The sequence below is a fragment of the Diplocloster modestus genome (genome assembly GCF_019042245.1).
GTDB classification, from domain to species: domain Bacteria; phylum Bacillota; class Clostridia; order Lachnospirales; family Lachnospiraceae; genus Diplocloster; species Diplocloster modestus.
Genome location: NZ_JAHQCX010000005.1, coordinates 1 through 115343 on the forward strand (window position 1 = coordinate 1; position 115343 = coordinate 115343).

A 115343-nucleotide genomic window follows, 5' to 3' on the forward strand; every position below is an offset into this window, starting at 1 on the left:
TATATAAGAAAGCGTTCGTTTCTGAAATTCTTTTTTAGAATTTTCAGGGTTGTTTCACTGTTTAGTTATCAATGTTCGTTCGCTGTCGAAAAGTTTGTCTGAACAACTGCTTTATATGTTTACCAGCTTTTGCTCTTTCCTTGTTCGAGGCAGCTTAGATATAGTATCATAAACAACTTTTTGTGTCAAGCCATTTTTTTACTTTTTTTTGCTGCCATCTTTGATCTCTCGACCGCGGAATTTTATATTAGCATATGCTGTCGGAATCTGTCAATATTTAATTTAAATTTATCGATCTTGCTCTTCTTTTTATACAATAAATAGTAAGAAATCACTTGAGACCTGCCCTTAGAACGCCTAACTCCGAAGGCTGGAGAACAGTTCCAGGCCCTTGCGAGGTTCTTCCGCCTTTGGAGTTAGACGTTTTTAGTCAGCCCTCCCTATTTTTCTATAGGTACACGTCTGCGAATAGCCCCCTGACCGAATTATTCTTCTTCCACCAGTCGAAGCCCAGCCGTGCTGGTTACCGGCAGAGAGATAATGATCGCTTTCGCCTTGCTCTCCATTCCTGCCTGATGCATAACCGCCCGCATAATTTGATTTTTCTCTACACTTTTAGTTATTATAAAAATCATTTCTTTTTCAGATGCCAGTGAAACACCAAGGAACTTCTCCGCCTGCTCCATTCCCGTGCCCTTAGCATGGATAATCGTACCTCCGGCTGCCCCTGCGCTTCGAGCCGCTTCCATAACCAAATCACTATAGCCCTGGTTCGCAATAACCAGCAGTAAATCATGTGTGCAACCTGTCAATGTGGATTCCGCTCCCTTCTCATAGTCCTGATTTTCTGTTAAAAATAATAACTCCCGCTTTCCTCCAATGCTGCTGAGTGGAATGGTAAAAGCGATCCCCGTGCCGGGAATATCGATCTGCAGCTTACTCTGCAGTCCTTTTTTCAAAGTAAGCCAAACCGAATCCGTGACGATTCCGAAAATAACTGCTTTCTCAGAATCCTCCAGACCAAAGTAATCCAGCATTTCACTATTAGCTGTCCCATTCCCGAGAGTAATCAATGATATCGCCGTATTTCGCTCTTTATAAAAGGTCAGAAATTTGGCTAACATATTCCGATTCGTAATGGTAACCATTAAATAAAGCTCACTCATAGTAGCCTCCTTTCCTACAATTCAATAATATCATAATCATCCAGCAATTCAAACTCGGCAGCGGCCGGTGCCGTAACCAGGAATTTCTTGGAACTTCTCTCCTGAATGCGGTAAATAAGTCCCAGAATCTGAATCGTTATGAGAGGCGTCATGGCTACCATGGCCACAACTCCAAATGCATCCGTAACAATATTCCCCCCCACACGGACACAGGCCCCCATCGCAAACGGAAGTAAAAAGGTAGCGGTCATAGGACCGGATGCCACACCACCGGAGTCGAACGCAATGGCCGTGAATATTTTCGGAACGAAAAATGATAATCCAAGTGCAATCGCATAGCCCGGAATGATAAACCAGAAGATGGAGATTCCGGTCAACACGCGAAGCATGGCGAGCCCGACGGAACAGGCCACACTGATGGACAAACTGTGTTTCATGGCTGATGCCGGAATTGCAGAATCCGTCAGCTCTTCCACCTGCTTTGTCAAAACATATACAGCCGGCTCTGCCATAACAATAAAATAACCGATAACCATACCTATCGGTACAATAATAAAACGATAGGGCAGCGCCGCGATCATCTGTCCCAGATAATTACCGGCGGGCATAAAGCCCACATTCACGCCTGTCAGAAATAATACCAGGCCTACATAAGTGTAGATCAGGCCGATTAGGATTTTAATCAGCGCTTTTTTACTCAGCCGCAGGGATACAATCTGGAAAATTCCAAAGAATATAACAATCGGGAGAAGAGAGACTGCGATCTCCATCATATATGTCGGAAGCGCGCTGGAAAATAACTGCCGCAGAACAATCGAATTTTCTATCTCCGGAATGGTCACCGGAACATATTCTCCGCCGGACGGATGAAAGACGAGGCCCAGCAAAAGTACCGCCATAATAGGCCCAATAGAGCACAATGCAACAAGTCCGAAGCTGTCATCCACAGCATGCTTGTCACTTCGGATTGTAGAAATACCGATACCCAGCGCCATAATAAAAGGTACTGTCATAGGTCCTGTAGTAACACCGCCGGAATCGAAAGCGACAGCAAGAAAATCTTTTGGGACAAAAAACGCAAGGCTAAACACAATAATATAGAAAAAGAACAGCATATAAGACAGTGGAATGCTAAACAGCATCCTCAAAAGCGCGAAGATCAAAAATATTCCCACGCCAAAGGCTACTGCAATTATCAGCACCTCATTTGCAATAGAAGGAACCTGATTCGCCAATACCTGAAGATCCGGTTCAGAAATAGTAATAATAAATCCTAAAACGAAGCCCAATACGATCATAATCCAGAGCCGTTTCGTTTTTGTCATACAACTGCCGACCCGTTCCCCCATAGGAGTCATGGCCAGTTCCGCTCCCAATGAAAAAAATGTCATTCCCACCACCAGCAATACGGCGCCTATAATAAAGGCCATCAGTATACTCGGTGAGGTGGGCACGATGGTAAAACATAGCAGCAACACAATACCCATGATTGGGAGAACCGCATTCAGCGATTCTTTTAGCTTTTCCTGTAGTTTTGTTCGATACAATAGCATTCTCCCTTTCTGATTTTAATTTTTTTCAATGAACGATTATGTAATCCAGATTAACTCCATAGTTACTTTTAACAAGGGCGGATTGATAAGGATAAAATAAGAAGATTTTATACAATAGTGTTCGAAAAAGCCTCGCCGGCTATTTTTAATGCGCTGTACATAAACGGCAATTTTATTTATTTTTTGATTATAACATAAAATCCGCAAGAATTATAATATTTATTTTTAATCTTAACACGAAATATACATGTACCAAACAAATCCCAATAGGCAGAAGGATATTCCACACGAAACAGAACGGAAACCAACAAAATGCAAAATGGATATACAAAATGAGAAAAGAAATCAAAATGGACATGTCCCAAACTGAAATGGACATGTCCCCTTTTGACTCTTTGTGTTTAGTGTACGGTTGCGCCGAATGGCATCAGCGCCAGTTTGGCCATCTTGAAGTGCTGGAGCCCAAACGGGATACCTACGATCGTGATACAGAAAATGATTCCGAATATCACAGATTCCAGCGCCAAAGGAATTCCGGAGATCAGCAGCCATATCAGATTTACCAGAAAGGATACTGCCCCTCCGCCATAGTGTACTTCTTTCCCGAAGGGACACATACTCAAACCCGCAAACTTAAAACACTGTAAACCGACGGGAATGCCGACGATTGTGATGCACCACAGGCATCCTGCCAGAGCCCAACTCAATCCGCTGATCAGCCCTCCGAATATAAACCATATTATGTTTCCTAAAAATGACATATGCTCTTACCTCCTGTTCCTATCCTCCGAATCCACAATGCTCCATTTCACCTTTCTTCATATCTTCCAGTTCATTTAAAACTGAGTCTACCCGCACACGTGCATCCTGTACCTCTTCCAGGGCCTGGTCGATTTTCTTTTGTACATACCAATCTGCTATCACCCCGTCCAGAAAGAAATCTGCAAATGTAATGAATCCATCGATTTCCATTTTCAGATCCGCCGGAATCAATACATCCTTTAGCTCTCTTTGAAACCGCAGAAGCAATCGCTTGGCCTCCTCGATACTGGCACTGGCGTCATCCAGCCGGGAATGTTTTAACAAACCGATCAGAAGGCCGCCGCCGATCATGTCCCAGAGTCCCAGGTCTTTCGCATTGGATAGACATTTCTCCGCATCCTGCAGGCATTCCAGCGCTCTGTGTCCCGCCATCAAAGCTTCGTTGATCTCTCTGACATTCTCTTCTCTGTTGTACATACTCTTTACCTCTCTCCTTTTGAACAGCGTTTCTAGTTCCGTTGTCATGTGGCAGAGGATAAAAAAAGACTTTTATTCTGGCACTCTGCCACAATAAAAGTCTTGCGCATTTCATTTCGATACGGACGCCTCTCGGCATCGTCTTGACGGTTTCGAAATCACCTTACGGTGTAGGCTACTCCCTTTTATAGTTTGGATGATATCATAGCCGGGGGGAAATGTCAATGTACCTTTGTTATTTTTTTAACTTTCTGGAGTTGGGAATGGAGCTCCAGGATGTTCGGAGTTTCAATTATAATGAAAATCCCTGATTCATTCCCGTCCGTCTGCGTACAGCCCCGTAAGATTCATAAGAATCTCCACGACCGTATCCATATCCTCCGCCGCCACATGTTCATAGGGTCCGTGACAGGCATAGTATCCAGCCCCCAGGTTCGGGCAGGGAAGCCCCCGGAAACTGAGCTGCGAGCCATCGGTGCCGCCGCGGATCGGCCTTGTGATATGGGTAAGGCCAGCCCGGTGAATCGCTTCGATTGCATTTTCCACCAGATGGAAATGCTGACGGATGACCTCCTCCATATTATAATACTGATCCCGGATATGAAGCTTGACAGTTCCGTCCCCATATTTGTCATTCAGAAGCACACAGATGTGCTCCAGACTCTTCTTACGCCCTTCAAACAGGCCCCGGTCATGATCCCGGATGATATATTCCATATCCGTGTCATCCGGTGTACCATTTAGCTTGGTCAGATGGAAGAATCCCTCGTATCCTTCCGTGTCCCGCGGCGTCTCACCGGAGGGAAGCATATTGTTCAGCTCATTCGCCACCAGCAGTGCATTGATCATCGTGTTCTTGGATGAACCGGGATGGACTCCGAGCCCCGTAATATGGATCTTGGCCAGCGCCGCATTGAAATTCTCATAGTCAATGAGGCCTACCTGGCTTCCATCCACGGTGTAGGCATATGTGGCACCGTATTTGCTGATGTCCAGATCCTTGGCGCCGGCGCCGATCTCCTCATCAGGCGGAAAGCTCAGGCAGATCTTTCCATGGGGAATCTCTCCCTTCATCAGGCGCTCTGCCAGAGTCATGATCTCTGCGATACCGGCTTTATCGTCCCCGCCCAGAAGCGTGGTTCCGTCGGTGACGATCAGCGTCTTGCCCTTCATGGAGGGCAGATGGGGAAACTGCTCTACCGTCAGCGTGCGGCCGCTGTCCCCCAGCGTCACATCTTTGCCGTCGTAGTTCTCTATGACCCGGGGCTTTACATTCTTTCCATTGAACGCAGCTGTGTCCAGATGGGCACAGAACCCCAGAGAAGGAACCTCCTCATATCCCGGTGTGGCCGGGATCGTGCCATACACATAACATTTCTCATCCACATGGGCATCCTCTATACCCATACCCTTCATCTCATCCACCAACAGATAAGCCAGGTCAAACTGGCACTGGGATGAGGGCACCGCGGTACTGGTATCATCACTGGTGGTGTGAACCACCACATATTTCAAAAACCGTTCATAAGCCCGCAAATCCATACCTCCTTCTACCGATCGATGAACATGTTCTTTCAATCGGATACTCTTTTATTGATGTTCATTTTCACATAAATATTTAACAGATATTCTTCTTATTAATGATATCTTCCGCAGGCTATACGCATGCTCATCTGGTCAAATATTCCTTCAGTAATTCCGCCGTATTTCTGAGGGCGTCCACATGGGTCCTCTCATAGTGGTGTGAAGCGTCGGTGCCCGGGCCGATACAGGCAAAATTCACGTCAGCCCCGCGCACAACACACAGACTGGCATCGCTGCCGTAACGGTTATGTACCTCCACCCGGTAGCCGATTCCCGCACGACGGGCAAGCTCGGTCAGACGTTTGCGGAATCCATAGTCATACGGGGAACGGCTGTCCTTTGCGCAGATCGTGACGCAGTGTTCATCAGAAGTATGGCCGATGCCCGCTGTTCCGATGTCGATGGACAGCATCTCGCGGGTATTCTGCGGAATGTAAGATACCCCATGCCCGATCTCCTCATAATTTGCCACATAGAAATGAGTGGTATGCCTGGGCCGGATTCCGTTCTCCGTCAGATACTTCATTACCGCAAACATAACCGCCACACAGGCCTTGTCATCGATGTACCTGGACTTGATAAAGCCCTTCGGCGTGATCACGGTCCTGGGATCATAGAACACGTAGTCCCCCACGCTGATCCCCGCATCCGCCGCATCCTGCGCGGAGCAGAAATCCTCGTCCAGACGGATCTCCATGTTGTCCTCCGTACGTACCTCATTGCGGGCCTCCTCCGGAAAATTGTGGACGGATGGTTTCTCGTAGAGCAGCGTCCCTGTATATTCGGTACCATCCATGGTGCGCACCACCAGATTCTCACCTTCATAGGTAGTCCATGTATATCCCCCGATCTGAGCTGCCCTCAGTCTTCCGCTGGGCAGAATCTCTTTGACCATAGCTCCCAGGGTGTCTATATGCGCGTTCACCAGAACCTGATCCTCATTCTCCTCCCCTATAAGAGTACCGTAGACCGCACCCTTGTTGGTGGTCTTTACGGGAATATGAAGAGAGGCGAATTCCCGGCGAATCCTCTCCATTGCCGCCTCACAGTCTCCTCCCACGCTGGGGATCGCCAATAGCTCCTTCATTAACTCCAGCGTATAATCCATATCCAAGTTCATCATCTGATCTCCTCTATTCTGTCGTGGGGAAATTCATTCCCTTATTGTCCAAAAATGTAATCCAGACCTTGCCGCGCATTCCCGAAGGAACAGGCTCCCCGACAGCCTGCCGCTCCCGGTCCAGGCCGATACGTCTGTGCCTGATCTGGTTGATCGCCTGCGAGAAATAAGGCCAGCCCTCCACTATTTCTCCAGGATAATCGGTTATCTCGTTCTCCGGGTCTATGGCATAATTGATCAACCGGTTCGAACAGTATACCTCGATCGTATTTTTACCGGCTGTCAGGGCCCCCGTCACATCCAGCTTCCAGGGACGCCTCCATATATCCCCGCAGATCCTGCCATTGATCCGCACCTGCGCTACCTCCCGCAGCTCTTCCAGGTGTAATACCGCGCATCCTGCCGGAACTTCCTGTATCACCAAAGAGCTGGTATAGACGCCCACGCCGCTGTAATATCTCGTTTGCTCATACTGCTGCCAGAACTCCGGCTGCTCCCACTCAAGTGTGAACTCCATCTCCGGAATCTCCAGCCGCCATGGACCTGGCAGTATGCAGGTTTTTTCCTGCGGGACCTGCTGCATAAAAAGGTCTTTCCCGGACAAGATCCGGTCTGTCGCAGGGAGCTTTGTATCTTCATCAAAGAACACGAAGACGGAATCAAAGGCTTCCATATCCAGCGCCAATTCTGTGGAATTCTCATATCCGGCCGCCTTCTCCACCCCATAGGGTTTGGCCGTTGCGGCATCGAAGACGCTCAGCCTTTTTCCGCAGACCGAGAAATCAAAGGTCACTTCGCGGCTTTGCGCGGATATATTGGCGATAAAGTAGATATCCGTGGTTCCGTCCACCCTGTGCACATATCCCACGCAGTCCCCGCCTCCTGTGATCCTTACATCCGGACGAACCCGCTGCTCCAGAAGCGCCGTCATCCCTTCTCCCCGATCGGGGGCTATGGCCGCCGCGCCCCTGCCGCCGGAGCGCCAGATGCCCGGCTTCTCCGGGAATATACGTGCCATGCAGCTTTGTACCGCGGCATCCTGTTCTTCCCGCCGGCACAGTCCGCAGCTCAGATAGGGAGCTGCCTCCGACGCGATCAGGATTCCTCCGCTCCTCACAAAACGTTCCAGCTTTTCTGCCGTACCGGGCAGCAGCCGTTTGCATCCTATGAGCAGGATTGCCCGGTAGGTGCTGCCGTTCACCGCCATTCCCTCCTCAAAGGAAGCATAATTGTTCAATATATCGTCATTTATATAGTCAAAACAGTATCCCTTTTTACTGATCCGGTCGGTCACACCCCAGCCCATGTATTCCTGCAGCTTCATGCCCATATGCAGATCCGCCATCTGATTCTCCGACCAGATGTCGGCCTGGGGCAGATAGATCGCGATATCGCATCTGGACCTGCCGATGCGCAGCATGCCGGAAACTCTCTGGATGTAATCACCCAGATGCCTGTAATAAGGCCAGTAGGTGTTTGTGTGATTAATCTGGGAGGATGCGTAAAACGGCCAGCCCAGTCTGCCCGCATCGGGCGGGGAGTAGGCGTATCCATGGTTGTAAATAGCATTTATACCGTCCAGGAAGATCGCATCCACCTCCGCCTTCATCATTTCCAGGGTCTCCATAAACCGGGGAACCCGAAGCCAGGTAAAGGACTCGCAGGATACAACCGGTTTATTATATATGTGCGCAGCGGAGGATGCAAAACGCCTGTGTATGGAATTCACCTCCAGTTTATCCTGGGGTCCGAAGGTCTCCCCCTCGGGTATATGCGCGCTGCCGTAGGCCTTGAGTATGTCCGCCCAGGTCCCGTGGGCCTGTATCCGCGCTTTGGAACCGTGTCTGTCACACCATGCGGTCATGTTTTCGAAGAAATTCTCGATGGTCAGTTCCGACATGGTCAGGAAATAATCATACCGGATCCGATCGGAGATATCATCGATCTCGCCCCACAGTCCATAAATATACCTATCCAGCCGGTACCCGCGCCGTCTGAAGAACTCTTCCTCCAGAATCCCCGTCCAGTTATTGCCCAGCAGCTCAATGGAGTCGCAGAAGAAGCAGCGGAATCTTCCCCTGCCCAGCCGCTCGGTCAGGGGATTACCGCCATTTTTCAAAAAGAGATCCACGGCGTCCTTCCGGCAGTGATCTACCACGTATCCTCCGGCATCCCTGGCCGGGATCGCCGCCTGCTGGTGATACAGATGGGTCACGAAAACCACAATCTTCCAGTCCCCTTCCGGGATGGGGATATCTTCCAGCACCTTGCCCCAGGGCCATCCGAACAGAAGCTTCTCCTGGAGGGACGGGGTCAGATCCACGATGGTCTCCTCCAGCATTCTGCTGTCCTTCATTTTCCCCATCACAGCGCGCTCGATCTTTCCGGTAACACGGCTTGTGAAATCATAGGAGAAGCTGCGGGGTCCGGACACGTCGATCTGATACGGGACCGCGCACTGTACCGAGAGTTCCTGCGGAACATGGGGCCCCCCGTAGGGCCAGGAGGAACCAAGCGTAAAATCGACTCCCAGTCCCAGTTCCTCCGCCCTCTTAAGCGTGTAATCAAGGACATCGAAAAATTCCGGTGAAAAGTACGGGATATTGTATATTCCCGCCTCCGCATCGTCTGCGGCCAGCGGATACAGCGTCTGGATCTCCACACCGCCGATTCCGGCTTCCTGCATGAACCGCAGTTCCCTGTCTATCTCTTCTCTCTGAACCGCACAGCCATACCACCACCAGCGGGTCCATCCTTTCGCCTCCGGATCCGGATGCTCCAGTCTCTGTACATGACAATCCATTCTCTAACTCCTCCTGTTGGCCGCGCCTTACACTTTAACAGGACACGGCTGATTACACAAATCGTCTATCCGGGCACTAATTGTTCTACCGCTAATTTTTCAATATACCGAGCCAACTAACCTACAATTCTATAAATTGCATGGATACACAGCGGATCCAGGGTAATCTCACTAAAGCCGCTCTCCTCGTTGTAAGCAACGGGCATAGGTTTATGCTCAGGATATACCATTTCCGCTTCGCTAACCTGCATATAATCCCCGTTCACCATCAGCCTGCCCCCGTCGATCAGCGGGGTATCTCCTCCGGTGAGTCTTGCAAGCGCGGAGAGTTCATGTATCAGAAGTTCCCTGCCTTCCTCCCGCTCATAGCAGGTGAACTCCAGACTGTTCATCAGATCCGTCTGAAGGAACACCCGGGGGGCAAAGTACGTTTCCGTAACTCCGGCAAAGAAGTCCTTCACCCATAGAAAATCTTTATTTATCATAGTAAACAGGTCAAAACAGGCGGTCAGAACACGACCCTGACCATAGGCGTTCTCATACAGGGCAGGCAGTCCGCTATCCTGTCCGGGCAGAGGATTCCCCCAATTCACCCAGGTGGTCTCCGTCAGCAGGACGGCGGGCTCCAGGAAAGTCCCCAGCACTTTGGCACCATCGGCCCTGGTTTGGAGCACATATTCACCCACCGGCGGTGTCGTCTGAGGGGAACGCTTCCATATGGGCTCCTCCTCCGGTCTGATGTAGGCACACCAGTGGTTCTTCTTATACGTCTCATCTTTAGCGGTGAAATGGCAGCCGCTCAGATCTGCCAGGGCAAAATCCTGAAGGATGGCACCCTGTTCATCACAAAGGCCGGTCTCGCCGGAGATCAGGACAATTCCCCCATCCGCCACATAGCGTTTAAGATCTGTCTTTAAGTCAGGGTTAACAAAAAACAGATTGGGGATCAGGATCATTCGGAATTCCTTCATACGGTCGTAACTCAATTCCAGCTCCGGCACAACTCTCCAAGTCCTCTTGCTGTAATCGCACAGCTTCATGGCACCCAGAAGCGCTTCCCGGTGCGCCCCGCTTACCTTGGCGCGGCTGATGGAACTGGCCAGGATGGGATGCTCCACATGCAGGGTGTCCGCCACGTCGCTCTGCACAATAGCGATGTCAGCCACCAGACGGTTGTCTTCCAGATAGGCCTCGAACTTCTCCACATCCCGAAATGCTGCCCCCACTTTCCTGGCTTCCTCGAACTCAAGAGTTCCATCCCGGTGCATAGGTTCACTGTACATAAATACGCGGCATCCCTGCGCGGCGATCTCTGCCGCAGCCAGACGGTAGATGCTGTCCGGCTGATAATTGTACACATGGGACACATCCCCCGGCCCCAGCTGGGGGTACTTCCCTGCGGAGGTATCCCGGGCGTACGCGCCGGACAGCCAGTTGCCCGCCCAGGGCTCTGTGAAGAGATAGTCCAGCTTGTTGCGGATCTGTCTGGGATAATGAGCGGCGAAGTTGATGGTCAGGGCCAGTTCCGGGTCGATCTCCCTGATCGTGCTGCGCAGATCATCCAGCATCCGCTCCGCGCCCTCATTCAGAAAACGTTCCAAATCCCGGTTTTTCGCCATCATCTCAGCGTCATCCTCGGGCATCTCATAGCCGAATTCCTTCCGGTACAGCGCTTTGCAGGTATCGCAGTAGCACAGCGCCCTGCCGAATATGTCGATGAACAGGCTGTCCGGGTGGTAATTCTCTACGATCTCCCTTATCTGCCCCAGTATGTATTCCCGGTATCCGGTCTCATAACAGGGCATTCCCCATTTGGCGTTGCTGGTGTTGGCGGGCATCCCGCACTTGAGCGGCTGTCCGTCCTTCCTGCGCACCGCCCACTCCGGGTGGGCCTTAGGGGCATAGGTATCGTATTCGAAGCAGTAATAGGCGTTGAACTCAATCCCGTGCTTTCTCAATATAGGCACTATGGTCCCGACCCAGTCCTTATCCTTAAGACCCGGATGCTTCCTTCCGATTTTCGTATTGTAATAGCTGCTTCCCCAGTGATCCTTACAGTAAAGCATCAGGTGATTGATATTCGCTTCCTCGATAAAGCGTTCCCATTCATCCGGATCCAGATTTTCAAGCGTCACCACGGGCGGGTCGGGGGAGTGGTGATCAATCAGATACCCTCGGTAGCTGTGTTTATATTTCTCTGACATATTTGCCTCCTGCGGCGCATTTACTGCGCCATAATGATTAATTTTAAAATTCCCCGCATCCGCACGCCCATATATGGCCTGCAAATGCGGGGAATGCGTTGTCATTCAGCGATTGGGCTGCTGTTTATTTGGTTGCATATCCAAAATAGGTCAGATTGCTGATCGCGGAATAGAATGTGTTCTGAAGATCTTTCATACAATACACATAGCTGGCATAATACAGCGGGCACACCGAGAAACCATTCTCGGAGTACATAATCTGTTCGATCTCTTCCAGGACTTTATCCCGTTCCGGGCCGTTCTGCATGGTGGATGCCTGCTCTACAAGCTTATCATAGTTCGCATCGCTCCATCCGGAGTACTCAAAGTTTCCGTTGGTACCGAACAGCTGGTAGTATCCGATCGCGTCATTAAACGTGATACCGTAACCCAGACGCGCCAGATGGAAGCCTCCCTTGGAAATGGTATCGGTATAACCGGCCGAATCGATATTGCCCAGGGTCACTTTTGCCTCCAGTATACCTGAGAGATCCGACTGAACTGCCTCTGCGACAGCCTTGTTGGTATCGGAGGTGTTAAATTTGTATTCCATGGTAGCGCTGCCGTCCCATCCGTCGGCTACCGCTTCATCATAGAGAACCTTAGCCAGTTCACAGCGTCCGGAGTAAGTGCTCAGATCATAATCCGGATATTTTTCCTGAAGCCATGCGTACATCACTTCTCCCACCGCATCGGTCCAGACTTTATTCTCACTGTTGGTGACACCGTTGGGGATCAGGCCGGTAGCGGCTGTAGATCCGTCCTGGGTAACATTGGTGACCAGGTTTTCCTTATCAATCGCCAGGGTAATCGCTGCTCTCACCCGCCAGTCCGGAATTGTCTCGCAGTTCAGATACAGATATGTCACATTCAATCTGGGATTCGAGTAAGCATCTCCCGATGCGATCAGGCTTTCGATCTGATCCGTGGGAATCCCGCTGACAAAATTATATTCCCCTGACTGATAAGCCGCCATGTTGGAGGTTTCACTGTCAGACAGATGGAACGTAATCTTGGAGGGTCCCAGGTTAGCATAGTCATAATATTTCTCATTCTTTGTCAGCTCGATATAACTGTCATGAACCCAGTCCGTCATCACATAAGCGCCGTTGCTGATGAAAGTCTCAGCCTCGGTCCATGTATCGCCGTTCGCCTCGATCACATCCTGGCGCAGAGGGTACAGGCCGTAATGGGTACACATATCCAGGAAATAAGAGCAGCTGTTTTCCAGCGTTACAGTCAGTGTCTTCTCATCCACTGCCGCGATCCCAAGCTCAGAGGGCTCCATGGTCCCTTCGGAGATAGCTGTAGCATTCTTCACGATGTTGTTTAACAGCGTGCCGTTGGAAGCCGCCGTTTTGGGATCCACCAGTCTCTGCCATGCATAGACAAAGTTATCCGCTGTGACTTTCTCGCCGTCGCTCCAGAAGATATCATCTCTGAGATGGAAGGTATAGGTGAGGCTCGCCTCGTCGAATTCATAAGATTCCGCCTGTCCGCACACAACCTCGGAACTGTACTGATTGTCATTTCCGTTCACGGTATCCTCGATCGCCGCAAACTTCATAAGGCCTTCCGACATGTGGAACAGAATCTCAAACTGATCCGCTCCGGTCGCCAATGTAGGATCCATGGAGTGAGGCTCCGAGTATCCCAGCGCCACGTCGATGGCTAACTCATCCCCACTGCCGGAGGTATCCTTATCCTGCTCTTCTCCCTTCGCGGTATCCGTAGTCCCCGCGTCGGTCTTACCTGTGTCGCTTTCGGGTGCAGCCTTGGAACCACACGCTGTCACAGACAGGCAGAGTACCAATGCCAAAAACAAAGAAATCACTTTTTTCATACTTCTTTTCCTCCTTTTTCTTCAGGTTTGCTTAGATGCCCCCTGTTTTCACTATTTATATTAGGCACAGCAGAACATATCCGCTTGCATAATATCATTATGATAAAATCCATCCTGCTTTACTGGTCGTACAGATGACATGCAACGTAATGCCCCGGCCCACATTCCCGCAGAGCGGGCACTTCCTCCTTACACCGCTCCTTGGCATAAGGGCACCTGGTATGGAACCGGCAGCCGGAAGGCGGATTCATGGGGCTGGGTATATCCCCCTCCAAAGTGATGCGGCTCCGGCTTCTGCTAAGTTCCGGATCGGGAAGCGGAACCGCCGAGATCAGAGACTTGGTATACGGGTGTACCGGCTTTTTGCAAAGTTCATAGCTCTCCGCCAGTTCTACGATAAATCCCAGATACATAACCCCTATCCGGTCGGATATATGGCGCACCACAGACAGGTCGTGGGCGATAAACAGATAGGTCAGCCCTTTCTCCTGCTGCAGGTCTTCCATCATATTAACTACCTGAGACTGTATGGATACGTCCAGCGCAGAGATGGGCTCGTCACAGACGATAAATTCCGGTTCCACCGCCATCGCCCTGGCTATCCCGATACGCTGCTGCTGACCGCCTGAGAATTCGTGGGGGAATCGATTGGCATGCTCCGTATTCAATCCCACTTCATCCAGCAGATAGCGGATACGCTCCTGTCTCTCTCCCTTATTCGCCGCGATCTTGTGAATGTCCAGGGCCTCCCCTATAATCTCACCCACAGTCATCCGGGGATCCAGGGAAGCGGACGGGTCCTGAAAGATCAGCTGCATCCTGCGCCGGTAGTCAAACATGGGGACCGCGATGCCTTCCTTGCTGTCGTAGATCGGCGTGCCGTCATATACGATTCTCCCGGAAGTAGGCTCATGGAGACGAATCACGCTTCTTCCCAGCGTGGTCTTTCCGCAGCCGGACTCTCCCACCAGGCCCAGCGTTTCCCCCTTATAAATGTAGAAGGAAGCGTCCTCCACCGCCTGGACATAGTTTTTCTTCATAAAACCGGACTTAACCGGGAAATATTTCCGAAGGTTCTCAACCTCCACTAACTTTTTCTTTTCGCTCACCGGTTCCCCACCTCCTCTTTCATCTGGCGTATATGCTGCCAGCATGAGGATATATGCCCGTTGGCATTGATACAGACCGCAGGCGGTTCCTGCTCCACGCACACTTTCATACATTCTGTGCAGCGGGGCGCGAACCGGCAGCCCTTGGGCGTATCCAGCATATCCACCGGTGTTCCCTCGATGGGAATCAGTCTTTCCCTTCCCTCACTGTCCAGCCTCGGCATGGAGGCCAGCAGCCCTCTGGTGTAGGGATGCTGGGGATGGTAGAAGATATCATTTACATCCCCCTGTTCCACGATATGGCCTGCGTACATTACCGAGACCCTGTCGCATATCTCAGCCACCACTCCCAGATTATGGGTGATAAAAATGATGGACATATTATTTTTCGCCTGCAGCTCTTTCATGAGCTCCAGTATCTGCGCCTGCGTCGTTACGTCCAGGGCTGTGGTAGGCTCGTCTGCGATGAGAAGCTTCGGGTGGCAGATCAGTCCCATGGCGATCATGGCTCGCTGGCGCATTCCGCCGGAGAATTCGTGGGGATACTGGTCGATCCGTTTTTCCGCATTGTTAATGCCAACCATGTTCAGCATCTCGATCGCCCTGTTTCTGGCTTCTTTCTTGGATATGGACCTGTCATGGCAGGTCACCGCCTCCATGAGCTGATCCCCTACGGTATACACTGGATTCATGCAGGTCATGGGATTCTGGAAGATCATGCTGACTTCCTTCCCGCAGATATCCATCATCTGTTTTCTGCTGTAGTCCAGCAGATTCTTTCCCTCCAGGAGAATGGAGCCGCCTATCACTTTTCCAGGACTCTGGAGCAGGCCCATGATCGAGTAGGCCTCCACACTCTTTCCGGAACCGGATTCCCCCACGATCCCCATCACTTCATTATATCCCAGGGAATAGGAGATTCCGTCCACAGCTTTCACTTCCCCGGCGGGTGTGAAGAATGATACCTGGAGATTATTAACTTCAATCAACTTCTTGTGTTCATCCATAATGGCACCTCCTTATTTCTTCAACCTGGGATCCAGGGCATCCCGCAGCCCGTCGCCGATAAGGTTCAGTGTCAAAACCAGAACACTCAGTATGATGGCAGGACAGAGCAGGCGGTACGGATATAGTGACAATGCGCTTAAGGCGTCAGAGCACATGGAACCCAGGCTGGCCATGGGGGCCGCGACTCCTATTCCCAGATAGGAAAGGAAGGATTCCATGAAGATCGCCGACGGGATCTGCAGACAGGTGGCTATGACCAGCTGTCCCACACAGTTGGGCAGCAGATGCCGTGTGATGATCCGCTTATTGCCGGCCCCCAGTACCTTTTCCGCGGTAATGAATTCCATGCTTTTTAACTGCAGTACCTGGCCTCTCACGATACGCGCCATACTGACCCAGTATAACAGGGCAAACACGATAAAGATACTCACGATTCCGGCGCCGAGATCACTCATGGCCCTGGCCAGACCCCAGTTGGATGTGTCAAACCACTTTTGCAGAGGATCGGATATAACCACCTGCAGAAGAAGTACCATAAGGGTACTGGGAATGGAAATAATCAGATCGATGATCCGCATGATCACAAAGTCGACCACGCCCCCGCAAAGTCCTGATATAGCTCCGATGGCCGCCCCGATCACCAGTACGATCAGCGCCGCGATGATACCGATAATCAGGGATACCCGGGTTCCATACATGCTCCGCGACATGATATCTCTGCCGGAGGAATCCGTGCCAAACACGTGAGGGAATACGGACTTGATCATCTCCACCTCTGTGGCGTCCGAAGACGGCTCGCCGACCGTGTATTCCAACGGAGTGACTGTGTTAAATTCACCGTTCTTATAGTCTTTCGTACGCCCTATGGTCAGAATATCCGCTGCATCCTTGTCATAGATGATCATGGCCTTTTCCAGTGCCTTCTCAAGGGTAAAGCAGTAAGTGGTGTTATTCTGCTCTATGTAATAATCACCTTTGGACAGGGACAGCAGGGAACCCATGATCGTCTCCGTAAAGAATACGGCATCCGCCTCCTGGAGCACAGTCCGCTCCATCTCTTCACTTTTTGAATATTCCATAGGTCCAAGCTTTGCGCTGTTCCGATACTGGCTCTCATAACTGTAAGGTACGATCAGCGGCCCCACAAAGGCGAAGACCACAATCACCAGGAATACGATCAGAGCCGCCATAGCTACTTTGTTGGATCGAAACCGCCTCCATGCATCCCTCCAATAGGAGATACTCTTTCTTTTTTCAATGAGATTTTCCTTCTCGCTGTCGCTGGCTGCGGAAAATCCGTCCTCCGGGATCTTCAGAAAATCCAGATCCTTGGGATTATTCAGGTGAATAATCGGCATTGCCTGTCTCTTTGTTTCTCTATCCACCCTCTATTCCCCCTTTCCTGTCAGCGTAATACGGGGATCTACAAACTTGTAGATAATGTCCACCAGAAGATTCATGCCGATCACCAGGGCCGACAGCACTATGGTCGTCGCCATGATAACAGGATAATCCCTCTCAATGATACTGGAAACAAAATATTTGCCCAGTCCCGGAATGCCGAACGTAGTCTCTATGACAAATCCTCCGCACATAAGGCCGGCCGTCAGGGGCCCCAGGTAGGTAACCACCGGTATCAGGGAGTTACGAAGAGCATGTTTAAAGATAATCTTACCAGTCTTCAGGCCCTTTGCCTTGGCTGTCCTTACATAGTCCTGATTGATCGCATCCAGCATGCTGGTTCTCGTCAGCTTCGCCACATAACAGGCATAATATAAACCCAGTGAAATGACCGGCATAATGTAGGATTTTACATCCGTCAGGCTTCCTGACACCGACGGCAGTATCCCCAGCCGTATAGCGAAGACCTCCAGCAGCAGCGTCGCCACCACAAAGTTTGGTATGGCGATCCCCAGCGTGCTGAACACGCTTAACACATTATCGATCCATTTCCCCCTGAAATAAGCCGCGATACATCCCAGTGGAACCCCGACCAGCACCGTAATCAGCAATGCCAGCATTCCCAGCTTGATCGAGAGTTCGAATTTCCCCTGATGGAAGATAAGGTCTGACACCGGCGTGCCTTTCTGCATTTTCAGGGAGGTTCCCAGATCCCCGTGCAGGTAACCTTCCAGATAATTCTTCAACTGGACAATCAGAGGCTTGTCCAGGCCATACTTCTCATTGGCCAGCTCCATCTGCTCCACTGTCGTGTTCTCCTCCAGAAAAGGGCTGCCGGGTATCGCATTCATAACCAGGAATGTGATAGCCGCCACGAATAACAGTGTACAGACTGACGCTGCAATTCTCTTTACTACATATCCGAACATAGGCTTCCTCCTATCACCGTACTAAAGTTTCATGTCCGAACGGACTTCCTTAAAACACTTCACCGCAAAGTCCAGATCTTCCCTCGTGTGCCCGGCTGATATCTGGGTACGGATCCGATCCCTTCCCTTTGGCACAACCGGATAGCAAAAGCCTACCACATAGACTCCCTTTTCCAGCATCCTGGCCGCGAACTCCTGTGCAATGCGGGAATCATAGAGCATGACCGGGACGATGGGGTGTTCACCCGGAAGCAGGTCAAATCCGGCCTCCTCCATCTGTTCACGGAAATAGCGGGCATTGTCGTGAACCTTATCCCGAAGTTCCGTGGACTCAGTGAGAAGATCAATGGTCTTGATGGTCGCCGCACAGATGGCAGGCGCCACGGTGTTGGAGAACAAATAGGGTCTTGAACGCTGCCTGAGCAGATCAACTATCTGCTGCTTCGCCGCGGTAAAGCCTCCGGACGCGCCTCCCAAAGCCTTCCCAAATGTTCCGGTGACGATATCCACCCGGCCTATCACTCCGCAGTGCTCGGGCGTTCCCCTTCCATGTGCCCCCATAAAGCCGGATGCGTGGCTGTCATCTACCATCACAAGAGCGTCATATTCGTCTGCCAGATCGCAGATTTCTTTTAGTTTAGCTATGTAACCGTCCATGGAAAAGACCCCGTCGGTGGCTATCAGCTTAATGCCTGCCCCCGACTCCTGCGCTGCCTTAAGCTGTCTGCGCAGATCCTCCATGTCACTGTTTTTGTACCGGTACCGCTTTGCCTTGCATAACCGGACACCGTCAATGATGGACGCATGGTTCAGCTCATCGGAGATCACTGCATCACTTTCAGTGAGAAGTGTCTCGAAAAGTCCGCCGTTGGCGTCAAAACAGGAGGAATACAGGATGGCATCCTCGGTTCCGACAAACTCCGCGACCTTATGCTCCAGCTCCTTATGGATCTCCTGGGTCCCGCAGATAAAGCGGACGGAGGAGAGACCGAACCCCCATCTGTCGTAACTGGCCTTTGCCGCTTCGATCAATTCCTGGTTGGTGGAGAGTCCCAGGTAGTTGTTGGCGCACATATTGACCACACGGCTGGCCTGGGTGGTATCGATCCGGGAATACTGAGGAGTCGTAATGATGCGTTCCTCTCTCCAGGTACCGGATTCCCGTATGTCTCCCAACATTTTTTCATATGTTTTCAGTGCTGTTTTCATATCTTCATCCTTTCCAGTCCAGAATCACCTTGCCGGAGTTTCCGCTTATCATGGCTTCAAAGCCCTTTTCAAACTCCGTGTAATGGAACCGGTGCGTGATCACCGGCGACAGATCCAGTCCCCCCTGGACCATGTAGGACATCTGATGCCAGTTATCCATCTTTCTGCCATAGATTCCGCGAAGTGTCAGGCCCTTACAGATAACCTCGTTCATGTCCACCTCAATCGGCTTATTCGCCAGCCCCAGAAGGGAGATCATCCCGCCGTTACGCATAACGCCTAACATCTGCGCAAACGCCTCTCTGCTTCCTGACATCTCAAGACCCACGTCAAACCCCTCACACAGCCCCTGTTCCCGCATCACGGTCTCCAGATCGTCCTTCGCCACGTTCACCGCAGCATCGGCACCTATCCTGCGGGCCAGTTCCAGCCGGTATTCATTGACATCTGTGATAATCACCCGCCTGGCCCCGGAAAACTTACAGATCCCCGCTGCAATAATCCCGATCGGCCCCGCGCCGGTTATCAGCACATCTTCCCCCACAAGAGGAAACATCAAAGCGGTATGCGTGGCATTTCCAAAGGCATCGAAAAAGGATACGATATCCTCCGGTATACGCTCATCGATCTCTATGACATTGGTGGCGGGAATACAGACATATTCCGCAAACGCGCCATCCCGGTCCACTCCCACGCCGATGGTGTCCTTGCACCACTGGATATTGCCGGTGTGGCAGTTCCGGCAGCGGTGGCAGGTGATATGCCCCTCTCCGGACACCCGCTGCCCTACCTCCAGACCCTTCACCCCGACTCCTAATCCCGCAACCTCTCCCACATATTCATGCCCAATGGTCATGGGCGGTTTGATATGCAGCTGTGCCCAGGGATCCCAGTTGTAGATATGTACGTCTGTGCCGCAGATCGCTGTCTTGTGAATCTTAATCAGAACTTCACCAGGTCCGGGCTCTGGGATCGGCTTCTTTACCAGTGTCAAACCTTTACCACATTCACTTTTCACTAATGCATCCATTGTGTTTGTCATACGAATCCCTCAATTTTACACAAATGTCTTCCCCATAAAGACATTTATTGATTTTCGTCCTTGTTACAAGGACATTATATATAATTTTCGTATATTATGCAATGTTTTTTTCATTATTTTTCAAATTTATTTGTCAATATTTTCACAGCTTTTTCGTCATTCTGTTCAGTTTATTTTAGATTTACACAAAAAAATATATTTTTTTACCTGTTCAAGAACAAGTTTTGTGAATTGTGACTGTTCCCTCAGATGTCTAAAATCTATGGTTCCGCGGTATCTTTTTACGTTTCCGAACGATCTCTCAATCAAAAAGTCCGCTTCCTAATTGCTTTCACTTGCGTTATGTATTATTATACACAAATTTTATTATAATGGATTATTGGAATTTTTCCAACTGTGAACGCACGCGTCCGGCCAAAAAGGCAGCACCCCTCTCCGGCATTAGAATCTGACATATCCAGATTATTTTTTGCTTGCGTGACGGTGTTTCATGGGGAATCATGAATGAGGCTACCTCTGTATGTCGTTTTCATCATGAGATGGAGGCAGGCAAAGAAAATACGGACCTGTGTGCTGCACTGGTCCGCATTTTTTCTTTTTCCATATGCTTTTGTCCTTCTTTTTTCCCACTGGTCCGCTCATATCAGGATTTTGCTGTTCCAGTTCCCCTATATGATTACGAATCACTTTCATTAAATTATGCTGCGTATGATCTTATTGAAATTCTCCGCATCCCATGCACTGCGTCCGATAAACAGCCCGTCTACCCACGGAATCCGGATCAGGCCTGCTGCATTTTCCATATTAACACTGCCGCCATACAGGATGGGTATCCGGTTCCCGGTCTTTTCTCCGAACAGCTCCGTCAGGATATGCCGCATGTGCTGATGTCTTGCGGATACATATTCCACCGAGGCCGGTTTACCGTTGATTCCTATGGCCCATACAGGCTCATAGGCTACCCACACTCCGGACGCTTCCTTCCGGTCCAGCCCGTGAAGCGCTACCTTCAGTTGGGTGCTCAAAGTCTCGTCACTGATGCCGAAGTTCCGCTGTTCCAGTGTTTCGCCTACACACAGCAGGGGAGTAAAGCCGTACTCCAACGCGGTTCTGACTTTTCTTCCCTCTTCCTGGTCAGTCTCCCGGAATGTGTGTCTTCGCTCGGAATGCCCGATCTCTACGATGTCCACTCCTACCTCTTTTAACATCAGCGGCGATATCTCACCGGTGAACTGTCCTTCTTTTTCCCAGCACATGTTCTGTGCGCCCAGCTTCACATGGGAACCTTCCGTTACCTGGCGGGCCGCCTCCAGGGTGGTATACGATGGTATCACGAAGAGTTCCAGAAGTTCCTGCGGAAGATCCTCTGTCAGTTCCTTAAGTCTCTGCAGATATACCTTCGTCTCCTCTATCGTTTTATACATCTTAAGATTCGTTCCCAGATATTTTTTTTTCACTTCATCCATATTCGGTCACCCGCATTTGATCCGGTTCTCGGACTCGATCTCTTTGATCGCATCCACCTTTGGTGTAGACGGGGAATCTTTGAATTCCAGGGAAAGCCATCGTTCCAGAATGCATTTGGCCAGTTCCACCCCAATGACCCGTTCGCCCATGCACAGTACGTTTCCATCATTGCTGAGTATTAACCGTTCCGCTGAAAAGATATCATGACAGACCCCGGCGCGGATTCCCGGGAATTTATTGGCTGTCATGGCCATGCCCAGACCGGTCCCGCAGATCAGTACCCCGCGCTTTTCATAGCCGCTGTCTATAATTTCCTGGCATACTTTTTTGGCAATATAGGGATAGTAGATATCGTCCTTCTCACTGTCACACCCCATATTTTCAACTGTATAGCCCTTTTGTTCCATAAATTTCATCAGTTCATCTTTCAAATGAACCGCAGCATTATCACAACCAATTACAATCTTTCTCATAGTTTCCTCCAAGTGTGCGTATTTTGCACATATAGGTATGGATGAACATCTTTTTGTTCAGCCGTTCCTCCAAGCGTGCATTTTTTTTGCACATATAGGGATGGATGAACATCTTTTTGTTCAGCCTTATAACCGCCTCATCACTGACCTGGTATTACAAGGTATCAAGCCGGATCACATCCAGGTCGTCGGGTATATACAGGTTACCATGATAATAACCGCGCCCTTCTTCCAGATATTCTTCCCGTCTGTGACCATAGGTCTGATCCTCGGTATGCCAAAGGATCAGATTCTTCACATGTCTTTGCTCAGCCAGAGTACACGCATCCCTTACCGTACTGTGATGATATTCATAAGGATGAAAAACTTCTCTCTGGCTGTATAGGCAGAAAGCCTCCGACAGCAGCCAGTCAGCGCTTTCCACATAATCCTCCCTGCTCTCATGGCAGGGTTCATCTCCCAGGAACGTCAGCACTTTTCCGCATTTTAACTGCATCCGGTATCCGAATTGTTTTGCTTTCGTCGAACACAGATCGAAGAAGGTGGCCTGGTATCCCATGATGGCTTTCTGCTCCCCGTCCGCCACAGGAATCCAGCATATTCTCTCCTTCATCAATTTTTGTTCCACGGCCCGCAGCGTGAGACCGCAGATCGTCCTGATTTTCTCCAGTAGTTCCGGGTGCGCATATAAATTTAATACTCCCTCATACCTTCCCTGGCTCATCCGGTAGGTAATCATCCGTATGGCACAGATGATACCCAGCAAATGATCCGTATGTTCATGAGAGACAAAGATATGGTGGACCTGATTCCAGGAGATACCCGCTTCTTTGAACTGGCGGTAGATACCATCGCCACCTCCGCCGTCTGTCAGAAGAACATTCTCTCCGTCGTAAATTGCATAACAGGTATTATAATATCTCGTTACCAGTGCCGTCCCGGTACCCAGAACAATCAGATTTTCCATTCTCTGCCTCCCTGAACTTTTTAATTCCAATCCATGCTTACCCACTGCACTTTTTCAGTGCCTGCAGCTATGCGCTATCTTGCTTGCTATCTTACTTGCTTGCTATCTTACTTGCTTGCTATCTTTGTTGCTATCTTACTTTCTTTCCCTACTTTATTTCCTGCTAATGTCTTATACTATGCCACTACCCCTTTCTGATCCCGGTACATGCCTTTTTTCCATTTTCCATCCAGCATGTCGGCCATAATCTGATTCAGAAGATCTCCAAATTCCGGCTCTACAATATGCATATCCGCAATGATCAGATCCAGATTTTCGTTTTCTTGATCAAACTCTTTTTCCAGGATGCTGCGCATCAATGTGGCGCGTCTGGACCAGCGGGCCTCTTTTTCATCCGGCTCCCATACCGGGCCGTCTCCATTGCCCTCAGACCAGCCGCGTTCCTTGGTACAGATCTCTTCTCTCTGATCATATGCGGACCAGCCCTGCATCGGGATCACAAAAGCAGTGGGGCCCTTGGTGCTGTTTAATTTCTCCGCAAAATAATGGGACAGGTCCTCAATCTCATCCAGCGTGGGAACCATGATGGTTACCCCTTCGTTATGCTGATAGGGGAGCTGTGTATCTTTATACGGTTTTCTTCTGCCGGATTTAAAGTCATCCAGATATTCCTGGGGCAGTGAGGACAGGGCGCCGAATGCGGACTGATCGCAGCCGCCGGGGGTGACGACCTGCGGGATGCCCACATCAGCAGCAGCCGTTACCCGCTCCCCGGTCCAGGTCTCCGGTGTACCGTATACACTGTGATACATATTGTTGGTCAGTTCTCCCGTAGTCAGATCGATGATCGCGGTGATCTGGCCGGAACGGATCAGGTCCTCCATCGTGGCTCCGGTTCCCACCTGGTGGATGATAATGGTATCCCAGCCATGGGCATCCCAGTACGCACTGCAGCGGTTTACCGTCTGAGTCGTGGTGCCGTAGGCGGTGATGGCCATCAGCGGTCTGGATGTGGAAGCATCGATCTCTCCCACTTTGCCCATGGCTACGATGGCTGCCGCAGCGTTGGCGACCATCTTACGGGTAACGATATTGATGCCCTGCTCCGCCGTGGGATTCATGATGTAAATATCTTTATTTCCCAGCCACATGCTGACATCGCTGGAGGCCATGTCTGTCATCATAATCTTCGGCACCCCAAAAGGAAGTGCCCTCATCAGATAAGTCACTGTGGTGGTACCCATGGAACCGGCCCAGGAGATAATTCCATCCACTTCCCCTGCTTCATACATCTGCATAATCTTGGCAGCTCCGGCTTCTCCCACCGTCTTAACCGCTGTCGAACGCGGGGATTTGAAAATCTCTTCCTTGGTCTTTCCCACTGCCTTCAGAACTTCCGTCAGAGAGATATCTGCAAAATCCACGTCGTGGCCGCAGCCGCAGTTCAGGATCTTTACGTCTCCGCCGGCTTTCGCCACCTCATCCGCCAGAAACTTTAATTCAGTAAATTTTGTATCACACATTCCTGCTACGATTATTTTCGGTTTTTTCTCCATTTTATTCCCTTCCCTTTCTTTTTCCCGGCAGCTGATATTCATTTCCTGCAAACGGCCCATTGGCACTTGAATCCTATTAGCAGTCTGTTGTTTCCGTATTTCAGCCCACGGGCATCTGAATTTCTCTGCAGCACGCCGCCGCATCTGAATTTATTTAACGGTCTGCAGGCATCTGGATCTCTTTGTATTCCTGGGTTGCCGCAAGTACCGCTTTCTCGATGGGCATCCGTTCCGCCGCGGAACCGCCGATGAAGCCCTGCGCGTTGGTCCGTTCCAGAACGTATTTGACCTCTTCGGGTCCCTTGATCGGGCCGCCGTGGGCGAACACGATCACGTCTGGATTCACCGCTCTGGCCGCGTCGAAGATCCGCTGGCTCAGTTCACATGCCTCATCCAGGGTCAGATTACTCTTAGCTCCCATCAAACCGCCCACGGTGGAACCCACATGGGAGGAGATCGCCGGGCATCCGGTTTCCGCCAGGATTCTGGCCTCATCGGGGGTAAAGGCATAGGCCAGGGAGAACATTTCCATCCGGTGCGCTTCGGCCACGAAGTCAACTTCCCGGTCCCATCCCATTCCAATGGCCGCCATCTGTTCCATGATGGAATCGCCGTAGATCTTCATCATGAACGGGTTGATTCCTGAGATTCCGGCTTCCCAGAGTTTCTTCAGGTGTTCTCTGTGAGGGAACAGCGGGTTTGTTCCGCCGGACAGGGACAATACCGGCGTATCTTTTACATTTGCCACGATTTCCGGAGTCAGGCTGAAGATCACTTCGTTAATATCGGAGTAAGGCATCAGCGGCGCTAAAGACCCCTGCCCTTTCATTCTCCAGTAGCTGGTTGCCGATACGCAAATTAAGTCCGCGCCGCCCTTTTCCTGTAATTTTGCTGTCAGGCCGCTGCCGCAGTTGGGCATGAACAGTACTTCTTTTTTCTCGATCTTTGCTTTTAAGAGATTAATTACCTCATCTTCCTTAAAACGCTTTGCCATATTATATTACCTCCTGATTTATATAAATTTATTTAAAAATGCTTCCGTGTTCTCAGTGATGATCTGCCGTACTTCTGCCGCCGTAACCAACCCGCCGTCCGTCAGCTGATCTGCCAGGTCTTCCAGATTCTCTCTGGTATCCGTCTGCTCATAGAAAGGAAAATCACTTCCGAAAAGCAGATGTCTGGTACTGCCTGCCCAGCCCTTAACCGTCTGCAGAAGCTGCTGCATGGGCCAGTTCAGGGTTTTCCCCGTCTTTCCAAAGTTAGTGCTTACGTCCGCGTAGATGTTGGGGTGCTTGCGAAGCAGCATCGCCGTCTCCTCATACCAGATCCGGCCGGCGTGGCCCAGGATGATCTTAAGCTCAGGAAATTTAAGCGCCGTCTCATCCATATACACAGGGCGTCCGTAGATGTCCCCGTAGGGCCTGACCCCGATTCCCCCGCTGTGGAACAGGATGGGTTTCCCATACTCCTGCATCTGCCGGTAGACCGCATCCAGCCGGTCATCGTTTGGATAAAACTGCTGCATATTGCAGTGCAGCTTCAGCCCCGCAAAGCCCTGATCCTCGATGCAGCTTCTCAGAAAATCCACGCTTCCCTCCTCAAAGGGATTCAGTGTGCAGAACCCCAGAAGCTTTTGGTCTGACTCCCGCACCGCGTCCGCCACATATTGGTTCAGGCCGCGTATGTCCTGGTTTGTCAGTTCCGGCCCGAAGGACAAGGCACTGACTACAGTCAGGTCGATACCGGCAGCTTCCATGGAAGCGAGAAGTCCGTCGGCGTCAAAGGAAAAACGGCTGTTCCTGTTCTGAAAATATTGGCGCATAGATTCCGGATTTCTGTCCATGGGCCATAAATGGGAATGTATATCGATAACCACGCGAATCACCTCTCTTAGCTGTTATCCGCTATGCATTGCTAAAAATCCAGCAATAAACTTTATTCCACATATCCGAATTGTTCGATTGCCGCCCTCAGTTCTTCATGTTCTTTCATCGCTTCCTCAAGGGACCGCCCCTGCTGCACATATTCTATAGCCTGGAGCATGGCCCGCACTCCGGCTGCCGCTCCCATGGGATGCCCCTGGACCGCTCCGCCGGGCGCCAGCATAATGTCTGTACCGCAGTCCTTCATATAGCGTTCCACCACTCCCGGATGGACACCGCCGCCCATAGATGGCAGCGTCGGTCTGATCATCCCCCAGGGCAGGGACAGCTGATGAGCGGTCTGGATATATTTTAACCGCTCCAGCGGATATCCCCCGTACGGGGTGTTCATCATCACAATATCCGCTCCGCATAACCTGGGCAGCTTCCCGATGGCGATATCACTGCCCATGCCGCTGTTCACTCCTTCATAGAACATACCGGAACCAGCATAGTGGCCCAGAATCGGAACCGGGCAGGTGCTGGCGATGTGCTGCAGCATACTGTAGCCGACCGTGGCAAAATTTAACATCAGTGCTTTCGCCCCCGCCTCCAGAAGCCGTTTCACATGATCTTCCTGTACGGACGCGCTTTCGGTGGCATTTACCACGTAGATCGTTTCTTTTCCTGTTTTCTCATAGGCAGCCCTGGCCGCCTCGTTGTAGGCCTTGACCCGCTCTGCGGCCGGGGAGAAATCCGGGTTTCCCAGGAGTTCATCGTCCTTGATAAAATCCACGCCGCCCAGGGCCGTTTGATAGAAAATACCGGCACCGGTCTTCGGGCTGTGGCCCGTACACGGTTTGATCATATTTAAGAGCAGAGGCCGGTCCTGGACCCCCGTCAGCTTTCGAAGCCCCGCGATCCCGAAGTTAGGTCCGTGAAACTGCCTTACGAATACTTCGGGCAGCTTCAGATCCACCAGCTTCACCTGGGCAGAGGTGGACGCGTCATTGCCCAGCAGGGTAGTCAGCAGCATCGGCAGCGATCCCTGGAAATTCGCGTAAGGATAAGCGATCTGGATAAAATAGTCTTCCTGCTCCCCAACACTTTGCGTAGACAGATCATTGGGCGGCGCTTTCAGGATCCGTATCACTTTTCCCATATGGTTTCTGCGCATTGCCTCATCGATGCCCGGAACGGGCACCCAGGTGCCGATGGTCTGCCCCACCGCCATCGCCGACGCCTTGGCCGTTATATCCGTTTTGCGGGGAAGCCTGATATAATAGACGGCCAGCACATAGTCCTGTCCCTGTATCTCCTCCGGCAGGCAGAATAATTCTTCCTGTTTCATGTTTACCTCCATTTGTGCATTTGTTAACACATGTAAGTATGGGTGAACATGATATTCAACCCCTTACTCCCCAGTTACCGTAATTCCAGTCTCATACAAAATCCCGTCGCGTATGACCTGGACTTTCATCTCCCCATGCAGTCCTTCTTTACTGATGAATTTATCAATCTCCCGGGAGTCGCTCTTCTGAAAAGTGCCGACGCACATGGCCTTAAAACTGGTCGCCGACGTGGATATGTAATACCGGTGTACGTTACCGCTGCCCTCGGTCAGCAGCAGCATAACCAGTTCACCCTTTTCAAATTTCGCGTTAAACCGGATCCGGTCTTCTTCCTCCGTAACAGAGGCCTGACAGCCTTCCGGCAGCTGCTCCCCGGCTGCCTCTGCCGGTATCTCTGTCTCGAATTCTTCCGTGATCCCCAGTGTCCCCAGAAGCTGTCCTTCACCCAGCTCTGCGGTCTCTCCCGCATAATATAACGGCAGTTTTCTGGCCCGGTAGCAGTTGGCCGGAACTTCCAGCTCATAGACGATCTGCCCGTCCACCAATTCACAGGTAATGGAATTCAACGTCAGTTTGTCTTTATCCCGTCCCATTAGCGCCATGGATCCCAGTTCCTCGCTGGGCTTGCCGTCAATATAAGCGATTCCGCCTGAGTGGACCAGGTAACGGCCTTCGCCGTAGTACTCCACGTTGGATATATAGGGTGAAAAGAAATCGCTTCCCCGTTCCCGTCCGTACTCCCAGACCTGGCGCACCTTATGGTTTTTATGGTCGATCCGGTAGCGGACTCCCCTGGAATAGCTGTCCGCGGCCTTCTGGTATTTCTCCGGATATTTACTCCGGTAATGCCCGTTGTCAAAGAGCATCAGGTCCCCGTTCGGCGTATAGATCACCCCATGCTGTTCGTACTGGTACCCAAACGGTTCTCCCTCCGGTTTCAGGAAATACTGACTGACAAAATCTTCCGGCCACTCATCCGGATCACCCAGTACCCAGTTCAGTGCTCCTGTATCATAGTCCAGATTGATCACCGCGTCCTGATGCCGCCCGGAAATGGTCAGGCTGTTGGTGTCTTTTTCATACCAGATTGAGTTATTGTGGAACCAGTCCCTGTCATCCCAACTTCCCGATTTTCCGCGGTCCTGGGGCAGGACAGATTTGTAATCCCAGCGTTTTAAGATCTCTCCTGTGTCCTTGTGGATGAGTACACATACGTCCTCCACCGTAGGGGCATCCGCATCCTGGGTCAGCACCAGGATATTGCCGTCCTCCATCTCAAACTGGTCGTGATGGTAACCGCCGGGCAGCCGGTATTCCCGGAAAACCTTACCGCTTACCGCCATCTCGTATAGTCCTGTGGTATAGTAAGGAAGGCCCGTCAGACGCTCCGTCCCTATCAGCAGATGACCGTTTGGCAGCCGCTTCAGCGCAAAATTCAGATTCGCGTCGGAATACCAGCGGATATCTCCCCGGTAATCCACCGCCACCGGTTTCGATCTCACTGCCGCGGTGAGCCACATCATCTGGTCCCCCATATAAACCGGGTCCGTCTCACAGCGCGTGGGCTGCGGTACCCGCTCGTTCATGGGACCGGTCTGGATGAGCATTTCGCTGCGCTCCCCGGTGGACAGGGTCAGTAAAACCCGGTTGGCTGTATCCGCGTAAAGCCCATAGACCGGCAGAATATGTTCACACTGCGCCGGAAATGTGTGAACCACATTTCCGGCTGTCTCCCTTCCGGACACGGTAACCGTAACCTCTGCCGGCACGCCGGTCCGGAACAAGACCATGGCGGTTAACGGTGCCAGCATGTAAGGATTGAGTTTTACCAGAGGATTCTGAAGTGTCCAGGTCCCTTCGGAAAATTCTTTCAGATAAGCCTGTTCATTCTCCCGCTGGGCAGTAATGATATGTTTTTTCTTTCTATATTTCATCCTTTTTCACTTCCTGTCTTCTTGAAATACGCCGTATTATTTCCACTCGTTTCCAGCCCAGTAAGGCAGATAGACATGGCTCCGGTAGCAGGTGCAGAAGTTGCCGTTATAGCGGGCTTTGAATACCACTTCATCGTTTAAGAGTTCCACGAACAGGCAGTTTTGTACCGGTGATGTCAGGAAATCCCAGTACCCCTGTGTCTGGCGTCCTTCGTTATCAAACATGGTGGCGGAGAAATCAATCCAGTAATGTCCCGTTCCCAGATAGTCCGCATTCCCCATAACAGCGGAGTTTCCTTCGATGCCCAGATCCCGGTCGGAGGACCAGAGTTTTTCCACAGTCATATGATCCTCATCCACGCGGTAGAGAACGGCTCTGGAAGACTTGTTGATCACTTCGATGCCCAGGTTCTCACGATATTTGTGATAGGAAACCATATTGTCAAAGATCAGCAGATCTTTGTTGGGAAGAAGGGTCACCTTATGCTGTCCGTGGGGATAGAAGAACAGATCACCCTGCGCTTTCAGGATTTTGCCGCGCAGCTCTTCCGGTATTAATTCCTTCTGCGGATCATCCGCCGGTTCGGTCAGAATCCATTTTATTTCCCCGGTGGACGCGTCGTATTTCACTAAGGCGTCCTGGTTCCGGGCCGAGAAGATAAAGCTGTCGTCGGAAACATCGTAGACGATAGAGTTCATATGGCACCAGTCCAGCGTCTCCGGGCGCTCCGGATGTTTCCGGCTGCGGTAATGGAATACGGATTCCGGGATCGGGAATATTTTCTTGGCATCCCATTCCCGCACGATCTCGCAGGTCTCGCGGTCAAATTCCACGATATAGTCTTCCTCCCGGTGGCTGCCCGGCTCCCGGGTCAGTGCCACGATGTTGCCGCCTGGCATCTCGATGATGTCATGATGGATGCCGTCGCAGAAATATTCGTGGACAAATTCTCCCATCAGATTGATTTCATAACAGCTCTGGGTATAATATCCGGTTTCCGCCTTCTCGGAACCGATCATCATGTTTCCGTTTTTAAGAGGCGTCATAGGTCCTACATTTCCCAGGATAATATCGGAGAGATACCAGCGGATATCGCCGTTCCTGTCAAAGGCCGCCGTGTAGGAAGGTTTCTGTCCTGCAGCCTTACCGGCATCTGTCAGATGCATTGGCAGCGCATAATTGCCGTTTACGAACACCAGGCCGTCCGCCAGTTTATCCCGTTTGATTTCCTGGATTTCTATTTTCTGTATATCCGCAGGCAGAGGTGCTGTCCCGATCTGTACGGTTTTATACGCCTTGCTTCCGTCACTGCCGATCGCCGTCAGGCACACTTCATTATCACAGCCGGCGTACAGCGCGTAGACCGGAATATAATGCTCTGTGGAATATCCTTCGAACGCTTGGGTAAATGTACTCTCCCGGTCCTTACCCGGCGTTTTCAGAACGATCCTGGTCTCCTTCTCTGTCCGGAACATCAACAGTGCGCTTAAAGGGGACTGTCCGAATGGATCCACCACAAGATAAGGATCGTCAAATGTATAATTTCCTGCCGCATATTCTTTCAAAAGCTGTTCTTTGCGTAACCTCTGTGCAGGTTTCAGATCTTCATAAACTTTATTCTCGCTCATATTTACCTCCAGTGACGCATTCACTGCGTCTTAAATTCAGGTATGGGTGAACATCTTTTTGTTCAACCTTCTTACTCATCCTTAAGTTTAAAATTTCAGAAAACCGGTCAGCATCCAGAACGGTATGATGATAATACACAGGAATACAGTGGCCAGGACGAACCGGATACTCCCCCATTTTAACGTGGTCTTATTATCAAACATGCCGTAGCTGAACAGGATCAGGAACAATACCCACTCATACGGGAAGAAAAGCTGCTGAACGCCCCACACGAAACCGTAGGACGCGCCTACTGCCGAAAGTCCCAGTTTTCCGGCCATCTCGATAATAGAGGGAACCAGGGCGGCTGTGGCGGCCATGGGTGTCATAAACATATTGAAAATCACGCCGAAAGCGTAAGCTACCAGTATCATGCCGAAATTACTGGCTCCGCCTAACAGCGGCAGTGTCAAATCGCCTATCATGGTGCTGAAGCCTACCGCGTTGGATACACTTCCGATAGCCATGCAGGAAGCGGTGAAAATAATAATCGGAAAGTTCGTCGCCTGAAGATCCTCGATGGGGGAAATGTGAATTCCCGGAAGGAAACAGGCAGCTGCACCCAGCATGAACAACCAGCCGGGATCGATCTTCGTAAACAGCATGCCAAGCAGTACAAGCGCGATGATAATCAACATTTTCTTCTCTCTGATCTGCATTATGCCTAAAGCTTTGGATTCTTCTTCCAGGTGGTCTTTACTGGAGAACTGTACGTCCTGTTTGAACAGAATCAGGATCAGCCCGGTACTGACTACCAGCCACAGCAGGGCGGGCAGCGCGTTGGAGATCAGATGCTGCATCCAGGTTACTTCGATACCCGCATTTTTCAGATGCTGGGCGATAATCATTATATTGTCATCTCCGGACATCCACACCCAACGGGGTCCGATACCGGCGTTAAAGCCTGCGAACATGATGCCGATTCCTGTCTTGGTTCCGGGTTTTAAATCCATGGCCTTGCAGATTCCATAGGATATGGCACAGAAGATAGTAACACGGCCGGTAATGTTCGGTACCAGCAAAGCGGCTATAATTCCCGCAACCGCCATTCCGATCACGATTCCCTTGTAGGAACCTCCTGTCTTCCGGATACAAAAATATGCCATTCTCTTCATCAATCCGCTCTTATCAAACACTACAGCGATAATCAGGCCGCCCAAGATCAACCAGATGATGGAACCCGTCCACGGCGAGAACACGACGTCCGCTCCCGCTATCCCGAACAGGATATAGAACAGATTCAGCAGGATTCCGGCTATGTACACCTGGATCAGGTCCATGACCCATACCAGAATTGCCCAGAGGGTGATCGCCATAAATCCTTTCATCTGTAAGGTCACCACTTCGGTGGTCGGTACCAGTAAGAATATCAGTAGTGGAACTCCCAAAGAAATTACCCATTTTAAAATCTGTAATACATTGTTTTGATTCGTTTTTGCAGTCATCCCATTTCCTCCAATTTTAAATTTCCGCTGCTACTTCACTGAAAAATCACCGCAATTCCTTTTCATAGCTGTTAGATGCCTAACATTTTTTCAGTCTTTTTCTTTTGTTCACACCCATTTACTTCACCTCCGCCAGCATAATGTTCACGTTTCATTTTTCTAACATTTTACAAACAAATTTTAACATTAAACTCTCACATTTACAACATTCTTTCTTACATTTTATTCATTTCGTGATAGCAAATAAATGTTAATCTCTATTTTTGTCACATTGTACCAACGTTTTTCACTTTTCAATGTTCGTAATAACACATTTTTGTTATAAATTTGTTAAACTTTAACATTTTTTGTTAATCTGATCATTTTATAGCATCCTCATATTGATTTTATACCTAAAAAACGTTATAATTAGACCGTCATAGGAAAAAATACTACAAAGGGGTATAAATTTTGGGAAAAAAGAGTGAACGGATGAATCGTTTAATTGAATTGCTCAAGGAGCAGGAGTCCATATCGATCAGAAAATTATCTGAAATGTTAAATGTTTCAGAAATGACGATCCGGCGCGATCTGAAATCATTGGAGGAGAATGACGTGATCAATCGCGGATATGGAAAAGCTACCTTGAAAGAGACTCCTCGGGAAGACTTTAAAGATGAAAATTATGAATTGCTTTCCGCAAAAACGAAACATAATGACGAGAAAGAACGGATCGGCAAATACGCAGCCACTTTGGTGAAACCGGGTGATATCCTGATTCTGGATACAGGGTCCACAACGGAGAGGATAGCCAAATACATACCGGATGACATGGACCTGACGGTTATGTGTTATAACTACAATACGCTGGCTTACCTGGTTCACAAGCCTTATGTAAATCTCATATTCCCCGGCGGCTATTATCACCCGAACGGCCAGTTTTTTGAATCCCTGCACGGCATCAAGCTCATCGAGGAAACCCGCGTGACCAAAATGTTCCTCTCCGTATCGGGGATACACAAAACCCTCGGCATCACCTGTTCCAACAACTACGAAGTGCTGACCAAGCGCAGTGCCATCCAATCCGCCAGGACCCGGATCATCGTCACGGATTCCAGCAAATTTGGGAAAATACGGCCGGCCTATTTTGCCACTTTGGAAGATGTGGATATGATTATCACCGACACCGGATTATCGCAGGAATGGCAGGAATATCTGGATCGGCTGGGAATCGAGTTGGTTATGGTATAATGAAATTGACAAAACAAAAAACAGCTGAAATGACAAACGTTACCGTTCAGCTCCTCGTCAGGAACTGGAAACGGTAACGTTTTGCATTTCAGCTATTTTAACAGCCAGATCAAAAGATAATTATGGTTATACAGCCAGGTCAGAAAGGAACTGCGTCCAATCATCCCAAAGAAGGTCTGTCCGGTCTGTGTCCCCGCGAATACGGTCAGCAGCAGGAAACCGATCCAGATGACCAGAAGCCCTTCCGCCGCTCCTAACACCAGGCCTGCGGTCTTGTTAACACCCCGCAGCACCGGCAGGTTCGCGATAAAATCAAACGTAAAAAGCGTAAACCGAAGCACCAGTGTTAAAATCAGGAAAACAGCAACGAACGCGATGAGATTCACAATCGCACCCGCAAGATAAGCCGCAATGGATTCATTCAGCCCTGTCGCTTCCAGGAAGGAACCATCTGCAGGCAGCTCCTGATCTGTCTGTGCGCCGCCTTCATCTGCCGCTCCCGACTCCGGCTCTATCTTCGCCAGCATATTCCGAATGATGGACGGCAGCTCAACAGATGAGCTGCTTCCTGCATTTCCATCTTCTGCGTTTTCCCCATCCGCCTCATTTTCCGAATCCGGCTCTCCTAACTGCGCCACCACTTCCGCTATATTCTCCTTCACCGTCCCATACAGCGGCGTATGGTCTTTTAGGAAATCACTCACATAGGGAGTAACAAACCATACCACCACCATCGTCACGATCAGAGAGAGAAATGATATAAGAATCCGAATAAAACCTTTGTGATAACCGTTGATCGTCAGCCCTGCCAACACGATCACAACTGCAATCAATAACCAGTTCATGTGCCACCTCTTCTATTTCAGTTTAATCTGCCGCGTATTCGAGGAATCCACCACTATAAATTGACTCCCTTTGTTCTTTGGAATGATATCCAGTATATTCCTTGTCATGGTTCCCGTAAATTTTTCCACACCCTTCAGGTTATATACGGAAAACTGTTTCTGATAAAACATCAAAAGCTGGTCGTCATATATTTTAATCCGGTCAAATTCGGTGTTAAGCTTCTGCGTCAGAAGCAGGCTGCCCTGCAAATTATAGATCCTGGCACTGTATTTACTGGCATTATCCGCAGAGGTCACCACGATCCCGATATGGTTTTCGTCATAAAAAATATCGACCAACTGTTCCCCCTCTTCCAACGGTACCTCCGCCGAAAGCTCCGGGATCTGTTTGCCCTCAAAAATAAGAAACCGGTCGTCGCCGAAAGCCACCGCGTGTTCATTGTCTATAAACGCGGTACGCGGGAACAGCACTCCGTCTACAATCTTTCCGCTTACCAGCTTGTCCGTATAATTCTGCCCCACAGAACCAAAATTATAAAAGGCCACATGTGTTTTCAACGCGCCTCCGTCCAGCTGCAGATAGGATACGATAACCCTGGTATTGTCATTGGAAATATCAAGATCAACCGGGTATCCGGAAATATCCAGAGAGGTCTTGTTCTTGGCTAGCGGTTCCCCGCCGCTTTTGTCATAGATATTGATCCAGGTGGTATCTCCGTCCTCCAGCACAACAGCTACTGTTCCCAGTTCTGAGACACGAAACTTTTGAATCGGAAAGTTTGTGTTCACTTCTCCCTGATTCCCGTCAGCGTCAAAGATAAACAGCTTTGTTCCCTTGATATCGCCAACAGCCGCCATATTTTTGCATATATCCACCGTGGGGGACTGCATTTCATAAGTATAAGCCCACAATGTATTATTCTGGGCGTCACAATAAGAGACTCCGTCCTTATTGTATTTCAGGATCTGCCCCTGAAATTCCATGTACTGAGCCGTCACGGTATCCTCACGTTTGATATCAGTTTGCACTTCGTACTCTTTATATTCCCGGTTCTGAAGGTAAAAATAGGCAGCCGTTCCAATAATGCCCAACACGGCCAACACGGCCAGTATCTTATAAAATTTCAAAATCCGGTAGCGCCGGATTTCTTTCTTTACGGAAGCCGCCTCATCTACGGAGACGATCTTTCCCCTGCTTTCCAGTTCTTTTTTCTTTTTAAAATATTCCCTTGCGTTCGGCAAAGTTCTACTCACCCTTTTATAGTATGCCTGTGCTGATCGGCGTGTTCGTATCTTCTGAATCTTCGTCATTATGCCCCGAATAATCACATTCCGGAACTCCCCGGACAGGATACACACTCCGCGCCACTGCAGGCGCTCCGTCGGCGCTGATATAATGTCTACGACATTATATCACATATAAAACTTGTTATCAAAAAAATAAATGTGAAATTTGTATGACTCTATCAAATTATGCATCTTTAGTGCAGGCGGATTTGGCGGATGCCGGCGGAGTCAATTACCGTATATTGGTATTTTTTATCGCCGGGAATAATTTCCAGGATAGGTAACGGCATATCTCCACTGTATCTTTTCCGGCCGCCCAGATCATAGATCCGAAGGGCTTTGTCCCTGCACAGAAGCAGCTGATCCTTGTATAACTTGATTTCATCATATGCCTCTTCCAACTCTTTTGTAAACTGCTGGGTACCGTCTGCGCTGTAAACCTTCAGCAGAATGGGGGCCCCCTTCTGTCGTGTCACCGTCATTCCGACATATTGGTCATTAGAGAAATAATCTAGCGCTCTCTCTTCCGCTGGGAGATCAATCTGTTTTAACGGCTCCGGTATTTCATTTCCTTCAAACAGGAGTATACTGCCGTTCCCCAGGGCTGCCGCATGAGCAGAATCTATGAATACCACTTGCGGAAATATGCCGCCTTGTATTATTTTACTGCTGACCAGTTGCCTTACCGTCTCTGAGCCCACTCTCTGCAAGCGGTAAAATGCAATATGGCTTGTGGATATGGTGTCCTGCGGCTGCATATCCAGCTGCATATAGGAGACTATGAGTTTTGTGCCGTCCGGCGAGATATCCAGGTCTGCCGGGTATCCTATTCTGTCTTCCGGTACGCCATAGCTGCCCAGGGAATCGCCGGTAAGGCCGTTATAGATCTCAATGCGGCTGTCTTTCCCCTCTGCAAGAATAACAGCCACCAGCCCTCGGTCCGAAACCCGGTACCGCCGGATTGGCAGCTGTGTATATATCTCTCCTCTCTTACCAGACGTATCAAACAGAACTATCCGGTTTCCCCGGATATCACCAAGTGCCGCCATGGAGCCGCAGGTATCGGGAAAAGGGGTCTGCATCTGATAGCTATAACTCCAAATACGCTGGTTATCCTCACTGATATAGGTGACGTTCCTGGCGTCATATTGCATGATCCCGCCGCAAAAATCCTGATAATCCATTCCTTTTGAACTGGTCAGGACCTGATTCGACTGCACCTCGTAAGCTTTGTAGGTACGGCCCGCAAATCCGGCAGCCAGGGCCGCAGCGGCAATAGCGAAAACACACAATACTGCTGCGATCCCCAGACGGTGCCTCATTCTTGTTCGTTTTACAGGTCTGCCTGTATGGATCTTCTTTAATAATCTGTTTTTCTTAATCTTCTGCTTTTTTCTTAAATATTCCCTCGCATTCGACAATAGATTTCACCTTTATGGCAGTTGGATCTTATCCCCCGCCAGAATCCGGTCTCCGTTGTCGATGCCGTTCAGCTGGCAGATCTCATCCACTTTACTATAAGTTCCATATAATTTCTTACTGATTTTTGCCAGCGTATCCCCTTTCTGTACGGTGTAATACTGACCGGTCAGGGAATTCGACGCCGGTTCCGCCGGAGTATCGGGCTGGTCAGCCGGTTGTTCCGCAGGCTGATCCCCTGCCTGATCTACCGATTGGTCTGCCGGCTGCTCTCCTGCCTGACCTCCCGATTGGTCTGCCGGCTGCTCTCCTGCCTGATCTTTCGATTGATCCGCCGGCTGCTCCGGGGTCTGGTCTGCCGGCGCCGCTGCGTTGGGATCCGTCTGTTGATCCGGAGGTGCTTGTCCCTCAGGCTGGCTGCCATCGGCCGGCTGCTGTCCTGCCGGATCCTGTTGGTTCTGCGGGGATGTCTGGGGAGCCACATTGCCCGCAACGCTCTGTACCGGAATCCCATCCGTATTCTGGCTAGTCCCTCCATTTTCCGCAGTAATGGTATCATTAATATTATTCAGAGTCGCCTCGATATTCTGCATCTTATCATAATTATTAATCATATTGATCCCGATCACAAATACGATCAGCACCAGAAACGTACTGGCCGTATACATAAAGGTCATAATCCGTTTCTGATGCCCGGTATCCTTCTTATCCTGCATGACCGCCCGGAAGCTTACCGCCGCATTATCCGGCACTGCCTCCACCGGCTCGATGCTGGCTCCTTCATGTTTATCAATCATATATTCCTGCATCGGTTCATTTTTTTCATAATAAATATAATAGCCGTGCTGTTTTACGAGTTGTCCATTTTCATAGAAAAAGAAAGCATCTTCCTTTTCCAGAGGCTCTCTCATAAAAAACACCTTTTGATTACCGGCAAAATTCTTCGTATGGGCGCTTAGAATATCCTCCCCAGCCTCCAGAGCGAAGCCCGGCATGGACATGTACCACCCCACGATCTCCCGGTTATCGAAAAACCTCTTGATCGTCTCATAAATGCCTGTCCAGGTATCCTCCGTAAATCGGATCCCCTCTTCATTTTTCTCCACATGTTCCGCTTCAATCGCGCTGTTGATAAACAGATACTGGCACCCTTCCTGCCTTTTCGCCTCACCCAGAAGCACCGCCGTTTTCGACTCGGCATCCCCCGTATCCGCCAGCTGATTCAGGTATGTAACTACATAATCTTCCACATATATTTTCTTCTTATCATCTATAACCCCTATTTGTCTTACGTTCTTAGGAAGCCTGACCGGTTCCGTCTCCCCGCCGCCGGTCTGCTCTTCTTCATTATATATTACCTCGATCATACTCACACCTCGCTTCAACCCTTTTCCAGCATATTACCACAATCCCCTGAACAGATTTTATCGTTTTATGTCACCAAATCCTAAGTTCTTACCGACATTATTTCCCATCCTTCGAATAACGGTGTCACGTTATGGGGGAACAGGTATTTAAAATCCTTTCCAAAAGACCCCCAGCGAATAATACCGGAAAAATGGGTAAAACTTAAAACAGTTAGTGTGCCAAAAAGAGCACGCATGGAGGAAAAGATGAGACCTAAATCTTCAGATACGGTTTATTATATAAATCCGAAAGGGATGCGGGCGGTGAATCGTTTTTGCGGTACCCTGCAGAAATTAGTGAAAGAGACGGGCGGCAGCGGTAGGCCGATCGTTTTTGTTTGTATTGGGAGCGACCGGGTAACCGGGGATAGTTTGGGTCCTTTGATCGGGTATAAGTTAAATAAGAGCCCGTTTGCTTCCCGCTTTATTATCTATGGGACGCTGGAGTATCCGGTTCATGCGCTGAATCTGGATGAGACCATCGGGCATATAAAAAGCACCCATCCGGGTGCGCTGGTGATCGCGATCGATGCTTCGCTGGGATCTCCGGGACATTTGGGGTATGTCACATTGGGAAAGGGGTCTTTGCGGCCCGGAGCCGGGGTAGATAAGGATCTGGCTGAAATCGGTGATATCTTCATTACCGGAATTGTAAATGTATCGGGTTCTATGGAACAGCTGCTGCTCCAGACTACCCGGCTGTCCGTGGTGATGCAGATGGCGGATTTTATCAGCTCGGGTATTCTGGCGGCAGCGAAGAAGCCATTGTTTACTACGGCGATTTACGATGAGGTATGGGGCATCCAGGACCTGCATTTTTCCGAGTAGGCCCGGGCGATCTCCACAAAACCGCAGTATTTGTCCGTATACGCTATGACCAGCACTTCCGGATTGGTGGGAATCGGCAATGTTACCGGCCACATATGTTTCAGGATAATTTCCCGCTCCAGATCATTCAGATCGAAGTACCGTTCCGCATTTATAAGCGCTGCTCTGGGATGCGTCATAGCATGGAAATGTTCGCCGGTTTCCCTGGCATGGGTACGCCAGTCATACAGAAACAGATCATGCAGCATACCTGCCCTGGCCGCCGCCCGGGCATCCAGATGCAGAGCTTTGCAGATACAGTAATTATAGTAGGCCACGTGAAGACAGTGATCATAGCACGATGTATCACAGTGGTGCGGATATTCTTTCATCTGAAGTACGACGGGATGTTCCGCGATATCCTGGATGACCTCATAAAACTCTCTTTTGTCCTCGTCCGTAGCTGCTTGTTCTACGCTTTTAATTAACTTGTGCATTGGAACCGCCTTCTTTACAAAAATGGGAATAGAAGCTCTTCACTTCTATTCCCATTATAATACGCATTTCTAAGGAAAAAAACCTAATTTTCCTTAAGAATTTCTAATTTTTTTGTAGATGCCTTCTGCATCCAGTCCGTATTTGTGAATCAGGGCCGTAGCGGGACCGGATTCACCAAACACATCATTGATACCGATCTTCAATACGGGAGTCGGGGCGTTTGCAGCGAGAGCGTCGCAGACTGCGCTGCCCAGTCCGCCGATGACGGAGTGCTCTTCTACGGTAACCACTTTTCCGGTTTCCTTAGCCGCGGCTACGATCAGATCTTCGTCTAACGGTTTGATCGTATGAATGTTGATGACTTTCGCCTGGATACCATCTGCTGCCAGCATTTCCGCTGCTGCCAGAGATTCCGATACGCACAGGCCGGTGGCTACGATGGTTAAGTCTTTTCCTTCTCTTAAGACTACGCCTTTGCCCAGCTCAAATTTGTAATCCGGATTGTCATTGATCACAGGCACGGCCAGTCTGCCGAATCTTAAGTATACGGGGCCTGCGTACTCTACCGCTGCGCGCACAGCCGCTTTTGCTTCAATATCATCTGAGGGGCTTAACACGACCATTCCAGGCAGCGTTCTCATCAATGCGATGTCCTCATTGCACTGATGGGTGGCGCCGTCTTCGCCTACAGAGATACCGGCATGGGTGGCGCCGATTTTCACATTTAACTGAGGATAGCAGATGGAGTTGCGGACCTGCTCAAACGCGCGGCCTGCCGCGAACATGGCGAAGGTGCTGGCGAAGGGAATCTTGCCGGTGGCCGCAAGGCCCGCGGCTATCCCCATCATGTTGGACTCTGCGATACCGCAGTCGATATGGCGGTCGGGATATGCTTTTTTGAATACTCCAGTCTTGGTGGCTGCTGCCAGGTCGGCATCCAGAACTACCAGGTTCGGGTACTCGGCTCCAAGTTCCACTAATGCATTACCATAGCTTTCTCTCGTTGCGATCTTCTTTACTTCTGACATAATGCTTCACCTACCTTTTCCAAATCTGCCATTGCCACGGCGTACTGCTCATCATTGGGAGCGGAACCGTGCCAGGATGCCTGGTTTTCCATAAAGGATACGCCTTTTCCTTTTACGCTGTGAGCGATAATGGCAGTGGGGCATCCTTTGGTCTCTTTCGCCTCGTTGAAAGCTGCGGCGATCTGATCAAAATCATGGGCATCTATATTGATCACATGAAAATTAAACGCTTCGAATTTCTTATCGATAGGATAAGGAGAGCATACATCGGCTACAGAACCGTCGATCTGCAGACCGTTGTTGTCTACAATTACAACCAGGTTATCCAGATTTCTGGCGCCTGCGAACATGGAAGCCTCCCATACCTGGCCTTCCTGAATCTCACCGTCGCCCAGCAGGGTGTATACACGGTAATCGTCATCACTCAGTTTCGCGGAGAGGGCCATACCTACTGCCGCGGAGATTCCCTGTCCCAGCGAACCGCTGGACATGTCAACTCCGGGAATGTGTTTTTTATCCGGATGCCCCTGAAGATAGGAGCCAACGTGGCGAAGGGTCTTCAGATCCTCTACCGGGAAGAATCCCCTGTAGGCCAGTGTGGAATACAGGCCGGGGGCACAATGTCCTTTGGAAAGGACGAAACGGTCTCTGTCCGCTTTGTCCGGTTCTTTCGGATCTACGTTTAATTCTTCAAAATACAGATACGTAAATAAATCTGCTGCGCTTAAGGATCCGCCGGGATGTCCCGATTTTGCACTGTGTACGGCAGTTACAATACCTTTGCGGATCTCATTGGCAGTTTTCTGTAACTCTAATTTGTTCATGTTCTAACCACCTTTTCCTTTATTCTCCAAAGACAGCTTTATAATCTGCCTGGAATTTCACAATACCCTGATTCATTAACGGTTAACTGGCATTACGCCCTATTCCATAACCTGGGCTTTCAACGCTTTCAACCGCTTCATCACGTCATTTCCACCAGCTGCGAAATAGTCGCTGAGCGTCTTGTATTCTTCATAGAGCTTCTTATATACCGCCACATTTTCCGGGATTGGCTTGTAATACTCCTCTTTTACCTTACCCATCACTTCTGCGGCCTCGAAGATGGAATCATATCCGCCGTTTGCTTTTCCAGCCGCCACGGCTCCGAACATGGCCGCTCCAAGGGCCGGGGTCTGATCAGATGCGGAGATCCGGATCTCACGGTTCGTGACATCAGCATAGATCTGCATCATCATTTTATTTTTCTCCGCGATACCGCCGCAGGCGAACAGCTCATCAATCTTCACGCCATTCTTCTCGAACGTTTCGATAACCAGGTTCGTACCGTAGGCGGTAGCCTCGATTAACGCCCGGTACATCTCTTCCGGTTTAGTCAGCAGCGTGCATCCCAACATCATGCCGGTCAGGTCGTAATCCACGTAAGGGGTCCGGTTGCCATTCCACCAGTCCAGAGCCAGTAAGCCGCTCTCTCCGGGTTTTAGTTTCTGCGCTTTTTCCGTCAGCAGCTGGTGAATACCGATTCCGCTCTCTTTCGCTTCCTCGGTGTAGGAAGCGGGCACACAGTTTTCGACCAGCCATTCAAAATGATCTCCCACGCATGCCTGTCCGGCCTCATAAGCAAAATAACCGGGCATAACACCGTCTTCAACCACGCCGCACATACCAGGAACAATCTCTTCTGTCTCACCTAACAGTATATGGCAGGTGGAAGTTCCCATTACCATCAACAGCTGTCCCGGCTTCGTGATCCCGATACCGGGTACCCCGGAATGTGCATCGATGATCCCTACCCCTACCGCAGTCCCGGGTTTCAGGCCGGTTTTCGCCGCCCACTCTTCGTTCAGTTCCCCGGCCTTCATACCGAGCGGATAGATTTTATCGGACATTTTCTCTTCGACCAGATTTTCCATTCTGGGGTCCAGCGCTTTGAAAAAATCTTTGGAAGGGTAGCCGTCCTGTTTATGCCAGATCTCTTTATATCCTGCATAACAGCTGGAACGTTTTTCCTCTCCGGTCAGCATGTAGTTTACCCAGTCCCCGACTTCCATGATCTTCTCCGCGCGGTCATAGATCTCGGGGGCCTCGTTCAGGATCTGAAGAACTTTGGGCTCCATCCACTCTGAAGATATCTTACCGCCGTAGCGGTTTAAGAAGGTTTCGCCTCTTTGTTCCGCGATCTCGGTTATCTTATTCGCCTCGGGCTGGGCCGCGTGATGCTTCCAGAGCTTCACATAGGCGTGAGGTTCTGATTTCAAATCTTCTTTATAGCACAGAGGCTCCCCGTTTTTATCGGTCGGAAGTATCGTGCATGCGGTGAAATCGGTAGAAAGTCCGATGACATCCTCCCCGTCGATTCCTGCCGCCTTTAAAACCTCCGGAATTGTTATCTCGACAACCTCCATATAATCGGCCGGATGCTGAAGCGCCCAGTCCATCGGAAGCTTTGTCCTGCCGTCCGGAAGGTACTCATCCATAACACCGTGGGTATAAGGCTTCACAGCCTGCGCCACAATATTTCCGGTCTCCACTTCCACCAGTACGGCACGGCCGGATTGTGTCCCGTAGTCAAGTCCAATTGCGTATTTTTTACTGCCCATAACATAACCCTCCAATTTTATATTTTTAGAATACTGTAAGGTATCTTATCAGTCAAGAAACAGATGAATTATTAATAAATAAATTTACTTATATTTTTTATTTTATTAATGTTTTTCCCAGAATCTTTGGATTTTCCAGTTAATCCACACGATTTTCCGTTAATATTCCAGATGCCGCCTTGGATTTTTACATTTTTATTATTAATAATTTTGAGCTTCGCATTTATTTTTAAGAATCTTTAAGCGGCGGCTATGATGTCATAAAGCTTAGAAATGAATCTTCGCGTAAGAGGTACTGCCGCGGATAATCAGTTTTGGTTCATATTCAACATGGTAAATACTGGTGGGCTGGATCTCGCTGTTGTACGTATTCAGGGAGGCAATCTTTTTGACCACAATATCGCAGGCATCCCGGCCTTTCAGCACCACGAAATGTTCCAGCGTCGTCAGGGACACCCCCTGCAGGCTGGATATCAGTGTATTATCACAGCCCATAACCGAAATGTCGGCAGGTATCTTATATTTGGCCTCCAGGAGAGCGTCCATAATTCCCACCGCGATCATATCGTCCAGCCCCACGATGGCTGTGATTCCCTTCTCATCCCGGATCAGTTCCTTTGTCATGTCATAACCCATCCGGTATTCGGAATCAATGCTGGGCATCTGCTCATTCCACCGCTCACCCGGACTTTTGATGATCACATGATAGCCAGGCCCCATTCCCTCGAACTCACTGACAAAACCATCTACCCGCTTAATTCTCGCTGGAAGGCGCTTCAGAAGCGGCGTCGTTACGAAGGCTACTTTGCGATGCCCTAATTCCAGCAGATGTCTCGCCATCAGCCTGCCAGGCTTGGTGTTGTTCAGCTCCACCGTGTCCACGCTCATGGTTTCATCCCTATTCCCGATAATCACGATGGGTATGCTGGCGGACAGCTCGTCCACCTGCCTGCAGAAGCTGGGGCTGGATGTATAGATGATGCCCATGGGTTGCATAGACTTCATCATCTTCAGATATTGGTCTTCCAGCTTCATATCCCGCTGTGTATCGCAGACGAATACGCCGTATCCGTTTTCTTTGGCCACTTCCTCAATCCCCTGGAGCAGCATGACATAATAGGGATTTGTAAGCGTCGGGCAGAATACCACGATCAGTTTTCCGCCTTTGCTGTCTTTACGGATCCGGCGGCGGGGCACTTTGTAACCCAGTTTCGTGGCTGCCTGTTCCACCTTCTCCACGGTCTCCTTTGAAAATGAGACATTATACTTTTTATTCAATACCATCGAGACCGTCGCCTGCGACACTCCTGCCGCTTTAGCGACATCCGAAGAAGTGACTTTATTCTTCCCCATGCCTACCTCCGCAAGCCCATTTTCCCTCTCAGGATGTTTTTTCTCATACAGTATTATTATAGACGATGTTGTGATTTTGTACAATGAAATTTGTGTTAAATGAGCGGGAGACCGCTTTAATCAACAACTTTAAGATTTGGATATATTTTTTCTATTCTGTCGTCCGGGAAATGGCTGTCCAAAAAATGTTCCAATGTATTCTGCGCCTGGGGCTCACTCTGTCGTTCTGCGTAACGCCCCAGCGCCATCGCAGATAGAATCATGTTGATTATCATAAATAGAATCAGTATCCATGTGGCCGGTACCCCCGCCTTCCGTGGAATCTTTTCAATCAGTCCGGACAGAAATGGATAAATCCCCTTTAACCACACCACCGCGGCGATTCCCCAGAAGAAACAGTACAGTAGATTAATTCTGCCGCCCAGATTAAAAGGGATGTCACTGTAGTCCCAGAAAACTGTCCCAAAGGCCAGCTCCGTAAACACACTGCATATGTATTCGTAGGCTCCCCCCAGCACCGTACCGCAGACGAATAGATAACGGTCGCTTTTATCTTTATATTTATACAAAAGCGCAGTGAGAATAGCACAGGCCAAACCCCACACAATACTGAACGCACCGTAGACAACGCTGCTCCTGCTCATCCAGATACCGGCTGTGATCCTGCAGAAGATAGTCTCCACCACATCTCCCAGGAACGCGCCGACAAAGAACAGGGCGGTCAGTTTGTAGAAACCGCATCCCTTTGCGAATATCTCTTTTTGTGCCTTTTCCTTTACCGCCCTCTCCGCCAGCAATTTTGCTGTCTCAATGTTCGGATACGCTTTCATCATTCTGCGCTGCATCCTGCCGGTAATCGCATTTCCGAAGGAGTCAGAGATGCGCTGCATGTCCTGCGATACCTCGTCCAGCCTGCGGATCCTGATTTTCAACTGGAGCGCGGCGGTCAAAGCGCTTACAAAGTCCAGTACCAGAAGGATCAGGGCAGCCAACAGCACGATCCTGCCGATCCAGCGGGGTATCAGGCCCAGAAGAGTGAGCAGCAGCGGATTCGTTACGCGGATGCAGAGTATACCAAGCAGTCCGAATATCACCGCCAGGGTAAAACTTATGTAGCCTTCGAACTGAAAACGGTTCTTACTGAAATCCCACCATTTCCGGCGGAAGAAACGTTCCAGAAGCAGGCCGGTTATATACATGAGAGCAGCTGAAAGGATAATCCCGCCGATGAATAAAAAGAACAGATTCCCTTTCAGTTCCGACAGGAAAACCGTAAACAGTATGGCTCCGAATCCGTATATGGGACAAAATGGGAGGTTCAGAAACCCGGTATTGACAAACCTGTGCTTTTTGGCCGCGGAATAGATGACCCCGGCGCACCATCCCGCAAAAGAATATATGAGAAAGTACCAGAACAGTTGGTAAATCGTATTGTACATTGTATCAAATCCTCCGTATCCGGGCCGGATGCAGGCCTGCCTTCATCCCTGCGTGCCCTTGTTGTATATTTCATGCCTTTTTGTAATTTGTAAGATGTTAAAAGGGATTATAACACAATGTGTTAAAAGAACAATCAAATATTTTCAGATTTCTAGATTGGCTGCAATAACATATTACAGGGATAGGACCTTGAACATCTGTAACCGTATGTGATATAACAAAAATATAAATTCTAAAGCGTCTGCTGTTTCTCTAGAAATAGATTAGATCTGTTAATTTTTATCTTTCATGCATAAGGGCACCGTACCTGGCCAGCTCGGCCGCAAAATCAATTTCTTTATAGATATACTTGGAGGGATGCTTATTATTATTAATTTATAATGCGGGGGTTTCTCATTTCCTGTCGATCTGGAATACATCTTATTTTGTTTGGTTATAGCCTATATTATCTATAATGAGTAATTATAGCCTTATTAATCTATAATAGCTAAATATAGCCTTTATAATCTATAATAGATCAATATAGCCTATATAGGCTATAATATTCAAATATAGCTTGTAGGATGTATAATAATTGATTAGAGCTCCCTTTTGCTATATAATGGTAAAAAAGGCCTGGAGGTGTCAGATGTATTTTTCCTTTTCTTTTAAACCTTATTTAGCAATTATTGGCGATCTGAAACATTCAAGGGACATATCGGACAGGTACGTGGTTCAGGAAAAATTGAACAAAGTTTTAGGTGAAATAAATGAATCTTATTCCAGGGATCTATCATCCAAGTTTACGATTACATTGGGAGATGAATTTCAGGGTTTGTTAAACTGCGGAGTTAACACGATGCGTATTATCTCCGATATTGAACGAAGGATGTACCCGGTAAAAATACGGTTCGGTTTCGGTATCGGTATCGGTTCCATCACTACCGACATCAATACGGAGATGGCGATCGGAGCAGATGGCCCCGGTTACTACAAAGCCAGAGAGGCCATCGAATATCTGAGGATCATTGAAAAAAGGAATAGCACGCAGGCAGCTGACATCCGATTTGGGGCTGACGGCGACAATCAGGGTATCGTGACCATGCTCAATACCATTTTAACACTGCTGACTGTCATAAAAGAATCCTGGAGTGACCGCCAAAGAGAGGTGATCGAAGATATCCTGGAACATCAAGACAGTCAGACCAATACTGCGAAACGTCTGCACATACGGCAGCCTACCGTTCAACGCATACTGGCAAATGGAAATTATTACGCATACAGGGAAGCATTGGATACGCTGGAGAAAGCATTGGAGGAAATTACACAAGATGTTCTTTAAAGAAATCTTTCTTTTATTACTATTGGCTCATGTAATAGGGGACTTTTATCTTCAAACAGAGGAGCTGGCGAAGAAAAAAGCGGATCATGTACGTTGGGTTATTATACATTGTCTGATTTACTGGGCGGCATTCATAATCGTTATTCTGCCGGCATTCTCCTGGAACCTTGCGCTATACGGTTCTCTGTCAGCCTTGCCGCCTATTTTTATACGGTAAATGTCGGAAGTCTGACCTTGAACCATGGTCTGACCGGAATCCTGTCCGTGATCGGGGCGTCAAAAACAACCTGTCTCTCCTGGATCACAGCAGTCCTGCTCATACATAAACCCATAAACATCGCAATATCCAAAATTCTAATTAATTATAAGCCGGAGGATAAGGATTCCGACAGAAAAAGTGTTCACAATGCAGGGAGATTTATCGGAACCATTGAACGGCTCATTATGCTAATTTTCATATCATTGGGTCAATACGCGGCCATAGGTCTGGTCCTGACAGCAAAATCAATCGCAAGATATGATAAGATCGTAAAGGAACCTGAATTCGCAGAATACTATTTGTTAGGAACACTGCTAAGTACAGCATCCGTAATTATTATTTCATTTATCCTCTGATGAATAAGAACAGTAGAGGACGAAACCTCGCAGGACACGGGAAAGAATCCCCGGGGCACACTCCGGATCGTATTACGGCGAGTTTACCCCGGGTCCTGCTAATCAGATTTCGTCCTCTTCTGTGTTTATCCGTTCTTATCCGCCCTTAGTTCCGGTGGATGCGGTATGTTTATCTTGATTACATTTTGCTGATTACATTTTGTTGATCCAGTCCGCCATGTTATCCTTATAGAACACATAGGGATCATCCATGATCACTTCTGTACCTCCGTCCGAAGCCGGAGCAGCAGTAAAGGTAGTCTCGGGATAATCTCCCCAGGCGTCCATGGTAAAAGTGGATCCCTCTTTACCGTCAAAACCATCGTTCATGACTGCCAGTGTAGCCGCTGCGGACAGAGCTCCCAGATGTCCCAGATCCCACAGCATCATGTACGGACACACATAGTCGAAAGCGTTCTCATCCGGTGACAGGGGCATAAATGCCTGCATTTCTGAGGGCACGCCCAGTCCGGTCACTTTCATGTCGCTGCCGGCCTGCTTCAGCACCTGGCCCTGCGCGGCCAGACCCACAGTGGTCGGTGCGATAATGACGTCTACTTTGTTCTCGGACATGAAGGCTTGGGCCTGTGTGGTGGAAGCGGTCAGGTCGTCATTTCCGTATTTCTTGTCCAGTTCTGGGCTCACCTTTCCCTGATAACAGGGACGCTGCAGTTCTTTTTCCATATCTGCGATCCAGCCGTTCTGTACCGGAGTGTCGATGGAGGCGGACAGCACACCGATCCGCAGTTCATCACCGGTATAGGAGGCCAGTGCGTCGTCTACCGCTTTCTCCATGTTATCTCCGGGATAATCCACGCCCAATGCCTGGAGAACTGCCGCCCGGACCTGGTAAGCGCCCAGGGACTCGGAAGATGCCTGATTTACATGGATCGTACGGAATTCCGGGTTGCAGGCGGAATCAACGGAATTGATAATAATCCCTGCATCCTTTGCCTTCTTGAATACTTCGTCATAGCCGGCGTCCCCGTTGGTGGCAACGGTAATGGACGCCACTTTCTGAGTGATCAGCTCGTCAATGATCTGTACCTGCGCTGCTACGGTTGTCTCTGTAGGGCTTTTTTCCGCTGTCTTATATCCATGGCTCTCCATGTAATCTGAATAGCCTTCGTAGATCTTCGTGGTAAAAGTCCCCGCTGCCTTCAGCAGCAATACATGAGCGCCTTCCAGGTCCCCGCTGCCGGAGCCCGAAGCAGACGTGTCCGCAGGTGCCGCGCTGTTGCTGGAAGCCGGAGCCGCGTCTTTCTCTCCTCCGCTCTGTGCGGACGCATCTGTGTTTTGGCTTCCGGTGTCCGCAGGCGCCGTGTCCTGTTTGGAACCGCAGCCTGCCATTGCGCTGACCGTCATGGCCAGGCACAGAGTAATTGCCAATAGTTTTTTCTTCATGTTTCTACCTCCCAATAGAATTTTATTTATATAAACAGCTTTGCTGTTCATACCTCATATCTTGTATATATCTCATATACACCCCTATATTTTCCGGAACCTGCGTCTCACCGCCGTGAATAAATCCTTGTTGATGTTGGGAATCAGGACGGCAATCAGCAGAACCAGTCCGGTCAGTGTCTTTTTCGCGTTGGCGTCCACGCCCATCAGACCCAGCGTATAGATCAGAAAAGCCATAATAAAGGTAGAGATCACCGGCCCGTACATCTTACCTTTTCCGCCGCTGGTGGAGACCCCTCCCAGCGCGCAGATAGCAATGGCGTTCATCTCGTATCCCACACCCATGGTGGAGCTGACACCGCCGCCCATTCTTCCGACAAAGAAAATCGAAGCAATTCCGCACATCCCCCCCATGATCAGATAGACTGCCAGTCTGGTTTTCCGCACATTGATGCCGGAATACTCGGCGGTTACTGCATTATTTCCTATGATATAGAGCTTCCGGCCAAAGCCGGTCTTCTGAAGAACCACAACGAATATCGCTGCCATCAGCAGAAAGATGATCATGGCCAGCGGGATGCCCGCGATCTGGTTCCAGGCCAGCTTTGTATAGAAGGCCGGGAAATTTCTCAGCACGTTCACATCCAGTATGATCTTCACGATTCCCCGATAGAACAGGGAATTTGAGATCGTCACAATAACGGACGGCATTCCTACATATCCAACCAAAACACCGTTGAACATTCCCAGCAGCACTCCCGTGGCGATTCCTGCCAGGACACAGACCACTGCGGGCATTCCCTGGTCCATCAGCAGGCCGGTTGTCATGGAACAGAAAATCATGTTTGCTGCACAGGACACATCGATCTCTCCCATCATCATCACTAACGCCATCCCCAGAACCAGCGGGCACAGATCCATGCCGGACTGGATAATGGATGTGATCGTTCCGGATGCAAAATACAGATTGGGCCGTGCAAGCATCAACAGTATATTGATCAGGAAGAGCAGATAAATCAAAATCATTTCCCATTGAACAAGGAAGCCTGTAATCTTCCATTTTTTCTTTCCGTTCATCACAGCATTGCCCCCCTCTCCTTTAGTTCCCGTCTTCTGGTGGAGCGGGCTGTCCAGATATTAATACCTACGGCAATGATGATAATCGCTCCCTTGATCGCATCCTGCCAGACGCTCAATCCGGGAAGCATACTGATAAAAGACGTGATTATGCTCATCATCAGGACAGCGATAAATACTCCCCCGACTCTCCCCTGGCCTCCGATGATACTGACCCCTCCCAGGATACAGATCGCGATAGCCGTCATCTCGAAACCGTCTCCGATGGCAAAATTCCCTACCGCGAAGTTGGCCACATAGAGCATCCCGGCAAGTCCGCATACCGCCCCGCAGATGGTATAAGACATCAGCATGACGCGGGATTCCCGGATACCCGAGACTTTCGCGGATTCTTTGTTGGTTCCTACCGCGTAGATCCTCCGTCCAGGGGTGGTATCGTTCAGGAATACAGCGGCCAGGATCAGGATCAGTGCCGCGAACCAGATGATATTATAGATTCCCGCTGTTTTTCCGATAGAAAAATTCTGAAAGGTCATCTGATACTGATGCGGATACCACCATGCACCGGAGGAGATGATAAATGCCAGTCCCCGGAATATGTAATTCGTTCCCAGCGTGGCAATCATGGGCGTGACTTTTAGAGTTCCCACCACAAATCCGTTAAACATCCCGCATACCATACCGATCAGGACCGCAACGATCAGCCAGAGGAAAACCGGTACCTGCGGGTGGTGGAATTGAAGCAGAGAGCACACACACCCCGACAGGGCCATGATACAGGATATGGAGATATCAATCCCCCCGCTGATGATCACGATCATCTCTCCCACAGCCAGAAAGACAAACACACAATTGTTGCGGAGCATATTCATCAGCGATCCTACGGAATACAGATCCGGAGTGATAACAGCGGCCAGGATCAGCAGAACGATTAACCCCACCATCAGGCCAAAATTCTTGTTCCCTGTAATCTTTCTCATGCGCCCGCCTCCTTTTGCCTCAGAGAAGCCTCCAGAATCATTTCCTGAGTGGCCTCCCCCTTTTCAAATGTCCCTGTCACCCGGCCGGCTTTCATCACCACAATACGGTCGGCCATGCCCAGCACCTCCGGCATTTCGGAAGAGACCATAATGATCGCATAGCCTCCGGACGCCAGTTCGTTCATAATCTCATAGATCGAGGATTTGGCTCCCACGTCGATCCCCTTGGTCGGTTCATCCAGGATCAGCACTTTCAGGTCACAGTTCAGAAGCTTTGCGAATACTACCTTCTGCTGATTCCCGCCGGACAGGGATGAGGGCGGTGCCTGGATACTTTCCGCCTTCAGCTGAATCTTTTGGCAAAATCCCCGTGCCGCTTCTTTTTCCTGCTCAACGTTTAAGATCCCATAGTTCAGAAATTTGTCCATAGCGGCTGAGGTAACATTCTGATAGATCGGAAGCTCATTGATAAGCCCCTGAATCTGCCGGTCTTCCGGCAGCATACCGATCCCGAAGCGGAATGCATCCTTGGGGCTTCGGACATGGATCTCCCGTCCGTTCAGCTTAAGGCTCCCTGTAGCCGGGGGCATGATACCGAAAATACTCTGACAAACTTCGGTCCGGCCGGCCCCTACCAGCCCGGTCAGCGCTACAATCTCTCCCTGACGGACGTCGAAGGACACATCCTTGAAATAACCTTCTCTGGATATTCCCTCCACCGCAAAGACCACTTCCCCGATCTGCGCGGTTTTCACCGGATACATCTGGTTCAGTTCCCGCCCTACCATCTTCGAGATCAGGTCGTGGTTCGTGATCCCGTCCACATCCCAACAGCCGATATACTCCGCATCCCGGAATACGGTAACACGGGAGGCCAGCCGGTACATGTCCTCGAACTTATGTGTAATGAAAATAATGGATACCCCCTGGTCCCGCAGATTCTCGGTAATTCGGTAGAGTTCCTCACATTCGTGGTTCGTCAGAGACGCGGTCGGCTCGTCCATGATCATGATACGCGCGTTTCTGGACAATGCTTTGGCGATCTCCACCAGCTGCTGTTCCGCCACAGACAGGGCGGACATGGGCTTATGTACATCCAGGGCCGGACTCAGCGGCGCTATCAGTTCTTTTGCCTTCTGATTCATACGCTTCCAGTTATACAAGCCTATCTTATTCTTGATCTCCTGGCCCATAAATATATTCTCTGTAACCGTCAGATCGGGAAATGCGGTCACATGCTGGTAAATAGCTGCAATTCCCATCCGGGCGGATTCCAGCGGGGAACGGAAGGTTACCTGTTCGCCTTCTAACAGCATGGTCCCGCTGTCCGGCTGATGTACACCGGTGATCACTTTGATAAATGTAGATTTTCCCGCTCCGTTCTCCCCCATCAGGGCATGTATCTCCCCTGGTTTCAGCTGAAAACTGACCCCTTTCAGCGCCTGAACGCCTCCAAACGTCTTTACCACATCTTTCAGCTCCAATATATAGTCACCCATTGGTTAAAGTCTCCTTTCCTCCACCCAATCTATGGAATCAGTATTACTTTGGAGGCTTCCTGTGTTCTGGACATTTCAAACCCCTGATGATACTGTTCCAGCGGCAGTTCGCAGGTGATAATGGATTGAAGATCCAGACGGCCGGCGGCAGCCAGGGCAAGGCTGTTTCTCCAGGATTCCGCGTTATATCCCATGTGTCCGATAATCCGGACATTTTTCAGCGCGAAATCGTCAAGTCCACGGTTATAGGTCTTATCGCTCATTCCGATTCTGACGACCGCCCCCTCATTTCTTACGATCCGAATCGCCTGTTCCGTGATCATCGGTACTCCGGCCGCATCTACTACCACGGCCACTCCGTTCTCACCTGCTATCTTCAGGACACTCCCCACCAGATCTTCTTCCTCATCCGATGCCAGAAAATCAGTAGCTCCGTATTTCCTGGCAATATCCTCCCGGCTTCTGCGGTCGGAGGACATGCCGACGGCTATCACCCTGGAAGCACCGCCGATATAGGCCTGCTGGATGGACATAAGCCCCAGAGCCCCGACACCGAATACGACGGCAGTCTCACCCGATCGGAATCCTGCCTGCTGAATGACGGCATTGTAACCGTTTGCCGCCGGATCCATCAGGGTAGCTTCCGAAAAGCTTAAATTGTCCGGGATATGGTACAGACAGTTGGGGTACATCTGTAACAGCCTGCCCGGTATCCGCACGTATTTTGTAAATCCTCCGTCCATGGAACAGCCCATGGTCTGCCGGTGCGCACAGGCTACAAAGTTACCCGCGGCGCAGGAAGGACAGCGCCCGCAGGCGTCTCCTGTATTCTCCGATACCACCCGGTCTCCGATCTTCCAATAGTCTGTGACATTTTTACCAATTCCTGCTATGACGCCGGCAAATTCGTGTCCCATGATAAACGGGACCCGGCCCATGGGCTCCAGCCGGCCATAGTAAAAATGCAGGTCACTTCCGCAGATACCGCATGCTTTCACCTCCAGCAGTATATCGTCGTCGCCAATCACCGGTTCCGGTACCTCCCGGAATTCTACCTGCCCTTTTCCGCACAAAACAACCGCTTTCATTTTTACACACTCCTTTCTTATTTACCTCCTTCGATGCATTTCCCGTATCTCAATGGATAATACATCGCATATTTACTTTTCCTTCCTATTTACTTTTCCTTCCTAACGGATTACCTGATTCAGCTCCAGCCGTTCCCCGCTGGGCCCACGGAAGGTAATGTATTTTACTCCTTTGGACCAAAGCTCTTCATCCTGCACAATAGGGCCATCAAATATGACACCTCTGGCGGAAAGCTCCTCCACAGCCTGTTCTATTTGGTCAGTGGCGATCGCGATATGTTCAATCCTGCCTCTGTCCGGAAGTTCTGTCCCAGGCTGGCAGATGCATTCAAGAATCAGATTGCCTTTCTGTAAGAATACGATCTCCGTTGTGATGCCTGATTCCTGATCAACAGCGGATTTCCCAGTGGGGGCCTCAAATCCCAGGATGTCCTGATAGAATTTCTTCGTCTCCTCCATGTCTGTTACCCAGAGGCCAATGTGAGCCAGATCTTTCCAGCCATTCTCCTTCATAAGTTCATTCTCCTGCATAAGTCCTTCCTCCCATCTGTCTTTCTGCTTCCTGTGAATATCTGTGTGTTCTCCGTAATTTACACATAGAATCCTGGTTATCTGATGTCTAGAAGCAGTATTCATACATAGCTTTGAGTGCGGTTTTGTTATATTCATCTTCTATCCCGTTATCCAGGCAGTCCACATAAGCCGCTTCTACCAGGAGATCCACCTCCCTGGTCGGTATACCCCCTTCTTTAAAGGAGGCTGGAACGCCGATCCGGCGATACCACTCCTGCAGGGCTTTCATTCCCAGCTGTGCCTGGAATGCCTCCGGGAACATCCGGATTCCAAACACCTGCCGCGCGAATTTAGCAAATCTTCCGGTCAGACGCTCATCCTTTTTATCCAGCATGTAGCGCATCCAACCGGTAGTGACGATGGAGATCGCCGCACCATGGGGCGTGTCATAACGTCCGCTGAGCGGATGGGATAGAATATGGCAGGGTACGTAAGTCTTTCCAAGACCACAGCGGTAAAATTCATTCCAGGAAATGGAGGCCGCCCACATCATCGTGTCCCGTGCCTCCTCATCCTTCGGATTCTCCAGCAGGCATTCCATACACTCCATAACCGTGCGCATCAGACTCTCGCAATATCCATCCTGGATCGGTGTCCAGTGTTCCTGTCCTGTAAAATAAGCTTCCGACAGATGGGATATAATATCTGCGGCCGAGTAAGCGGTATTCCGGATCGGAATACCGTAAGTCAGCACCGGGTCCAGGATGGAGGCCCTGGGATAGATCTCCGGTCCGGACAGTGCGGATTTCTGTTTTGTCTCCTCATTGTTCATGACTGAGATACAGTTCATCTCCGAGCTGGTGGCCGGTATGGTGCAGATCGTGACCAGCGGAAGGGCGTCCGACAGTTCTCCCTTTCCCTCATACAGGTCCCAGACATCCCCATCGTAGAGTGCCCCTGCCGCAATACACTTGCCCTCGTCCATCACGCTTCCTCCGCCCACTGCCAGGATGACACCGATCCCGTTCTCCAGGACCTTCCGGATCCCTTCCCTGGCATGGGCAACATCGGGATTGGATTTGACACCCAGGTGCTCTACTGTTCGCACTCCCGCTCCACTTAAGGACTGATGAATCTGTCCATAGATTCCGATCTGTTCCAGTACCATTTTGTCATAGGACAGCAGAAGAACTTTATCTCCCCGCAGCTTTACCTGTTCTCCCGCCTCCTTCACTCTTCCTTTTCCGTATATCATCTCTGTAGGAATACAGAAATTAAAAGGTCTCATGACCTGTCCCTCCCTTAGAATTCTATGGCTACCTTTACTGCCGTCTGTTTCTCATGAAGCGCGCATTCGAACGCTTTCTGCACTTCCCCGAATTTAAAAGTGTGAGATACAACTCCGGATACATCCACCTTGCCCGATGCCACTGCATCCAACACCAGCGGATAGATTCCGTGATAACGGAATACGCTCAGGACATCCACCTCATTGTTGTTCAGCTGCAGCTGATTGATCGGAACATCCTCATGGACATTGCCCACCAGGACGATCTTCCCGCCCTTCTTCACCAGATCCGGGGTCATAGCAGCGGTAACTTTACTTCCAGCCGTCTCAAATACGAAATCCGCGCCCTTTCCGCCGGTAAGCCGGAAAACTTCTTCCATCAGATTCTGTCTGGCGGAGTTGATGACCGCAGACGCTCCCAGTTCCTTCGCTTTCGCCAGACGGTTATCATACAGGTCGGCTATGATCACGGCAGAAGCTCCCAGCGCCCGGCATGCAAGCAGTGTCATCAGGCCGATACAGCCGGAACCCAGCACGACTGCAGTCTTTCCCAGAGAAATACCGCTCCGCTTGGCCGCGTGCATGCCTACGGCAAATGGTTCGAACATGGCCCCTTCCAAAGTGGAAACAGAGTCCGGAAGCTTAAATGCCATAAAAGCCGGATAGGATATGTAACGGCTCAGCGCTGCCGTCTGAAACGGCGGAGAAGCCATAAAAATCATGTTATCGCAGAGGTTATAGCGTCCTTCAAGGCAATAGTCACATTTTCCGCAGGGGATACCGGGTTCCACAGCCACACGGTCCCCCTCTTTCAGATGTTTCACATCTTTTCCGGTCCGGCAGACAATTCCGGCACATTCATGGCCCAGAATAAAAGGCAGCGGCGGTTCTTTCACGAATCCTCCATAAGTGGGGTCTTCAAAGAAACCCACATCGGAGCCACAGACTCCCACATGCTTAATTTCGATTATGATATCGTCCGGTCCACATTCCGGCATAGGTACATCCCTGATCTCAAACTCAAATGCTTTTAGCAGATAGGCACTCTGATTCTGCATAGCAAAAATCCCCCTTTCAATCCAGATTGTCCGCGATGGCTGCGTCAATCATAGCCATTTCTTCCTGTGACAGTTCCCAATCCATTCCACGGCAGTTTTCCGCCGCTTCTTTTTCATTCCTCACGCCTACAATCGCTGTATGTACATAATCCTTCTGAATACTCCAGTTCAGCGCCGCCTGCGCTACCGGAGCATGATGGTTCGCCGCCGCTTTATCCAGTGTTTTCAGCAGCTCCATAATCTGCGTAAACATGGGCTCCTCGAAATACGGATAGAAGGTTCTCCGGGTATCCTCAGGCGGGAAATCCGGCATGGACCGTATCGCCCCAGTCAGGATCCCGGCCCCCAGAGATCCGTAGGTCATGATTCCGATCTCACGCCGTGCGCACCAGCGCATCAGATCGGTTTCCACACGGTTTACCATGGAAAACGGCGGCTGGATCACCTCCACCGGCCCGTACTTTTCCGCTTCCCGTATCTGTGATTCGGAAAAATTCGACACGCCGATATGACGGATCTTACCCTGGTCCAGCAGTTTTACCATGGCTCCCATAGATTCCCCGATCTCCACTTTCGGGTCCGGCCAATGGATCAGGTAAATATCTATATAGTCCGTACCCAGATTCTTTAGTGATTCATCGCACTGACGCAAAATATTAGCCGCTCTTCCATCTTTGATATAGCTGCCGTCGTGTCCAGTGTAGACCGCTGTCTTTGTAGTCAGATACACTTTATCCCGAACGCTTCTGACTGCCTCTCCCACTACCCGTTCGGAATGTCCGGCATTATAACCGGGCGCCGTATCGATCAGATTCACTCCCTGTGCGGTCATCTCCCGTATAGCCTCGATACTGTCCACTTCATTGACTTCACCCCAGTGGGCGCCGCCAATAGCCCAGGTGCCCGTAGTCAGAACGGATACATCCAATCCTGTTTTCCCGAATCTCTTATAACGCATGTGAAACCTCCTTCTCCGAATCCAAGACTTCCTGCAGCTGTTCCCGGCTCTTGATACCGGTGGAAGCCCCTATATGGCGGACCGCGATTGATGCTGCCGCATTGGCATACCGGCAGCAGTGGTACAGATCCTGTCCTTCCATCAGGCCCGCTATAAATCCTGCCGCAAAATTATCCCCGGCCCCTGTGGTGTCCACCGCTTCTACCAGGAAAGGCGGTACGATCATGCGGGTATCCCGGTTTCTGGCCAGACAGCCCCTCTTTCCGATCTTGATAATGACATTGGCCGCCCCGAAGGAGAGAATCCGCTCTGCCATCCGGTCCGGATCCTCTTCACCGGTCAATCCCCGGGCTTCCTCCTGGTTGGGGAAGAAATAATCAATGTAGGGCCAGAGATCCCGGTAGGTCTCAAGCCTGCATCCCTCGGAATACATCATGTCTGCACAGACAATCGCTCCGTTTTCCTTCGCTGCCCTCGCCACAGCCAGCGCATTGTCCACGTCGTCAAAAGGCGGGAAGTAGAGGCTGGCCAGCGAGACCACCCGTGCCCCCCGGATCTTCTCCGGGTCCACCCGGTAACTCAGCGATTCCGGGCGGGACGCGTTGAAAAAGCTGCGCTCCGCATCCTCCCGAATCAAAGGCACCGATAACATGGAAGGACTGTCCGGATTCGTGACGCTTTTGGAATAATCCACGCCGGCCGCATCCAGCACCATACGGATAAAGTCCGCGGTTGGATCATTGCCAAGGCCAATGATCAGTTCCACTTTATTTCCCAGTTTGTTCAGCACATAGGCCTCATTTACCGCATCACCGCCGATCCAGATCGAAGTCTCCTTTACCGGAATCAGTTCTCTGCTGAAATCAATCTGCGCGACTCCGCGAATGCAGACATCCACGCAGCAGAACCCGACGCATATTACTTTATCTGGCATCCTGTTCCCCTCCATATTTTCAGCTTCCGGTTAACGGCTGTGTTTGAAAGACCTCAATGTGCTCTTTTACGATCTCCGTAACCGCCCGGTCCGCCGCTTCCTGAATCTCCTGCATATGAATCGGACGGTCACCCGCCCGGGCGACAGTCTCCTTCACCGCGCCGGCCGCCGCCAGGGACATGCCGGTGAAAAAGTTGATCTTGTTAATCCCATGTTCCACGGCTCCCCGGAAAGCCTCCGGTGACAGACCGGATCCCCCATGCATCACCAGTGGAATGTCCACCTGGCTGCGGATATCGGCCAGCCGCTTCAGATCCAGCTTCGGTATACCCCGGTATATCCCGTGGACCGTACCGACCGCTACAGCCAGGGCATCCACCCCAGTGGCCTCCACAAATCTCACGGCTTCTTCCGGTGTGGTGAAATTCGCGCTGTCCGCGACCGCCCCATCTCTGAGAAGCGCGCCTCCCTCAGCGCCTCCCACATGTCCGATCTCCGCTTCCACACTGACGCCGCAGGCATGGGCAGCCTCCGTAACTTTTTTCGTAATGCGGATGTTCTCTTCCATAGGCAGGGATGAACCGTCGAACATCACTCCTGAAAAACCGGCGTGAACCGCCTTCATGCAATCCTCGAAGCTTCCCCCATGATCCAGATGGAACGCCACCGGTACACTGGCGTTGCGGATCATTTCCAGCGTCAGCTTTACATATTCCCCGGGTTTCTCCTGCTCCTCGATCATCCCCCATGTAACCATCAGGATCATGGGGGTTCCGGTCTGCTCCGCTGCCCTCAGTATCGCCGCTGTATTCTGGTAGCCTGTAGTGTCAAATGCCCCCACGGCGTACCTTCGTTCCACGGACTCATGAAGTACCTCTTTGAGCGTAACTAGTGACATTTTCCTTCTCCTCCTTTTTCTGTATCGATTCCTTAATCAGTCAGGTGGTTATGAGTGATCCACCGGAGGCTTCTGGGTCTCATCTGGGAATTCCTCTGTCTGCAGCTGCTTTCTACAGGCTTCATAACCCGCGGCGAATGCTAGCAGTTGTTTTGTTTCCGATTCATCCAGGCAATCCAGCACATGAATCAGCGCTCTTCGATTATCATACTGGATCTTCATAATCCGCCTCCTTTCTTTGACTTAAGCAAAGTATATATCGAACAAAGTCAAATGTCAAGCTAATTTTTATTTGACTAGGTGATACTTTTATGATATGCTAGCTTCAAGAATTGAGGTGGTATGGTATGACACTGGGTGATCGGATAAAATGTATCCTGTCAGAAAAAAATATGAAGCAGGTGGAATTTGCTTCCACCCTGGGGATAAGCGCCAACTATGTGAATCAGCTGGTCAATGGAAAAAAGACGAATATCTCAGAGACATTAGCAAAATTAATTGAAGAACGTTTCGGATATTCAGCAGAATGGATCATAAACGAAAGCGGCAGCAAACTGGCATCTCCTACACTTTCGGCGATTAAAAAAGAATTTATCCGGAAAATCAGGAAAATGCCGGATGAGGAAGTCCTCGCGATGCTGGCATTTGCGGAAACCTTCGCGAGTTTTAAACGGCAGTTCGGTATGGCAGATCCGGAAACGCAAAGCTGAGATACTCCGGATCGGAAGCCGGGGATTCTGCCGGAGGGCTCATTGCGGAAACTCCCGGCTTTTCCCTGGCTCCATCTATCATAGCTGACTGGATATACCTCCCGGCTTTATCGGTCCGCCTCCCATTTTCTTCGGTCCTGGTAACAGTCGAAAAGGATCAGCCAGACACGAAAACCATAAGTACGGATAATCTGTTCGCTTACAGGAACCAGTCCGCTGTCCGGATCGTTCATATAGGGAAAGCAAGACCCGGCGATCCTGACAAACATGCTCACATCCTGCGCAGGAACCATAGGATCTACAAACAGCGTGTCTGCATTTAAGTCATAAAGAACCACAAATTCATCCGGCTCCAACGTATACCTTTCATACAACAGCAGCTTCATGGCCTCTGTCAGCCCGTTTTTCTCTACACGGATTATATTCATGTTATTCAAAGCATACAGCTCCTTTCCGGAAACATCCTTCCTACATCTTAAGTTCTAATACTCTCATATACAGCAGTTTTTGTTTTCAAATGGATTTTCTGTGTTGGAAATACACAGAGAAATTACTGGAATTCCTTCGGATGGGAAGGAACAAGAATGGATGAAGAGTGTTTTAAAATTTCATAGAGTTAATTAACTCTATAAATTCATTATATCCGTGTGTCCGCGCCCTGTCAAGAACATATGTTCTGATTTTTTGGATTTGTCCGGCCGCTGTTTACACTTCGCGAAGAAAGGATGCGGTATATACCGCAGGAGGTGTTTATGATAGATCATCAGAATTCCATCGGATCACGTATCCGATACTATCGGAATATTCGGAAATTGACTCAGAAACAGCTGGCAGAATCCGCCGGCATCAATGAAGTGACTCTACGCTGTTATGAAGCCGGAAAATACCAGCCGCGCTATGACAAGGTCTGCAATTTATGTAAAGTTCTCGGCCTTCGTCCGGAAGACCTCCTGAATCCGCCCGCATCAAAGCCCAAAGAAACAGTCCCCATGGCATATTCCTGTATTCAGGAAGAAACAACCTATTCCATTTCCGGCCCGGAAATATCATTTTCATCGTATGGCGAGAGCCAGGATCTGGTTGATGAGGCGCTCAGGCATCTTCTGGCATTAAATCGTTCCGGCCTTCTGAAGGCTCTGGAACAGCTGGAACTATTGGGCAGGATTCCTGAATACAGGGTAAAATGAGACGCTACTTAAAGCGAAAGCGGGTATGCTTTATGCTGACCACTGAAGAGCAGACCGGCTGTACAGGCACGACGGGGGGCGTCAAATACCAGGGAGCCGATACGTTATGTACCCGGGGACGTTCCAAGACCAAGGCGCAGCCCGCCAGATGTCCGCTCTGTACGGACGTGACCTATGGGGTGCCGGCAGGGGAGCGGTGTCTATGGTCCTCTTTTTCACATAAGGCGCCCGTGTGAAATCTTAATGAAACCGGACCGGCCGGTTGTGGGCGAAAGACTGCGTTCCGTGCAGTCTTTCGGTGGCTGCTGAGCCGCGAATGCATCCAGCATTCGGGGTGAATCAGCCGCGTACCCGCAACCGGCCGGCCCGATTTCATTTAGATTTCACCGGGTAACAGCCTTAAGTGAGAAAGAGGACCATAGACACCGCTCCCCTGCCGGCACCCGGCAGTCTTAAACCAGCCTATTTGCCGGTTCTCTTCCCTCAAATACGGCGATCAGCGCTTCGGCTGTAACGATGGATGTCGTCGCACAGTTTTCATAAGTCTCCGCTGAAGTATGTGGAGTGGCGACATACTGCTCAAAGGCAAACAGCGGGTTCTCGGGCAGTACCGGCTCTGAGGCAAATACATCTGTTCCTACTCCCGCGATTTTGCCGGATTCCAGGGCTTCACAGAGCGCCTCTTCCTCTACTATGGTTCCCCTGGCTGTGTTGATGATGCAGACCCCGTCTTTCATACGGGCAATGTTTTCCCGGTTGATCAGCCGTGTAGTCTCAGGTGTTGCCGGCAGATGGATGGAGATGATATCACTCTGCTCCAATACCTCTTCCAGACTGCAGAGCCGTACGCCCAGCTGGTCAGCTTTTTCCTGGTTCGGATATTTATCGTATGCGATCATAGCCGGATGGAAGCCCTGCAGTTTTTCCGATACATTCCGGGCGATGGCTCCGAATCCCAGGAAGCCGATCGTCTGGCTTTTCAGCTCATGGGCCATGGGGCGGACCCAGTCCCCCCGGCGGATGGCGGCATTCAGGAACGGGATCCGTCTGGTGAGGCTGAGTATAAGACCGATCGCCTGCTCAGCAACCGCGGAGGTATTCACTCCCGGGCAGTTGCTGACACTGATTCCATGGACTTTGGCGGCTTCCAGATCTATGTTGTCCACTCCCACGCCAAAGCGCGCAAGGGCTTTCAGCTTCGGCGCCAGATCAAAGATCTCCCCGTTCCATGTGTCGACGCCCGCTACCACACCGTCGACGTCTGCTACGATTTTTTTTAACTCTTCCGGCGTATAGGGGCGGTCATGGGGGTTCTCCACAATTTCACATCCATAATCTTCCAGTATTTTTTTGCCTTCCTGACAATATTTTGAATAGTTGGTGGCGGTTACTAGTATTTTTTTCATTTCTGTTTGAGCTTCCTTTCTGATTTGATATTATTCCGTTTCGTCTAACCGGATCTTGAATACTATCTTTTTAACGGGCGAAGTACCGTTGATCTGGCAGCAGGGAAGATGCGCATCCCACGGATACATCAGCATAAACATTCCTGTTTTCAGTTTTGCACCGATGGATTCGTCCGGTGTCCGGTAAAAGACAAAATCCTCCTTCGGTGTCTGATCTTCCATCACCTGCAGCTCATCCGAAAAATTAAGGTAAACCAGTTCTTCCCCGTCCATCATGTACTGCAGGTCCAGATGAGCCTTATGGGATTCCATTTTCCCAACTGATTTTTCGCGGGTCTCATAGCACTGGACCAGCGCAAAAAGCTTATCACCGTCCAATTCATACCTGCCTTCCGGCGGCATGTTTAAGCCTGCCTCCCGGATAAAATCCCGGATCAGGCCGCACTGACGCTTTGTCAGCGCATATTCCCGGAGGTGTTCTATTTTATCAATAATCATGCGTATTCTCTCCTTCCAGCTCCGATATCACGATCTGCCCCTGAAGTCCATACGGCTTCAGGACATACGCATCCGTGTGGAATTCGCCGGTGGTCCGGAAATCCTCCCAGCTGATCCTGCTGCATCCGGTGTATTTCTGGTGGAATGGCCCGAACATATTCCTGGGACTTCCTATAATCTGAATATCTATGGCATTGCTCTCCATGGTTAAAAAGTCAGTGATGTCCACGCTTTTCCTGGTATTTCCGATCAGTATTCCAGCGTCCTTTCCGTTGACGGTTACTTTTCCAAGAGTTCCCCGGTAGTCTCCCAGCTTCAACTGGTACCGCTTCCGATCCTCAGGAGATTTTTCCACCTGAAAATGATAGACAACGCTGCCCGGATAATGGTACAGTCCCTGCATCGTCCAGTCCCCGAAATGCAGCATTCCGCGGTCCTGAACAATCCGACGGTCCTGATCCACCATAAAATCCCCCAGAAGATAGATGTCTTCCAATTCGGTTGCATTCCGGTAGATTCCTCTCAGGACCAGCTCATTTTCACCCTTTTTCAAACCAGGGACCCGGAAACGTATCATCTTCCGGTCCAGGAAATAATCCTCCGTCTCCCGGCATGCCTTCTGGTTACAGATAAGGTTATAGTCCAGAGGTTTTTCAATCACTGCATACAAGGAACCGTCCGGGACCTCTTTTACCTCAAACCGAAACTTCAGTTCAAATACTCTGCCGTCTGTGCCGCACTCCTCATAGATCCAGCTGTACCGCTGCGGTGCGCCGTTATAGTAGATCTGCTGGAGTCCCATGGCATCCCGTATCTGCCGCTGGGCCTGCCAGACTTCCAGATCCGGCGACCAGGGGATCCGGCTGATTTCCTGCTCCGTATCCGCCAGCCGGTAACTGCAGCGGTCCAGTGTCAGGACATTTTCCATGTCTCTGGTAATCAAAGCTTCCGGCCCCAGACACGCCCACACCCGATCCGCCCGGTGCGGATGCTCGTAAGGGAAGTCTGCGCTGCCCTCCAGAGGCTTTTGCCCGGTGCGGATAAAATACACCCGGCTCATGGCAGGCGTAAAAGTATCTACAAATTCCATTATACCTTGCCCTGCCGCTCTGACCGCAACCGGCCGTGTCACATCATCCAGCGCGTCATAGCTCTGTGCCTCCCCCGCGGCGGCAAACTGCATCATTACCCGGTGCTGGTGTTCCCGGTCATTGTTCACGGCAAATATCAGATAACCGTCCTGCGTTTTACGGATCATGGTCAGAATATCCGTATCTTCCTGCATCCGGTCATTTTTGACACGCAGCAAGCGGGAATTTATATGGTTCAGATGCGAAAGAGTCTCCTCATAATCTTCTGTCCTGTGCAGATTGGGATGCTGCGCCAGACTTCTTCTCACATATCGGATTTCATCGCAGTCGGGTATTTCACACCCGTTTGTATCCTCCGCAGGAATATCACGGCAGTCTGCCTCTTTGCCAGGCCCGGATTCGTCCGGAATATATTTTCCATTGATCATAGAGATCATGGACCCGGTCCAGATTACTACTCCGCCCTGATCCATAAAATCGGTCAGAAGTTTAACCGTACTGGAAAACAGCGTGGTGACCCTCGGCACAATCACGATACGGTAAGAGCGTTCCTGCACATGAAACTTCCCATCCTGTACCCTGCCCGCTTCTTTCAGTATTATCTCGTCGCCGAAATCAAAATCCTGATGATTACCCATCAGCATTTTCGCCAGGCGGTTATACTCCTCCCCAGCCCGGTTCAGACGGAAAATATGTTCATCCAGCCACCCCATATTCATTTCCACATGATTCAAATCCTCATCCGGCGCGCTTGCGCACATGGTCCAGATCGTAGACATGGGATGTATAACCAGAATGTCCCGTACCACATCCCCGGTGCGTACACATGCAGAGACTCTTCCGAAGTAATCCTCCAGAATCCTGTTATTCTCCCACCAGGTAGTCTGGTAGTTAAATACCGGAGGATAATCCCGTTTACGGCAGCCGGTTATGGAATACAGCGCCAGATGCTGGCACCTGCGGTTCACTCCCAGTACAAACTGCCAGTCGCCCAGCCACTTCTGCCCTTCGAAAGTAAAATCCCAGCCTGTACAGCCATAAGTCTCGGTCAAAACCATATCCCGGTTATACTGATTGGCCACACTGGTACATTGCTTGACCGTCAGGTATTCCTGTGTCTGCTCCCCCAGGATATCAATCCCGGGCGCATGCATGTACCGGTAATGGGGCATAGCTGCGCCGCATACCCGTGTCCCGTAACCCAGGTCATTTTCATACAGCATGTGTCCCGTCATCAGCAGTTGATTCTCTTCACACCAGTCATAGAGCTGCTTCGCATAACACTCACTAAAACGTTCCGTCAACGTATACCAGTAATCATGCCTTATCTTTTCACACCCCTCCCCGTCATAATACAGGCAGGGTAAATATTCATAAAAAGAGTACCCCCTTTTCTCCCGGAAATATTCCGCCATCCCTTCTCCCCAGGGAATCCAGGGCCGTCCCTTTGTAAATACGCTGTAGAAATCACAAAAATTCGGTTCATCCGTAAAAAAGCCTTTCACCGCGCGGCCGAATTCCTGCTGAAAGCGGTCCTTATAACGCTCATGTGTCAGATTAAGAAACGTTCGGACCGCATCCGGGTTCAGATTATCGGATGGTGCGAAACCATTATACCATTCACTCTCTCCGGAAACCTCCACCCGGAACACCAGCCAGGCATTCCCAAACGGGATCTCCATTCCAGCCCCGAGCGCCTCTTCCCGTGTATACTTACCGATCGTCCTTCCTTCAATCCGTGCCGACATCAGCGCCACCACCGTACCGTCCTCACAGGCGTCTCCCACCCGTATCGTCCGATCCGGCAAATGCCCCGCATCAAACACTTCCAGACTAATAGCCTTGGCCGTATACTTCCCAGGGTCCGCCTTACTTACCAGCCCGCCGGCACTGCCGGACGGCCATTTATCTTCATCATAGATCCATGCCTCCATATGCTGTCCGGCCGCTCTATCCACCGCCGCACCTACCGCCTGCATCCATTCCTCCGACAGGTATTCCGTCTCCAGCCCTTCCCGGGAATGAATAAAAAATCCCCCCATTCCCTGTTCCTTCATCCCGTCAATCTGCCGGACCAGCTCCCCTTCTTCCAGCCGGTCGTTCCAGGCCCAGAACGGAGCGCTCCGATATGCTTCCGAAGGATTCGACAATTCCAGCTTCAATTCTTCAATTGTTCTCAATCTATCACCTCAATTTTCCTGCCATCCCGTGCCAGAGGCCGGGCCTTAGAACGGGTTACGCAGATGGCGGGAGAACCCGCAGGGCCCCTTTGCCTCGCTATCTCCCGTCCTCTTAAAAATCCATTTTACATTAATACATCCTTCATATACTCAGTCATCCGGATAAACTGTTCCACTTCAGACACGCAGGTATCATTCAGCAGAGCCGGATCTTTGGTACGCGATACGATAGTCTGGAAATTTCCGATCTTACGCTGATAGTATTTGGCGTTGATCGGATATACCTGGCGCTCAATGAAGGAGGCCATGGTCAGGAAGTCCGCCATGGTTCTGGCTTTCTCCGGTTCTTTGTCGAAGTTCTCCGTAAGCCATACATAGAGCTCGGGATGGAAGTTTGCCATAACACCGCTGAAGCCGCCGGCCCCTTCCTGAAGGGAGTCCAGAAGTGTGGAGGTGTTGGCGTTGAACAGTTTTAATTTGCTGCCCTTTATGGCCTCCAGTTTTCCTTTTATATTTTCCATATCACAGCTGGTATCTTTGGTGAAATAGAACCGGCCGGTTTCTGCACACCACTTCAGCAGTTCGGGAGTCATGACCCGCTTATAGGGATAGGGGCACTCATAAAATCCCAGAGGAAGGTCTTCGGGCAGCTCTTTTAACAGTTCTTTCAGATTGGAGAGCCAGATTTCATCGCTTTCCTCTTCTTTTGCCAAGCGATTCGTTAACATGATCACTGCATCCGCGCCGGCTTTTGCGATTTCGTTCAGTTCTTTCGCTTGATCCTCAAGGGAATCGGAAATATGGCCGGAGGAAACGACGGCGACTCTGCCGGCCGCTTTTTCCACCACAAATCGGGTGATTTCTACACGCTCTTCCAGGGAAAGGAAGAACATCTCGCTGGACTGGCAGACGGCAAATAAACCGGCTACCCCTGCGTCAATATACCACTCGATCAGTCTGCCGAGGGATTCATAATCTACCTTATTATCCTCTGTGAATGGTGTTAACATGACCGGATATACGCCCTTTGGAAATTCTGTTCTCATAACTTTACTCCTCCTAAATCCTTTTAATTTTATTTTTTAAGGTTAATCTTTTCAATTTTTATTTCAGTCATTTATTTATTAATTCTGTCAGACTGCCGGAATCTAATGGATTTCCTGACATTCATCCAGTTCCAGACACCAGTATGCGATCGCTTCCCGTTTATATGTGTATGTGACATGAATGCGGCGCCCCTCTGCGATCACAGCCGGGTAGGAGAATTCCCCCTGACCGTTCTCCATATCCATTCGTTTATTCCAGTGGATGCCATTATCCTCCGAAATGAGCAGCGAGATAGGTGAACGTCTGCCCCAGTTTTCGGAAACCGGATTGCACGCCAGTACCAGCCGCCCATCCTCCATCCGCACCAGATCCAGACCGCTGTTATTATTGGGCAGCCCCGTCGCGTAGGCCGGACACCAACTCTGTCCGTAATCCCCGGAATCACTTCGGTATATCCGGCCTTCCGAGCTTCTCAGCAGCATATGTACATTTCCCGGCGCGGATTCCCACAGGGAGGGCTGAATAACCCCTCTGCCCGCGAAGGACTGTTCGGTTACCGGTATATCGCTGCCGTTTCTTCCCTGTCTGGACAGATAGTCTCCGTCCGGTATGCGTACATCATTACTCTTGCTCCAGCGGACGCCCTCATCCGTACTCCTGTCCGTATAGGCTCTCCAGATACCTTTTTCCAGGGATGCCGGCGCCAGGATACTACCGTCGGATAAACGGATCATTTTGTTTTTCACAGGCCCGCGGCCTCCGAAATCACCAGGGACCAGTTCCCTGGATTTCGTCCAGGTTCTGCCGCCATCCGTGGATTCCGACGTCATGGTCCTCCATTCGCTGATCTCATACCCAACCTTAAAGTAAAGGCGGATTACCCGTTCATTGAAACGGAAGAGAACCGGGTTCCAGTGGGGTTCCTCTGTGGATTCGATCAGCCACGGACTGCTGAAGGTACCTGCCTCTTTGGCTGACATCCAGATACCGGTGTCTGGAGCACCTTCCGCACTTCCTCCGAACCAGGCGGCCAGCATACGGTTCTCATCCACTTTCAGAATGGTGGAGGCATGGCACATTTGTGTTTTCCCCTCCAGGGATATAAGGTGTTTTTCTATCACCTGATACATTTCCTCTATTTCCTTTCAAGCCAATAGACAGGGGTGGTCAGGATTCCCATCTCTTTTAACTGATATTCATAGCTCCACTTGTTCCCTTGCGTACGCCACAGATTCGGTCCATACCAGGTCTCCCCAGCATCCGCGTTGTGGATTGGTCCGAACGCATTGTGCCGGTTGCCGAAGATCCTTATTTTCAACCGATGTGTTCCCTTTTCCACGGGGCCGCAGTTGATCCTATATGGAGCCAGCGCTACATTTCCCACGGTCGTCTCATCCAATTCCACCTGTATCAGTGCTCCCCGGTAATGGGAAAACTCCAGATGAAGCTCACCTTCACCGCAGGTCAACGGGACCTCATAGACCAGATTCCCCGCGTAGAACGGCAGGCCCTGTCTGGTAAAGTCTCCGAACTGAATATTATCCGGAAGGGGAATCAGTTTCTTTTTCCGGCCGTTCACCTGAACGCCGAAGCTTCCCAGCAGATAACACCATTCCACATTGGTCTTTCGGCCGAACGGAAGGGAAATCTCCAGAGTATTTTTCCCAGCGCGGATCGGAGGCAGCGCTATCTTGCGGATGCACTCGTCTACATACCAGCCGGTATCGTGCAGCAAGACCGGGGAATCATTCAGCCAGATCCGGGCCAGCTCCGGGTGTTCCATCGCCAGAACAGGGGAGTCTACTTCCACATCCGATTTTATCTCGTACCTCAACCGCAGCATATGGGCGGCCTGTTCTTCCTCCTCATAGATCCAGGGCTGGGCAAGGGCCTCCATCCGCAGGGGCAGACCCAGCTTTTCCCTGAACTTGTTGTCGATTCTCAGAATTTCATCTTCCGGCTGCCATACCTCCCCATCGAACGCGTATTGCGCCAGATCCAGCAGCAGCGCGTTTTCCTCCTCCAGCTCAAATCCAGAGGGATCTGGTAACTCGGATGTCTCTTCCGGCAGACGGCAGATTCGATTTTCCGGCATCTCCTCAGATGGTTCTTCCTGTCCCTGGGGGACTGGTTCCAACCGCAGAAGCAGGCTGTCGTGCTGCGAACCGTAATAGGTAATGAGGGTCCTGCCGTTCCGGTAGTTTGCTTCTACAGAATATATTTCTCCCGTCATGGTATCGTAGACCACCGGGCGGCAGCGCCGGTTGATTCGGATGGTCCATTCCTCCGTGTAGGTGATATGCTCATTTCTGGGCTTATTCACATGACAGATGAACAGCCACTGGCTGCTGCCGTCATCCCGCAGCTGATAGAACAGATTACAGGCCCGGTTTCCGGTCTCTTTGTGTTTCATTCTGGTGGGATCGTCTCCGTCCACACCCCGCACAGTGATGTCGATATCCCGGTATCCTTCCAGCGCTTCCAGCAGATTTCCCTGGTTAAACGGGATTCTGGTACAACGTGCGGCCAGCTTCCCGGGTACCTCGCTTACCACGGCATCCATATACCGCGGCATATTTCCCATAAACAAGACTTCGCCGCCCTTCCCTGCGAATGCTTCCAGCAGTTCAACGGTATGCTTTCGCAGCGTGTGGCATTCGGGTACGATAACCACGTCATAGGCCATCGCTCCCATATGGAATCTGTGGTCCTGATTATCCGCCCGCTCGTCTTCCAGAACGGATTCTGATATGAAGTCAAAGTCGATCAAACCGAACAGAAGCCAATCGATCAGGGTTTCAAAATTGTGTTCCAGCACCTGACGAATTAAGGAGGTCTGTTCTTTATTTCCCCAATAGATCCAATAGGATTCCACCGGGTGGATGACGCCGACCCGCACATGAGGTGTTCCCCGGGTCAGGGCAGTGTTCAGTCTGGCAAAGTGGTTCTCTATGCAGGGATATTCTTTGTACCACGGGGACTGGTATCCGATACTGGCCGGATAATCCCGCTTGGCTTCTCCTTCCATGGATACCCAGCTCAAGTGAGGCACACGCACGGTGACCCCCAGTGCCGCCTGCCAGTCACCCGCCAATTTGTGATTCCGGAAATCAAAGTCCCAGCCGGTCACTCCGTATAACTCACTCATAACCCCTTCCCGGCCTTCCTGATGCGCGATGCTCTGCGCCTGCTTGGCGGTGGAAAATTCCCGGCGGTCGCACAGCATATCGATTCCGGGCAGGCCGAAATTCTTCATGGGGCGCATCACTTCCCCGATCGCCAAAGTCTGAGAGTGCAGCGTCCATTCATTCATCATATGGCCGGTCAGGGCGATGCCATGCTTCTGGCACCATTTACCGATATTATCCCCGAAGGCCTCAGAGAAACGCTCACTGACATGGACATGATATAGATAACGAATCTTTGATACCGGGATATCCTTCTGTTCCCAAATCAGTTCCGGCAGATGCGCAATGATGGAAAAATCATATTTTTCCCGAAAAGTCTCCTCAAAGTCGTCGGTGAACGGAAAGATAACCGGTTCTCTGGCAAACGGTTCCCGCAGCATTTCTTTATGGCTTGTCTGGGGTTCGTCGGTAAAAATCGCCGGAATCGCCGTTCCGAAATCCTCTTTTAGCTCTTCATAATATTTTTCATGGGTTAGTTCAATAAAACGGTCAATGGCTTTCTTGTCAAGCGTATTAACGTAAGCCTGATTGTTAAACCAGGGGGTATCACCAGAGATTTCCAGATACGCTTTCCATAGATCGCTGCCTGTTTCTTCCCCATCATCCACTTTTTCGTAGGACGTCATATATCCATCATCGTCCAGATGAATCCGGTATTTTCCGATCAGCGTCCGATTCTTGCTGCGCACCGCTTTAGCCGCGGCCATATAGGCCCCCTCCTCCGGTTCCGGCACATCATTAGGCGCGAAAACCAGAAACCGGGTACGATACTGCTGGTCCCGGGTCACAAAGCCGCCTGCACTGCCGGAGGGCCAGCGGTCCTCATCGTAGAGCCAGCAGAGCATATTCTGCTTCCTGGCCTCTTCCTCACACATCTTGATTTTCTGAAAGAAATCCTCTCCCAGGTAACGGGTATTCAGGCCCACACGGCAGTGCATGTGGAAACCGCCCATTCCCATTTCCTTTAACTGTCCGATTTCCTTTAACAAAAGCTCCTCCTTCAGGTCACAGTTCCAGGCCCAGAAAGGAGCCGCCCGGTACTCGCTGGTCGGATTTCGGAACAGAGATTCTGAAAGCTTTGGTTCCTGTGCTTTCTTGTATAACATGTAAGTGTCCTCCGTTTCAGTTGGGGACATGTCCATTTCAGTTTGGGACATGTCCATTTCAATCTGGACATGTCCCAAACCGAAATGGACATGTCCCAAATTGAACCTACCGGTATTGGTTGCGGTATTCCACCGGCGTTAAGTTGGTCATTCTCTTGAATATTTTGAAAAAGTATTTGGGATTGGAATAGCCGATCTCATCTGATATCCGCTCCGCGCTAAGGTCCGTCTCCTTGAGCAGCTGCTTGGCTTTTTCCAGCCGGATGTCTGCCAGATATTCATTGAAACTCATGTTTAACTTTTCTTTGATCAGGCTGCTGCAGCTGGCCGACGGAATATAGAACTGGGAGGCCAGTACCTGAAGAGTCAGCTTCCGGTGATAATTGTTCAGGATGTACTCCTGTATCCGGTCGAACAGCAGATCACTCTCCTGGGAGGCCATCCGTATAGAATTCAGGATGAGAATCACATAACCGGAAATCTCTTTCTGCATCTTCTCAAGGCTTGACTGAAACATATAGCGGCGGTAGAAGACGCTCATGATATCATCGGTCTCCGTGTTGTTCTGCACCGCATAATCATTTACTTTATCTATCAGATTTTCACAGGTATTCCCGATCACGCCCAGCGTATGTTTGGACAGATCCATTCCGTTGAAAAAATCATCCAGCAGTTCTTTCGTATTATGGCTTTGATATTTCAGGCGCCGGAACAGATTCTTCATATGGTCCTCGGAATAAGCCATGCCTTTCTGTTCGGAGATAGCTTTTGCCGGAAGAATCCGCACCCGGTCGTTTAAGAAGATCTGGCGGTCCAGCCTTTCGTTTAACTGGTAACAGCGGTTCAGCTTCTCAAACCCCTGGACCGGATCACTGAGGAAGATAAACAGCTTGCCTGCCGGAGTGACTTTCTCCAGATAGCGGGCGATATGCTGCGCTTTCGCTTCCATTTTCTCCTGCAAATCTTCCCGGGCAGTTTCCATCAGGATAAAATACTGGTATTTATTCATCGGGTTTTCCAGGATAATATAATTAATGTCATTCAAATGTTCCCTGCAGATCTCCTCCGCTTTGCGGATGCTTTCCGGATCCTTGCTGTTTATGGATATCAGGAGATTGTAACTTTGCAGGTTATAGCTACTGGAGGATAACGCTTCCTCTGTCGTGTCATTCCAGGGCTCCAGCAGCGCCTGAATCAGCACATCCTGCTCCTGTTTCAATTCAAAGAACGCTACCTTTTCCTCCAGCTGGATCAGATTTTTCTGCTGTTCAATCTGAGCGACAGCCTTGGCCAGCTGCTTTTCGATCTCTTCTGTGGAGAACGGTTTCAGCACGTATCCGACCGCTTTTTTCTCGATCGCTTTGCTGACATAGTCAAAGGCTTTGTAACCGCTGATGACAATAATTGGTTTGTCGGGATAGTGCTCGGCGATCTTCTCCAGGAATTCCATTCCGTCCATTTTCGTCATTTTCATGTCGGTAATGATAATATCCGGATCTTCCGCTTCTATGAGCGCCAGGCCCTCGATCCCATTGGCCGCTTCCCCCGCACAAGCAATCTGTATCGAAGTAATGTCTTTTATCTTGCTGATTAACCCTTTTCTGATCAGGACTTCATCATCTACAATAATATAACGGTACATATAGTTCTAAAGCCCCTTTCCATTAGAAATTTTATGAGATATTTAACGGCAGGGTCATGGTTACGGTTACGCCTTCGCCCGGCCGGCTGTCTATGGCCAGACCGAACTTCTCGCAGTACAGTAACTGGATCCTCTTATGGATGTTAGATAATCCGATGCTGCTGTATCTGGCGTCCTCGGATATCGAGTCTGGATGATAGATCCGTTCCCGGACCTGAATGAGCGTCTCATCATCCATTCCACTTCCGTTATCTTTCACCTGAATCATTAGGCGGCCGTTTTCACGGATTGCTTTTATGGAGATCTCCCAGGGCATCTCCTGCCCGGCCAGTCCATGTTCAATGGCATTTTCCACCACAGGCTGCAGCATGAATTTCAGTACTTTCGCTTCCAGCAGCTCCTCGCTTATATCCAGATCCACCTGGATCTGATTGCCGAACCGTATCTCCTGAATATTGATATACTGACGTATGTGCATGACCTCGGTTTTCAGTTTCTCTTCGTCCCGTTCATATTCGATACTGTAGCGCAGCATATCTCCCAGGGATTTAGACATGGTGACGATCTGCTGGTTATTTTCGATCTGAGCCAGACAATTTATATTTTCCAACGTATTGAAAATAAAATGCGCATTTATTTGTGACATCAGGTTGCGGAGCCTGCTTTTCAGGAATTGGATCTCGCTGACATATTTTTCTTCGATCAGCTGATTGATCTGCTTTAGCATATTTTCATAGCAGCGGTAAAGCACGCCGATCTCATCCTGACGGGTCCGGTATTTATTTTCAAAGCACTGTTTAATGTCTCTCGTATTGCTCATAATACTGGCCAGTGATACCAGCGGCGTCAGCAGTACCTTTTCCGTAAATAAAAGCAGGACGATGATAAAAACCAAGATAGCTGCAATAATCGCGATCAGGTATACCGTACTTTTGTTGGAAACCTGGGCCAGTGTCTCAAAGGACACCTCATTGACAATGTTCCAGTCCTCCACGTTCAAGGTCCCGTATATATAGGCGTCATTGCTGCCGTTCTTGATGATCACGCCGCTCTCTTTTCCGATAATTTCCTGAATTTCGCTTTCTTTTAAGCTGACATCCTCTGAATCCCCGTAGAGAATGGTGCCGTCTGCATCCATGACAAAGCTCTTTCCCCAGGGAAGGCTGTTGTCCTGAATATTGTCAAAGATACTGTCGTTACAGACCAGAGCCAATACCGCTGAATGCTCTCCTTTTACATCCGTAAACCGTCTGGCGATCACGATTTTCTGCTGGTCGGGCGGAAAATTATCAGGCTGGTACATCTTGGTAACCTGGAGGCTCTCGCTTTCCATCAGTTCCTGATACCAGACGGAGTCTTTGTACTCCTTCTCCAGCCCCAGTTCCCTGTTTCTTACAAAGGAATAGGTATACCCGCTTTCGTTAAACAGATAAACCCCCTCCGCGTACTGGTTGTTCCCGATCAGATTACTGCACACATACTCATACATACGGTAATTTTCCAACCGCTGCCCGGCGGTCAGAAGATTTTCCTGTGTCTCATTCTGACAGATATACAGCATACAATTACGGCCGTCGTATTCACTGAAGATCAGGGACGTCATCACGCCGTCGAGATTTTCAAATATATTGTTAATCCTTGAGGTAACCACTTTCACTTCATTATTGCTGGCCGTCGATATCTGCGCATGGTAAAACTGTGTGATATTTCTTAGGGTAAAGATAAATAGTACAACGATGGGCAGAATGGATATCGCCAGCAGGCATCCTAATATCTTAATACGGATACTTTTCGAACGCTTCATAAACACACCTCCACTGTTATCCATTCTACCCTAATGCATATAATTATACAAATACGGCCCCGGTTGCAGCTCTGACTTTGTTTGCTGCCGGTAACTGACCCGGCCTGTCAACGGTTATTGACTGGAATAGTTTCCCCGGAGTAGTTCCTCGTATGGAGAAGCAGTCGGTTTTTTCTTTGAATAGACTGACTTCCGGGGACAGGCCCCTCCCATCAGGCCGTAATTGGTAACAATACTCAGCCCTTAACCGCTCCCACGGTCAGGCCGCTGACAAAGTACCGCTGCAGGAATATGTAAATGATAAGAATCGGGATCGCGCTTAAGAAACAAGCTGCGAATAACATATTCCACTGGGTCGCATTTTCCATATCACCGATAAAGTTCAGCATCGTCAAAGGCAGCGTCTTTTTCTCCGGTGCGGACAAGAACAGCATACTGAAGAAGAAATCGTTCCAGATGGGTACTCCCTGTGTGATTATGATAGATGTCAGCGCCGGTTTGGTCAGCGGGATTACGATCTGCCCGAAGGTTCGAAGCGTTCCGGCCCCATCGATCGTAGCCGCTTCCTCCAGCGCATAGGGCACACTGGATTTGATGAAATTCGTATACAGGAAAATGGAAAACGGCAGGGCCGAGGTCACGTACAGGGCGATGGGAGCCGCGATCGTATTGCCAATTCCGATTCCGTTTACAATCCGGTACATAGGAATGATGGACATCTGGGCGGACACGATCATACCAGCCAGGAAAAAGATCTGGAAAAAGGGTCCTAATTTTCCTCTCAACCTGGCGATGGCATAGCCTGCCATAGAGGTAAACAGCAGCAGCAGAACCGCACTGATAAAGGTAATTAGAACGCTGTTCTTCAATGATCGGAAATAATTCATCTTGTCAAACGCCAGCCCGTAACTCTCCAGTGAAAAATTCTGAAACAGGTTCAGATAGGAGCTCGAATCTTTTAGGGGCCGGAAGGAACCGGATAACGCGATAATAATCGGGGAAAGGAACAGCAGGAAAAATAATGCCAGGCAGATGGTGATGATGATTTCTTTTCTTACACTTTTTCTCATTATGCCTCTATCTCCTTTCTCCTCATAAAGAACAGTACAATTACAGAAATGATCAGAATAAATACAAAGGCAAAGGCTGCTAATGCTTCTGCCTTACCGAACTGCCCCTCCACAAATGCCATCTTGTAGATGGTGTACATAAGCGTACTGGAAGAGCTTCCAGGTCCGCCGCCCGTCAATGCGAATACATAGTCGAAGGATTTGAACCCGCCGATCAGTCCCAGCATGACGTTGACTGTGATGGTGTTGGCCAGCATGGGGATACGGACTTTGGTGGTAGTCTGCCATGCAGTACAGCCGTCGATCCTGGCTGCTTCAATGATATCTTCATCGATTCCCTGAAGGCCGGCCAGGTAGATGATCGTCATGGTACCGGATGTCTTCCAGGTTTCCACAAATGCCACCGCCAGCAGCGCAGTCCCTTTGCTTCCCAGCAGGTTCGGTACGGTGCCGGATCCAAGTGCACTCAGCACTTCGGAGATCATTCCGTAGTAGGGAGCGTAGACATAGCTCCAGAGGAACGCCACAACAATGGTACTAAACAGGGCTGGCAGGTAGAAAATCGTACGGAACACACCTTTTGCCCGTATCTTCATATTCAGGATCAAGGCCAGTGTAAGCGCCTGTATATTTCCCCATACCACTACGAATATCGCATAAATAATGGTATTCTTCATGGCATTCGTCAGTGTCCCCTCCTGGAACAGATACTTGAAGTTCTTCAGTCCTACAAAATCATAATCTCCCATGCCGCTCCAGTTTGTCAGACCGTAAAAGAATGACATCAAAACCGGGGAAATCCAGAAGATGACGTAAAACAGCAGCGCCGGAATCAAGAACGCAAGCAAAATATTTCGTTTCTTTTTATTGATCATGAATAGCCTCCTATTAGATTCAGAAAGGCATTTACAAATGTGAACTCACTATTTGCAAATGCCTTTTATGCCCGTTTTATCTTATCGACTTATCGGTCTATTTGTCCGTAAGCTCTTCAAATTTACTTTGCATTGCGTTGCAGACATCTTCTGCGGTCGCATCACCGGCAATTACTTCCTGGAACTTCGTGCACATCATATCGCTGACACCTTCCGGCCATGCATTGTTCAGGTTATAGATATTCTTATAGTCTTTGTAGCGGTCCAGATATTCCTGAATCAAAGGTCTCTTATCTTCTACGCCCTCGTAGCAGGGGATATCGGAGCTTAACTCTACCCATTTTTCGAATAACGGGGTTCCTTCTGTAAACCAGTATTCCAGAACTTTGTCGATGGCTTCCTGATTCTTGGAGTTTGCGCTTACAAAGATACCGTTTGACGGAGTTAAATTGTAAACAAATTCTTTATCTGCTTCGTTGGAAGGAATCGCGAACATGCCTTTTTCGAACTCTACCGCGCCCTGTTTATTCAGTGCGTCATAGCCAAAGCTGCCGTCGAAGATCATCGCTGCTTTTCCATCCAGGTAAGCCTGACGGCTCTGTTCCTGAGATAAACCTAATGAGTTTTCAATGATATATCCCTTGTCATACAGAGTTTTGTACTTGTTGATCGTATCGATCCAGGCAGGATCCGTGAATTTGGTTTCGCCTGTGAATAACTGTTTGTCAAAGTCATAGTTATCGGCATAGATCGCGGATGCACCGATCTGATATACACCGAACTGGATTACGAAGGACTGCTTGTCACCCATGGTAATCGGCGTGTAGCCTTTTGCTTTTAATTTATCGCAGGCTGCCAGGAACTCGTCCCAGTTTTCAGGAATCTTGTCGATTCCGGCATCGGTGAAGGCGTCTTTGTTATACCAGGTGGTCAGGAAGCTGGATCCTAACGGAATCGCGTAGGTCTTTCCATCAAAGCTGTAGGAATCGGCGATGGATTTGCTGAATTTTCCTAACTGGGAGAAATCGGACATGTCTCTTACATAACCGGCGTCTACCAGATCCTGTGCCTGAAGTCCGGCCCACCAGGTGAAGATGTCAGGTCCCTGGCCGCTGGCGAATTTTAGTTTTACAGTCTGTTTGTACTGGTCGGTGGGAAGCTGTTCTACCTCGATGTTGATGTTGGGGTATTTTTCTTTCACCAGTTCCGGCAGCCAGTCCAGATAAAAGTCTTTGTTGTCGGTGGTCGGTCTGGTGGTTACCATTAAGGATAAGGTCACTTCTTCGCCGCTGTCCTCTGCGGGTGCTGCGTCTTTGTCCGCATCTGCTGCTGCGGTGGCAGCCGGCGCTGCTGATGCGTCTGCGTTTGAGTCGTCCGCTTTATTGTCGTTTCCGCTTCCACATGCTACAAGGGATAAGGTCATAACAGCTGCTAATAATAAACTGACTATTTTCTTTTTCATTCTTAACTGAATCCTCCTGATCTGTTTTTTGATCTTTTAAGGGGCCTGCAGGACTTCCTTTATCATGGTCTAAGGTTATCATAGGAGGGAGTAACTTTTCTACATGAGATATAGTAACTTTTTTGATTTTGTGAATATTTTGTGTACAAATCATAAAGATATTATGAGCGTCGCGGAGTGTTATTTATTTCATAGTATCTCTTTCCTGTGAAGAAATAATGGGGATATTACGCATAAAAGCCATTACAGCTTCCTGAAAAATGAAAGTGTAATGGCCTTTGGCTTTATTAATAGGCTATGTACTTACCTTGACAATAATATATAATTCTCAGTGCCAGATGCACTGTTTTTTATATTATTTCCATAAGGCAATTAGGACAGAGTTTAATGATATAAATGCCTCTTATTATTCTATTATAATATTATCATAAATAATATTCTCAGCTTTTACATCCAAGCCTCTTCCGTCATAATGCAGGATTGCGCCTGTTATCTTCTTATCCTTTATATCATCGTATTGAAAGCAGTACCAGTCATCATTGGTTATATAATCAGTTTTATCAAAAATACTAATTATATCACTGCTGGCTTTTACCGGCTCTTTCCCAACATCTTTTACATACAAATCACCTAATATCATATCTGCATTTTGTAGCTTAACCGGATTTTTCAGATAAATCACCTGATTCCCGTCAGCGCTGATCTTCATCTTAAAAACATCATCCGCTATTTTAATTCTTGTGGGATTAATACCGTTTTTATACTCATATAATGTAAATGTCTCATCTTCCATATCTTTTCCATAATAAATATAATTTCCATTTTTTGAAACTTGTGCCTTTTCCACATCTGTGCTTATTTTTTGGAACTCTTCCGGCAAATTTAACTGAAGCTCGGTTTCATACAACGTAAAGTCTTTATCCAACATCACTATTTTACCATTTTGTATGTCTACTACTCTCAATATGTTCCATATTACTCTTGAACTATTGCCATTTTCATCTATATAATATAAGTCTTTTAAATATTTTTCCTCCCCATCGATAACCACGTAAATTCCTTTTATTTTGTTACGATGACTGCCGGACAGCCTGCCCTGTATAGTATATATATTAAGTTGATTAACGCCGCCTTCTGTTTTTGCTACTATGCACTCTTCCCCTAACTTTTTGCGGAAGAGCCGGTCACTGTTCCCATTGCCAACGATTGCCTCCGTGCTCTCATTGAAAAAGAAGGCATAAGTATAAGCTTGGCTGCTGTCTTTGAGCTCCAGACTGCCCAGTTTTTCCTTCTCCATATTTTCTGCAGTGTATATGGTGGTGGTTTGCCCCTTTTTCTCCGTCCAAACGGCCATCTTACCGTTATTGGATATCCCGACCAGTTCCACCTCACTTCCCTCTTCACAACTCGCAACCTTTACCGGCTCATCTGCACTTTCCGGCAATATATAGATTCCCTGATCCTTAAATACAAGAGCCGCTAAGCTGTCATTCGCCGGATATACCTGACCCTGGCCGATCTTAGTAGTTTCCTTCGTATCAAATAAGTACCTGTATACTGGTTCGGAACCGATCTCGCCGGATCTCTCCATGTAGAGCAGACCGTTATTCCGGGTCGTCAGGAGAATGACCGGCGCATTTGCTATTTTAACCGGGTTTTTCCCCTTTCCATCCAAAAGGTATAAATTGTTTCCATTATTCAGTACGATATACCTGCCGTCCCACGTTATAAATCCGGATCTCCAATCGCCTTCTACTTTAATCCATTTTCCTTTTCCATTATGACAGTAGGCATTACCGTCGGTATCGATATAAACATAGCCTTTTTCATCCATTATGCTGTTTTTATTGCTTCTGCCCATTATCATAAATACTGCCAGAAGGATTACCAAAATGCCTGCTGCAACTGTTGTCCAAACTATATATCTTTTCCTCTTCTGCTTTGATTTTAACGGACGCTGAACAGGCTGTATCTCTGGCTGCTGCCCAGGTATCGCAGCCGGCCGGACATCCATCTGTTTTCCATTTCCCAACTGTCTGCCCTCAACGTTCGTGTATTGAGCCGAATTCACCTTTTTTCCACAATAAGGACATATCATTAATCCTTCTTCCACGTCTTTCTCACAATTCACACATTTTACCATCACGCCCTCCCCTTCCAGCACCTTTTTCAGTCAAAAGTGATAAAAAAGTATACACTATTTCTGCTCTCCCTTCAAGCATTTCACCCAAATCAGTATCGCATTTATCTTTATTTTTGTGCAACAATCACAACATACGTGTTAATCAACAGGCTTAAAAAACCGCGCCGGTTTTCGGACAGTCTCAGGGGGGATCCGTTATGTTAAAAGTATTTTTAGCGGAAGACGAATTCGTCATCCGGGAGGGGATCAAGAATAACCGTTGTTGCACTGGAAGTGCTGGAAAAACGCGGTTATTGACCATAGCAAAGCCATTGCGGCATTCCGGAATTACCGGAAGCGCAATGGGTTTTTTTGCTTTACATTAGTATAAAACATCCTTTATCAGGGTTTGATTCTCTTTTCCATTATAATAGACATAGTCTCCTTTTATTTTATTTTCCTCATAAACACTGTTATATTTGAAAAAATTAACATATTTGTCCGATATGTATCCTTGCTCATAAGGCGAATAAATCCTGACCACATCACTGGATATCTTCTCGCTTTCTTTCCCGATTTCTTTTATATATAAATCGCCGCAGCTGGTGTGGGACCCTTTTACCTTGGACATATCCCTGAGATAGGCCACGCTTTTTCCATCCGCCTGGATCTTATAGGATCCAACCTCTTCCGCGATCTTTTCCGGTTCGAGAGATTTCTTATTAGTCATACAGGAATATAGGGTAGTGGCTCCATCATCATAATCCTTCGAGTAATAAATATATGCTCCGTCTTCCGATAACTTTGCGTCATCTACATCCGATGTGATTTTAATTTCATTACTCACCTTATCTCTGTCTATCTCGGCTTGGTATAGATTGTCTTCATCATCTAAGTAATAAATCTTTCCATCTGCCAAGGCCTTTATGCTAATATCTGCTAATACCTTCTCTCTTTCTCCGTTATTGTCTATGTAGTAGAAACTGGAACGCGAATCAGTTATCTCCCCCTTAGTACAGATGTAAAAATTGTTTAGCTCCGCATCTCCACTTCGTATCCGTCCATCCGGTGAATACACGCCAGAACCGATCAAACCGCCTGCGTGAATAATCTCTGGTTCCTCACCCAATTTTTTTCTGAAAATTTTATCCGTATAATAATTAAACGTTACTATTTGCTGACCATTTTTATCAAAATAACATTCTCCGAAATTTATATTTATGTCGTTCGTTTCTACAGTTCCTAACTTGGTCTTGGACGCATCCTCGGAAACGTAAAAACAGGTCTCCGATTCGTCATATTCGCTCCATACTCCCATCCTACCGCTGTCCGACATACCGTACAATACGATCTCCATATCTTCTTTACAGGATGTGATCTTTTCTTTTTCCATAGAGTTTTCCGTTAACTGGCAGATACTCTCGTCATCCGTAAACAGAATGTTGAGTTTATGCGCGGCCAATAGACATTTACCGATCCCCAAATTCGTTATTTCTTTTTCTTCAAACAAATATCGGAAATACTCATCTTCTGAAGAAACCTCATTATACGGGCTGCCCACTAATAACTCATAAAACCATTTGGCCTCTTCCGCCTTTCCATCCGGAAATTCGTTATCGAAAACGGCTTTGTAGGCAGCATAACTATATTTGGGAGCCTCCTCAGCCAATTTTTGAAGAATATCATCCACCTTTGCTTCCTTAACATGTGTTTTACAGAAAACTAATCCTTTATCTCTTATCCCGTAAACCAAAGATACATTTCCGGAAACTTTTTCTTCATTTTCGCCTTTTCCATCATACACATATAAATTTCCATTTTTATCCAGCACAATTAAATGCTCTCTGTCCAGCGTAGCATAACCTTGTTGAAAATGTCCTTCCACTTTGACTGAACGATCTTTCTCCGCATAATAGGCATTACCATCCTCATCCAGCAGGACCACCATATTATCAGGCTCCAAACCAGAATTTTTTCTTCCTCCTGATAATGAAAAAATAAGAACCAGGACTATTATGGCACATATGGCCGCACCCAAACCGATAAAAAGCAGCGGCTTTTTCTTTTTTTCTGTTTGAGCGTTATCATACATGTTTTCCGTATACCCACCGTCTTTTGCAAGTCCAGCTGCCGGTACGCCTGTAGGGTCTGCTGTCTGTACACACTCAGGCTCCGGATCATGAATCTTACAACCTGCTTCTGCGTCATCCGGCTGTTGGTCCTGTATCTGCTCATCCACCTCTTTTGTTGTTTGATCGAAGGTAAATCCACAATAAACACATACTGTCAAATCATCGTTAATTTCTCTTCTGCACCCCGGACATATTTTCATAGTAGTATCCCCCTTAAAATTCGAATGAATAATCGTATAGAATATCTGTCGCCTCCAGCTCAACTTCCTTTCCGTCGAAATGTAAAATCCTTCCGATAATGTTCTTCTTTTCCTTATCCTCATATTTAAAACAGTTCCAGTTATCCTTTGAAATATACCCATCGTTTCCAAAAATACTGATCATGTCACTGCTTACTTTTTTAGGTTCTTTTCCAAATTTTTTGACGTATAATTCCCCGTATTTCGTATACATCTCTTCAATCGATGTCGGATCTTTTAAGTAGGCTACCTGCTTTCCATCCTCACTTATCCACATCTTATATACGTCATCGGAGATTTTAACGCTATCCAATTTTTTGCCTGCCTTACATTCATATAGAGTGTATGTCTCATAGTCGTCAGAATCTTTTCCGTAATATATGTACTCTCCATTCTTCGAAACCTGAGCCGTATACACTTCGGAACTTATTTTTTGTATATTCTTCAACTCTTTTGTTCCCAGATCGGCAATGAACAGGGAATCATCTTCATCTATATATACTACTTTTCCTTTGTGGATTCCCACGATTACCTGTATGTCCGAAATGATTTTTTCACGTTCTCCTCTTTCATCTATATAATATAAGTTACTAAGATACTCTTCTTCACCGGCGCAGATTACATATAATCCTTTCACATGATCGTTTTGCCCCCTATATATCGCCCCCTGTTCAGAATAAATACCAAACAGATCAGCCTCACCGATTACCCTGGCTTCTACACATTCCTCTCCAAACTTCTTTCGGAACATTTGTTTACTGCTTCCATTTCCAACTATAACTTCCGAATCTTTATTGATAAAGCAGGCATAGGTATAATCAAAGCCTTTATTCGTGAGCTCCAGGTCTCCTATTTTTATCTTTTCATTGTTCTCCGACACATATAAAGTCGTTTTGGACCCTTTTTCCTCTGTCCAGACAGCCATTTTCCCTGTATCTGATATACCGACCAGTTTCACTTCGCTTTCCTCTTCACAGCCAGCTACTTTTACCGGTTCGTCTGCATTATCCGGCAGGATATATATTCCCTGGTCTTTATATATAAGGGCATCTAAACTATTATTGGCCGTACATTCGATATCTGATCCTATCTTTGTTCTCTCTTCCGTATCAAAAAAGTATCTGTAAGCAGTGTCACTGTCTTCCCCTGCGCTATTGGAATCTGTCGTATAGATGAAACCATTGTTCCGAATCGTGAGCAACCTTCCATCTTCACTTCTGACCTGAACTCCATTATCCCCTTTCCCATCGAAACAGTACAAATTTTGATCCACATCCGTCAATACTATGTGTTTACGATCCCCCGTACTATATCCCCCGCTCCATTCACCTTCTATTTTGATCACTTTGCCTTTTTCATTAAAGGAATAGGCGTTGCCTTCCGTATCGGTAAATACCTCCGTGCCATATTCTGAAACCGCCGCTTCCTTTCTTCCTGCTGTCAGTAGAATAACTGCCAGAAAAATAGCAAAAGCAATGATAATTCCACCGAGCAAAAGTACCGACTTTTTCTTCTTATCCACTTTTGAATCTATCACCGGTGGGGCGGACGGTTTGTTTGACGTTATATCCTGGCTGCTCTGAAACATGAATTCCGCATCTGCATTTTTAAAATCATTTATATCCGGATCATTCTGCAATGTACGATCTTCTCCGTCACTGATATTCATCCTTTCATCTTCCCCGCCTCTTTCTACAGTAGGAATCGAATTTCCACAATAGGGGCATATACTTAAACCTTCGTCGATATTTCTCCCGCAAATCAAACACTTTTCCAAAATATCCCCTCCCTAATTTCAAGCATTACTTATATGTAGTTTTTAATAATTATACTCTATTTATGATACATCCACAACCAAATTGCATAAATATAATTATATTCTTAAATATTTCTTAGTCATTTAGCACAACAGTTTGTGTGACGGGTCCGATCTTATCAGTAAAGTATGCTAATACAGCAAGTGATCCATCACGGCCAATCGGATGGAAGTTTCGTATACATATGGCTGAACAGAAGTGTACATAAGTAATATACTCTTGACTGTCCTCTCCATATGTCTTACAATATTATAAATTACATATGTAAGCATAAATAACGTGTGCCTGATAAGTATACTTACAGCATCCCTTAATACATGCCCTACAGGCGGGGTCGCGGCATAGCCTCTCCATAGGATAAAATCAATATGTGCAGAAATACGCACCCAATGGAGGAATATATGAAAAATTTACCACGGATTTCCGACGCAGAATTAGAAGTGATGAAGATCGTGTGGAACTGTGCACCGATCAGCACTACCGAAGTGATCGAGCGGCTCACAGCCACTTCCCAATGGAGCCCGAAGACTATTCAAACCATGCTTCTTCGGCTGGTAAAAAAAGGCGCGCTCACTTATGAAAAAAGCAGCCGTGTATTTGTATATTCTCCGGCTGTCGCCAGGGAGGATTACGTGAATCGGGAAAGCGTTTCATTTCTCAACCGCTTTTACGGCGGCACCCTGCGGTCCATGGTTGTTAATTTTCTGGAAGAAGACCGTCTATCCATGGAAGAGATCGAAGAACTGCGACAGCTTCTGGATGAAAAACAGATCCGGGGTGAAAAATCCGGTCACATAGAAGATTAAGGTTGAAAAAAAATGGTGAAATTATGTATGCTCTGCGTTTTCTTATGACAAATCTGATATTAAGTATGATTTTACTGGTTTTTCTGGGAATCCGCCGGCTTCTGTCCCGTTATTGGACCGCCGGGTGCTGTTATGCGCTCTGGCTTCTTCCAGCCGCTGCACTTCTGGTTGCACTGCTCCCGTTCCGCCTGTTTCCATCTTCAGGCGTTCCTGCCATCGCAAAAGAATCTCCTCTGTCCGCCGCTGTCACATCATCCGTACAGGATCAGAATCCTGCTGATAACGAAAATTGGCTGCAAGATTTCACAGTCGCTCTGGATCGGCCGGATTTCGAAGTTCTGAATCAGGTGATTATGATCTTATGGTGCTCTGGCATGACTGCTGCTCTGGGACTCTATCTATTGGCAAATCTGCAGCTAAAAAAAATCTGCCGAAATTCTCATCCTCCCGCATTTCGATTGAGTGAAGAATTTCGAATGAGTGAACTCTTCAGAAACTGCAAAATGGAGCTGGGCATCCGCAGAAATATTACTCTGCTGCTATCTGATCAGGTCTCAACACCGTTTATCTATGGAGTTATACATCCCCGCCTGATTTTGCCCTCAGATCTTGCAGACCGGGACAGTCAGAAGGAAACGAAAGAAGAAATCCGGTTTATTCTGCTCCATGAACTGACACATTATAAAAATCATGACCTTTTTTACAACCAAATGCTCATGCTGCTAAGGCTCCCCTATTGGTTCAATCCCATAATCCCTATCGCTATCCGGGAGTTTCGTTCCGACCGGGAATTATACTGCGATGCCTGTCTTTTACATGATATGCCTCCCGGCGATCGTTTGAAATACGGCCACACAATATTGAACTTTTCAAACGGGGTCCGACATCATCTCTTCCGCCCGATCACTACCGGTTTCTCCGGAACAAAGAGGCAGCTCTTCCGCAGAATCGAACAGATCTCCTCTTATCGAACGCCCTCCGGCTATGAAAGGTTCCGCGGCATAGCCGCATTCCTGCTGATCACTCTAATCATGGCTACTCAGCTTCCGCTGCTGAATACCCAGGCGGCTGCCAGGCCGGCACCGGTTGTTGTTTCCGCCGTGTCACCATCCGGCAGGGAAACGCTCCTTCCTTCTGCCCCTGCGCCCTCCTCCTCTGCCCTGGATGTGTATGGTTATTTCCGGGGGCTTGACGGCTGTATGGTGCTGACCGATCTGAATTCCGGCCAATACCGGGTCTATAATGAGGAAAAAAGTACCCGTCGTATCTCACCGGATTCCACCTATAAGATCTATGCCGCGATCAACGCATTGGAATCCGGAATCATCGCTCCGGATCAGAGCACTCTGCCCTGGAACGGACAGTCATATCCCTTCCGGGACTGGGAAAAAGATCAATCTCTGCAGACCGCTATGCGGTACAGTGTAAATTGGTACTTTCAGGCACTGGATCAGAAAGCCGGCCCGGAGAATCTGAAAGAATTTTATCAAAAGATCGGCTATGGTAATCAGGATCTCTCCGGCGGTACCGACAGCTACTGGCTGGAATCCTCACTTGCCATATCGCCTCTGGAACAGGCCGGTCTGCTCAAATCCTTCTATGTAAATGAATTCGGATTTCAACCGGAAAATGTCGCCGCCGTAAAAGAGGCCATCAAACTTTCTTCCGATTCCCTAAGTATGCTGTTCGGTAAGACCGGTTCTGCAAAGGTGAATGGAAATTATGTATCCACCTGGTTTATCGGATATGTGGAAAATCCCGACAATACCTGGTTCTTTGCCACGAATATATCCAATGCCGATAATGCCGGTGGAAATACCTCAGCGGAAGTGACATTACAAGTGCTGAAAGATATGGGAATCTATCCTTCTGTTTAAACCCACTCAGAAAATCTTCATTTAAAATATTCATGGATAATACGCACCGCAATATCCTTCGCATCCGTACCGGTAATCCAGCTGTCCTTCGCCGCCACCAGCCGGACTGCAAAGTAGTTGGTCTCCTCCCCATTCGCTGTCATTCCCACGTACCAGGCGTTGGCATGATTGGCATTCCGGCCGGTTCCTGTTTTTCCATAGATCTGAATGTCGCAGGCGTCCTCATCCTCGGTCTTCATCATTTGCCGAAGCATCGATATGTGTTCTTCCTGGAATTCCGTATTTCCATCGAAGATTCTGGCCAGTACTTCTGTCTGTTCCCGTGCGGATATTTCCAGAGAGGATTCCAGCCAGAAGCCATTCAGTTGTTCTGCACCTCCGTTTACTGTCCCGTCACCCTTCCATTGGTTAATATCACAGTTGCCGTAAGGAAGGGCATTCACCCATTTTTTAACCTTTTCTTCTCCAACCTGGTCAAGAAGTTTACGGTAATACCAGACACAGGATTTCTGAAATGCTTCCTTTAGATTTAGCTCCTGATTCCAGGCAGTATTCGCGTAAATGGTCCCGTCATATCCCATCTTAGATTCCTCTGACTCAACTACGCCTTCTTCCAGTCCAATCAGTGTTGAAACCACCTTGAATGTTGAACACGGAGAGACACGGACTGAGGCCATCTCTTCCTGGTAAATATGAAACGTGTTTGTCCTGCTATTATAAAAAACGGCGCAACCGGTTTGTCCCTCAAAACAATCGCTGTAATCTTCCTTTACGATAACCGGATCTTTTGGGGCGGAGCACTCATGTTCTGTATTTCCTGTCGATTCTGTACTCCCCTTATCAGCAGACAGGATCCCCTTGTCCTTTTCTATCTTTTCATCATGCATTACAGCTGAGGGGGCCTCTGCAGATGCAGCAGTCTGGCCGCATCCTCCGCTGAATATACCAAGACAGATGACCAAAAGTAATATTATAAAACTGGATTTATTCATAGGTATCCTCCTAATATGTCCTTTTCCTCTTTTCGTTTATCTTTATGTAAGCTGTAAGCTCATTTCATTAGATTTGTATTGAATATTTTGAATTTATTATATTGAAAGGAATCCATTTTAAATAACTAAATTGTACCTTATACCCCTTTATTTTATATTTCCCTCAATTTAAATATTACATCTGTAAGCATTATAAGTCAATCAGAATCTGTCCGCTTCCAGAATATCTTTCTCTTACGGTTTCCAGAATCTTGTTTCCAATATAAGCTAATTAGTAAACAGCAGCATTTTTCACGAAAACAAATAGTGCCCGCTCACTATCTTTACCAAATCTATTTTTAGTGAACAGGCGCTGTAATAATTAAATCATTTTATTTAAAAAACTTCTAAACTTCCTTCAGTCACGAATGCCGAACCATATACCAGTCTCAAAGTTCCACCCGTCCCTCCAAGGCCCGCAGAAGCGTCACTTCATCAATATATTCCAGATCGCCCCCCACCGGAACCCCACTGGCAATACGGCTCACCTTCACCCCGGAAGGCTTGACCAGCTTACTGATATACATCGCTGTCGTCTCTCCTTCCAGACTGGAATTCGTAGCGATAATCACTTCGCCCACATCTCCCTGAAGCCTGGCCATCAACTCTTTTAACTTAATATCGCTGGGGCCGATCCCCAGCATCGGAGAGATGGCCCCGTGAAGTACATGATAGACCCCGTCGTACTTACCGGTCTTCTCATAAGCCGCCAGATCCCTGGTATTCTCCACCACCATGATTGTATGCTGGTCCCGCTTCGGGTTACTGCAGATGGGGCACAGTTCCTGGTCGGTCAGCGTATAGCACTGCTTGCAGTAACGCACGTTGTTTCTGGCCTCCACCATGGTATCGGCCAGCCGCTGTACATCCTCCACCGGCATATGAATCAGATGAAAAGCCAGCCGGCCGGCTGACTTTGCACCAATTCCCGGAAGCCGGGAGAGCTCTTCGATTAAGCGGTTAATCTGATTGCTGTATATATCCACGATATCCTCCACTCTCTCTAGAAAGGAAAACCGCCGCCCATTCCGCCCATGCCGCCGGTCAGCTTTGACATAGCCGCGCCGTTCGCTTCTTCTACCTGGCGGAGAGCTTCATTGGTAGCGGCTGCGATCAGATCCTCCAGCATTTCGATATCTTCCGGATCCACCACTTCTTCGGCCAGTTTGACCTTAACCACTTCTCTTTTACCGGAAATGGTCACTTCCACCGCCCCGCCGCCGGCAGCCGCGGTAAATTCCTTCGTTTCCAGTTCCTTCTGGTTCTCTTCCATCTGACGCTGCATTTTCTGCGCCTGCTTCATCAGGTTATTCATATTGCCGGGCATACCCCCGCCCGGAAATCCTCCACGCTTTGCCATATTCATGTCCTCCTTATTCTTCCTCAACGGTAATATCCATGTGGATGATTTTCTCTAAATCAACAAAGCTGTCCTCAAAGGATCGCCCTGTATCAAGCATTTTCATATCGACTTCCACTTCTTTGCCAATCCGGTTGGAAATCAATGCTTCCAGCTCTTCTTTATGTTCTTTGGAACCTACATAGGCAGCTCCCAGTTCGTTTTCAAATACAATCTGCAGTTTATTTCCACCGCCCAAACTCAGCCTGGCTCCCTTCAGGAATACTTTGTCAGGTCCCGAAGCCTCATTTACAATACTTCGCCAGTTGGAGACCACCTGTTTGATATCTTCGGGTATCGCCTTTGGCATCGGCGGTTTCGGCGGCTCCACCGCTGGTGTCTGCACGCTCGGCGCCGTGTTTGGAGCCGCCGGCGCTGCTGTGACGGTAACGCCTTTTTCCAGTTTTTCTTCCACCACCCGAAGGCGGTCCAGCAGGGATTCACTGTCTTTCTCCATAGCCGGCTTACACAGTTTAATCAATGCGATCTCTATTAAGATCCTCTTCTGTGAAGCGTAGCGGATCTGATTGGACAGATCCGACAGTACCCGTATATAGCGCATCAGGGTCTCTGCATCCAGTTTTTGGGCTATCCCGCTCATGCGGGCCAGGGATTCTTTCGACGCGTCGATGACATCCCCCGCCTGGTCCGAGGTCTTAATCAACAGCAGGTTGCGCAGATACCAGATAAAGTCTGTGACAAACTGCCCCATTTCCCGTCCGTCCATGACCAGCGCTTCTATGGATTTCATCACTCCGGTCACGTCCTGCCTGATAATCTGCTCCAGCAAGCCGCCAAATACTTCGGTATCCACAGCGCCCAGCACTTCCAGCACATTTTCATAGGTAAGTTTCTGTCCCAGGTAAAAAGCAAGGCACTGATCCAGCAGGCTCAACGCATCACGCATGGAACCGTCGGCCGCTTTGGCCACATAGCGGATCGCTTTCTCCTCCACCTGGGCGCCTTCCTGTTCCATCAGATCCTTAAGCCTGGCGGATATGGTTTCTATGGAAATCCGCTTAAAATCATATCTCTGGCATCTGGACAGAATGGTAATCGGTATCTTATGAACCTCCGTGGTCGCCAGGATAAAGATCACGTAGGATGGCGGTTCCTCCAGCGTCTTTAAGAGCGCATTAAACGCACCTATCGATAACATATGCACTTCATCGATGATGTATACTTTGTACTTTCCTTCTGTGGGCGAATATGCCACTTCCTCACGGATTTCACGGATATTGTCCACGCCGTTGTTGGAAGCCGCGTCGATCTCGATTACATTCATGCTGGTACCTGAGGCGATGGCCTTGCAGGAGGCGCACACACCACAGGGACTCCCGTCAACCGGATTCTCACAGTTCACGGTCTTTGCCAGGATCTTTGCCACCGTCGTCTTACCGGTACCTCTTGTACCGCAGAACAGATAGGCGTGACCGATCCTGCCGGTCCGGACCTGGTTCTTTAATGTTGTAACGATTGCGTCCTGGCCCTTCACATCCTCAAAGCTGTCGGGACGGAATTTCCGGTATAACGCAGTATAAGACATAAGTTTACTCCTGTTCTAATCTGTCATTCCTGGTTCCGTTGCGCCAGTCAGTCGCCGAAACTGATACCGATTCTCTTCGCTTCCTTGATAATGGACGACTGGGGGTCCACCATTTTCAGTTTGCCGGCCACTTCCTGCAGCGGAACTTTCTTAGTTTCCCCATTTACCATGCCGACCATATAGCCATATTCCTCATTCATGATCAGCTTCGCAGCAGCCGATCCCAGCCTGGTGGCCAGTACCCTGTCATAGGGACAGGGGCTTCCGCCTCTCTGGGTGTGTCCGGGAACAGTAATTCTGACCTCTGATCCTGTAGCTTCCTCGATTTTAGCCGCGATCTCATAGGAAACGGAGGGATATTTGTTCTTCTTCTGCTTCTCCCGGAATTCCTTCTTGGATAATCTGGCATCCTCCTCGGAAATGGCTCCTTCCGCCACAGCCAGGATGGTAAATCTCTTTCCGGCTTTATTTCTGGCCTCGATGGCATTTACCACCTTCTTGATATCATAGGGGATCTCCGGCAGCAGAATGATGTCCGCTCCGCCGGCGATACCGGAGTGCAGAGTCAGCCAGCCGACCTTATGTCCCATGACCTCCACGATGAACACCCGCCCGTGGGAAGCTGCCGTAGTATGAATACAATCGATGGCATCCGTAGCTATATTGACCGCGCTGGTGAATCCGAATGTCATGTCGGTTCCCCACAGATCATTGTCGATGGTTTTGGGAAGGGTCACTACATTCAGGCCTTCCTCCCGAAGCAGGTTCGCCGTCTTATGGGTGCCGTTTCCGCCCAGAATAACCAGGCATTCCAGCCCTAATTTGTAATAGGTGTGTTTCATTCCCTCCACTTTGTCCAGTCCGTTTTCATCCGGCACGCGCATCAGCTTAAACGGCTGGCGGGAGCTGCCCAGAATCGTTCCTCCTCTGGTAAGGATACCGGAGAAATCCGAAGATCCAAGCATTCTGTATTTGCTGTAGATCAGCCCTTTATATCCGTCATCAAAGCCAAAGATTTCCACATCGTCCAGGTTGGTGCACAGCCCCTTGACTACTCCCCGCATGGCCGCGTTTAACGCCTGGCAGTCACCTCCGCTGGTTAACATACCAATTCTTTTTTTCATTGACTCACACCCTATCTCTTAGATTTTCATTGTTTGGTGAATCCTGGAACTTATCCTCATTTATTATATATTATTTGCCTGGGATCGTAAAGGGTCAAAAGTGTTGGGGGCCGGGAGGAGAGGGAAACGGCGGGCACCTGGGGGCTGGGCGGCAATTCTCCCGGGGCCAAATCACATCGGCTTGACCTAAGAACGGGTAACTCCGGCGGTGGGATGCCTCGGTTTTAGGGTTTTGAGATGTATTTATTAAATGCAACCGGTCAGTTGCGTAAAATTGGTTGTCTGCAACCGGAGTTGCTTGTAAAATAAGGTTATGTTAATGGAGGGAGAGAGTTCAATGACTTTAGGGGAACAAATTAAACTGAAACGGGAGGAAAAAAACCTTTCTCAGGAGGAACTTGCAGGGCGGATTGGAGTCAGCCGGCAGGCCGTGTCTAAATGGGAAAGTGATCTCTCGGTACCCACAGGGGCGAACAGAAGATTATTGAATCAGGTGCTTCCATTGGATATGTAAGAAGGAAAATGAATTGGCTTATCCGAACAACATTCTCCGGCGGAGCGGCCGGGTATGTGCTCGGATAAGCTTTAGACGGAATGTATTTTAGACGGCGTAAGGACGCTTGAATCTGTTATTTCAGAGCTATGGTAAAGGGGTCTGCGACTTGCTGCCAGCTGCTTTCTGTACGGCCGCTCGTTTTGGGGCGAGGGGATACATAAGGCGTGAGGGTCAGGGTGCTTGCCTCCGGAGCGATCAGACCTGCAAGACGGTCTGCGTTAAAACGGCCTTCGGATTTTGTGGCGTGTGATACGTAGAAGGAGACCGGGTTACCGAGATCGTCGGAGCCTTCCAGCTTCATGTCATAGTCACTGCCACCATCTATTTTGTAATATATTTTCTGACCTATGGGGCTTGTGGTGAAGGCTGTCAGGTCGACCTGGGTTCCGTCGGGAAGGCTATAATGAATGTCCGTGGCGATTTCATGGGTTTGATCGGAGAGCTGTTCCCCATCTGCATTGAATTTGAATTTCCAATTGCCATCCAGGGTATGGGAGGCATCCTCCATGATCAGCTCAATGTCCATATTTTCTCTTTCAGAACGGTCTCCCAAATTATAGCCAATCAGGGATTCCTGACCATTCCCTTCTTCTAATGGAACGGAGACGCCGCTGCTGCTATTTTCGATGTATTTTCCGTTTATAAAGAGGCTGCCCAAAAGGGATAAAGTATCCATATTCAAGCCCGATTGCGGCTTTGCGGTCTCGGTCGTAGATACGTACAGGACATCTTCCTCCAGGATCACGGAGTTGAGGGTTATCGTTACATCTGCGTTGGTAACCGAATAGTTTATCATGTTTTCATATGGGGTAAGATCTTCATTTGTTCCCAGAAGTTCCCCTATATTATAAGTTAGAGTTTTGGCTGCTGCGCGTACTTCTGTACGGAAGGGACCTGCGCCCAGGACCAGGAAACAGACGGCGATACAGGCGGCGATGGCGAAACCTTTACCGGGAAATGCCGCGCGTCCGGCACGGATCCTGCGGCGGAATTGGTGTTTATAGTGTTTGGCCTCCTCTTCCAATAAAGGGGCGGAGTCATAATCGTGGCAGTTGGTTTCTATTTTATTGATCATTTCATAGATGTTGGGTTTCATATGCGGACTTCTCCTTTCCATTGCGGCTGAATAATTGACGTATTTTCTTTTTTCCCCTGGATAAACGGTTATAGATTACTTCTTTTTTCATGCCGGTATCCCGGCTGACCTGTTCGATATCCTTGTCTTCCCCATAGATGTAAAGAAATAGCTTTTTGTCCGTTTCATTCAGGCATTCTAACATGCAGCCGACTTCTTCCGACAGTTCCTCTTCCACGGCAGCTGCTAATTTATCATCGTCTCCTGAGACGACTACTTCCTCCCAGCTCAGCTGCTCCAGCTCACGCTTGTACTTGCGCAGATAGTCAATGGACTTGTACCGGGCTACTCCAGCCGCCCAGTTTTGAAAGGTATTTCTGGACTCATCGAAATCCTGACTGTGATTCCAGATTCCCAGTAATACATCGTTCATACATTCTTCCTGCCGGTCCGGAAGGGAGAATAGTTGTCTTCGAATGACTGACCGGAGCAGTCCGCCATATTCGTCAATCACATAAAGCAGAGCTTTTTCATTGCCCCGTCTCAGCTCTTTCACAAAGTTATCCTGGTTTATTTTCATAATGAATACTCCTGATGCGGTTTGTAAGCTTACAAATGATTCGTTACACTATATACTTCGATGGAATGGTAATGATTTCTATCATTTTAACAATTATTTTTTAAAATTTATTTATTTCAAGACATATTTTTTCTTAATTTTCTTTCGAGTGTTACCTTTTTTATTGCCAGAAGGCAGAAAAATCACTGCCGCACGGCCCCGGTAACGCCATAAGAACGGATACCCTTTTTCCCGCTTGCATGAGAAAAAAAAGGTGGTTATAATTGGTAATGGCAGTCGGTCTTCCGGCGGCTGCGATCTAATCGCGTAGATGTCTTAGGTAAAGAAAGGCACACCGACAAATCGGAAATTGAGAGGGATATATGAACACACCAACGCTTAAAACGGAAAGGCTTGTATTAAGAAAATTTACCGAAAATGATTTAGAAGCCATGTATATCATTTATAGTGATGAAGAAATTAATAAGTTTTTACCTTGGTTTCCTTTGAGAACAATGGAAGACACAAAGACTTTTTACGACAAGCAATTTGCAGACAGGTACACTCAAGAATGCGGATATAACTACGCGATTTGCTTGAAAAAAGACAATTATCCTATCGGGTATGTCAATGTTGAAACAAATGATAGCTATGATTTTGGCTATGGGCTTCGGAAAGAATTTTGGCATAAAAGAATTGTTACTGAGGCAGGTAAAGCGGTTATAAAGCAATTAAGAAACGATGGTATTCCGTATATTACAGCCACACATGATGTCAACAATCCACGAAGCGGCGGAGTAATGAGGCAGCTGGGTATGAAATATCAATATTCGTATGAAGAACAATGGCAGCCCAAGAATTTTTTAGTTACGTTTAGAATGTATCAATTAAATCTTGACGGAAATGATAGTAGAATTTATAAAAAATATTGGGATAATTCATTTGTTCATTACCGGGAAGCGAATATCTGATGACTTTCTAAATTTATTAGGTTGATTTTAGATATGTTTTATCTTTAATTGATAGAAGTCATAATTTTGGATAATAACCTGTCATAGTTTTTACTTATGGTTAAACTGTCCATAAGCAGTTACAAGTCAGTGAGGCTGTTTCGGGCAATACTCTTCTTTATTGCTGTGTGATCTTCGGATTGTCTTTCACACGCTTATGTGTGATGGATATAATATCCGCCCGGTTTTCGAGTTGTTTTGATGGATAGGATCTGTTTTTGTGTTCGGCTTGGTGGTTACAAGTGCTCTGGACACTTTGTCGGATTTTGGAGTATAATGGAAATACTTACCAAATAATTAGCAGTGTTCACCATACCTGAATTGATGCCGCAGTAAATGCGGCACTGGAGGAAACGGTTACACCATACCTGAATTGATGCCGCAGTAAATGCGGCACTGGAGGAAATTATGTACATAGCAGATCTTCATATTCATTCAAAATACTCCCGGGCTACCAGCCGGGACTGTGAACCGGAGGCCTTGGATCTGTGGAGCAGGCGCAAGGGTATTGACCTGCTGGGAACCGGAGATTTCACACATCCGGCCTGGAGGGCACAGTTGAAAGATAAACTTGCCCCGGCTGAAGAAGGGCTGTACATTTTAAAGGAAGAATACCGGCTTAAAGATGAGATTACTTCCATGGAAAGCCGGCCCCGCTTCGTGATATCCGGCGAAATCAGTTCCATCTATAAAAAGAACGGCAAAACAAGAAAGGTCCATAACCTGATTCTGCTGCCTGGACTGGAGGCTGCGGAGGCTCTGTCCTGCAAGCTGGAGACTGTCGGCAATATCCATTCCGACGGAAGGCCCATCCTGGGTCTGGACAGCCGGGATCTTCTGGAGATCACACTGGATATCTGTCCCGAGGCCATCTTTATACCGGCTCATATCTGGACACCGCATTTTTCCCTGTTCGGCGCGTTTTCCGGTTTCGATACCATCGAGGAATGTTTTGAGGATCTGACTCCTCATATTCATGCGCTGGAGACCGGATTGTCTTCGGATCCGCCTATGAACTGGAGGGTTTCCGCTCTGGACGGTTATCAGCTGGTCTCTAACTCTGACGCCCATTCTCCCGGGAAACTGGGGCGGGAGGCTAATCTATTGGATACGGAACTCAGCTACTCCCATTTGTCGCGGGCGGTCCAGCAGGGACAGGGGCTGGCCGGTACGTTGGAATTCTTTCCGGAAGAAGGAAAATATCATCTGGACGGACACCGGAAATGTAATCTCGCGCTAAACCCGTCTGAAACGGTTGCTTACGGCGGCAAATGCCCGGTCTGCGGCAAAAAAATCACCATAGGAGTCCTACACAGGGTGGAAGAACTGGCTGACCGTGAGGAAGGATTTGTATCTGAAAACGGCAGGCATTACGAAAGTCTCGTTCCGCTGTCTGAGGTAATCGCCGCCTCTACCGGAAAATCTTCCGGAAGCGCTAAGGTAGCCGCCGAGTATGAGAGTATGCTGGGGAAGCTGGGACCTGAATTTTCCATTCTCCGGGAAATCCCGCTGGAGGATATCCGCCGGGCGGCAGGGCCTTGTGTAGAAGAGGGAATCAAGAGGCTGCGGTCCGGTGATGTGACACGGATCCCGGGATACGACGGCGAGTATGGAACCGTTATGATCGTAAATAAGAATGAGATCGATGAGTTATACGGGCAGATCAGTCTGTTTGAAAATTATATGGAGCCGGCGGCTGAGACGGCTGCGGCCAAGGCCCCGCCGAACAGCCGGATAACGCCGGCATCTGGCGGCACGAACCGCACCGGAGTATCGGTGGACGAACCGGCAGGCGGTACCGAACGGCACAATCTCCCGGACGGTTTAAATCAGGAACAGTATGACGCCGTAACGGCGACCGAACCTGTGGTAGCCGTGATCGCAGGGCCTGGTACCGGAAAGACCAAAACATTGGTTTCCCGAATTTCCTGGCTGGTAACTGAACAGCAGGTAGACCCCTCCCGAATCACAGCTGTAACCTTTACCAATAAGGCCGCTATGGAAATGCGCACCCGTCTGGAAAAAGAACTGGGCGGCAAACGGGCAGTGCGTCCCATGACGATCGGTACATTTCACTCCATCTGCTTGAACCTTCTGAAGGACTGGAAGAAGGATGTCGTGCTGGCAGATGAATACCAGTGCCGGGATGCCGCGGAGCAGGTCATCCGCCAGGCCGGCCTGAAGCTGCGCCCTGCTCAGCTGGTACAGGAAATTTCCCGTCTGAAAAACGGTCTTGCCTCTGAGCATAAGCTGCCCGACGATGTAACGGCACGTTATCAGGAGCAGCTGGACAGGGAAGGTCTGATGGATTTTGACGATTTGCTTCTGCAGGTGCTGGAAATAATAAACACAGGCAGCAATCCGGGTAAAAATGTGTCTGGCCCGGCCATGGAACAGGCGTTACTTCCTTTTTCCTATCTGCTGGTAGACGAGTTTCAGGACATAAACGATATTCAATATCAGCTGGTAAGAGCCTGGGCAAAAGGCCATGAGAGCCTGTTTGTCATCGGGGACCCGGATCAGTCGATCTATGGCTTCCGTGGTTCCAATGCTGAATGTTTTAATCTGTTGAAAAAGCAGTTTTCCAGCGTTCGGGATATCAGGCTGACTAAGAACTATCGGTCTACTCCGGAGATTCTTTCCTGTGCTCTGCCCGTGATCAACAGGAATCCGGGAGACCACCGGCTCTTAATCGCACAGCAGCCAGCCGGTTTCCCGGTCAATCTGCTGACAGCGGAAAGCGATCTGTCCGAGGGTATCTTTATTGCCAAAGAGATCAACCGCATGACAGGCGGGATCGATATGCTGGATGCTCAGCAGTATGCCATCCATACAGACAAGCCGCGCAGCTTCCAGGATATTGCCATCCTTTACCGTACCCATCGGCAGGCGAAGGTGTTGGAAAATTGTCTGCGCAAAGAGGGGATTCCTTATGTGGTAACCGGCAGAGATGACTTTCTGGCTGATGAAACGGTACGCGGCGTCCTGGCTTTCTTCCGCTTTCTGTTAACTCCGGAGGATGAAGCTTCCGTAAAGATCTGTTTGAAAAATGTATGGAATTATGACGATGAATTGATCGGGGAGTTTCTGGATGTTTTGAAGCAGAATCAGGTAAAAGAATTTGATACCAGACAGCTCCGGGAACTGGACAGCCAGCTGTCGCCTGCGCTTAAGCTGGCCTCCTGCTGGCAGATGGTCCGCCTTTTTCTTCCCTCTATCCGCAGGGAGAAACCGGCCGTGTTGATCGAAAAATGGCTGGAGGTCAATGAGATCGGTATGTCGGAACCACTCCGTCGTCTGCTGAATATGGCTGTACTTCATAAGGATATGCCTGAATTTCTTCAAAATCTGTTATTGGGCCAGGAGGGGGATCTGCAAAGAAGTGCGGATAAAGTTTATTCTTCTGGTACGGTTACTTTAATGACGCTGCATGGCTCGAAAGGGTTAGAATTCCCGGTAGTCTTCCTGTGCGGGGTGAAAAAGGGCTGCCTGCCTTACGAATCTATCAATCATCCGGCCGATACAGGAGAGGAACGACGGCTGTTCTATGTGGGGATGACGCGGGCCAGGGAAGAGTTGATCATACTGACTTCCCGGGAGCCTTCGGAGTTTCTGGAGGATATTCCGGCAGGCTGCGTGTATAAAGGGGATGTTCATAAAAGAAAAGAGGAGAGCGGGATGGAGCAGTTAAGTCTCTTTGATTTATGACATTACAGATTCCGGAAGATACGCTTCGCAAGAGTGTAAAAATGATAATGGAACTCCCCTGAGGGCTTGAAATACTAACCTGAAAGACTTTCTGTGCAAGATGTTAGTTTTACAGAAAGTCTATTAAATATAATGATTCAATTAGCAGAATTATCTTTATAATTGATTAAAACAGTTCATCCGTCCAGCGTATTTCAGCGTAGATTCCTGAAAGATCTCTTTTTCAAATTTATACTTTTTTTCTTTGAATATTTATGATATAATGGGCGATGTGACCAGGTGGTACACCGGGGAGACGCAGAGAAGAAGTTGCTTTAAAGCGGGGAGACGTAGCGAAGCGGTTGTAACGCGCCGCACTCGAAATGCGGTTATCGGGTAACCGGTACGTGGGTTCGAATCCCACCGTCTCCGTTTAAGCAATAGAAAGCTTTCGATTGAATCGATAGCTTTTTATTTTTTTGACACTCGACAAGCCCAAACCCTGTTCTATCTTTTCTGCCACCCGGAACTTTGCCTGCACATCAAGATGGGCATAAAATTTTGCTGTGGTCGTGAATTCGCTATGACCAAGCCAATCCTGGATCTCTTTCATTGACAGTCCAAAGTATAATAACAGGCTGGCACAACGAACAAACTATTACACCTGCTGCAGTCCAGAAAAATCATATAAGTTCCCTGGGGCTGGACCACGTCTATCCCTGCATAGAATGAAAATCATATTTAATAATTTCCTCCATCAGTGCGTTATCTGCACATCTTTACTTCTATAGCCGTTAACCGAATCGCCTCCGGCCTCCCGAATCAACTGACCCTTATCCACCAGGTAATCGATATGTGCCAATGACTCCGACATTGCAAACCATTTTTGATTATATGGAAAGTCATCCCAGGTTAAATTTCTCAACGACCAATGTATGGACTTCGCTATATCATATGCGGTAATCCCCGGATGAACCGCCGCCGTCTGACATATTTCGTCAAGCCTGCCCTTGTGATGCTGCACAATTTCATCAATTCTGCCGTAAACATTCTCTCCCATCTCTCTGTGAGCAGGAAAGGCTGTGCGAATATGCAGTTCCCGGATTTTTTGAAGACTTTCCAGATAATCAGCGAGTGGATGGGACATCTGCGGCCAAATACTGATATTCGGCGTTATGTCGAACAGAATATGGTCTCCCGAAAACAGTAATTCATGGTCAGGAAGATAAAGCACGCTATTCCCCGGCGTATGGCCAGGTGTACCGATTACTATGATCCTGCAATCTCCGATCCTAAACTCCTGGCCGCTTTTCATTACCGTAACCGGGAATCCTGGTTTAGGCATGTGAAACCAGGATTCCCGATCTGCTTCACTTAACATTTCTTTTGGGAAACCCTCATACTCAAAAATTGCATTTATATCTTCTGTGATTTCTTTCGGAGTCCGCTTACTATAATATGTATACTCTTTATCTCCCATATAAACAGGAATACCCCGCTCCACAAAATCCCATACCAAACCGATATGGTCTTCATGGTAGTGTGTCAAAAACAATACCGTGGCGGACATATCAAGCTTCAGCTCTCTGATTCCGGCCCACAGTGCCTCCCGGCATTCCTGCCGGTTAAATCCTGTGTCAATCACCAGAAATTCTCCTGCAGATTTAAGAACATAGATATTCAGATTCTTCAAAGGATTCCAGGGAACCTCAAGTCTGATCCGGTAAATATCCGGCTCTTCCCAAATATGCTCTACCATATCAAGCCTCCGCGCGATCCTTTCTGAGTTCTTCCGTGAGGGCCGGCAAAACCTCGAAAAGATCACCCACCACGCCATAATTCGCAACATCAAAAATAGGTGCGTCCGGATCCTTATTGATCGCAATAACGCAATCCGACCCGCTCATGCCGGCCAGATGCTGTATGGCTCCTGAGATCCCACAGGCAATATACAGCTTCGGCCCTACTGTTTTTCCCGTCTGCCCAACCTGATGAGCGTGTGATATCCATCCTGCATCGACGGCAGCCCGGGATGCTCCTACTGTACCGCCCAGCGCATCCGCTAACGCTTTCACCGGTCCGAAACCTTCCGGTCCTCCCACTCCGCGTCCGCCGGATACAATAATTTCCGCTCCTTCCAGATCCACATTTTCACTGTTCATATAGGTAATGAGGTCCAGGATGCGGGTTCGTATATCTTTGGGATCGATATGGATCTCTTCCCTGATAATCTCGGCCCTGTTCTCGACAGGTTCTCTTTTCTTAAATACTCCAGGGCGGACCGTACCAATCTGAGGTCTGTGATCCGGGCAGAGAATCGTTGCCATCAGGTTCCCACCAAAAGCCGGGCGGGTCCACGCCACATTTCCCGATTCCTCATCAATATCCAAAGCGGTACAGTCCGCAACCAGGCCGGTCTGAAGCCGGCAGGACACACGCGGCCCCAGATCGCGGCCGTTGTTTGTGGCTCCGATCATCATGCTGGTTGGGCCGTATTTCTTTACCAGCTTACAGATCGCCTCTGTGTATGCATCCGTGGAATATGCTCTGAGTTCAGGAGCTTCCGCTGCTATAATTTTATCGGCGCCGTGCCGGCCGGCCATATTCACTGCTTTTTCCACATTTTCTCCCAGGATGACCGCCACCAGTGAACCCCCCTGTTTTTCAGCCAGAAGCTTACCGGGTGTCAATAGTTCAATCCCCACATTCTTAGCTGTACCATCTTCATTTGTTTCCACAAATACCCATAAATCTTTTGTCATCGCTTCCATCCTTTTCCCCTCCTATACGATTGCAGCATCTCTTAACACCTGAAACAGCTTATGCGCGGAATCTTTGTTCGTCGATTCTTGAATTATGATACCGCCGGACTTAATCTGGGGCGTAAAGGTCCTCTTTACATGGGTCGGAGAGCCTTTCAGGCCAATCTTAGTCCTATCCAGATCCGGGAATGATTCCTCATTCAAAACAGGAATTTCTGCCCGGTTAGCAGCCATCTTTCTCTTAATAGAAGGGTAACGGGGATCCCATGAAGGTTTTGTAAATGTGATCAGGCAGGGCATCTCTATTCCAATCACCTGAATACCTTCCTCCGATTCTTTTTTTACCTTCAAAATGTTTCCCTCCGGTTCTGCCTCCAGGCTATAGGTAACCTGGGGGATGTCCAGATACTCGGCAATCTCAGGCCCCACCTGTGCCGTATCTCCGTCTATCGCCTGTTTCCCGCAGAAAATCGCGTCAAATTTCCCCTCTATCGTTTCAATTTTTGTAATAGCCTGGCTCAATATATAGCTGGTGGCAAGGGTATCCGACCCGCCAAAAGCCCGCCCTGATACCAGATACGCGCGGTCCGCGGCAATCGACAGGCTCTCTTTTAGAACAGCCTTAGCCTGCTCGGGTCCCATGCTGACCACCACGATTTTCGTATCCGGATTCTGATCCTTGATACGGGCGGCCGCCTCCAGGGCGTAGCCGTCAAAAGGATTTAATATAGATGGTACGCCTGTCCGAATAAGTGTATTCTTAATTGGATCTATCTTGATTGCTGTAGTATCAGGTACTTGTTTTACACATACAAGAATATTCATATTTTCCTCCAGTGGCGCATTTACCGCGTCTAAATTCTCCTGTTTAAAGTCATATTTTTTCATCTGCCGCAAATTCTTGTGCTATCCGCTTTACGGCTGCCAGATCGATCTTCCCGGTCTCAGTCATTGGGAAGGCATCCACCTGAATCACATATTTCGGAACTTTATAACTGGCCAATATCTTTTTTACATAGCTCTTTACATCCTCCGGATCAATCCTTCCTAAGCTACACTGAATCACGCAGGCCACTTCCTCCTGCACAACTTCCTCGGCAACTCCGACCACTTTGACTTTGATGATATCATCGCTGTACTGTTCGATTACCCCTTCGATCTCCATAGGAGAAATATTCTCTCCGTGCCGAATGATGATATCGCTGATACGTGTCACAAAATGCAGATAACCCCTCTCATCAAAATATCCGGTATCTGTTGTCTTGAGCCAACCGTCTGCCGTATATTTCTTTCTGTTCTCTTCCTCACAATGATAATACCCCTTCATCGTATTAAATCCTTGTACCTGGATCTCACCTGTTTTCCCCGCCGGAAGTTCACAGTCCTTTTCAAGATCCCAGATTCGGACCTTTACATAAGAAAGCGGCTTACCTACGGTTCCCGTGATGGTGGCCCAGTCGTCCTCATAAAGAGTTGTCGTGATCAAAGGGGAACATTCTGTCTGTCCATAGGCCATCGTAAAATGGTCAAATCCCAGTGTTTCTATTATCCTCTGTAGCTTTCCGGCAGAGATTCCTGCTCCGGATGTCTGTCCGATCCTCAGTGAGGAGATATCAAACTCCTCCTCGTTATAGCTGCATGCCATTAATTCCAGCATGGATGGAACAGCCATCAGCACGGTCACGTGATAACGCTCGATTGCCCTTAAGGCATCATTCGCCGTGAATCTACGCAAAATGACCGTCGGAATACCGGCGACCAGCGAAAAACAGAGCATACCGGTCATACCGGAGCTGTGGAAGAGCGGCAGCGGTGCCAGCAATACGTCATTCTCTTCATGCCCAACATGCATACGGGCGGCAAACTGCCGCGCGTTATTGAGCACGTTATAGTGGGACAGCATAACCGGTTTCGGATCTTTCGTGGTTCCCGAGGTAAAAGTGATACCAATCACATCATCGGTCTCTACCGCATTCTTATATGTCAAAAGTACAGAAAGCTCTGCTTTGGCTACCGCACTTCTTTCGCCGTATATCCGTCTCAATTCCTCAGACGTTTTCTCCATATGGCAGATCTCTTTCAGGCCGGGACATTCCCCTCGAACCTCTTCCGCCATCCCGCCATAATCAGACCCCTTTTTATACTCTCCCAGAAAGAGCTGCTCAATATTAGCTTTTTTTATAATTTTTTTCAGCTCCAAGGATCGGTAGGAATAGTTGATGACTGTCGGGACTGCGCCGATTTTCATCGCTGCGATCAGGTAAAATACAAGCTGAACCGTGTTTAACGACCAGAAACCAATATGGCACCCTTTCCGGATATTTTTATTCAACATAGATACTGCTATATGATCCGTCATCTTATCCGCTTCATTCCACGTATACTCTATTTCGTCAAATATAAAAGCCGTCCGGTTTGGATAAATCAGCGCATTTTGAGTCATACAGTCGGATACGGTATCCCGTAGCAGCGGCGTATCCTCATATAATCCATTCGTCTGCAACATTTATTTTTCACCTGCTAGGATTCTGCTGTGAAACTATTAATCGGTAACATCTTTTATACCTGCAATGACTTTTTCTGCCGCCAGCATATCAAGCTCGTCATCGGAGTAGCCATATTTCATGAGCACTTCCTTAGTATCCTCACCCAGCAGAGGTCCCATTCCCATATCGTCCATTTCAGAAGAGCCAAATCTCAGCGGTGTGCTGGGAACAAGAGGGGTGCTGCCGTCCCGCATATACATTGGCAAAAGGTAACTATTCGCCAGCGCCTGAGGATCCTTCAGGTTATCTTCCACATGATTGATCGTAGAATGGGCGATATCTGCTTTCCTCAGGATTTCCAGACAGGTATCACGATCATATTTGGCGAACTCGGCATCCAGTATCCTAATAAATTCAGTTCGGTTCTTCTGTGCCGCTGTCCTGCTCTTATACCGCTCATCCTGAATCAGATCTTCCCGTCCCAATAGCCTCATCAAATCACCGTAATGTTTTTCATGATCCACATTTGCCATGTAGAACCATTTTCCATCTCTGCACTTAAAGGAGGCCATCATGGGAAGTGCCGGTTCCAGCCGGCTCATAGGGTAACTGCCACCGGTCTGAACATCAAACACCAGATAGCTCAGGCTGTAGAGTGCCAGGCCGTACAGGGATAAGGACACCCGGTCCGCGATACCGGTTCGTTCTCTGTTAAACAGTGCCGTTCCGATCGCACCGGCCAGAACAGCACCGCAGGCCAAATCCCCGAATGCAACCGGGGGAATCAGTACATTGTTTCCCCGGTCAATGATATCCTGCATCAGACCGCTGCGCGCCCAGAAAGCAACCGTGTCAAATCCCGGATTGTCACGCTCCGGCCCCTCATCCCCGAATCCGGTGAGCGCCGCGTAGACCAGCCCGGGATACTTCCTGTGAAGCGTATCCCAGTCCAACCCCATTTTCTCAAGAGCGCTGGGACGATAGCTGGTCAGAAATACGTCCGCGTCTTCTAAAATTCTTCCAAGTATTTCCTTCCCTCTGGGATCTTTGGTGTTCAGGGCAATCCCTCTTTTCTTACGGTTATATACATTGAAGTACTCATCTCTGACTTCAATATTTCCCTGCTCATCCCGCCTGTGCCCCGGTTCCCCATATACCGGTTCCACCTTGATCACCTCTGCACCCCAGTCAGCCAGATTCATTCCGGCTGACGGACCTGCCACAAAGAAGGTGCATTCCACTACTTTAATACCAGTTAATGGTTTATTCATCTTTTCCTCCATGTGCTTGTTTCGCACCTCACTTTATCTCATTCGCTCCAGCACACCTGCGCTGACCATCAGATTAATCTGATTTGTACCCTCGAAGATAGAAAACACCTTAGCATCCCGCATCAATTTTTCTACCGGATATTCTTTCATGTAGCCGTACCCACCCATAACCTGTACCGCGTCAGTGGTCACACTCATGGCTGTCTCTGAGATAAATATCTTTGCACTCGGGCTTAAGGTTCCAAGCGGCAGTCCCCGGTCTATGGCTGCGGCTGCATAATACAGCAGAGCGCGTGCCGCATCGATACGTTTCTGCATATCCGCTAAGAGAAAGGCCAGCCCCTGATGTTTTATAATGGGCTTACCGAAAGTTACACGCACCTTCGAATATGCCAGTGCCGTGTCCATAGCTGCCTGGGCAATGCCAAGCGCATGGACCATAGTGGTGACTCTTCCTTTTTCCAACGCCTTCATGGCATAGATAAAGCCCCGTCCCTCCTCCCCGATCAGATGGGAGGCCGGTATACGGACATTAGCAAAAATCACCTCGGAAGTAACAGATAATTTCAATCCCATTTTATCTTCGGTTTTACCGATCTGAACCCCCCTCTCTTTTTCCACCAGAAATGCGGATATCCCTTTGGTTCCCTTGCTTTTGTCCGTATAGGCAAATACCAGGAACAGGTCGGCCAATGCTCCGTTTGTAATAAAGCATTTGGTCCCGTTAAGCACATATTCATCGCCTTCCCGGACGGCGGTTGTAAGTATATTGGCGGCGTCCGAGCCTGCCTGCGCCTCCGTCAGGCAGAAGCTGCAGATAGACCCCGCCATTATCCGGTCGGCATAATACTTCCGCAGATAATCCGGAGCGTTGGCTTCCTCAAAGATACCGAACTCACCGCTAGCCAAAGCGAAGTTGAAGGAAAAACCTGCATCCACTTTTGCTATTTCCTCGTATATTGCCATTTGTGTAGTATAATCAAGCTCTAATCCGCCATATTTTTCCGGAATACTCATACCATAAAACCCAGCATCTCTGAGGGTTTCCAAGACATCGCGCGGGAATTCCCCGGTCTTATCCAAATCCGCGACGCGGGGGGCAAGCTCAGTTTTTACGATCTGCGCCGCAAGTTCCGCCAGCTCACGCTGTTCCTCATTCAATAATATATTTGTGCTGCTCATCGCTTAAACTCCATTTCTAATTAACATTTTTAACCGGCAAATTAACAATTCATAAATTCTGGAGAACGTTTCTCCAGAAACGCCTGGCTTCCCTCTTTGAGATCATGGGTGGGAACCAGCATGCTGACCAGATTCTGTTCCAGATCCATCGCATATTCAAGTCCTATCTCCGGGCCTATATTGATGCACCGCTTGGAATAGGCTACGGCCATCGGGGCATTGCTAAGGATCCGGCTCATAATCTCTTTTGCCTTTTCCATCTCCTTCCCCGGGACTTCCACATGGTTCACCAGTCCCATCCCAAGCGCCTCCTGGGCCGACAACATCTTTCCGGTGAATATGATTTCTTTCGCGCGTCCCGCACCCACCAACCGGGTTAACCGCTGTGTCCCCCCATAGCATGGAATGGCTCCGACTTTAACCTCGGGGAAACCAAGCTTCGCATGATCCGCGGCAATTCTGATATCGCAGGACAGTGCCAGTTCCAATCCGCCTCCAAGGGCAAATCCATTGATAACGGCGATTACGGGTTTTTCCAGATTCTCCACGCGGTTGAAAAGCTTCTGGGAATAAGCCGTGATCTTTCTCGCCTGTTCTACGGTTGACGGGAACTCGGAAATATCAGTGCCACTGGAAAACGCTCTACCGCTGCCGGTAATGATAACTCCCCAAATGCCATCATCCTGCTCAATCCGCGATACCGCATTTTCCAGCTCATGTTTCATGCTTATACAAAACGAATTCAGCATATGGGGCCGATTCAGCGTGAGATAGGCAACTTTGTCTTTTACTTCATACATCAGATCCTGGTATTCCATTTTCAAGGATTCCTTTCCCATTTCAAGAATTTTTCAACTATATTTATCTGCACAGATCTCTTCCTATTACCATCCGTTGGATCTGATTTGTCCCCTCCACGATCTGATAGGTCTTGGCATTCCGAAAATACCGTTCCACCGGATATTCCCTGGTCAGGCCATAGCCGCCCAGAATCTGCACAGCATCGGTGCATACTTTCATGCAATTATCGGTAGCCACCAGCTTTGCGATAGATGCTGCACGGCTGCAGGGCATTTGATTGTCAATCAGTGACGCCGCGTGATAAACCATCTGGCGGGCGCTCTCCACCGCTGCCTCCATATCGGCCAGCATAAACTGAATTCCCTGGAACTTACAGATCGGCTGTCCAAACTGATCCCGCTCCTTTGCATACTGAACCGCATAGTCCAATGCCCCCTGGGCATGGCCTATCGCCATGGCCGCCACTTTCACCCGACCGCGGTCCAAAGTCTGCATCGTAAGTTTAAATCCTTCATTTTCATTTCCCAGAAGATTGCCAGCCGGAATTCTGACATTGTCGAAAGTGACCACGCAGGTGTCGCCACAGTGAACACCCAGCTTCTTTTCCCGTTTACCGCGGCTGATGCCGGGCCGGTCCCCTTCCACGATGAAGGCGGAGATTCCTTTAGAGCCTTTTCTTTTATCTGTGGATGCAAATACGATAAAGTAATCCGCGATACTCCCATTTGATACAAATAGCTTCATTCCATTGAGAACATATTCCTCACCATCCCGGACCGCCGTGGTCGCGATCGCGCTGACATCGGAACCGGCATTGGCTTCCGTAATGCACATCCCGACAAAAGCGCCGTTCGCCACTTTATCGTAGAACATTTCCTTCTGCTCCTGCGTGCCTCCCAATTCCACAACTTTGCAGGCAATACTTCCCGCGTTAATGATACTTGTGAAGGCATCATCGACCTTGCACATCTCCTCGATCAGCATTACATAGGTTAAAAAGTCAAGTCCGGCTCCACCGTACTCCTCCGGAATATCCAATATATGCAGACCGATATCCAGGGCCTTGTGAATTGTTGCCATGGGGATTTTTTCTTCTTCGTCATACTCCGCCCGGATCGGTAATACTTCTTTTGTAAAAAAATCCTTTACCAGCTGAATATAACCTTTTTGATCTTCTGTTAACAAATACTGCTGCATGTTACACCTCCATTAATGTAATCATCTTCTATACAGAGATTGATTTTCTGAATGAAAATATCTTCATTGTATCAATCATCAATCCCAGATTCTGTCTGGATTATAGACAAGATTGCCGATTTTTCCGTCCAATCTCGCATAACTACTCACGCCATTATTTTCAAACGCTTTTGCCACCATCCCTTTCGTTTGAAGGAAATCAAACGCCACCTTGTCGTCGCTACCGCTCTTGACCAGTTCACAAACCTCAAGTACCTCGTCAATCAGGGTAACCGGCGCTATTATGTTCCCGTGTGACATGTACACCTGATCATATCTCCCCTCCGTCCGCTTACCGGCAGCCCTCAAATTCCGTTCATAAGTGGAAAGTCCCAGGCAGGAATCTCCCTGCAGCATAGTAAAGTACGCACACGCATCTCCTGTAATCAGTGCCTGGTCTTCACAAAGCAAAAACATCATGGAGCCGGGTGAATGCCCTGCGCAGGCAACCGTCTCAATTGTAAGCCCACCCAGGTCAAAGACATCCCCATCGTTCAGGTCCTGGAAGCTATCCGCAGGTTTGACAGGAATGTAATCCGCTTCCTCTACCTCAACAAACCTGGGCGAGGCAGACAGATAATTCTTTCTGACTTCCATTCCCGAATTCTCAATATATACTCCCTTGTCCTTATAACTTATGTATACCTCTTCAAACTGAGCCGCTCCCATCGCATGATCCACATGTCCATGTGTGATCAAAACCATAACCGGTAGTTGTGTCAGGGATGCGACACAACTTTTCAGATCGCCGACACCGCTGCCGGTATCGATCAGGGCTGCTTTCTCTTCCCCTTCAAGCAAGTACATTTGCTCACCTGCTATTCCAGTAATTCTGGTTATATTGTCGCTGAGCTTCCTTGATTCGAATCTTACCATCTCAAATCTTCCTTTCCGTTTCGGAATAGTTACTGTCGAATTATTGTAAAATGCCATATGGTTCAAAGATTGGTAAGCGAAATCAGCCATGCCTTTTCAATATTATAACTGTTTCCATTCCTTATAGATTTCTTTCTGCATTTCTGTTGATTCCCTCTCACCCACTTTGATCGCTGGCATCACACACTCCTGCCAGATCCGTTCAAACGGTGTCAACGGCTGGAATACAATATAGCTGCCGGCCACATCCCTTAATTTAATGTCCGTAACCTTTTCAACTATTTGAACCGCTCTTGGGTTCGATACCACCTTGACGACGTCTGTCTGCGGGCCAATCATATAAGGATTCTCACAGAGGATCTCCACACTGACCGTCTGGGATATATTAGCAGAAGAGTTTCCCACCAACAGTAAAAATTCACCCGGCTCCGCAGCCCATTTACCCAGCCGGCAGTCATAGCTTGCAAAGTCCTCTTTTTTCAGGGTGAGGAATATCTCCTTTTCTTCTCCCGCCTCCAGGTAAACCTTCTGAAATGCCTTCAGCTCTTTCACAGGTTTTTCCAGCGTTGCTTCCACATCATGAATATAGAGCTGTATTACCTCGGCTCCAGCCATGGTTCCGGTATTTTTCACAGAAACGGACACTCTGACCTCGTCCTCGTCCACATTTACACTGGCAGGCGCACTTACGTTGGTGATATCGAAGGTGGTATAGGACATCCCGTATCCAAAGGGATACATGACCTCGATTCCTTTTCTCTCATAATAGCGGTATCCCACAAAGATCCCTTCGCCGTACCAGACTTCGCTGTTATAGCCCGGAAAATTGCCATAAGTCGGGCAGTCCTTATATTTCTTCGGGAAGGTCAGAGGCAGTTTCCCGGACGGATTGACCTTGCCGAACAGGATATCCATCGCCGCCTGTCCTCCCTGCATACCGGGAAGGAATAAGCACAGGATCGCGGCCGCCTTAGGTTCCCAATCTACGATCTGAACCGGTCCCGCCACATTGAGTAAAACAATCACCGGCAGATTTCTTTCCTCTGCCGCCTGAACAGCTGTGTCCAGCGCCGCCCTGTCCTCCGGCTCCATAAGCATATTCGGACGGTCAGCACCCTCCTGTCCCCTGGCGCCAACTGTTACGATCACTGCACCCGTGTCTTCTTTTATCTCTCCAAAGCAGACGTTCTCTTCCCCAAGTGCAGCTACAGCGCATTCATAAACGCTGGTGTTCAGCGAGGTGTTCACCGCCGCGCTGCCGGCGCCGCAGGCGATCATCTGTTTACTGCACTCCCCATAGAAAGCAAGTCCGGTACCTTTTTTCAGCGGGAGAACTCCATTATTTTTCAGCAGCGTGATGCCTTCTTTCGCTGCATGATATGCTGCATCGATTCCCTCTCGCATGTCAAACGCAGTTCTTCTTCCTTTCATGGCCGGAGTCTCCAGAACAATCTTCAGGAAGTTTCTGACGCATTCATCCAAGTCTTCCTCTTTTAACATTTTATTTTCCACCGCTTTGACCAGCGTATTGAATTGCCGCGGTCCCGGCATAACCAGATCATTTCCTGCGGCGCAAGCCTCAACCTGGTCGTATGCGGCAGACCAGTCTGTCACGACAAAGCCGTCAAACCCCCACTCTCTTCTCAGCACGTCCTGCAGCAGCCATCGGTTCTGTGCACAGGGCACGCCGTTGATTTTATTGTATGCCGACATAACCGTTTTACATCCCGCCCTAACACAAGCCTGGAAACCAGGTAGGTAGATTTCCCTTAAGGCACGCTCCGATATATGTTCATCCACTCCCATGCGGTCCGTTTCCTGATTATTGGCTGCAAAATGTTTCACATTAGCGATAACCCCCTCCTCCTGGACTCCTTTCACCAGTGACGGAGCCAGTTTGGAAGCCAGGCACGGATCCTCGGAATACCCCTCAAATAACCGTCCATTCAAAGGATCCCTGTGGATATTTACATTCGGGGAACCCAGCAGCACATCCACTCCCCGCATATTTGTTTCTTTTCCCAGGGCATGGCCGCACGCCTCGATCACGGAAGGATTCCAGGTCGCGCCCATGAGCATCCCCGGGGGATAACAGCCGTATTCTTTTTCTTTCAGAGACGCATTTGCATACTCAGATCGTTTTTGCCATAGATCCGGATCACTCAGTACGATCTCGAGGCCTCCCATCCGTCCGACACACTCCTCATCGTCAATGGGATTTCCTTCCTGTTCCCGTTTTTTTGCATACTCCTGGAATACTTCCTCCAAATAGAACTGGTTGGTGTTAAACCCGGTACCGCCGTCCAGTAACAGCAGTTTAGGTATCCCATACTTTTCCATAGACCTGGAGTAGAAGGAACTGCCTCCCGTAATACAAGCTGCCTTCTCCTCCACCGTCATCTCACTAATTATTTTCTCAATGGAACCCACATCTTTTAATTTTGTTGCCATACTGTACATCGCCCTCCATCTTACAAATATTGTGTTCTTTCTTATAATTTTACGGACAAAGGGTGCAGGCGCACTTTGCATGCCTGCACCCCGATTATGTATCAATCAGAATATTCTTCCGCTGCAAGAAGTTAGAGTAATCAGTCCGTTAAAAGCAGCTCCATCACATACATTTCAAGTTTCTCGTAATTGCGCTCCTTAATGCACTCTGCCTGGAAAGCGCGGTCAAACTTTTCAACCTTCTGCTCCATCATCATTGCCAGCTTCATGGAATTCTGGATATGGCGATACTGATCATCCGGCTTCTGGGTACGCATAGCCTTTACGTCCAGGCCCACCATCTCACCGTTTGCACCGTAATTATGATCACACAGCACCTTGATCTGGTTAAAAGCGTTTCTGAGGTTCTCGGAACCGAAGGTCTTATCCTGATCATAGCGGCAGCCGTTCTGGTCGTTCAGATGTACGGAACCCAGTTTTCCAAACTTCAGGGCGAAGGCCATCTCATTGGCAGGGTCCAGTCCTGCCAGAATCGCATGTGCCGACTCCAGCACGGCACCCACACGGGACGGATCCTTAGACGCGGCGGAAACTGCCATGACATGCCCGATGGTACCGCAGTAACTACGATCGATAGGCTCATTGGGCTTGGATTCAATCAGGATCTTAATCTTGGAATCATAGGCCAGCATCTCATCGATGGACGTAATCAACTGTCCGATCTTCTCCACCGGGTCCTTACTCTCTGCACAGAGGGTCCCCTCCCTGGCCAGCCACAGAACCACGTTCTTCGCACCCAGGGCGTTCGCGATATCGATGGATCGCTTAGCCCGCCACATAGCGAATTCATAATCTTCCTTACTGTTGGATGTAAAACCGCCGTCCGTGGTATGGGGATCCATCCACAGTCTGGGCGCCACGAATTCCGCTGTCATACCGTACTTATCCAGCATGGACTTCACGTCCTTCGCATAGTCGATGATCTGTTTTTCACTCATGTTATTCATATCCGGAACCGCGTCATCATCGTGAAACTGTACGCCGGACAACCCGATCTCTGCAAACTTCTTTACCTTCGTCTCCAGATCTATTGTCTCGCGGACGCCCGGTCCGAAGGCTTCCACCCCTTCATTGACATTCCAAGGACCTGCTGTAAATTTGAATCTTGATTTCATTTCTTTTTCCTCCTATTATTTAAATTCTTCCTTATATTTTCGAATACTCTTCATTCGCCTGTTCCGCGATTCTCTTTCGTGACCGGATCCGTTCCAGCAGTCCGGCATTGGTAGAGTAGCTTACTACCACGAACAGAAATACACCGGTCAATATTCCCCTTATCTCAGAGCTGAAACCACAGGCAACCAGGCCGGCGCTCAGCATACGGATCGTAATCGTGCCTATAATAATCGCCACATTATAATTAATATATCTGGCCAGCACCTGTGCCACGAATACACCCATTATCCCGTCAAA

Annotated in this window: 95 protein-coding genes and 1 tRNA gene (1 of these 96 running past the window's edge); 15 read left to right on the plus strand and 81 right to left on the minus strand. The window is 48.9% G+C overall.

The window, feature by feature from the left end; translation table 11 throughout:
* Positions 1-485: 485 nt before the first annotated feature.
* The 25 genes from KTH90_RS08795 to KTH90_RS08915 form a co-directional block, all read right to left on the minus strand.
* Positions 486-1166, minus strand: coding sequence for a P-II family nitrogen regulator (locus KTH90_RS08795; RefSeq protein ID WP_158351015.1), 681 nt, complete (start codon positions 1164-1166; stop codon positions 486-488).
* 14 nt (positions 1167-1180) lie between these two features.
* Positions 1181-2719 (minus strand): DUF1538 domain-containing protein, encoded by a 1539-nt coding sequence (locus KTH90_RS08800; RefSeq protein WP_158351016.1) that lies wholly within the window; start codon positions 2717-2719, stop codon positions 1181-1183.
* Positions 2720-3120: 401 nt separating this feature from the next.
* Positions 3121-3480 (minus strand): YccF domain-containing protein, encoded by a 360-nt coding sequence (locus tag KTH90_RS08805; protein ID WP_158351017.1) that lies wholly within the window; start codon positions 3478-3480, stop codon positions 3121-3123.
* A 19-nt stretch (positions 3481-3499) separates the two neighbouring features.
* On the minus strand, positions 3500-3958 hold the full coding sequence (locus KTH90_RS08810) for a hypothetical protein (protein WP_158351018.1): 459 nt from the start codon (positions 3956-3958) through the stop codon (positions 3500-3502).
* Between the two features lie 312 nt (positions 3959-4270).
* Positions 4271-5494 carry a peptidase T gene (gene pepT / locus KTH90_RS08815; protein ID WP_158351019.1) on the minus strand — a complete coding sequence of 408 codons (1224 nt, stop codon included), beginning with the start codon at positions 5492-5494 and terminating at the stop codon, positions 4271-4273.
* 133 nt (positions 5495-5627) lie between these two features.
* Positions 5628-6665, minus strand: a complete 1038-nt coding sequence (locus KTH90_RS08820; RefSeq protein WP_238726641.1) for a M42 family metallopeptidase — start codon at positions 6663-6665, stop codon at positions 5628-5630.
* A gap of 10 nt (positions 6666-6675) precedes the next feature.
* A complete protein-coding gene (locus KTH90_RS08825; RefSeq protein ID WP_238726642.1) occupies positions 6676-9465 on the minus strand; it encodes a glycosyl hydrolase in 2790 nt (929 codons plus the stop codon).
* A 116-nt stretch (positions 9466-9581) separates the two neighbouring features.
* Positions 9582-11669: an alpha-L-fucosidase gene (locus tag KTH90_RS08830; protein ID WP_238726643.1), complete on the minus strand. Its 2088-nt coding sequence runs from the start codon at positions 11667-11669 to the stop codon at positions 9582-9584.
* Between the two features lie 124 nt (positions 11670-11793).
* On the minus strand, positions 11794-13551 hold the full coding sequence (locus tag KTH90_RS08835; protein WP_158351022.1) for a peptide ABC transporter substrate-binding protein: 1758 nt from the start codon (positions 13549-13551) through the stop codon (positions 11794-11796).
* A gap of 119 nt (positions 13552-13670) precedes the next feature.
* Entirely contained in the window at positions 13671-14705 is a 1035-nt protein-coding gene (locus tag KTH90_RS08840; protein ID WP_158351023.1) for an ABC transporter ATP-binding protein, read from the minus strand.
* A complete protein-coding gene (locus tag KTH90_RS08845; protein ID WP_158351024.1) occupies positions 14657-15667 on the minus strand; it encodes an ABC transporter ATP-binding protein in 1011 nt (336 codons plus the stop codon). The genes KTH90_RS08840 and KTH90_RS08845 overlap by 49 nt, the downstream gene beginning before the upstream one ends.
* A 12-nt stretch (positions 15668-15679) precedes the next feature.
* The gene (locus tag KTH90_RS08850; RefSeq protein ID WP_238726644.1) at positions 15680-17053 is read right to left on the minus strand and encodes an ABC transporter permease; all 1374 of its coding nucleotides are present in this window, start codon (positions 17051-17053) and stop codon (positions 15680-15682) included.
* Positions 17054-17056: 3 nt separating this feature from the next.
* Positions 17057-17998: an ABC transporter permease gene (locus KTH90_RS08855; protein WP_158351025.1), complete on the minus strand. Its 942-nt coding sequence runs from the start codon at positions 17996-17998 to the stop codon at positions 17057-17059.
* 21 nt (positions 17999-18019) lie between these two features.
* The gene (locus KTH90_RS08860) at positions 18020-19207 is read right to left on the minus strand and encodes a glycine C-acetyltransferase (RefSeq protein WP_158351026.1); all 1188 of its coding nucleotides are present in this window, start codon (positions 19205-19207) and stop codon (positions 18020-18022) included.
* A 4-nt stretch (positions 19208-19211) separates the two neighbouring features.
* The gene (gene tdh, locus KTH90_RS08865; protein ID WP_238726645.1) at positions 19212-20249 is read right to left on the minus strand and encodes an L-threonine 3-dehydrogenase; all 1038 of its coding nucleotides are present in this window, start codon (positions 20247-20249) and stop codon (positions 19212-19214) included.
* A 692-nt stretch (positions 20250-20941) separates the two neighbouring features.
* Positions 20942-21715: a triose-phosphate isomerase gene (locus tag KTH90_RS08870; RefSeq protein WP_158351027.1), complete on the minus strand. Its 774-nt coding sequence runs from the start codon at positions 21713-21715 to the stop codon at positions 20942-20944.
* 6 nt (positions 21716-21721) lie between these two features.
* On the minus strand, positions 21722-22189 hold the full coding sequence (gene rpiB / locus KTH90_RS08875; protein ID WP_158351028.1) for a ribose 5-phosphate isomerase B: 468 nt from the start codon (positions 22187-22189) through the stop codon (positions 21722-21724).
* A gap of 154 nt (positions 22190-22343) precedes the next feature.
* Positions 22344-23156, minus strand: a complete 813-nt coding sequence (locus tag KTH90_RS08880; RefSeq protein ID WP_158351029.1) for an MBL fold metallo-hydrolase — start codon at positions 23154-23156, stop codon at positions 22344-22346.
* A gap of 176 nt (positions 23157-23332) precedes the next feature.
* Complete coding sequence (locus KTH90_RS08885) at positions 23333-24712, minus strand: Tm-1-like ATP-binding domain-containing protein (RefSeq protein ID WP_238726646.1); 1380 nt, start codon at positions 24710-24712, stop codon at positions 23333-23335.
* 154 nt (positions 24713-24866) lie between these two features.
* Complete coding sequence (locus KTH90_RS08890; protein WP_158351031.1) at positions 24867-25706, minus strand: phosphoenolpyruvate hydrolase family protein; 840 nt, start codon at positions 25704-25706, stop codon at positions 24867-24869.
* A gap of 18 nt (positions 25707-25724) precedes the next feature.
* Complete coding sequence (locus tag KTH90_RS08895; RefSeq protein WP_158351032.1) at positions 25725-26588, minus strand: amidohydrolase family protein; 864 nt, start codon at positions 26586-26588, stop codon at positions 25725-25727.
* A 59-nt stretch (positions 26589-26647) separates the two neighbouring features.
* Positions 26648-27925, minus strand: a complete 1278-nt coding sequence (locus tag KTH90_RS08900) for a RuBisCO large subunit C-terminal-like domain-containing protein (RefSeq protein WP_158351033.1) — start codon at positions 27923-27925, stop codon at positions 26648-26650.
* A gap of 63 nt (positions 27926-27988) precedes the next feature.
* A complete protein-coding gene (locus KTH90_RS08905; RefSeq protein WP_158351034.1) occupies positions 27989-29860 on the minus strand; it encodes an aryl-sulfate sulfotransferase in 1872 nt (623 codons plus the stop codon).
* A gap of 36 nt (positions 29861-29896) precedes the next feature.
* On the minus strand, positions 29897-31489 hold the full coding sequence (locus KTH90_RS08910; protein ID WP_238726647.1) for an aryl-sulfate sulfotransferase: 1593 nt from the start codon (positions 31487-31489) through the stop codon (positions 29897-29899).
* An 87-nt stretch (positions 31490-31576) separates the two neighbouring features.
* Positions 31577-32974, minus strand: coding sequence for an SLC13 family permease (locus tag KTH90_RS08915; RefSeq protein WP_158351036.1), 1398 nt, complete (start codon positions 32972-32974; stop codon positions 31577-31579).
* A gap of 471 nt (positions 32975-33445) precedes the next feature.
* Between KTH90_RS08915 and KTH90_RS08920 the strand changes: the two genes are divergently transcribed.
* Positions 33446-34204, plus strand: coding sequence for a DeoR/GlpR family DNA-binding transcription regulator (locus KTH90_RS08920; RefSeq protein ID WP_238726648.1), 759 nt, complete (start codon positions 33446-33448; stop codon positions 34202-34204).
* 92 nt (positions 34205-34296) lie between these two features.
* On the opposite strand, the gene KTH90_RS08925 is transcribed toward KTH90_RS08920, so the two are convergent.
* The 4 genes from KTH90_RS08925 to KTH90_RS08940 all read right to left on the minus strand — a co-directional run bounded on the left by KTH90_RS08925 (position 34297) and on the right by KTH90_RS08940 (position 39122).
* Complete coding sequence (locus KTH90_RS08925) at positions 34297-35049, minus strand: CvpA family protein (protein WP_158351038.1); 753 nt, start codon at positions 35047-35049, stop codon at positions 34297-34299.
* 12 nt (positions 35050-35061) lie between these two features.
* Complete coding sequence (locus KTH90_RS08930) at positions 35062-36291, minus strand: DUF5711 family protein (protein ID WP_238726649.1); 1230 nt, start codon at positions 36289-36291, stop codon at positions 35062-35064.
* A 239-nt stretch (positions 36292-36530) separates the two neighbouring features.
* The gene (locus tag KTH90_RS08935) at positions 36531-37757 is read right to left on the minus strand and encodes a DUF5711 family protein (protein ID WP_238726650.1); all 1227 of its coding nucleotides are present in this window, start codon (positions 37755-37757) and stop codon (positions 36531-36533) included.
* A 12-nt stretch (positions 37758-37769) separates the two neighbouring features.
* Complete coding sequence (locus KTH90_RS08940; protein WP_238726651.1) at positions 37770-39122, minus strand: LysM peptidoglycan-binding domain-containing protein; 1353 nt, start codon at positions 39120-39122, stop codon at positions 37770-37772.
* Between the two features lie 246 nt (positions 39123-39368).
* Here KTH90_RS08940 and yyaC point away from each other — a divergent pair, with 246 nt between their 5' ends.
* Positions 39369-39989 carry a spore protease YyaC gene (yyaC, locus tag KTH90_RS08945; protein WP_158351042.1) on the plus strand — a complete coding sequence of 207 codons (621 nt, stop codon included), beginning with the start codon at positions 39369-39371 and terminating at the stop codon, positions 39987-39989.
* Here yyaC and KTH90_RS08950 read toward each other — a convergent pair.
* From KTH90_RS08950 to KTH90_RS08975, 6 genes are all read right to left on the minus strand, one after another.
* Positions 39944-40465 carry an HD domain-containing protein gene (locus tag KTH90_RS08950; protein WP_238726652.1) on the minus strand — a complete coding sequence of 174 codons (522 nt, stop codon included), beginning with the start codon at positions 40463-40465 and terminating at the stop codon, positions 39944-39946. The two genes, yyaC and KTH90_RS08950, sit on opposite strands and share 46 nt — an antisense overlap.
* A gap of 93 nt (positions 40466-40558) precedes the next feature.
* The gene (locus KTH90_RS08955) at positions 40559-41494 is read right to left on the minus strand and encodes a transketolase family protein (protein WP_158351043.1); all 936 of its coding nucleotides are present in this window, start codon (positions 41492-41494) and stop codon (positions 40559-40561) included.
* Positions 41482-42318 carry a transketolase gene (locus KTH90_RS08960; protein ID WP_158351044.1) on the minus strand — a complete coding sequence of 279 codons (837 nt, stop codon included), beginning with the start codon at positions 42316-42318 and terminating at the stop codon, positions 41482-41484. The genes KTH90_RS08955 and KTH90_RS08960 overlap by 13 nt, the downstream gene beginning before the upstream one ends.
* 99 nt (positions 42319-42417) lie before the next feature.
* Positions 42418-44094: a ribulokinase gene (locus tag KTH90_RS08965; RefSeq protein WP_158351045.1), complete on the minus strand. Its 1677-nt coding sequence runs from the start codon at positions 44092-44094 to the stop codon at positions 42418-42420.
* 267 nt (positions 44095-44361) lie between these two features.
* Positions 44362-45447: a LacI family DNA-binding transcriptional regulator gene (locus tag KTH90_RS08970; RefSeq protein ID WP_158351046.1), complete on the minus strand. Its 1086-nt coding sequence runs from the start codon at positions 45445-45447 to the stop codon at positions 44362-44364.
* A gap of 116 nt (positions 45448-45563) precedes the next feature.
* On the minus strand, positions 45564-46886 hold the full coding sequence (locus KTH90_RS08975; RefSeq protein WP_158351047.1) for a putative ABC transporter permease: 1323 nt from the start codon (positions 46884-46886) through the stop codon (positions 45564-45566).
* A 629-nt stretch (positions 46887-47515) separates the two neighbouring features.
* Between KTH90_RS08975 and KTH90_RS08980 the strand changes: the two genes are divergently transcribed.
* Genes KTH90_RS08980 through KTH90_RS08985 form a run of 3 tightly spaced genes read left to right on the plus strand, consistent with a single transcriptional unit; the run spans position 47516 to position 48823 of the window.
* Positions 47516-48208, plus strand: a complete 693-nt coding sequence (locus KTH90_RS08980; RefSeq protein WP_158351048.1) for a SatD family protein — start codon at positions 47516-47518, stop codon at positions 48206-48208.
* A complete protein-coding gene (locus KTH90_RS25435) occupies positions 48198-48425 on the plus strand; it encodes a DUF3307 domain-containing protein (protein ID WP_408626278.1) in 228 nt (75 codons plus the stop codon). Before KTH90_RS08980 ends, KTH90_RS25435 begins: the two co-directional genes overlap by 11 nt.
* Before the next feature lie 17 nt (positions 48426-48442).
* Positions 48443-48823, plus strand: coding sequence for a hypothetical protein (locus KTH90_RS08985; RefSeq protein ID WP_158351050.1), 381 nt, complete (start codon positions 48443-48445; stop codon positions 48821-48823).
* 192 nt (positions 48824-49015) lie between these two features.
* Here the strand turns inward: KTH90_RS08985 and KTH90_RS08990 are convergent, their stop codons facing one another.
* The 12 genes from KTH90_RS08990 to KTH90_RS09045 form a co-directional block, all read right to left on the minus strand.
* Positions 49016-50266: a substrate-binding domain-containing protein gene (locus KTH90_RS08990; protein ID WP_158351051.1), complete on the minus strand. Its 1251-nt coding sequence runs from the start codon at positions 50264-50266 to the stop codon at positions 49016-49018.
* Between the two features lie 84 nt (positions 50267-50350).
* Positions 50351-51343, minus strand: a complete 993-nt coding sequence (locus KTH90_RS08995; protein WP_238726654.1) for an ABC transporter permease — start codon at positions 51341-51343, stop codon at positions 50351-50353.
* Positions 51343-52323: an ABC transporter permease gene (locus tag KTH90_RS09000; protein WP_238726655.1), complete on the minus strand. Its 981-nt coding sequence runs from the start codon at positions 52321-52323 to the stop codon at positions 51343-51345. Before KTH90_RS09000 ends, KTH90_RS08995 begins: the two co-directional genes overlap by 1 nt.
* Positions 52320-53822: a sugar ABC transporter ATP-binding protein gene (locus KTH90_RS09005; protein WP_238726656.1), complete on the minus strand. Its 1503-nt coding sequence runs from the start codon at positions 53820-53822 to the stop codon at positions 52320-52322. The genes KTH90_RS09000 and KTH90_RS09005 overlap by 4 nt, the downstream gene beginning before the upstream one ends.
* A 29-nt stretch (positions 53823-53851) precedes the next feature.
* Positions 53852-54910 (minus strand): zinc-dependent alcohol dehydrogenase, encoded by a 1059-nt coding sequence (locus tag KTH90_RS09010; protein WP_158351055.1) that lies wholly within the window; start codon positions 54908-54910, stop codon positions 53852-53854.
* A gap of 102 nt (positions 54911-55012) precedes the next feature.
* Positions 55013-55441: a VOC family protein gene (locus tag KTH90_RS09015; protein ID WP_238726657.1), complete on the minus strand. Its 429-nt coding sequence runs from the start codon at positions 55439-55441 to the stop codon at positions 55013-55015.
* Between the two features lie 88 nt (positions 55442-55529).
* Positions 55530-56711 (minus strand): iron-containing alcohol dehydrogenase, encoded by a 1182-nt coding sequence (locus KTH90_RS09020; protein ID WP_238726658.1) that lies wholly within the window; start codon positions 56709-56711, stop codon positions 55530-55532.
* Between the two features lie 14 nt (positions 56712-56725).
* Complete coding sequence (locus KTH90_RS09025; protein ID WP_238726659.1) at positions 56726-57769, minus strand: NAD(P)-dependent alcohol dehydrogenase; 1044 nt, start codon at positions 57767-57769, stop codon at positions 56726-56728.
* A gap of 16 nt (positions 57770-57785) precedes the next feature.
* On the minus strand, positions 57786-58727 hold the full coding sequence (locus KTH90_RS09030; RefSeq protein WP_238726660.1) for an aldo/keto reductase: 942 nt from the start codon (positions 58725-58727) through the stop codon (positions 57786-57788).
* A complete protein-coding gene (locus KTH90_RS09035) occupies positions 58717-59661 on the minus strand; it encodes a carbohydrate kinase family protein (RefSeq protein WP_238726661.1) in 945 nt (314 codons plus the stop codon). The genes KTH90_RS09030 and KTH90_RS09035 overlap by 11 nt, the downstream gene beginning before the upstream one ends.
* 19 nt (positions 59662-59680) lie before the next feature.
* Positions 59681-60559, minus strand: a complete 879-nt coding sequence (locus KTH90_RS09040) for a class II fructose-bisphosphate aldolase (protein ID WP_238726662.1) — start codon at positions 60557-60559, stop codon at positions 59681-59683.
* 48 nt (positions 60560-60607) lie between these two features.
* Positions 60608-60781 (minus strand): hypothetical protein, encoded by a 174-nt coding sequence (locus tag KTH90_RS09045; RefSeq protein ID WP_238720690.1) that lies wholly within the window; start codon positions 60779-60781, stop codon positions 60608-60610.
* 125 nt (positions 60782-60906) lie between these two features.
* Between KTH90_RS09045 and KTH90_RS09050 the strand changes: the two genes are divergently transcribed.
* Positions 60907-61269: a helix-turn-helix domain-containing protein gene (locus KTH90_RS09050; RefSeq protein WP_238726663.1), complete on the plus strand. Its 363-nt coding sequence runs from the start codon at positions 60907-60909 to the stop codon at positions 61267-61269.
* Positions 61270-61376: 107 nt separating this feature from the next.
* On the opposite strand, the gene KTH90_RS09055 is transcribed toward KTH90_RS09050, so the two are convergent.
* Positions 61377-61706, minus strand: coding sequence for a hypothetical protein (locus tag KTH90_RS09055; RefSeq protein ID WP_158351063.1), 330 nt, complete (start codon positions 61704-61706; stop codon positions 61377-61379).
* A 315-nt stretch (positions 61707-62021) separates the two neighbouring features.
* On the opposite strand from KTH90_RS09055, the gene KTH90_RS09060 reads away from it, so the two are divergent.
* Together KTH90_RS09060 and KTH90_RS09065 are read left to right on the plus strand one after the other, a co-directional pair.
* Positions 62022-62456: a helix-turn-helix domain-containing protein gene (locus tag KTH90_RS09060; protein ID WP_238726664.1), complete on the plus strand. Its 435-nt coding sequence runs from the start codon at positions 62022-62024 to the stop codon at positions 62454-62456.
* A 32-nt stretch (positions 62457-62488) separates the two neighbouring features.
* A complete protein-coding gene (locus KTH90_RS09065; protein WP_158351065.1) occupies positions 62489-62692 on the plus strand; it encodes a hypothetical protein in 204 nt (67 codons plus the stop codon).
* Positions 62693-62908: 216 nt separating this feature from the next.
* Here the strand turns inward: KTH90_RS09065 and KTH90_RS09070 are convergent, their stop codons facing one another.
* The 12 genes from KTH90_RS09070 to KTH90_RS09125 form a co-directional block, all read right to left on the minus strand.
* On the minus strand, positions 62909-63862 hold the full coding sequence (locus KTH90_RS09070; RefSeq protein ID WP_238726665.1) for a phosphoglycerate dehydrogenase: 954 nt from the start codon (positions 63860-63862) through the stop codon (positions 62909-62911).
* A 30-nt stretch (positions 63863-63892) separates the two neighbouring features.
* Positions 63893-64360 (minus strand): YhcH/YjgK/YiaL family protein, encoded by a 468-nt coding sequence (locus KTH90_RS09075; RefSeq protein ID WP_238726666.1) that lies wholly within the window; start codon positions 64358-64360, stop codon positions 63893-63895.
* Positions 64350-67631, minus strand: coding sequence for a glycosyl hydrolase (locus KTH90_RS24875; protein ID WP_275061366.1), 3282 nt, complete (start codon positions 67629-67631; stop codon positions 64350-64352). The genes KTH90_RS09075 and KTH90_RS24875 overlap by 11 nt, the downstream gene beginning before the upstream one ends.
* Before the next feature lie 125 nt (positions 67632-67756).
* Positions 67757-68677 (minus strand): dihydrodipicolinate synthase family protein, encoded by a 921-nt coding sequence (locus KTH90_RS09085; RefSeq protein ID WP_158351068.1) that lies wholly within the window; start codon positions 68675-68677, stop codon positions 67757-67759.
* Positions 68678-68779: 102 nt separating this feature from the next.
* Positions 68780-69808: a sialidase family protein gene (locus KTH90_RS09090; protein ID WP_238726667.1), complete on the minus strand. Its 1029-nt coding sequence runs from the start codon at positions 69806-69808 to the stop codon at positions 68780-68782.
* A 5-nt stretch (positions 69809-69813) separates the two neighbouring features.
* Entirely contained in the window at positions 69814-72972 is a 3159-nt protein-coding gene (locus KTH90_RS09095; RefSeq protein ID WP_238726668.1) for a type 1 glutamine amidotransferase family protein, read from the minus strand.
* Between the two features lie 106 nt (positions 72973-73078).
* The gene (locus KTH90_RS09100; RefSeq protein WP_238726669.1) at positions 73079-74614 is read right to left on the minus strand and encodes a response regulator transcription factor; all 1536 of its coding nucleotides are present in this window, start codon (positions 74612-74614) and stop codon (positions 73079-73081) included.
* Positions 74615-74645: 31 nt separating this feature from the next.
* Positions 74646-76418 carry a sensor histidine kinase gene (locus KTH90_RS09105; protein WP_238726670.1) on the minus strand — a complete coding sequence of 591 codons (1773 nt, stop codon included), beginning with the start codon at positions 76416-76418 and terminating at the stop codon, positions 74646-74648.
* Positions 76419-76654: 236 nt separating this feature from the next.
* Complete coding sequence (locus tag KTH90_RS09110; protein WP_158351073.1) at positions 76655-77488, minus strand: carbohydrate ABC transporter permease; 834 nt, start codon at positions 77486-77488, stop codon at positions 76655-76657.
* Positions 77488-78363: a carbohydrate ABC transporter permease gene (locus KTH90_RS09115; RefSeq protein ID WP_238726671.1), complete on the minus strand. Its 876-nt coding sequence runs from the start codon at positions 78361-78363 to the stop codon at positions 77488-77490. The genes KTH90_RS09110 and KTH90_RS09115 overlap by 1 nt, the downstream gene beginning before the upstream one ends.
* A gap of 97 nt (positions 78364-78460) precedes the next feature.
* The gene (locus KTH90_RS09120) at positions 78461-79825 is read right to left on the minus strand and encodes an ABC transporter substrate-binding protein (RefSeq protein WP_238726672.1); all 1365 of its coding nucleotides are present in this window, start codon (positions 79823-79825) and stop codon (positions 78461-78463) included.
* A gap of 406 nt (positions 79826-80231) precedes the next feature.
* Entirely contained in the window at positions 80232-81968 is a 1737-nt protein-coding gene (locus KTH90_RS09125; RefSeq protein WP_158351074.1) for a hypothetical protein, read from the minus strand.
* A 197-nt stretch (positions 81969-82165) separates the two neighbouring features.
* On the opposite strand from KTH90_RS09125, the gene KTH90_RS09130 reads away from it, so the two are divergent.
* Positions 82166-82333, plus strand: coding sequence for a hypothetical protein (locus tag KTH90_RS09130; RefSeq protein ID WP_238726673.1), 168 nt, complete (start codon positions 82166-82168; stop codon positions 82331-82333).
* Here the strand turns inward: KTH90_RS09130 and KTH90_RS09135 are convergent.
* Positions 82330-84279, minus strand: coding sequence for a TolB-like translocation protein (locus tag KTH90_RS09135; protein ID WP_158351075.1), 1950 nt, complete (start codon positions 84277-84279; stop codon positions 82330-82332). The two genes, KTH90_RS09130 and KTH90_RS09135, sit on opposite strands and share 4 nt — an antisense overlap.
* Positions 84280-84292: 13 nt before the next feature.
* The gene (locus tag KTH90_RS09140; protein ID WP_238726674.1) at positions 84293-85987 is read right to left on the minus strand and encodes a hypothetical protein; all 1695 of its coding nucleotides are present in this window, start codon (positions 85985-85987) and stop codon (positions 84293-84295) included.
* 549 nt (positions 85988-86536) lie between these two features.
* On the opposite strand from KTH90_RS09140, the gene KTH90_RS09145 reads away from it, so the two are divergent.
* Complete coding sequence (locus tag KTH90_RS09145; protein WP_158351077.1) at positions 86537-86941, plus strand: BlaI/MecI/CopY family transcriptional regulator; 405 nt, start codon at positions 86537-86539, stop codon at positions 86939-86941.
* 2 nt (positions 86942-86943) lie between these two features.
* On the plus strand, positions 86944-88818 hold the full coding sequence (locus KTH90_RS09150; protein ID WP_158351078.1) for a BlaR1 family beta-lactam sensor/signal transducer: 1875 nt from the start codon (positions 86944-86946) through the stop codon (positions 88816-88818).
* Between the two features lie 17 nt (positions 88819-88835).
* On the opposite strand, the gene KTH90_RS09155 is transcribed toward KTH90_RS09150, so the two are convergent.
* The 5 genes from KTH90_RS09155 to KTH90_RS09175 form a co-directional block, all read right to left on the minus strand.
* Positions 88836-89810 (minus strand): penicillin-binding transpeptidase domain-containing protein, encoded by a 975-nt coding sequence (locus KTH90_RS09155; RefSeq protein WP_158351079.1) that lies wholly within the window; start codon positions 89808-89810, stop codon positions 88836-88838.
* Between the two features lie 428 nt (positions 89811-90238).
* The gene (recR, locus tag KTH90_RS09160) at positions 90239-90835 is read right to left on the minus strand and encodes a recombination mediator RecR (protein ID WP_158351080.1); all 597 of its coding nucleotides are present in this window, start codon (positions 90833-90835) and stop codon (positions 90239-90241) included.
* Positions 90836-90852: 17 nt separating this feature from the next.
* Positions 90853-91209, minus strand: coding sequence for a YbaB/EbfC family nucleoid-associated protein (locus tag KTH90_RS09165; RefSeq protein WP_158351081.1), 357 nt, complete (start codon positions 91207-91209; stop codon positions 90853-90855).
* 13 nt (positions 91210-91222) lie between these two features.
* Entirely contained in the window at positions 91223-92794 is a 1572-nt protein-coding gene (gene dnaX, locus KTH90_RS09170; protein ID WP_158351082.1) for a DNA polymerase III subunit gamma/tau, read from the minus strand.
* A gap of 47 nt (positions 92795-92841) precedes the next feature.
* Positions 92842-93918: a 6-phosphofructokinase gene (locus KTH90_RS09175; RefSeq protein WP_158351083.1), complete on the minus strand. Its 1077-nt coding sequence runs from the start codon at positions 93916-93918 to the stop codon at positions 92842-92844.
* Between the two features lie 337 nt (positions 93919-94255).
* On the opposite strand from KTH90_RS09175, the gene KTH90_RS09180 reads away from it, so the two are divergent.
* Entirely contained in the window at positions 94256-94432 is a 177-nt protein-coding gene (locus tag KTH90_RS09180; RefSeq protein ID WP_238726675.1) for a helix-turn-helix transcriptional regulator, read from the plus strand.
* Positions 94433-94547: 115 nt separating this feature from the next.
* On the opposite strand, the gene KTH90_RS09185 is transcribed toward KTH90_RS09180, so the two are convergent.
* A complete protein-coding gene (locus tag KTH90_RS09185; protein WP_238726676.1) occupies positions 94548-95570 on the minus strand; it encodes a DUF4179 domain-containing protein in 1023 nt (340 codons plus the stop codon).
* Positions 95551-96129 carry a sigma-70 family RNA polymerase sigma factor gene (locus KTH90_RS09190; protein WP_158351086.1) on the minus strand — a complete coding sequence of 193 codons (579 nt, stop codon included), beginning with the start codon at positions 96127-96129 and terminating at the stop codon, positions 95551-95553. Before KTH90_RS09190 ends, KTH90_RS09185 begins: the two co-directional genes overlap by 20 nt.
* Positions 96130-96491: 362 nt before the next feature.
* On the opposite strand from KTH90_RS09190, the gene KTH90_RS09195 reads away from it, so the two are divergent.
* From KTH90_RS09195 to KTH90_RS09205, 3 genes are all read left to right on the plus strand, one after another.
* Positions 96492-97079, plus strand: a complete 588-nt coding sequence (locus KTH90_RS09195; RefSeq protein ID WP_158351087.1) for a GNAT family N-acetyltransferase — start codon at positions 96492-96494, stop codon at positions 97077-97079.
* A 447-nt stretch (positions 97080-97526) separates the two neighbouring features.
* The gene (locus KTH90_RS09200; protein WP_158351088.1) at positions 97527-100826 is read left to right on the plus strand and encodes a UvrD-helicase domain-containing protein; all 3300 of its coding nucleotides are present in this window, start codon (positions 97527-97529) and stop codon (positions 100824-100826) included.
* A gap of 323 nt (positions 100827-101149) precedes the next feature.
* Positions 101150-101237 (plus strand) — tRNA-Ser (locus tag KTH90_RS09205).
* Positions 101238-101562: 325 nt separating this feature from the next.
* On the opposite strand, the gene KTH90_RS09215 is transcribed toward KTH90_RS09205, so the two are convergent.
* The 12 genes from KTH90_RS09215 to KTH90_RS09270 form a co-directional block, all read right to left on the minus strand.
* The gene (locus KTH90_RS09215) at positions 101563-102564 is read right to left on the minus strand and encodes an MBL fold metallo-hydrolase (RefSeq protein WP_238726677.1); all 1002 of its coding nucleotides are present in this window, start codon (positions 102562-102564) and stop codon (positions 101563-101565) included.
* A gap of 1 nt (position 102565) precedes the next feature.
* Complete coding sequence (locus KTH90_RS09220; protein WP_158351090.1) at positions 102566-103576, minus strand: electron transfer flavoprotein subunit alpha/FixB family protein; 1011 nt, start codon at positions 103574-103576, stop codon at positions 102566-102568.
* A 12-nt stretch (positions 103577-103588) separates the two neighbouring features.
* Entirely contained in the window at positions 103589-104392 is an 804-nt protein-coding gene (locus KTH90_RS09225; protein ID WP_158351091.1) for an electron transfer flavoprotein subunit beta/FixA family protein, read from the minus strand.
* A gap of 49 nt (positions 104393-104441) precedes the next feature.
* Positions 104442-106073: a class I adenylate-forming enzyme family protein gene (locus KTH90_RS09230; RefSeq protein WP_158351092.1), complete on the minus strand. Its 1632-nt coding sequence runs from the start codon at positions 106071-106073 to the stop codon at positions 104442-104444.
* Positions 106074-106109: 36 nt separating this feature from the next.
* Complete coding sequence (locus KTH90_RS09235) at positions 106110-107324, minus strand: CaiB/BaiF CoA transferase family protein (RefSeq protein ID WP_238726678.1); 1215 nt, start codon at positions 107322-107324, stop codon at positions 106110-106112.
* Between the two features lie 33 nt (positions 107325-107357).
* A complete protein-coding gene (locus KTH90_RS09240; protein WP_158351094.1) occupies positions 107358-108506 on the minus strand; it encodes an acyl-CoA dehydrogenase family protein in 1149 nt (382 codons plus the stop codon).
* Between the two features lie 41 nt (positions 108507-108547).
* Positions 108548-109324 carry an enoyl-CoA hydratase/isomerase family protein gene (locus KTH90_RS09245; RefSeq protein ID WP_238726679.1) on the minus strand — a complete coding sequence of 259 codons (777 nt, stop codon included), beginning with the start codon at positions 109322-109324 and terminating at the stop codon, positions 108548-108550.
* Between the two features lie 43 nt (positions 109325-109367).
* Complete coding sequence (locus KTH90_RS09250; RefSeq protein WP_158351096.1) at positions 109368-110504, minus strand: acyl-CoA dehydrogenase family protein; 1137 nt, start codon at positions 110502-110504, stop codon at positions 109368-109370.
* Positions 110505-110582: 78 nt separating this feature from the next.
* A complete protein-coding gene (locus tag KTH90_RS09255) occupies positions 110583-111350 on the minus strand; it encodes an MBL fold metallo-hydrolase (RefSeq protein WP_238726680.1) in 768 nt (255 codons plus the stop codon).
* Between the two features lie 171 nt (positions 111351-111521).
* The gene (locus tag KTH90_RS09260) at positions 111522-113870 is read right to left on the minus strand and encodes a beta-glucosidase (protein WP_238726681.1); all 2349 of its coding nucleotides are present in this window, start codon (positions 113868-113870) and stop codon (positions 111522-111524) included.
* 140 nt (positions 113871-114010) lie between these two features.
* Positions 114011-115045: a TIM barrel protein gene (locus KTH90_RS09265; protein WP_158351099.1), complete on the minus strand. Its 1035-nt coding sequence runs from the start codon at positions 115043-115045 to the stop codon at positions 114011-114013.
* Positions 115046-115076: 31 nt separating this feature from the next.
* On the minus strand, positions 115077-115343 hold the end of the coding sequence (locus tag KTH90_RS09270; RefSeq protein ID WP_158351100.1) for an ABC transporter permease. The gene runs 720 nt beyond the window's last position; 267 of the gene's 987 nt are visible here — the last part of the coding sequence; the start codon falls outside the window, past its right edge; its stop codon occupies positions 115077-115079.

Bases quoted from the DNA above. Each gene is read 5' to 3' on its own strand.
- KTH90_RS08795 (WP_158351015.1), bottom strand. From the start codon at position 1,166: ATGAGTGAGCTTTATTTAATGGTTACCATTACGAATCGGAATATGTTA.
- KTH90_RS08800 (WP_158351016.1), bottom strand. From the start codon at position 2,719: ATGCTATTGTATCGAACAAAACTACAGGAAAAGCTAAAAGAATCGCTG.
- KTH90_RS08805 (WP_158351017.1), bottom strand. From the start codon at position 3,480: ATGTCATTTTTAGGAAACATAATATGGTTTATATTCGGAGGGCTGATC.
- KTH90_RS08810 (WP_158351018.1), bottom strand. From the start codon at position 3,958: ATGTACAACAGAGAAGAGAATGTCAGAGAGATCAACGAAGCTTTGATG.
- KTH90_RS08820 (WP_238726641.1), bottom strand. From the start codon at position 6,665: ATGATGAACTTGGATATGGATTATACGCTGGAGTTAATGAAGGAGCTA.
- KTH90_RS08825 (WP_238726642.1), bottom strand. From the start codon at position 9,465: ATGGATTGTCATGTACAGAGACTGGAGCATCCGGATCCGGAGGCGAAA.
- KTH90_RS08830 (WP_238726643.1), bottom strand. From the start codon at position 11,669: ATGTCAGAGAAATATAAACACAGCTACCGAGGGTATCTGATTGATCAC.
- KTH90_RS08835 (WP_158351022.1), bottom strand. From the start codon at position 13,551: ATGAAAAAAGTGATTTCTTTGTTTTTGGCATTGGTACTCTGCCTGTCT.
- KTH90_RS08840 (WP_158351023.1), bottom strand. From the start codon at position 14,705: ATGCTGGCAGCATATACGCCAGATGAAAGAGGAGGTGGGGAACCGGTG.
- KTH90_RS08845 (WP_158351024.1), bottom strand. From the start codon at position 15,667: ATGGATGAACACAAGAAGTTGATTGAAGTTAATAATCTCCAGGTATCA.
- KTH90_RS08855 (WP_158351025.1), bottom strand. From the start codon at position 17,998: ATGTTCGGATATGTAGTAAAGAGAATTGCAGCGTCAGTCTGTACACTG.
- KTH90_RS08860 (WP_158351026.1), bottom strand. From the start codon at position 19,207: ATGAAAACAGCACTGAAAACATATGAAAAAATGTTGGGAGACATACGG.
- tdh (WP_238726645.1), bottom strand. From the start codon at position 20,249: ATGACAAACACAATGGATGCATTAGTGAAAAGTGAATGTGGTAAAGGT.
- KTH90_RS08870 (WP_158351027.1), bottom strand. From the start codon at position 21,715: ATGGATGAAGTGAAAAAAAAATATCTGGGAACGAATCTTAAGATGTAT.
- rpiB (WP_158351028.1), bottom strand. From the start codon at position 22,189: ATGAGAAAGATTGTAATTGGTTGTGATAATGCTGCGGTTCATTTGAAA.
- KTH90_RS08880 (WP_158351029.1), bottom strand. From the start codon at position 23,156: ATGGAAAATCTGATTGTTCTGGGTACCGGGACGGCACTGGTAACGAGA.
- KTH90_RS08885 (WP_238726646.1), bottom strand. From the start codon at position 24,712: ATGGAGAAAAAACCGAAAATAATCGTAGCAGGAATGTGTGATACAAAA.
- KTH90_RS08890 (WP_158351031.1), bottom strand. From the start codon at position 25,706: ATGGCAAAGCGTTTTAAGGAAGATGAGGTAATTAATCTCTTAAAAGCA.
- KTH90_RS08900 (WP_158351033.1), bottom strand. From the start codon at position 27,925: ATGAAACAGGAAGAATTATTCTGCCTGCCGGAGGAGATACAGGGACAG.
- KTH90_RS08905 (WP_158351034.1), bottom strand. From the start codon at position 29,860: ATGAAATATAGAAAGAAAAAACATATCATTACTGCCCAGCGGGAGAAT.
- KTH90_RS08910 (WP_238726647.1), bottom strand. From the start codon at position 31,489: ATGAGCGAGAATAAAGTTTATGAAGATCTGAAACCTGCACAGAGGTTA.
- KTH90_RS08915 (WP_158351036.1), bottom strand. From the start codon at position 32,974: ATGACTGCAAAAACGAATCAAAACAATGTATTACAGATTTTAAAATGG.
- KTH90_RS08920 (WP_238726648.1), top strand. From the start codon at position 33,446: ATGAATCGTTTAATTGAATTGCTCAAGGAGCAGGAGTCCATATCGATC.
- KTH90_RS08925 (WP_158351038.1), bottom strand. From the start codon at position 35,049: ATGAACTGGTTATTGATTGCAGTTGTGATCGTGTTGGCAGGGCTGACG.
- KTH90_RS08940 (WP_238726651.1), bottom strand. From the start codon at position 39,122: ATGATCGAGGTAATATATAATGAAGAAGAGCAGACCGGCGGCGGGGAG.
- yyaC (WP_158351042.1), top strand. From the start codon at position 39,369: ATGAGACCTAAATCTTCAGATACGGTTTATTATATAAATCCGAAAGGG.
- KTH90_RS08950 (WP_238726652.1), bottom strand. From the start codon at position 40,465: ATGCACAAGTTAATTAAAAGCGTAGAACAAGCAGCTACGGACGAGGAC.
- KTH90_RS08955 (WP_158351043.1), bottom strand. From the start codon at position 41,494: ATGTCAGAAGTAAAGAAGATCGCAACGAGAGAAAGCTATGGTAATGCA.
- KTH90_RS08960 (WP_158351044.1), bottom strand. From the start codon at position 42,318: ATGAACAAATTAGAGTTACAGAAAACTGCCAATGAGATCCGCAAAGGT.
- KTH90_RS08965 (WP_158351045.1), bottom strand. From the start codon at position 44,094: ATGGGCAGTAAAAAATACGCAATTGGACTTGACTACGGGACACAATCC.
- KTH90_RS08970 (WP_158351046.1), bottom strand. From the start codon at position 45,447: ATGGGGAAGAATAAAGTCACTTCTTCGGATGTCGCTAAAGCGGCAGGA.
- KTH90_RS08975 (WP_158351047.1), bottom strand. From the start codon at position 46,886: ATGTACAATACGATTTACCAACTGTTCTGGTACTTTCTCATATATTCT.
- KTH90_RS08980 (WP_158351048.1), top strand. From the start codon at position 47,516: ATGTATTTTTCCTTTTCTTTTAAACCTTATTTAGCAATTATTGGCGAT.
- KTH90_RS25435 (WP_408626278.1), top strand. From the start codon at position 48,198: ATGTTCTTTAAAGAAATCTTTCTTTTATTACTATTGGCTCATGTAATA.
- KTH90_RS08990 (WP_158351051.1), bottom strand. From the start codon at position 50,266: ATGAAGAAAAAACTATTGGCAATTACTCTGTGCCTGGCCATGACGGTC.
- KTH90_RS08995 (WP_238726654.1), bottom strand. From the start codon at position 51,343: ATGAACGGAAAGAAAAAATGGAAGATTACAGGCTTCCTTGTTCAATGG.
- KTH90_RS09000 (WP_238726655.1), bottom strand. From the start codon at position 52,323: ATGAGAAAGATTACAGGGAACAAGAATTTTGGCCTGATGGTGGGGTTA.
- KTH90_RS09005 (WP_238726656.1), bottom strand. From the start codon at position 53,822: ATGGGTGACTATATATTGGAGCTGAAAGATGTGGTAAAGACGTTTGGA.
- KTH90_RS09010 (WP_158351055.1), bottom strand. From the start codon at position 54,910: ATGAAAGCGGTTGTTTTGTGCGGAAAAGGGCAGGTAGAATTCCGGGAG.
- KTH90_RS09015 (WP_238726657.1), bottom strand. From the start codon at position 55,441: ATGCAGGAGAATGAACTTATGAAGGAGAATGGCTGGAAAGATCTGGCT.
- KTH90_RS09020 (WP_238726658.1), bottom strand. From the start codon at position 56,711: ATGAGACCTTTTAATTTCTGTATTCCTACAGAGATGATATACGGAAAA.
- KTH90_RS09025 (WP_238726659.1), bottom strand. From the start codon at position 57,769: ATGCAGAATCAGAGTGCCTATCTGCTAAAAGCATTTGAGTTTGAGATC.
- KTH90_RS09030 (WP_238726660.1), bottom strand. From the start codon at position 58,727: ATGCGTTATAAGAGATTCGGGAAAACAGGATTGGATGTATCCGTTCTG.
- KTH90_RS09035 (WP_238726661.1), bottom strand. From the start codon at position 59,661: ATGCCAGATAAAGTAATATGCGTCGGGTTCTGCTGCGTGGATGTCTGC.
- KTH90_RS09040 (WP_238726662.1), bottom strand. From the start codon at position 60,559: ATGTCACTAGTTACGCTCAAAGAGGTACTTCATGAGTCCGTGGAACGA.
- KTH90_RS09045 (WP_238720690.1), bottom strand. From the start codon at position 60,781: ATGAAGATCCAGTATGATAATCGAAGAGCGCTGATTCATGTGCTGGAT.
- KTH90_RS09050 (WP_238726663.1), top strand. From the start codon at position 60,907: ATGACACTGGGTGATCGGATAAAATGTATCCTGTCAGAAAAAAATATG.
- KTH90_RS09060 (WP_238726664.1), top strand. From the start codon at position 62,022: ATGATAGATCATCAGAATTCCATCGGATCACGTATCCGATACTATCGG.
- KTH90_RS09065 (WP_158351065.1), top strand. From the start codon at position 62,489: ATGCTGACCACTGAAGAGCAGACCGGCTGTACAGGCACGACGGGGGGC.
- KTH90_RS09070 (WP_238726665.1), bottom strand. From the start codon at position 63,862: ATGAAAAAAATACTAGTAACCGCCACCAACTATTCAAAATATTGTCAG.
- KTH90_RS09075 (WP_238726666.1), bottom strand. From the start codon at position 64,360: ATGATTATTGATAAAATAGAACACCTCCGGGAATATGCGCTGACAAAG.
- KTH90_RS09085 (WP_158351068.1), bottom strand. From the start codon at position 68,677: ATGAGAACAGAATTTCCAAAGGGCGTATATCCGGTCATGTTAACACCA.
- KTH90_RS09090 (WP_238726667.1), bottom strand. From the start codon at position 69,808: ATGTATCAGGTGATAGAAAAACACCTTATATCCCTGGAGGGGAAAACA.
- KTH90_RS09095 (WP_238726668.1), bottom strand. From the start codon at position 72,972: ATGTTATACAAGAAAGCACAGGAACCAAAGCTTTCAGAATCTCTGTTC.
- KTH90_RS09100 (WP_238726669.1), bottom strand. From the start codon at position 74,614: ATGTACCGTTATATTATTGTAGATGATGAAGTCCTGATCAGAAAAGGG.
- KTH90_RS09105 (WP_238726670.1), bottom strand. From the start codon at position 76,418: ATGAAGCGTTCGAAAAGTATCCGTATTAAGATATTAGGATGCCTGCTG.
- KTH90_RS09110 (WP_158351073.1), bottom strand. From the start codon at position 77,488: ATGAGAAAAAGTGTAAGAAAAGAAATCATCATCACCATCTGCCTGGCA.
- KTH90_RS09115 (WP_238726671.1), bottom strand. From the start codon at position 78,363: ATGATCAATAAAAAGAAACGAAATATTTTGCTTGCGTTCTTGATTCCG.
- KTH90_RS09120 (WP_238726672.1), bottom strand. From the start codon at position 79,825: ATGAAAAAGAAAATAGTCAGTTTATTATTAGCAGCTGTTATGACCTTA.
- KTH90_RS09125 (WP_158351074.1), bottom strand. From the start codon at position 81,968: ATGGTAAAATGTGTGAATTGTGAGAAAGACGTGGAAGAAGGATTAATG.
- KTH90_RS09130 (WP_238726673.1), top strand. From the start codon at position 82,166: ATGTTAAAAGTATTTTTAGCGGAAGACGAATTCGTCATCCGGGAGGGG.
- KTH90_RS09135 (WP_158351075.1), bottom strand. From the start codon at position 84,279: ATGAAAATATGTCCGGGGTGCAGAAGAGAAATTAACGATGATTTGACA.
- KTH90_RS09140 (WP_238726674.1), bottom strand. From the start codon at position 85,987: ATGAATATCAGTGACGGAGAAGATCGTACATTGCAGAATGATCCGGAT.
- KTH90_RS09145 (WP_158351077.1), top strand. From the start codon at position 86,537: ATGAAAAATTTACCACGGATTTCCGACGCAGAATTAGAAGTGATGAAG.
- KTH90_RS09155 (WP_158351079.1), bottom strand. From the start codon at position 89,810: ATGAATAAATCCAGTTTTATAATATTACTTTTGGTCATCTGTCTTGGT.
- KTH90_RS09165 (WP_158351081.1), bottom strand. From the start codon at position 91,209: ATGGCAAAGCGTGGAGGATTTCCGGGCGGGGGTATGCCCGGCAATATG.
- dnaX (WP_158351082.1), bottom strand. From the start codon at position 92,794: ATGTCTTATACTGCGTTATACCGGAAATTCCGTCCCGACAGCTTTGAG.
- KTH90_RS09175 (WP_158351083.1), bottom strand. From the start codon at position 93,918: ATGAAAAAAAGAATTGGTATGTTAACCAGCGGAGGTGACTGCCAGGCG.
- KTH90_RS09180 (WP_238726675.1), top strand. From the start codon at position 94,256: ATGACTTTAGGGGAACAAATTAAACTGAAACGGGAGGAAAAAAACCTT.
- KTH90_RS09185 (WP_238726676.1), bottom strand. From the start codon at position 95,570: ATGAAACCCAACATCTATGAAATGATCAATAAAATAGAAACCAACTGC.
- KTH90_RS09190 (WP_158351086.1), bottom strand. From the start codon at position 96,129: ATGAAAATAAACCAGGATAACTTTGTGAAAGAGCTGAGACGGGGCAAT.
- KTH90_RS09195 (WP_158351087.1), top strand. From the start codon at position 96,492: ATGAACACACCAACGCTTAAAACGGAAAGGCTTGTATTAAGAAAATTT.
- KTH90_RS09200 (WP_158351088.1), top strand. From the start codon at position 97,527: ATGTACATAGCAGATCTTCATATTCATTCAAAATACTCCCGGGCTACC.
- KTH90_RS09215 (WP_238726677.1), bottom strand. From the start codon at position 102,564: ATGGTAGAGCATATTTGGGAAGAGCCGGATATTTACCGGATCAGACTT.
- KTH90_RS09220 (WP_158351090.1), bottom strand. From the start codon at position 103,576: ATGGAAGCGATGACAAAAGATTTATGGGTATTTGTGGAAACAAATGAA.
- KTH90_RS09225 (WP_158351091.1), bottom strand. From the start codon at position 104,392: ATGAATATTCTTGTATGTGTAAAACAAGTACCTGATACTACAGCAATC.
- KTH90_RS09230 (WP_158351092.1), bottom strand. From the start codon at position 106,073: ATGTTGCAGACGAATGGATTATATGAGGATACGCCGCTGCTACGGGAT.
- KTH90_RS09235 (WP_238726678.1), bottom strand. From the start codon at position 107,324: ATGAATAAACCATTAACTGGTATTAAAGTAGTGGAATGCACCTTCTTT.
- KTH90_RS09240 (WP_158351094.1), bottom strand. From the start codon at position 108,506: ATGAGCAGCACAAATATATTATTGAATGAGGAACAGCGTGAGCTGGCG.
- KTH90_RS09245 (WP_238726679.1), bottom strand. From the start codon at position 109,324: ATGGAATACCAGGATCTGATGTATGAAGTAAAAGACAAAGTTGCCTAT.
- KTH90_RS09250 (WP_158351096.1), bottom strand. From the start codon at position 110,504: ATGCAGCAGTATTTGTTAACAGAAGATCAAAAAGGTTATATTCAGCTG.
- KTH90_RS09255 (WP_238726680.1), bottom strand. From the start codon at position 111,350: ATGTACTTGCTTGAAGGGGAAGAGAAAGCAGCCCTGATCGATACCGGC.
- KTH90_RS09260 (WP_238726681.1), bottom strand. From the start codon at position 113,870: ATGGCAACAAAATTAAAAGATGTGGGTTCCATTGAGAAAATAATTAGT.
- KTH90_RS09265 (WP_158351099.1), bottom strand. From the start codon at position 115,045: ATGAAATCAAGATTCAAATTTACAGCAGGTCCTTGGAATGTCAATGAA.